The sequence below is a fragment of the Asaia sp. HumB genome, assembly GCF_030263835.1.
In the GTDB taxonomy this organism is placed as follows: domain Bacteria; phylum Pseudomonadota; class Alphaproteobacteria; order Acetobacterales; family Acetobacteraceae; genus Asaia; species Asaia bogorensis.
On sequence record NZ_JARPML010000002.1, the window covers coordinates 2,948,774 to 3,064,116 of the forward strand.

Sequence of the window (115,343 nt, forward strand, 5' to 3'; positions counted from 1 at the left end):
CCAATCTCGCCGGACGCCCCACGATAAGTCAGAGATCGGGCAGGGTGACGGTGCTCGTCATTCCTGCTGATGAAGAAACAACGATCTTCCGCCAAACAAGAAGAATAATGAAAGGAAAACAGTGATCATGACCGTACAAGGTCCGCTCTCTGCAAAACAGATCGCCCTGTTTGATCAGTGGTGGCAAGCTGCCAACTACCTCTCCGTCGCGCAGATCTATCTTCTGGATAATCCGCTGCTGCGTGATCCACTCAAGCTGGAGCATGTAAAGCCTCGCCTACTTGGGCATTTCGGAACCACGCCAGGCCTCACGCTGCTCTATCTGCACCTCAACCGCATCATCAAGGAGCGTCAGAAGAGCATTCTCTTCATTGCGGGCCCGGGTCATGGGGCGCCGGGTGTTGTTGCCGCAACCTATCTCGAAGGCACGTACAGCGAGTATTTCCCGGAAGTGTCGCAAGACATCGAGGGTGTTGGCCGCCTGGTCAAGCAGTTCTCGTTCCCGGGCGGTATTCCCAGCCATGTGGCTGCGACTACCCCTGGTTCGATTCACGAAGGCGGTGAGCTCGGCTATTCGCTCTCTCATGCCTATGGCGCCGTGCTGGACAATCCTGATCTGGTTGTAGCCTGCGTTGTCGGTGACGGAGAGGCCGAAACCGGCCCGCTCGCGACCTCGTGGCACAGCAACAAGTTCCTCGACCCGCGCAATGACGGCGCGGTTCTGCCGATCCTGCATCTCAACGGATACAAGATCGCCAACCCGACGGTGCTGGCTCGTATTCCCGAGGAGGAACTTCTGGCCCTGTTCCGCGGCTATGGTTATGATCCGGTGATCGTTGCCGGCGATGACCGTGACACCGTGCATCAGCTCATGGCAAAGGCCATGGACACCTGTTTCGACAAGATCGCCGAGATCCAGAAGCGCGCGCGCAGCGAAAACAACGCGGATCGCCCGACCTGGCCCATGATCATTATGCGCACGCCGAAGGGCTGGACTGGCCCCAAGGAAGTCGATGGCCAGCGTTGCGAGGGCTACTGGCGTTCCCATCAGGTTCCCCTGACCGATCTGGAAAAGCCAGGCCACCTGAAGATCCTCGAAGACTGGATGCGCAGCTACAAGCCCGAGACGCTGTTTGACGAGAATGGCCGCCTCCATGCCGAGATTGCCGCTCTGGCGCCGGAGGGTACCCTCCGCATGAGCGACAATCCTCATGGCAATGGTGGTCAGCTTCGTCGTCCGCTTCGTATGCCGGACATCGAGACCCACGCTCTTGCCGTGTCATCGCCCGGTGCCGTTCTTGCTGAAAGCACACGAATTCTCGGAGCATGGCTCCGTGATGTGATGCGCATGAACCTTGAGAGCCGTAATTTCCGCGTGCTGTCGCCGGATGAAAACAACTCTAACCGCCTCAACGACGTCCTCGAGGTAACCAATCGCGCGTGGACGGCCGAGACGTATTCCTATGATGACCATCTGGCACCGGATGGCCTCGTCATGGAAATTCTGAGCGAGCATACCATTCAGGGTTGGCTCGAAGGCTATCTGCTGACCGGGCGTCATGGCTTCTTCTCGTGCTACGAAGCCTTCGTCCATCTGGTTGACTCGATGGTCAATCAGCATGCAAAATGGATCAAGTCGGCGAAGGAAGTTCAGTGGCGCCGTCCGATCGCTTCGCTCAATTATCTGCTGACCTCGCATGTCTGGCGTCAGGATCATAACGGCTTCAGCCATCAGGATCCGGGGTTCATGGATCATGTGGTGAACAAGAAGGCCGATATCGCCCGCGTGTATCTGCCGCCTGATGCGAACACCCTGCTCTATGTGGCCAAGCGCTGCCTTGAAAGCTGGGATCGTATCAACGTGATCGTGGCAGGCAAGCAGCCGGAACATCAGTGGCTTGATATCGATGCGGCCATCGCGCATTGCAGCCAGGGTATCGGCATCTGGCAGTGGGCCAGCAATGACAAGGGCTTCGAGCCGGATCTGGTCATTGCTTCTGCGGGTGACGTTCCCACGGTCGAGGCGCTTGCCGCTGTGCAACTGCTCCGCGAGCATACGCCTGACCTCAAGGTCCGTTTCGTGAACGTTGTCGATCTCATGACGCTGCAGTCGCCGAGCGAGCACCCGCACGGTTTGGACGATGTGACCTTCGATAATCTGTTCACCAAGGACAAGCCTGTGCTGTTCGCCTTCCATGGCTATCCGCAGCTCGTGCACCGTCTGATCTATCGTCGCAGCAATCGTGCCAACTTCCATGTGCACGGCTTCCGCGAGGAAGGCACCACCACCACGCCGTTCGACATGACCGTGCGTAACAACCTCGATCGCTATCACATCGTACTGAACGCCGTGCGTCGCGTTCCGGCCCTGTCGGGACATGCCGCCTATGTCACGCAGATGATCAACGACAAGCTTGTTGAACATAAGCGCTACATTGCCCAGTATGGTGCGGATATGCCCGAGATCCTCAACTGGAAGTGGCAGGGAAGCCGGGGCTGATGAAGCAAGTGGTTCAACTCGTCCTCGCTGACGTGGATGGGACACTGGTGACCAGGGACAAGATCCTGACACCCCGTGCCATCCGCGCCGTTCATGCCCTTCGGGAGAGGGGTATACGGTTTGCCGTGACAAGCGGGCGACCGCCTCGCGGCATGGCGATGCTGATTGAACCGCTGGCAATCGATATGCCGATTGCCGGTTTCAATGGTGGCGTTCTGGTCCATCCGGACTGGAGCGTCATCGAAACCAAACGCCTGACGCATACCCAGGCGGAACAGGTGCTGGAGATCATCACCGATCATGGGGCCGATCCTTGGGTCTATACGAGCCATGACTGGTTTGTTCATGACCACGATGCGCCCCATGTCTCGCGTGAGGAATGGACGGTGAAATTCGCACCCAGAGTAGATGATGTCTCCCGTCATCTGGACGACGTGGTCAAGATCACCGGTGTCAGCGACGATGCTGTGCTAATGCAGAAACTCGAGCGTGACTTGCAGGAAGCACTTGGCCAGACAGCATCAGCCGCTTGTTCACAGCCCTATTATGTTGACGTCACCAATCGCGAGGCCAACAAGGGCGGCGTGGTGACAACGCTGGAAGCGTTGTTCGACATTCCGGCCGCGTCGATGGTCACATTGGGAGACCAGCCCAACGATATGCTCATGTTTGCAAAGACGGGTATGTCGATTGCGATGGGGCAGGCGAATGACACGGTCAAGGCTGCGGCAACCCATGTCTCAACCTCGTGCGAGGAAGAGGGCTTTGCGATCGGGCTCGAACGTTACGTGCTCGGGGACGTTGCCACCTGATCAACTGTGATCAGGAGTTCGACGCGTGATTGATCTGTATTACTGGCCGACGCCCAATGGCCACAAGATAACGCTTTTCCTCGAGGAGGCTGGGCTGGATTACCGGATCATTCCGGTCAATATCAGCAAGGGCGATCAATTCGCGCCCGCATTTCTCAAGATTTCGCCCAACAACAAGATGCCCGCGATTGTTGACCACGCGCCAGCTGACGGCGGTGAGCCGATCAGCGTGTTTGAGTCCGGCGAGATCCTGCTTTATCTGGCCGAGAAAACTAGATTATTCCTCTCTTCCGCACCACGTGAAAAGATCAAGACCCTTGAGTGGCTGTTCTGGCAGATGGGGGGCTTCGGGCCCATGCTGGGGCAGAACCATCATTTCACGCTCTATGCCCCCGAGAAAATCGCTTACGCCATCAAGCGCTATCAGGACGAGACGAAGCGCCTCTATACTGTGCTGGAGACACGCCTGAGAGAAAGCGCCTTCGTAAGCGGAGAGCAATATGGCATTGCCGATATGGCAACCTATCCGTGGACGCGCACCTGGAAAGAACAGGGGATCGATATCGAAGCCTTCCCTGCGGTGAAAGCCTGGCGCGAGATCGTCGAGGCTCGACCGGCCACGCAGCGTGCCCTTGCGCGGGCCGATGAAGTGAAGTCCTGAGAGCTCAAACAGTGGCGCAGAATCATTGGGTTTGCCCCCACTCCTGTTCCAAAGAAAAACACCCGGCACCATTACGGTACCGGGTGTTTTTTTGCTCAAGGCCGCAACAAGCAGGTTGCGGCCCGTTTCCCGTCAGATCACCAGACGGTAAAGCCACCATCGACACTGACGATCGAGCCGGTCATCAGGCTTGCAGCATCCGACGCAAGGAACTGGACAACCGAGGCCACTTCTTCAGGCTGTCCAACGCGGCCCATCGGGGTACCATCGACCCAGCGGTCATACAGTGCGGGCTTCTGCATACCAAAGCGCGTGAGGGTGGTTTCGATATAGGTGGGGGCAACGGCATTGGCACGGATGCCATGCGGGGCCCATTCAGCGGCCAGTGAGCGAATGTACTGATGCACGCCTGCCTTCGAAGCGTTATAGGCAGCCTGCTCCTGCGGACGGTTGACGATAAGGCCGGACATCGACCCGATTGCAACAATCGCGCCTGATTTCTGCTTGATCATCACGCGTCCAACGGCCTGGCAGCAGCGGAATACGCCGTTGAGATTGACATTGATCTGCTTGAGCCACTGATCTTCTGTCATATCCTCGGCCTTGACCTCGGAGATGCACATCCCGGCATTGGCGACCAGAATATCAAGGCGGCCATGACGCTGGACGATGGTGTCCACGGCCTGGGAGACACTGCTCTCGGAAGTGACATCCATCGCGACGCTGCAGGCTTTCATACCCTGATCGGTCAGGCTCTTGGCCGATTCAGCCGCCTTGGTCGCATCGAGGTCGGCAATGACCACATGGGCGCCAGCCTCGGCGAGCGCGGTGGCACAGCACAGACCGATGTTCTGCGCGCCGCCTGTGACGACTGCAACACGACCATCGAGGCGAAGTTTTTCCATATACATGGGGAGTGACTTTCTTGTTAACCGGCGAGACGGTGGCGCACGAGCTTCGTCAGCGCCATCCCTCTTGCGTCGAAGAGGTGACAATTTTCCGAGAGCAGGCGCAGACCGACCGTGGCATCGACTTCGCCACCGTGATCGCCATCTGTCTGCACGATAATCAGCGCGCCATCCGGAAGCGCGACGTGCAAGAGCGTGAGGGCTCCAAGCCGCTCGACCATGCGGATCACACCTGAGATCTCGCCATGCGGGTCGAGCACGATATGTTCTGGTCGAACACCCAGCGTCATGGCTTCGGCAGAAGCAGACTCACCCGGTAGCACAGGCACCGTGATGGGCGTTCCGTGATCGAGGGCAACGGTCATGCCTTCTTCACCGATGCTGCGCACGGTCACGGGCAGGAAATTCATTGGCGGTGAGCCGATGAAGCGCGCAACGAACAGGTTGCGGGGGTGATGATAGAGCTCGAGCGGTGAGCCAACCTGCTCCACGACACCCTTTTGCAGGACCACGATTTTGTCAGCCATTGTCATGGCTTCAACCTGATCATGGGTGACGTAGATGGTTGTTGCCTTGAGGCGACGGTGCAGGGTGGCAAGCTCGACACGCATCTGGCCACGCAGGGCCGCATCGAGATTGGAAAGGGGCTCGTCGAACAGGAACACCTTGGGGTTGCGCACGATGGCACGGCCGATTGCGACGCGCTGCCTCTGGCCGCCCGAGAGCTGGCCTGGCTTGTGCTTGAGATAGGAATCGAGCTGCAGGGTCTTGGCCACGTCGGTAATTTTCTGGCGACGTTCGGCTTCCGGCATGCCGGCCAGCTTCAGGCCGAATTCCATGTTCTGGTAGACATTCATATGCGGGTAGAGCGCATAGGACTGAAAGACCATCGCGAGGCCGCGCTTGGCGGGCTCGACATCATTGACGCGCTTTCCGTCAATCAGCAGGTCACCGCCCGAGATCTCTTCCAGTCCAGCGATCATACGCAGGAGGGTGGATTTTCCGCAGCCTGACGGGCCAACGAAAACCACGAATTCCTCATCATTGATCTCAAGGGAGACGCCCTTGATGATTTCTTCGGCGTGATAGGTCTTGCGGATATCGCGCAGTTCAACTTTAGCCATTGTTCACTCCGAAAGAGCGTGAGAAGCCGTAAGGGAAGGTCATTTCAGAGAGGGTCATTTCACGGCGCCAAACGTAAGGCCACGTACGAGCTGCTTCTGGCTGAACCAGCCAAAGACAAGGATCGGTGCGACGGCAAGCGTGGAGGCGGCGGAAAGCTTGGCGAAAAACAGTCCCTCAGGCGACGAGAACGAAGCAATGAAGCTCGCCAGAGGGGCAGCGCGCGACGAGGTAAGGTTGAGCGACCAGAAGGCCTCGTTCCAGCACAGGATGAGAGAGAGCAGCGCTGTAGAGGCAATGCCGGGCAGGGCGAGCGGAAGCAGCACGACGCTGATCTCCTGCCAGCGATTGGCCCCGTCCATACGTCCGGCCTCAAGGATTGGCACCGGCACTTCCTTGAAGAAGGTGTAAAGCATCCAGACGATGATCGGCAGGTTGGTCAGCAGATTGATGATCGCGAGACCGATCACCGTGTCGAGCATGTGCGTCGAGCGCGCGATCAGATAGACTGGCACGAGCACGCCGACAGGCGGCAACATGCGCGTCGAGAGCATCCAGAGCAGGGTGCCACGTGTGCGTTTGGTGGGGAAAAAGGCCATCGAGTAGGCGGCTGGAACGCCAAGAAGCAGTGCGCCGCCAGTGGCGAGCACCGACATGAACACGGTGTTGAAGGTGAAGTGCCAGTAATTCTCCTGGGCAAAGACGTCGTGATAGCTTTGCAGCGTCGGCTTGAAGATCAAATGGGGCGGTGTCGAGATTGCATCCATCTCGCTCTTGAAGCCGGTAAGGACCATCCAGAGGATCGGGAAGAAGATCCATAGCGCGACGGCCCAGCCGACGACACCGAGCGCGATTTTGGGGAGGAGTTGCGTTTTCCGGGCCATGATCTCATGCCTCCAGATTGCGGGCGACCGCACGAACGAGGAATGCGGCGATGATGTTGGCGATGATGATTGCAATCACGCCACCGGCCGAGGCACCCCCGATATCGAATTGCAGCAGGGCGCGTGAATAGATCAGGAAGGCCAGATTGGTGGAGGCAACGCCCGGTCCACCTGAGGTCGTGACCGAAATTTCAGCGAATACGGTCAGCAGGTAGATGGTCTCGATCATGATCACGACCGTGATGGCGCGGCTCAGATGCGGCAGGATGATGTAGCGAAACCGGGCAATCGGCCCCGCACCATCCATACGTGCCGCTTCTTTCTGCTCATGGTCGAGCGACTGGACCGCCGTGAGCAGGATAAGCACGGCGAAAGGCAGCCACTCCCAGGCAACAATCATCATGACTGTCTGCATGGGATAATGGGCAAGCCAGTCGATGGGTTGGAGCCCGACCGCCCGCATCATGGCGCTGTAGACGCCATAGATCGGGTGCAGCATCAGGTTTTTCCACAACAGTGCCGAGACTGTGGGCATGACGAAGAACGGCGAGATGACCAGCACACGTGCGATGCCGCGCCCGAAGAAATCCTGGTCATACAGCACAGCCAACAGCACACCGCCGCCAACGCTGATGACGAGAACGCCAAGCACCAGCAGGACGGTGTTCAGCAGCGCATAGAGGAAGTCCGGATCAGTCAGCAGATAGACGTAATTGCTGAACCCGGCAAAACCCTTGAGGGTCGGATCGACCAGATTATAGTTCTGGAACGAATACCAGAGTGTCAGGACGAGGGGGATCAGAGACCAGATCAGCAGGATGATGACCGCAGGGGAGAGGAATACACCTGCTCCCGCTTTGCGCTTCACCCGCTCTGGTGTGGCGATGACAGCTTCCATAGGCAAGCTCCACGAGCGTAAGGCCGCTCGTCCTGGCTGTAAAGGAAAAGTTCAGCGTGTCTTGTGGGTAGTCCGGATGATGTTCCCCACGTGGCGTGGGGGCTTGAAGGTCTAGTGGGCGAGGGCTTCGGCCATCAGGGCACGATGGTGAAGCTGCTCGTCATGCATCGCCTGAAACACGGCGAATTTGGCGTTATGATAACGTGACGTGCTGGTATCAGGCGCGACTTCCGCGCCGACACGGGTCATCTGCGACATGGCCACGCGCATGTCGCTGTAAGCACCGCCTGCAACCGCGCCGAGGATGGCCGAGCCAAGGAGAACAGCATCGGGCTCCTTTGGCAGCATGATACGGCATCCCGTTGCATTGGCATGTTCACGCAGGAACACGGGGTTCTTGGTGCCGCCCCCTGTCGCGAAAATGGTGTCGATTGCGTAGCCCTTGGCATTGAGCGCGCGAATGATATCGCGCGTGCCATAGGCCAGGCCCTGAATGGTCGCGAGATAGAGCATCACAAGGTCATCGAACCCGGCCGAGAGGCTGAGCCCGCTCACCATGCCGCGCAGGGTCGGATCGGCGTGGGGCGACCGGTTACCATGATAATCTGGCAGTACGTGGAATTCGGCTGTTAGCGAACCGGGCAGGGCGCCCTTTTCGAGTTCGGCCAGGCGCTCATTGAGCAGCTCGTAGACAGTACGACCTTCTGATTTGGCTTTTTCGGCCAGCTCAGGGCCATAGGCATGGCTGGAAATTACGAAATCGACAAGTGAGCCTACGGCAGACTGACCGGCTTCGTTCAGCCACGTGCCTGGGATCATGGCCTCGGAATAGGGGCCCCAGATCCCATCCACATAACGTGCCTCTTTCGACACGGCCATGTGGCAGCTCGACGTTCCACCGATCAGCGCAAGACTGCGGTCGAGTGCGGCATCATCAACCGTCTCACCCGATGCGGAGCCAATCACACCGATGCCACCGGCATGGGCGTCAATCGCGGATACACCGACAGGGATACCAGCTTCGAGCCCGAGTTCCTGCGCGGCATCGGCACTCAGCCCGTTCCCGACGGTCTCGCCCAGTGAACGCACATCCTTGCCGATGCGCTGGTAGCCTTCATCAACCAGTTCGCCCAGACCGATTGCCTTGAAGTAGGACTCATCCCAGCCCTTGGAATGGGCGAGATAGGTCCATTTGCACACTGTCGAGCAGCAGCTGCGGGAGTCTGCGCCGGTTGCGCGCCAGGTCAGGTAATCGGGAAGATCAAAGAAATAGCCGGCTTTGGCGAAGGTTTCCGGCATATTGCGCTTGAGCCAGAGCAGCTTTGGCGTTTCCATCTCGGGAGAGATGGTGCCCCCGACATAACGCAGCACCTCATACTGGCCTGCGTTGATTTCCTCAGCTTCTTTCATCGCGCGATGATCGGCCCAGAGGATGATGTCCTGCTCAGCTGCCCCCTTGGGATCGATGGAGAGGGGCTTACCCTCGCGATCGAGAACGACGAGCGAGCAGGTGGCGTCAAACCCGATGCCGCGCACCACAGGGTTTTTCCCCTGGAGCTCGCTCATTGCCGTGCGAACGCTCTTGCAGATGGCACCCCAGATGTCCGTAGAGGATTGCTGGATGAAATCTGCCTCAGGCCGCCAGGTACGGGTGGGGGTCACGCAGGAAGCGAGCTTCTCTCCGGTGAGGGAAAACACGCCGGCGCGTGCACTGCCTGTGCCGACATCGACGCCAATAACAACTTCCATGGGGACCCATCCAAACTCTTACGAATTCGTCATATTCCCACTCAGCTTCTGGGATGCAATTCACCAATGCGTGTGATCTGTCTCAATATGTATGAGATATCGCACAAAAAAACCCGTCATCCTGAGATGACGGGCTTTTCGGGCTCAATAGGGAGGATCTTGCCTTAGAAGTCCACGCCCGCCTGGAGGAAGACGTTACGTCCGACAAAGAGGTTGCCGTATTGATAGACGTTCGTGTTGGTCGCGCCATCCACAACATAGGGGGGCTTCTTGTCGAACAGGTTCCGCACACCTGCCTGGAAGCTCCACCGGTTCAGCTGATAGCCGAGAGTTATGTCGTGTGAGAAAATGCCAGGCGTCTTGTAACGTCCACCTGTGTCCTTTGTCAGATCGACTGTCTGGTTGTTCCAGACCATGCCGCCCGTGTAGCTCATCATATAGGTGAAGCTGAAGGCATCATGGCGCCATGTCGCAGTCGTATAGTTACGGACGCGCGGCTGGCCCGATCCGTTATTATACAGCAGTCGGCCGTCATAATTGTACCACTGCCCGCCCGGGACATATTGCTGCTGATAGCTGATGAGCTGCTGGAAATTATTGCTCAGGCTCAAACGATCATGACGGGTGATGCGGAAGGCATAGTCCAGATCAAGATCTAGACCGCCGGTACGCAGACCGCCGAGGTTCTCATAAAGTGCCGAAGCTGTCTGGATCTGGTTGTTCGGCGCACGAACGATGTTGTTGCAATAACTCGCGTTTCCGCCGGTATAGCACTGATCAAGAAGATACTGCGTGCCGATCACGCTGATCATGTTCTTGACTGTGTAGTGCCAGTATTCCGCCGAGAGCGAGAGACCCGGAATCCAGTGCGGCGTGATGACCGTGCCGAACGTATAGGTACGACCTGTCTCCGGCTTGAGAGCCGCATTACCGCCCTGGAGGGTAGGCACCTGGCCCTGGCTGACCATTGTGAAGTTCGACGGAATACCCTGACGTGCACAGGTTGCGGCAACGGTTGCCGATTGGGCGCCATAGCTCGCGACCTGTGCGCACGGATCGTTAGCGAACTCATAGCTCAGCTGCTGGCCACCGAACATCTGATAGACGTTAGGCTGGCGATATGACGTGCCCAATGTGCCGCGGAAGCGGATATCGCGATTGGGTGCCCAGTTGATGGCAACCTTCCAGTTTTTCGCGCCGCCGAATGTATTGTAGGAGGAATAACGCCCCTGCGCATCGATCGTGAGATCTTTCGCGAGGAAGGCATTTTTCAGCAGGTTGAGCTTGCCCTCAAGATACCCCTCGGATACATTGAAGCCACCGCCCGCATAGGACTGCGCATTTGTCAGAGCGATACCTTGCTCCACCAGCGGATCAGGGCTGTCGCTGACCTGTTCGCTGCGATGCTCCATGCCCAGGGCGATACCAAGGTCACCGCCATTTTTCCACGGCATTGAGACGACATGGTTGTTATGGACGCGGAAATTGGTGTCGCGGAACTGGTACTGGATGTTCTCGACAGTCGTATAATTCGCGTAATTCGCACCCTGCTGCGTTAGACGACCGAAAGGCGAGGACAATTCGCAACCTGCTGAAGCCTGACACACCGAGGGATCATAGCTGAGCTTGCTGTCCGGATTGCCGGGTTCGTCGGCGCGAAGGCCCCAGGCATTCAGCAGATTGGCGTAGTTACCGACGTTGAGGGTACGCACCTGCTCACGGTTTACACCATAAGTGTAGGAAGCGTCATACATCCAGCCATGGGTGATCTCACCCTTGGCGCCGAACATACCGGTGACTGTGTCGGAAGCCCGCTCGGTGCGACGCGAGCCGAATTCGCTCATGCGACGATAGACCTGGGTCTCTTCACCGAACGGATTGCCGGGATAATCTGCAGGCACATAAACGGAGTTTGGCAGCGTGCTGGGAGGAATGGCGCCGCTGACCGGCACCGGGGCCAGAAAGCTGTCCGTCGTACGATGGCTATAGAGCACATTCGCATAAAGCGTCAGGTGCTTGTTCACATCGTAATGCGTGTCACCGGAGAGCGATGAGTCCTGATACGAACTGGTCAGGCTCTGGTCACGATTGAACGGGTAGCGGTCGTTCTTGGTGAAAGGAACAGCTGTCTGCCCGTTATCGTGGCTCGTATAGGTGCCACCGCTATCGGGATAGAATGTGCCTGTGCTGGCATAGCCGGAGCCAAAGGTCGGCTGTCCCTTCACGGGATTGTTCTGCGCCGCCGGATTTGCCCAGGAGCGATTGCGCTGCATGACGCCGCTCGAGGTCAGATACTGGCCAAACAGCGTGATGTTGCCCTTGCCGTGGTCAAAGTTCCAGCCCTTGAAGCCGGAAAGCATACCCTCGGGTGCATCGCCGTATTGAGAGATGCTACCGCGCATCGTGATGTTGCCGGTGTTTACGTCGTGACGCATCTTGATGTTGATCACGCCCGAAACGGCGTCTGCACCATAAAGCTCCGAGCCGCCATCCTTGAGGATCTCGACGCTTGCGACCTGCTGAACCGGGATCGAATTGAGATCGACGCAGTTACTAGCGCCGTTGACCGTCGTACGCTTGCCATCCACCAGCACGAGAACGCGAGACAGACCGAGGTTACGCAGATCGACGCAGGAAACGCCACCGCCACCATTGGTGACGGAATTGCTTGTGCCGCTGGAGCCAACTGACGGCAGGCGCATGAAGTAGTCACCAAGGTTGTTCACACCCGTCTGGGCGATCTGCTTGGAGGTGATGATCTGCACCGGGTTCGCGTTGGTGTTGTTCGACGTGCTGAGCGCCGAGCCAACGACCGTGATGCTTTCATTGCCGGCCGGAGCGGGGCTGGAAAGCGACGAAAGGCTGCTGCGACGTGCGCTGACTGGTGCTGCCGTCGTGACAGCCGCCGGGGTTGCCGTGATGCCCGTGCTGACCGGACGCGCAGACGTGCGAACGGCGCGCTTTGTGCTGCTCTTGTGGCTTGCCTTGTGCTGGGCCGTGGTCGTTGTGGCGGCCTGAGCGGTGACGCTTGCACCGGCGAGGATCGTTGCACCAAGCAGCATGGAGGCGCGGCAGATGCGTATGCGGGAAATGGCCATTGGTCACTTTCGCGAAAGGAATTGAGGGCGGAATAAGCTCCGAATTTGACCCCGCAGATGGCACATGGTGATCAAGAGTTTCAATCTCGTAACGTAGAGTCACCCGTCGCCATTGTGACATTTTCATTGCGATGTGTTCCCGATGCAACAGGCTGTTGCATGGATGTTGATAGGAAGTTTTAAAACTGACGCATGTTTGGGAATTTTATTACCAACCGGCACTTGACGCGTTGATCACGGAAACTTTACAAGGGCGCAGCTCGCGAAAACGCGAGCACGAAACTGCTTCCAGCGAGCCGCCATGACCGTTCATCCCGTCGTTGCTTCCGTCACCGAGCGCATCATCGAGCGCTCCGCCGTGTCGCGGCGTCGCTATCTCGCCCTCATGGAGCGAAACCGTCAGAAGGGCATCTCGCGCCCGCGTCTTGCCTGCGGCAATCTGGCCCATGCCCTTGCGGCGTCGGGTGAGGACAAGGCGCGCCTCATGCGTGGGGGCGGGGTGAATCTGGGTGTCGTTACCAGCTACAACGACATGCTCTCGGCGCATCAGCCTTATGCGCGCTATCCCGACCAGATGCGCCTTTTCGCTCGCGAAATGGGTGCGACAGTTCAGGTGGCTGGCGGCGTGCCGGCCATGTGTGACGGCGTTACGCAGGGGCAGGAGGGTATGGAACTCTCTCTGCTGTCGCGGGACAACATTGCCATGGGCACGGCCATCGCCTTAAGCCACGGGATGTTCGAGGGCGTGGCGCTGCTGGGCATATGCGACAAGATCGTGCCAGGACTGCTCATGGGCGCGCTGCGCTTTGGCCATCTGCCCGCGCTGCTCGTTCCGGCGGGCCCCATGACGTCTGGGCTGCCGAACAAGGAAAAGCAGCGCGTGCGGCAGCTCTATGCCGAGGGAAAGGTGGATTCGAGCGCGTTGATGGAGGCCGAAGCTGCCTCCTATCATAGTGCCGGAACCTGCACCTTTTATGGCACGGCCAACACCAATCAGATGATGGTGGAGATGATGGGCCTGATGTTGCCCGACTCTGCTTTCTGGAACCCCAGTACCCGCATCCGTCAGGCGCTCAACCGCAAGGCTGTGCATCGCCTTGTCGAAATTTCACGCCCTGGCGCGGATCACCGCCCGCTTGCCCGGATGGTCGATGAAAAAGCCATCGTGAATGCGGCGGTCGGTCTGCTGGCCACGGGTGGGTCCACCAATCACGCCATCCACCTGCCGGCCATCGCGCGTGCAGCAGGCATCTGCATCGACTGGAGCGATCTCGATGCGCTCTCCGGGGCCGTGCCTTTGCTCACGCGGGCTTATCCCAACGGTTCGGCCGATGTGAACGCCATGCAGGAAGCCGGTGGGCTGCCAACGCTGATCGCTGCGCTGAGCGAGGCCGGGATGCTGCATCAGGACATCCTTACGGTTTCGAAGGGTGGCTACGCGGATTACGCCTGCCGTGCACGACTGGAGGGAGAGGCCCTGCTCTACAGCGCAGCGCGCGCGTCATCCGATCGCAGCGTACTGCGCGATACACGCGAGCCTTTCCGTCAGGATGGCGGGATGCGTCTGGTTCAGGGCAGTCTTGGCCGTGGCATTTACAAGACGAGTGCCGTCGATGATGACCGCCAGACCATCGAGGCACCGGCTGCAGTGTTTCATCGTCAGGAAGATGTCATCGCCGCTTTCAAGGCAGGCAAGCTGAACCGTGATGTCATTGTGGTGGTCCGTTTCCAGGGACCGGATGCAAACGGCATGCCTGAGCTGCATCGCCTGACGCCCACTCTGGCAGTCCTGCAGGACAAGGGCTATCGCGTGGCGTTGCTCACGGATGGTCGCATGTCCGGCGCAAGCGGGAAGGTGCCAGCCGCCATCCATATCTGCCCAGAGGCCCAATCCGGCGGCCCGATTGCCCGCATTGAGGATGGCGACATGTTGCGTATCTGTGCCCGCCGTGGGCAGATCGAAGCGCTTGTTGAGCCCGCCATCTGGCAGGCGCGTCAACCGGCCTTGCCGCCCCTGCCCGGACTGGGTACGGGACGCGAACTGTTCACACTGATGCGCAGCCGGTCCGATACGGCAGAGAAAGGGGGCTCAGCCATGCTCGCCGCTCTCGAAGACACAATGGACCTGCATGCCACAGAACTCGACAAGGAATTCTTCGATGCTCGACACGACTCTGCTCGACTCGGTCATGACGCGTTGTCCGGTCATTCCGGTACTGGTCATGCCGGACCTGTCGCTGGCCCGGCCGATCGCGCAGGCGCTCGTCGCGGGCGGGTTGACCACGCTTGAGGTGACGCTGCGCACCGAATGCGCACTCGACGCCATCCGGGAAATGTCCAAGGTTGAGGGCGCTCATGTCGGGGCGGGCACTGTGCTGAACGGTGACGATCTGGCACGCGCTGTCGATGCGGGCTCGCAGTTCATCGTAAGCCCCGGTCTGACGCCAGAAGTCGCCGCTGCTGCACAGCGTCATGACGTGCCGCTCCTGCCGGGTGTGGCCAATGCAGGTGATATCATGCGTGGGCTCGACCTCGGACTGAGCCGTTTCAAGTTCTTCCCTGCCATGGCCAATGGGGGCCTGCCTGCGCTCAAGGCGCTTGCCGCCGTATTCGGCAAGGCCCGTTTCTGCCCCACGGGCGGAATCACGGAAGACAACGCCAGTGCCTGGCTTGCCGAACCCGCTGTTACATGTGTGGGCGGTTCCTGGCTTACGGCTGGTCCGTTCGATGCTGCCGCGATCGAGGAACGTGCTCGCAATGCTGCGAAGATGGCAGGCTGAGGCCAGACGCGCGGAGAGAAAGACCTTCTGACGGATCTACGACGATGGGCCCGGTTCGCGCGGCCCGGATGCGCGCTGAGGCGTCGGGCAGGAAGGCAGTGGCGAGGGGGCGTATGTGACTGCCGTGCTGTCTCACTGCCTGTCTTGTGAGGTGTGTTCGGCGCCCCATGGAATATGCAAGACCGTCCGTCGGTTATGCGGTCTCGATTGAGGTACGTCCCTGATCCGTCAGTCAGAAATTATAACTTAGAATTTAAGATCGGGATCATTGCCAAGTCGAAGCCTTTCGACGGATAGACACAGACATGCCCTCCTCAGAATTCAGTCCGGATCCCCACGGCTCTCAGCCGCTTTCATGACAAAGCAGGGGCGATCCTATTTCGGATTGGCTGGTGTCATCGTGCTCGCGATGACAACCGAACTCAACGAGCAGGTCTCGTCACAATCACTCCCTGATATCCTGGGCGGGCTGGGCATCAGCCACGATCCCGGGACTTGGTTCAACAGCCTTTATCTCTCGGCCGAAGTCATGGGGATGTCGCTCGCGCCCTGGATGGCGCTGACCTTCGGTGTCCGCCGCTTTGCGGTGGTGGTAGCGATGATTGCTAGCCTTTCGGCCGCCTGCATCCCGTTCAACCACAATCTGACCCTGCTCTATGGGTTGCGTCTTATCGAGGGGCTGGCTGGCGGGTTTGCCGTGCCGTTGCTGCTGCTGGTGGCCCTGCGCGTACTGGCACCCCCCGTGCGGCTTTATGGCCTTGCGGCTTACTCCCTTACAGCCACGTTTTTTCCCAATCTCAGCACGGCGCTGGCAGGTCTGTGGACCGATCTTGTCGATTGGCGCTTTGTGTTCTGGCAAGCCGTGCCTTTTGGCAGTCTGGCGATCTCGCTCATATGGTATGGCATCGCGCCAGAGGAGCCGAATTACAAACGCTTCCGCAATTTCGACTGGAAGGGCGCGCTTCTTATTTTGTTCGGCTTCGGGGCGCTCTCCACGATGCTGCAGCAGGGAGACCGGCTGGACTGGTTCAATTCACCCGCCATCTGCGTCATGGCCCTGGTGGCGGTGGTGTGCATACCCCTTCTGGTGATCAATGAATGGGAGCAGCATACGCCGCTATTTCGTATCCAGCTTCTTGGTCGACGCAATTTTGCCTACGGGGCAACGACGTTGCTCATCTTCCTTGTGGTGTCTCTGGCTTCATCGACCCTGCCTGCGACATTCCTGCAGGAAGTGGCTGGCTACCGGCCTGAACAGATCTACCCTGTCACGCTGGAGATTGCCTGTATCCAGCTCGTCATGCTGCCTCTTATGGCTGTGGTGCTGAACAGCAAGGCGGTTGATAGCCGCGTGGTCAGCCTGCTGGGCATGTGCCTGATCTGCATGGCGTGTATTGGCGACAGCTTTCTGACGGTCGGATGGAACCGTAACGAGTTCTATCTGTGGCAGATTTTCATGGGCGCGGGTGAGGCGATGATTGTCATGCCACTGCTCATGATGTCCACCAACTCGCTCGTTCCCGCCGAGGGGCCGTTTGCCTCCGCAATGGTCAACACCCCGCGTGCCGTGTCACAGGCTATCGGCGTCTGGATGCTTCAGCTCATCCATCGCTGGCGCGGCGGTCTGCACTCCAACCGCATTACGGACCGCATCGGGCTGGACCGCTACCGCACCTTTCAGGCAAATGCCATTCCGCTACAGCGCCCGGCGCCTTTACTGCCTGACGGTACCCCGCGCAGCCCGGATGCGTTGCCCACCTTCAAATATCAGGTTGCTCATCAGACGACTGTTCTGGAACTGTCTGACGCCTATCTCATCATCGCCGGGATTACGGTGTTCCTCATGGCATGGGTCATTCTCCTGCCTCAGCGGACCTATCCCCCCCGCCTCATGTTCGTGAAGAAAAAATCCTGAATCATGGCCTCAGACGACCAGAAAAGCAGCCCCGCCAAATGGCCTTTCCTTGTGACAGGCTTCATCCTTGTGGTGTTCTGCGGGATCATCCTTGCGATCATTTTCGTGCCAAACCGCAAGGTCTGGACCAATGATGCCTATGTGACGGCCCATTACGCCACCATTGCGCCGCGTGTGCCGGGACAGGTGGTCGAGGTGCTGGTTGATGACAACCAGAGCGTCAAGGCGGGGCAGGTCATGGCACGGCTCGATCCGCGCGACTACGAAACGGCGCTTACGCGCAGTCGCGCCCAGCTCGCACACGACGAGGCGCTCGTGCTCGATGCCGAGGCGGCGGTGGATCGTCAGCCGAGCATGATCGAGGAAAGCAAGGCAGAAGCCGCGCGGATTGAGGCGCAGCTCGTCTATGCCAGGCAGAATGCCCAGCGCTATCACAACCTGGCCCAGACCGGCGCAGGGTCCGCGCAGGAGCGTCAGCTTACCGATGCCTCCATGCGCGAAATGGAAGCCAATCTGAGGAGCATGAAAGCGCGGATCACGGCAGCACAGGATGAGATTCCGATCCTGCGGGCACGCCATGAGGCGGCGCTCAGGACGCTTAAGATCGACCACGCCGTGGTGCGGCAGGACGAACTCAACCTGTCCTATACCGAGATACGCGCGCCGTTTGACGGTATGGTGGGCGAGAAGACCGTTCAATCGGGCAATTATGTATCGCCGGGTGCCGCCCTTATGGCGCTTGTGCCGATGGATCAGCTCTGGGTCATGGCGAATTACCGTGAGCTTGCGCTGCGCCATATGCGTCCCGGGCAGCATGCCCGTATCCATGTCGACGCCTATGATATGGATCTGGACGGCATCGTTGACAGTATCCCGCCGGCTTCGGGTGCCGCCTTCGCCCCGATCGCCCCGGAAAATGCCACGGGGAATTTCACCAAGATCGTCCAGCGCCTTCCCGTGAAGATCGTCGTGGCCCCGAACCAGCCTCTTGCCAGGCTGCTGCGTATGGGCTTTTCGGTCGAGACGACGGTCGATACCCATCTTGAAAATGTCGTGGATGAGCAGCGGCATAGCGCGAACGGGATCACCGCACGATGAGAAAGATCAGGCGGGCGGCTGTTCGGCGCGGCGGAATAGCGCTGTGCTGTGTTGGCAGCATGGTTTCAGCCTGCACGATGGGCCCTGATTTCAAACGTCCGGATGTGATCTCGCCCGCGCAGTTCGGGGCGGAACCGCAGGATGTGGCAGGAGCGACCTATGGCGGTCCGGTCGATGTGGCCTGGTGGAAGCAGTTCAACGACCCTGAGCTCAATTATCTGATTGATCGTCTTGCAGTGCAGAACATCGACCTGCAACGCGGGATGCAACGTATTGCCGAAGCCCGGTCGCAAACACGTATCGCGGCCGCGCAGGGGCTCCCTAGTTTGAACTGGGCCGGGTCTTATACCCGCACCCATCAGAGCGAGACGGGATTTATCTCGCTTGTGCAGCCACGCAATGGCGCGCCGAACGAATATGATTTCTTTCAGAACACGCTTGGCGCGTCATGGGATCTCGATCTTTTCGGGCAGATACGCCGCGCCGTCGAAGCCCAGCACGCAGCACAGGAGGCCGCCGCCGAGGCACGCCACGGCCTTGCCCTCAGTACCATCGCGACACTGGTTGACAGCTATATGCAGCTTCGCGGAGTTCAGGACCAGATTGCAATTACCGAGCGGCACATGGCGGTTTCCGATCATGATCTGGCCCTCGTGCAGTCACGTTTTGGCAACGGCGCAGCGACCATGCTCGATCTGGCGCAGGCCCGTATGGAGCAGGCCAATACGGCCTCGGCGCTTCCCACCCTGCGCAATTCGGAAAGCGCGCTGATCAACGCCATCGGTCTGCTTCTGGACGAACCGCCGCGAAGCCTCGCGCAGGAACTGGCACGCCATGATGGCACGATGCCGATCATCGTGCCGGCTGCGCCGATCGGGGTGCCCTCAGCCCTGGCTCGCAGGCGCCCTGATATTCGTGAAGCCGAAGCCAAGCTGCATATGGCAACTGCTGGTGTCGGGGTCGCCATCGCTGCGTTTTACCCGGATATTACCCTCACGGGGCAAATGGGCACACAGACCTTGTCTGCAGCGAATTTCTTTTCACTGCCATCTCGTCAGTTTGCGACAGGGCCGACCCTGTCTGTCCCACTCTTTGAGGGCGGGCGCCTGCGCGGAACACTGGCGCTGAGACGGGCTGAGCAAAAGGACGCGGCGCTTGCCTACCACCAGACCGTGACGACGGCCTGGAACGAGGTCGACAATGCCTTGACGGCTTATGCCCAGTCCCAAAAGCGCCTCGTGCAGACGCGGATCGCGTGGCAGGAGAGCCGCAAGGCTGTCGAGGTGGCGCAACAGCGCTATCGCGAAGGGGCTGTGGACTTCCTCCAGGTCGACACAGCAGAGGCTGCGGCGCTGGCCGCGGAGGCAACTTTCTCGGCCAACAGGATTCAGATTGCGACCGCTTTTGTCTCGCTTTACCGGGCACTGGGTGGAGGCTGGGAGTATCCGGCATTTTCGGAGGATAAAGCCTCAAAATCAGCAGGTTAGGGTTGTTGGTTTGACCAGTGTGTGAGAAGCAATATCTTCGGATCATGCTTTATCAATAACTATCAAATCTCTGATTTTACGCGATTCCTGAGTCCAGGATTTGTTCTTTTGGGATGTGAGAGAACAAACTGCGATCCTTGCGCGATCATGGTGCCAATCTGAACAAAATATATTTCTCAGAGTCTTGTTTAGAATCATCGGCCTAGACGGGAATGATCAAGTGGTGCCATAAGGCGGCATGAATGGACGTTCTCATATCGTTCTAGGTTTGGCCTGTGGAATAACGGCGGCCGCTGCCGGCTATGTGCCGTTCACATTCGCCTCTCTGGGAATGGCTGCCCTGGGGAGCCTGACACCTGATATCGACACCGAACGCTCCATGGTCGGCTGTCGCCTGCCTTGGCTTTCGCGAACGCTTTCCCGTCGCATCGGCCATAGGACAGTTACCCATTCTTTGGCTGTGCCATTGCTGCTGGGTCTGGCTGCGATCCATTTTGGTGGAATGGGTCTCTTGCGTTCCGCTCTGGGAAGTTTCCTGATCGGATATGCGAGCCATATCGCAGGTGACCTCGTGACCGGCGGATGCTGGGCGCTCTACCCATTATCCCGCAACAGGATTTCTCTCTGGCCATATGCAAGGGTAGGCAGCCTGCGCGAATATATGGTCCTGCTTGTCAGCCTCGGGTTGTTGGGAGGCGTGACGTATCATCTCCTGACCCATGAGGCGCGTCAGTCCGGCCATCACACGTCAATCGGGTCTCACAGCGGCAAAGCCCGCCGCATGGCTTTTATTGCGTAAAACGGCTCGTACGCCTATGAGCACCTCTAGAAATCCAGCCATTCCGGAGCCCGTCATGACCTCTCCCGATCGCCTGCCCGTCCGCCGGGCGCTTCTTTCCGTTTCAGACAAGACCGGTCTGATCGATCTGGGCAAGGCGCTGGTCGCGCATGGCGCGCAGCTTCTCTCGACGGGCGGATCGGCCAAGGCCCTGCGTGATGCCGGACTGCCCGTGACGGACGTTTCCGATCACACGGGCTTCCCTGAAATTCTGGATGGTCGTGTGAAGACGCTGGTGCCGCAGATCCATGGCGGTATTCTTGGTCGTCGTGATCTGGACTCTCACAAGGCACAGATGGCTGAACACAATATTGCGCCAATCGACCTCGTTTGCGTCAACCTGTACCCGTTTGCCGCGACCGTCGCGTCGGGGGCGGGCCCGGAGGACTGCATCGAGAATATCGATATCGGTGGGCCTGCCATGATCCGCGCAGCAGCCAAGAATCATGACCATGTCGTGATCCTGACAGAGCCCGCACAATATGATGCGCTCAAGGCATCGCTCGATGCGGGCGGTTCCACCCTGGCCGAGCGCACGGCTTGGGCAGGTGCCGCCTATGCCCATACGGGTGCCTATGATGCGATGATTGCCACCTGGTTTGCCGGCCAGCGCGGCGACGCCCTGCCAGAAACCATGACGCTGAGTGGCACGCGTCGTGAATCCCTGCGCTATGGTGAGAACCCTCATCAGCAGGCCGCTTTTTATGTCACCGGTGAGAAGCGTTTCGGTATCGCGACGGCAACGCAGATCCAGGGCAAGGCCCTCAGCTACAACAACCTGAACGATACGGATGCGGCTTTCGAGGCTGTTGCCGAGTTCGACAAGCCGAGCGTGGTGATCGTCAAGCACGCCAATCCCTGCGGTGTGGCCAGCGCCGAGACGCTCGAGGCGGCATGGAAAGCTGCACTTAAATGTGACCCCGTTTCGGCCTTCGGCGGCATCGTCGCGCTGAACCGTACACTCGATGAGGCGACAGCCGAGCAGATTGCCACGATCTTCACCGAGGTGATTGTGGCCCCTGATGCCACCGAAGGCGCGCGCGCGGCGCTGAGCCGCAAGAAGAATCTGCGCCTGCTCCTGACAGGTGGCGTGCCTTCCGCCACGGCTGAGGGCATGACGTTCAAATCGGTTGCAGGCGGCTTCCTGGCACAGAGCCGTGATGCCGGTCAGGTGACCGAAGCCGATCTGCGTGTCGTAACCAAGCGGGCACCGACCGACGCTGAAATGGCCGATCTGCTTTTTGCTTTCCGCGTTGCCAAGCATGTGAAATCCAATGCCGTGATCTACGCCAAGGATCGCGCCACGGTCGGCATCGGGGCCGGGCAGATGTCACGCGTCGACTCAGCGCGTATCGCGGCGCGCAAGAGTCTCGACGCAGCCGAAGCTGCAGGTGAGACAGTGGCACTGACAGAGCGGTCGGTCGCGGCGTCTGACGCGTTCTTCCCCTTCGCTGACGGCCTTGAGAGCGTGATTGCGGCCGGCGCCATTGCCGTTATCCAGCCGGGCGGTTCCATCCGCGACCAGGAAGTGATCGATGCTGCCGATGCAGCTGGCATTGCCATGGTATTTACCGGCATGCGCCATTTCCGTCATTGAAACTGGTCTGCGTTGTCGCTTTCCCGACTGCCCGGTGCCTCGGACTGAAGTCGCGCCGGGTAACGGCGCGTCAATCAGTCGGTTGTGAAGGACAGGGCTGAGATAGCTCTCACAGAGGGGGGAAACATGAAGATCAGAACCGGTTTGCTGGCAGGGTTCGTTGCTGCATTGGTGCTTGCGCCTGCTGGGCGTGCCGCTGCTCAGCCTGCGATCTCAGGGGATACGAAGCCTCAGGGGAAAATGTCGCAAGCAGTTTCCGGCTCGCTCCCGGCGGGATGTGTTTTCGATCTGACAAGTCTCCCCCGTTTTTCTGGCAAGATAGACCGCCTATTGCCGGGCACACAGGGAGACGCCGTGGGTGCCTTGCTTAGGGATGGCACCGAAATCGAAATGCCCCCCGGTCTCGCCGCGCAGGATCATCACATGCGTGCTGGGGCGACCATCACCGTTCGCGGGCTTGCCGCACCATCGCTTCGTCTCGTCCGAGCTTTCGCGCTGAGCAACGGGCAGGAGCTTTGTGCCTCGCCCATGCCGGAGCTCGTGACGGCAGCTCCTCCCGCCAGCACGCAGGGCCGGATCGCACGGTTGCTGCATGATGGTGATGGGGCGCTGAACGGAGCCTTGCTTGACAATGGCACCGTGCTGCGTGTGCCTGCCTCCGGTGCCCGTACGTCTTTCCTGCGTCTCGGGGCACCGATCTATGCGGAGGGTTACGGCTATCAGACGGCCTATGGCAAGTTAGTCGTGGCAAGGCGTCTTGGGCCCGACAGGCTGCAGGCTATTCATGTTTCAGATGAACCGCTTGTCCCGCGCGGCGCTCCGCCGGGATCTGCGGGTTACGATCAGATCGAGGCGCCGGGAGGCACTGAATAAGGTCCCCTCAGCGGTTCAGCTGATGTCTCGATAAGCGAAATGCCGGGTGGCGTTACCATCCGGCATTTTCAGGACGACCCGCCTGGGCGCTATCGATCGCGTGATGTCCTCAAACGATGTCTGACTCACGCAACGCGAGCGTAAGGCAAGGCGACAGGGGGAGAATGGGGGCAACCGTCGCCTGGAAGGCGTGATACAGATCAGCCTTGTCCGGGTAGACCTCGCCTGAATAACGCCCCTGCGCGTCCACCTCATTGCGCCATCCACCAAACTCATGGTCGATCAGTGTGCTGGCGATATAGTCCCAGACCTTGCGATACCATGTTTCATAGGCAGGGCTGCCCGTGCGCTTGAGCAGGTTCACTGCAGCGGTGACGGTTTCCGCCTGCACCCAGTGCGCACGCACTGTCACGACCGGCTTATGGTCCCAGTCGATCGTGTAGATCATTCCAGGATCGCCATCGGGTGCCCACCCAAAGCGCAACGCCGAGTCCAGCAGGGCGCGGGCATCGTGCAGCATCCAGCCGGGGGCGGTCCCCTCGCGTCGCAGCAGAGCGGCCTCTACCTTCAGAGTAAGGTGGGCCCATTCTGCAAAATGGCCCGGTGTCATGCCATAGGGGCGCAGGGGGTCTGTCGTCTTGTCTTGATTGTAGTCCTTGAGGAGTGTCCATTCCCGGTTGAAATGCTCGGGCATGCAGTAATCATGGTTTCCCGCGATCTCGTGCACAAAGCGATGCACGATACGATGGGCGCGATCGAGCCATTTCTCATCCCCTGTGATATCGGCAAGGGCGAGGCAGGATTCTGTCGAATGCATGTTGGCGTTCGCACCGCGATAATCTTCCTCGTCGCTCCAGTCGAAGGCGAAGCTCTCACGCATGACGCCTTCATCTTCGGACCAGTAATGTTTCTCGAGCACTTCGGTCGCCAGGCTGAGGAGCTTTTCGCCCCCTTCGACTCCCAGCAAGGTGGCAGACGAGCCGGCCAGGGCCACGAAAGCATGAAGATAGGCCTGTTTGCGGCCCTCGCGTGCCGCAGGTGATTCGTACCAGCCGCCGTGATCCTTGTCATGGAGCGGGCCGAGAAGAGCCTTGACGCCATGACGCACAAGCGGGAGGCAGCCCGGGATGCCCTGCAGGGCTGCCATGGAGAAGGCATGGACCATACGGGCGGTCAGGATGCCGTCTGGCAACGCGCCTTCGGGCAGGGTGCCGTCGCGGCCAAGGGCGCCAAAACCGCCCTCCATACGCGATGCCATAGCAAAGCGGAGCAGGCGGCGGCCCTCGGCGGCTAACCACAGGCGATGGGCGGAACGGCGCACCCAGCTCGTTTCAGGCAGAAGCATGGGCGAGAGAAGATCGGTCATAGAAACTGTCCCGTTATCGGCCGCCAAAGGGGCCTCGCATTACATGAACGGCAATGATCACGCATGGAGACGCGTTGAGTTGCGCGACAGAATATTGCGTGTCGTTTCAGGAGAGCGGAAACGGCGAACCCGGAAGGGCTCCGCTTCGGATACGTATAACGCGTGACAAGAGCACGATAACGCCTGTCACGATCCTGCGTCCTGTCTGTTCCGCAGGTCTGTCACAAGAATTCACTATGGCTTGGCATTGGCGCGTCTTATTGTGCGGCATCAACGCGTTAGCGCGTAAGTATTATCGCATCAGGACGACAAGAAAAGACATGGCGCCGTCACAGTCAGTAAATCTGCCCCCGGTTGATCTTCTTGGTTATGGCAAGCTTCCGTTGGAAGTTGCTCGCAACAAGGGAATCTGGCCTGCGCCGCATTACCAGCATTCACTGGTAGCCTGCGCGCGCTGGGAGACGGAAAGCGTCGTGGAATGGCTCACCTATCATCGGTCGATCGGGTTCGACCATGTCTATCTGTACTGTAACGATGATGATCCGACGGCACTCTATGAAGCAGTGATGCCTTTCATTATCGCCGAAAAGCCATTCGTGACCTTCCATCACTATCGCTATGTGGGCGAGCAGTTTCAGATGTATCGCCACTTTCTGCGCCACCATGTGCATGAGACGCGCTGGTTGATGTTTCTGGATATCGATGAGTTTGTGTGTTTGCCGGGCAGCAACGACATCAGCAGTGTAAGCACCCGTTTCGGTGCAGATCACGACGCGGTCTATCTCAACTGGTGTGGCTATGGCCATGGTGGTCATGTCGAGCGGCCAGCCGGAAGTGTCCTGCGTCATTACCCCTATCGCGAGAGCGGTGCCTCACCTTTTACCAAGATCCTCGCCAAGGCGGAGGCCGTGTCCTATCGGCGTGCCTGCGAGAACCCACATGTGGCCATCCATCACGATCTATTTGGCTTGGGCGCGCCGCTGCGCGCCTGCAACATGCTCGGTGAATCGATGGAGGGTTATTACAATAACTTCCCTGACCACGCGTGGTCTTTTCTGAACGCCGACAACAGGCGTGAGCGCCTCGTTCAGGCTGGCTATATCGCGCATTTCAATATCCGCTCGGAACAGGATTTCACGCGTCGTGTTGCCCGGGGATGCCAGGGAGACTTCGCTGCCCAGACCCATTGGCAGAACAAGAATGCGCAGGAGCGGGCCGAGTATCACGCTGCAACCAATGCCGTGCTCGATACCTATCTGTCCGACTACTGGGAGGCGATGATCGGAAAGGGATGGCAGACGAGCATCGTGCCCTGCTCGCAATGGGATCTCCTTTCGAGAGGAAAGCGCGCCACGCAGAGTTCCACCATGCATCAAGGCTCGCGCGATGACGATGCCAGTCGGGCCGTATCAGGTTTCCTGACGGGACACCCGCAGCATCACACGACCCTTGAAGACAACCCCTGGTGGATGGTTGATCTCGAAGTGCTTAGCCACATTCATCAGATCATGATTTTCAACCGGTTGGATGGCGTGATGGAGCGGTTGGCGAGCTTCAAGGTCGAAGTTTCGCATGATCGCATCATATGGAAAACGATTATCGATCGGCAGGACGGCCCGGTCTTCGGCGGGCTTGACGGGACGCCATTCAACTGGATCGACGAGGTAGGCGTTCTCGGGCGCTTCGTTCGTGTCTCCATACCGGGCAAGCAGGTCTATCTGCAGACCGATCAGATCGAGATTTTTGGCCGCCCATTTTCTCTTGACGACTTCAAGGCCGCCAACGCGCCTGACTAGGGCGCATCACAGCGCGGCATCGCCACGGGAGGTCAAGGCAGGGCCCTTTTAGCAAGAAACGTGCCAGGTCGGCCTTGGAAAAAGCCGCAATGTTCCCATGTTCAAGTTATGACGAGGCGAGAACTGCCTGAGAGGGGTTCTCGTCGTCGTAACCAGCCGCCTTTACGGGGCATAGGAGCATTGCGAAAACATGAATATTGAGAAATTTACCGAGCGTAGCCGCGGTTTTCTTCAGGCCGCTTCGACAATTGCACTACGCGACTTCCACCAGCAGTTGACCCCCGAGCACCTTTTGAAAGCGTTGCTCGATGATCCTGAGGGCGCTGCCTCGGGCCTGATCCGCGCAGCCGGGGGTACACCCGAAACAGTCCGCAAAGCCAATGATGCCGCACTGGCTCGTATTCCCAAGGTGCAGGGCGGCGGCGCTGGTCAGCCTCAGGCGACGCCTGACCTTGTGCGCGTACTCGATAGTGCTGAGCAGGATGCCCAGCGTGCCGGTGACAGCTTCGTTGCGCAGGATCGCCTGCTCGTGGCGCTTGCTGCCAGCAAGACTGGCGCTGGTCAGGCGCTGAGCGAAGGCAAGGCCGATGCGAAGGCCCTCGAACGCGCAGTGGCTGAATTGCGCAAGGGACGCGTGGTGGATAGCGCCAATGCCGAGGCCGGCTTCGATGCCCTCAAGAAATATGCGCGGGATGTGACGGCCGTGGCCCAATCGGGCAAGCTCGATCCGGTGATCGGACGTGACGAGGAAATCCGTCGCGCCATTCAGGTTCTGGCACGCCGCACCAAGAACAACCCTGTGCTGATTGGTGAGCCCGGTGTGGGCAAGACCGCCATCGTGGAAGGTCTGGCGCTGCGTATCGTCAATGGCGACGTGCCGGAAGCGCTGCGCAACAAGAAGCTGCTCTCGCTCGATATGGGTGCCCTGGTAGCTGGCGCAAAATATCGTGGTGAATTCGAGGAGCGCCTGAAAGCCGTTCTCAAGGAAATCGAAAGCGCCGAGGGGCAGGTGATCCTGTTCATCGATGAGATGCACGCGCTCGTGGGCGCGGGACGCTCCGATGGCGCGATGGATGCGTCGAACCTGATCAAGCCCGAACTGGCACGCGGCGTGCTGCATTGTATCGGTGCCACCACGCTCGACGAGTATCGCAAATACATCGAAAAGGACGCGGCGCTGGCCCGTCGTTTTCAGCCGGTTTTTGTGGGTGAGCCCTCAGTGGCCGATACCATCTCGATCCTGCGTGGTATCAAGGAAAAATACGAGCTGCATCACGGTGTGCGTATCACCGATGGCGCACTTGTGGCTGCCGCGACGCTGTCCAATCGCTACATCACGGATCGGTTCCTGCCGGACAAGGCTATTGACCTCGTGGATGAGGCGGCAAGCCGCCTGCGTATGCAGATCGACAGCAAGCCCGAGGCGCTTGACGAACTCGACCGCCGTATCATCCAGCTCAAGATCGAGCGCGAGGCGATCCGCAAGGAAGAGGACAGCGCAAGCCGCGAGCGTCTGATGAAGCTAGAAGCCGAGCTGGCCGATCTGCAGGAACAGTCGGACACCATGAGCGCTGCTTGGCATGCCGAAAAGGACCGGGTGAACGCTGTTCAGAAGCTCAAGGAGCAGCTCGATCAGGCGCGTTCGGATGTCGATATTGCTCAACGCAAGGGTGATCTCGGCAAGGCGTCCGAGCTTATGTATGCGACGATCCCAGGCCTTGAGCGTCAGATTGAAGAAGCCCAACAGGTCGAGCAGCAGGATGCCGCTCAGGCAGGATTGTTCAGCGAGGCTGTGACCGACCAGGGAATTGCCTCTGTCGTGTCGCGCTGGACAGGTGTACCGGTGGACCGGATGCTGGAAGGTGAGCGCGCCAAGCTGGTGCGTATGGAGGATGAACTTCGTGAGCGCGTGGTTGGTCAGGAGCCTGCGCTCAAGGCGGTGTCCAACGCGGTGCGTCGTGCCCGTGCAGGTTTGCAGGATCCCAATCGCCCCATCGGTTCGTTCCTCTTCCTCGGTCCGACCGGCGTCGGCAAGACCGAACTGGCCAAGGCGCTGGCGCAGTTCCTGTTTGACGACGATCGCGCCATGCTGCGCGTGGATATGAGCGAGTTCATGGAGAAGCACGCCGTATCCCGCCTGGTGGGTGCGCCTCCCGGCTATGTCGGCTACGAAGAGGGTGGCGTGCTGACCGAGGCGGTCCGTCGCAGGCCGTATCAGGTCATCCTGTTTGACGAGGTCGAGAAGGCGCATGAGGATGTTTTCAACATCCTGCTGCAGGTGCTCGATGACGGCCGTCTGACGGACGGGCAGGGGCGTGCGGTGGATTTCCGCAACACGATCATCATCCTGACCTCCAATCTCGGCTCGGACATACTGGCGCAGCAGCCCGATGGGGAGAGCACGGACCTCGTGCAGGCACAGGTCATGGCGGTGGTGCGCAATCATTTCCGCCCTGAATTCCTGAACCGTCTGGACGAGATCGTTCTGTTCTCTCGTCTGCAGCGGGCAGATATGAACCGTATCGTCGCCATTCAGCTTAAGCGCCTGCGTGAGCTGCTGGCTGACCGCAAGATCACGCTCGATCTGGATCAGGCGGCAGATAACTGGCTGGCAGAGTCCGGTTATGATCCGGTTTACGGCGCGCGCCCGCTCAAGCGCGTCATACAGCGCAGCCTGCAGAACACGCTGGCAGGGCTGCTCCTGGATGGGACGATCTTTGATGGTCAGACCGTGCATGTCTCGGCCAACGACAAGGGGCTGGTCATCAATGGCCAGCAGGCCGAGCTGAACTGATTGGCCGCAGGGCCATTGCCATGCCGTAGGCCGGTTCATCCGGCGAGCGGTATGGCGAAGGAAGGCATCTCGAGAAAAGGGGGCGCACCTATGGCCGGGTGCGCCCCCTTTTCGTTTAATGAACGCTGCCCGAAAGGGGCGTCGCTGTTATCCGGGCATACCTGTGCCACCAGTTATGCCGTAGATCTGTCCGGTGATGTAACTTCCCTCCGTGGAGGCGAGCGTGACATAGACCGGTGCGATCTCCGCTGGCTGGCCCGGACGCCCCATCGGCACCGTGGTCCCGTATTTCTCGACGGCGGACATGGGCTGGCCGCCACAGACCTGTAGTGGTGTCCAGAAAGGTCCGGGCGCCACGGCATTGATGCGTATGCCCTTTGGCAGAAGCTGCTTGGCCAGAGATTTGGTCAGATTGGCGATGCCAGCTTTTGTAAGGCTGTAATCAATGATGATTTCCGACGGGTTATAGGCGTTGGAAGAGGCTGTGTTCACGATGGCGCTGCCCGGTGGCATATGGGGGATAGCTGCCTTGATGATCCAGAATAGCGCATAGAGATTGGTCTTGAGTGTCCAGTCGAATTCCTCGGTGGAGAGTTCAAGGATACTCTCATGGTAGTGCTGCCGACCGGCACAGTTCACCAGCGTATCAAGGCCGCCGAGTTGTGACGCAGCGTCCGACACAAGCTTCTGACAGAACGCCTCGTCGCGAATGTCGCCCGGCAGAGCAATGGCCTTGCGTCCCGCCTTGCGGATGAGGGCCACAACCTCGCGCGCATCTTCTTCTTCCTGCGGGAGATAGTTGATCGCGATATCAGCCCCTTCCCGTGCGTAGGCAATGGCGATGGCGCGCCCAAGGCCTGAATCGCCGCCGGTGATCAGGGCCCGGCGGCCAGCCATGCGGCCACTGCCTTTGTAGCTTGTCTCTCCGCAATCCGGTTTGGGATGCATGCGCGATTGCAGGCCCGGCCACTCCTGGGGCTGAGACGCAAACGGGGCGTGGGGATAGAGTTTCTGCGGGTCGGCCAACGGTGCTGAGACGGCAGGCGCATCTGGCGCAGCCTGCGCACGGCTCGACCCGGCAACCAGCCCTGCAAGCCCAAGCGTTGCCCCTTGCATCATGCTGCGCCGGTTGGTGGCGGGGCTGGCCCCTCCAGGCGTGGTCGTTTTGATGGTTTTCTTGTCGGTCGGATCGGTCATGGCGGCTTATCTCGCTTGCGTCGGGGAAACTGTGCCAGGCAGCCGGCACGGGATGAGAAGTCGCAAGACGGGTTTGGGTTGCTATGCAAAGCGGCCCCGAGGCTCTGACAGGCTTACCGCACAGGGGGCGTGGCTGGGGCATTTCGGGTCCCTGGGTGGCTGACAGGTGCTTGTCCGGTTGCCCGGTTCCAACGCCCTAGCCGTAGCCCCCTAGAAAGGCTATATTGGCGGCTTGTTGCGAGTAGGAGCGTCACGCCAGCATGTCCGAACAGATCCGTCCGACCGAGTTGCCCGAAAACCTCGATGACGAAGCCGATTATGGCGCCTCCTCGATCTCGGTTCTCAAGGGGCTCGATGCGGTACGTAAGCGCCCCGGTATGTATATCGGCGATACGGATGACGGGTCCGGCCTGCACCACATGGTGTTCGAGATCATCGATAACGCCGTGGACGAGGCTCAGGCTGGCCACGCGACACGGTGTATCCTGACGCTCAACGGCGATGGTTCGGTCAGTGTCCGTGACAATGGGCGTGGAATCCCGACCGATCTGCATGAGGAAGAGGGCGTCAGCGCGGCAGAAGTGGTGCTGACAAAGCTTCATGCGGGCGGCAAGTTCAACCAGAATTCCTACAAGGTTTCCGGTGGTCTGCACGGCGTTGGCGCGGCCGTTGTCAATGCACTGTCGGAATGGATGGAAGTCCGTATCTGGCGCAATGGCACAGAACACTTCATCCGTTTCCAGCACGGCGAGCGTGACGACGCTCTGGCGGTAATCGGTGCCAGTGATGAGCCACGCGGCACGCTCGTGACGTTCAAGCCGAGCAAGCAGACTTTCACGAAGGTGGAATTCGAGTTTGCCATTCTCGAGCGTCGTATGCGCGAGCTGGCCTTCCTCAATTCCGGGCTCGAGATCGTCCTGCGGGACGAGCGTCATGCCGAGAACAAGGAAGTTATCTTTTGCTATGAAGGCGGGTTGAGCGCGTTTGTCGAGTATCTCGATGCCAGCAAGACCTCGATCGTCAGCCCGCCCATCGTCGGGTCGATCGATCATGCCGAAAGTGGCATCAAGGTCGAGTTCGCGCTGACATGGAATGACAGCTTCCATGAGACTATGCTGTGCTTCACCAACAACATCCCCCAGCGTGATGGGGGCACCCATCTTGCAGGGTTCCGCCAGGCACTGACGCGTGTTGTTGGCAAGTACGCTGACACGGGGTCATCCAAGAATTCGGCATCGCTTACGGGCGAGGATATGCGCGAGGGCATGACCGCGGTGCTGTCGGTCAAGGTGCCCGATCCGAAATTCTCGTCGCAGACCAAGGACAAGCTGGTCTCTTCCGAAGTGCAACCGGTTGTGCACGTCACGGCTGCTGATTCAATTGGCCACTGGTTCGAGACTCACCCGCGTGAAGCCAAGGCGGTCATTGCAAAGGTGAACGAGGCAGCCGCTGCGCGCGATGCCGCCCGGCGTGCCCGTGAACTGACCCGACGCAAGGGCGTGCTGGATGTCTCCTCACTGCCGGGCAAGCTGGCGGATTGTCAGGAGCGCGATGCCAGCAAGGCCGAATTGTTCATCGTCGAGGGTGACTCGGCAGGTGGAACGGCCAAGCAGGGGCGTGATCGTCGTTTCCAGGCGATCCTGCCGCTCAAGGGCAAGATCCTCAACGTCGAGCGTGCGCGCTTTGACCGTATGCTGGGCTCAGCAGAAGTCGGTACGCTGATCACGGCGCTTGGGACGGGTATTGGCCGTGGCGATGTGGAGCAGGGCGGCTTTTCTATCGACAAGCTGCGCTACCACAAGATCGTCATCATGACCGACGCTGACGTGGACGGCTCGCATATTCGCACCTTGTTGCTGACCTTTTTCTTCCGCCAGATGCCGGAGCTGATCGAGAAGGGTTATCTCTATATCGCCCAACCGCCGCTTTACCGCGCCAAGCGCGGCAATGAAGAGCGTTACCTCAAGGATGACGCCGCGCTGGAGCAGTATCTGCTCGACAAGGCGCTGAGCAACGCTACGCTCACCCTTGCTGGTGGCGAAGTGGTCGCCGGCGATGTGCTGATGGAGCGCGTCAAGGCCATGGGCCAGGTGGCCAAGACACTGACGGCCCTTGCCAGCAAGATCCCCGTCTGGGTGCTTGAACAGGCCTATGTGGCCAAGGCTCTCTCGCTGGGTCACGATCACGCTCAGGAGCGTGCGCCTGTATTGCAGGCTCGTCTCGATGCGGCTTCGCCCGTCAACGAGCGCGGCTGGATGGTTGGCCCCACCGAGGAAGGTGGATTGCGTCTGGCGCGCAGCGTGCGTGGTGTGGGCGAGGTGTATGCGCTTGATGCTGCCCTGCTGAAGTCAGCAGAAGCACGCTGGCTGGCAGGTGAGGGCAGCCGCGTGGCCGATTATTTCGAAGGCCCGGTCAAGCTTTCGCTGGACAGTCAGGGTGCCGAGCTTTCAGGTCCTGCAATGGTGTTTGACCGTGTTCTCCAACAGGGGCGCAAGGGCCTTGCCATCAACCGCTTCAAGGGGTTGGGCGAGATGAACAATGAGCAGCTATGGGATACAACGCTCGACCCGGCCACGCGTATTCTCCTCCAGGTCAAGGTAGGAGATGTGGAAGATGCGGGTCAGGTGTTCTCGACGCTCATGGGCGATGTGGTGGAGCCACGACGCGACTTCATTGTTGGCAATGCCCAGAAGGTCGCCAACCTTGACGTTTAACTCCCTCGGCAGAGGGCTTGCCGCAACTGCGCTTGTCCTCGGTTTCTCGGGGCAGTCATTTGCAGCTGATGTGGGCGAGGCTATGCCCGCACGCGCTGCAGCCAATAGCGGACAGACCACGGCTGTCTATCGTGTCTATAACCATGGCTTGCATGTCGTCGACGCTACAGCCGATTACACGCTGACAGAGCTTGGATACGGGATCCGCACGACGCTTCATGCTGGTGGCCTGATGAGCTGGTTCATGCGCATGGACATTCAGAGCATGGCTCAGGGACATTTCGATCATTATTGGGTGCAGCCTGTGAGCTATGAAAGCACGGGCTTCTCGCGGGGCAAACATCGCAGCATCGTCCTGCACTATGCCGATAATATGCCCCATGTGGTCACGCTCGATCCGAAGGAATCCGACAGGGAGGCTGTGCCGGAAGCTCAGTTGGGCCATGCGATGGACACACTCAGTGCCATGGCCCTTTTGCTGGAAAATGTGCGTCAGACCGGGAAATGCGATGGTAATGCGCAGGTGTTCGACGGGCTACGCCTGAGCGCCATGACGTCGCATGGTCCTTTCAAGGCAGATGTGCCGGGCAGTTTCGGCCAAAAGTTCAAGGGGCCTGCGTTGCGCTGCGATTTCGTGGGGCAGCAGGAAGCAGGATTTATCAAGGATTCCTCCCATCTTGAGGTCATGAAGGCGCCTCACCCCGGTGCCGCATGGTTCCAGGACATTCCTGGCGTTGGGCTGACGGCCGTTCGTGTCGAGTTCGAGCATCCCAAACTGGGACAGATGACAGCAGTGCTCGATCATGTTCCTGCCGTGCAGCCCTGAGGCAGGATGCTGAGACCCTGACGGCGGGCAAGGCTGCCATCACGGGCCGTTATATCCCTCCGTCCGACCGGTCTTTGTGACGTTCAATTGGGGCGTGACAGATCATAGATCAGCCGAGGGAGCTCGGCGATACATCCTGCGATAGCAGTGGCATGGGCGCTCATGCTTCGATCGCCGTAGCCCCAGCTCGCGAAGAGCGAAGGCATGGGAACGCCCATCGCCGCCATGATATCATTCTGATGATCGCCGATCATGATGCCACGTGTTGGCTCGGCGTGAATCAGGCACATCGTGTTGCGGATGTGGTCGGGGTCAGGTTTGCGTGTGGCGAAGCTGTCGCCGCCACCTATGGCATCGATCAGGGAGGCGACCCCGAGCTTTTCGAGAATTGCCTGCGCTGCCTTGACTGGTTTGTTGGTGCAGACGACGCAGGCGATACCGCGCTCACGCAATGTTGTGAGCATCGCCTGCGTGTCGGGAAAGAGATGCGTCTTCTCGGTCGCCCTTGGCTCATAAATTTCCAGAAAACGACGTGTGGCCTCATCGCGATCAATGCGTTTTTCGTCTCCCCCGTAAATTAGCAGTCGGTCGACAAGACGATGCGCCCCGTCTCCAATCATGCCCCGCACGGCTTCCTCAGTCGGGAGATGCAGATTGTAGGATTTCAGAAGGGCAATGCCGCTCTCTGCGAGGTCGGGCAGGCTGTCAATCAGGGTGCCGTCGAGGTCGAATACGGCGGTCTTTATCTCGGTGCTCACAATCGATTTTCCTCGTGATGAGGGAGGCTGCAATAAACAGCAATCCGAAGTGACGGAGCGGGCGTTTGACAGAGCTCCGTCGCGTTGGCTACGCCACGTAATGATATGACATCATTTTCCTTTTCCGACGGCCAGCCCGTCCGCCATCACAAACCGACGACTGCCGTCATCCTCGCCGCAGGGCTCGGCACGCGCATGCGTTCAGCGCTTCCCAAGGCGATGCACCCTCTCGGCGGCCGCCCCATGATCAGCCATCTCATCGAGACGGCAAGTGGCGTGTTCGAACGAATCGTCGTGGTGGTCGGCCCGGATATGCCATCCCTCGAAAAGGCCGCCGCGTCCTGGCCCTGCGTAGTGCAAGTCGAACGCCTTGGCACGGGCCATGCGGCCCGCATGGCTGAAGCGCTTTTCGGAGAGGGCGATGTCGCAATCCTTTACGCCGATAACCCGCTGATCACAGCGGACACGATGCGCGCGCTGCTCTCCACCCGGCGGGCTGAAGGGACATCGCTTGCCCTGCTTGCCATGCGCCCTGCCGATCCCGCTAAATACGGACGTGTTATCGTTGAAAATGGCTCCGTCAAAGAAGTCATCGAGTTCAAGGATGCGACCGAGGAACAGCGCGCCATTGGCCTATGCAATGCGGGCGTTCTCTGCGCGTCCTCCGACGATTTGCGTCGCTGGCTTGGAGACGTGCGCAACGACAACGCACAAGGTGAATATTACCTGACCGACGTGGTGGCGCTGGCGGCACGCGAAGGTCTGGTGCGCCATGTCGAAGCCCCTGCTGAGGAACTCGCAGGAATCAATTCGCGGGCTGAGCTAGCGACTGCGGAGGCGACGCTGCAAAAGCGCATGCGTCTCTCAGCGCTCGAGGCAGGTGTGACCTTGATTGCACCAGAGACCGTGTTTTTGAGCGTGGACACCGTCATCGAACCTGATGTCGTGGTTGAGCCCAATGTTGTTTTTGGCCCCGGAGTGACAGTGCGCAGTGGCGCACGCATTCGCGCCTTCAGCCATTTGGAAGGATGCGTGGTGGGCGAGGAGGCCCTGATTGGTCCCTACGCCAGGCTCAGGCCCGGTACGATTTGTGGCAGGGCTTCCCATGTCGGCAATTTCGTTGAGCTCAAGGCAACAGAGCTTGGCGACGGCGCAAAGGCCAATCATCTGACCTATCTTGGGGATGCGCGTATCGGTCAGCGTACCAATGTCGGTGCCGGTACGATCACGTGCAATTACGACGGGGTGTTCAAACACCGTACGACGATTGGGAATGACGTCTTCGTAGGGTCTGATTCCATTCTCGTGGCGCCCATCTCCGTGGGTGACGGCGCCTTGCTGGCTGCTGGCAGCGTGCTGACCGAGGACGTGGAGCCAGGTGCGCTCGCCTTGGGGCGGTCAAGGCAGATCAACAAGGCAATGCGTGGGCAGGAGATAGCCTCTACCCTTCGTGCCAAAAAGGAGAATGGCTGATGTGCGGCATTTGTGGCGTGGTCGGCCATCAGAACGCGACACCCCTTGTTGTCGAGGCGCTGCGTCGCCTTGAATATCGCGGCTACGATTCAGCGGGTATCGCGAGTCTGGTAGACGGGCATATCTCGCGCCGCCGCGCGGCGGGCAAGCTGGATAATCTGCAGGCCGTGCTCGACGTGCAGCCGCTTGAGGGCTCGACGGCAATCGGTCATACGCGTTGGGCCACCCACGGGCTGCCGAACGAGGCCAACGCCCATCCGCATGCCACTGATCGTGTAGCGATCGTGCATAACGGCATCATCGAGAATTACGAAGAGCTCAAGGCCGAGATGCTGGCGGTAGGGCGGCAGTTCACCTCCGAGACGGACACGGAGTGTGTTGCCCAACTGGTCGATTTCTATCTCGATCAGGGGCTTTCCCCTCGCGAGGCCGCCAGCAAGACATTGGGCCGCCTTCAAGGCGCCTACGCACTCGCCATGATCTTTGCCGGGTATGAGGGGCTCATGATCGGCGCCCGTCATGGGGCGCCCCTCGCCGTCGGCTTTGGTGAGGGCGAGATGTTTCTCGGTTCGGACAGCCTCGCTCTGGCACCACTCGCCCGCAAAATCGCCTATCTCGATGATGGCGACTGGTGCGTGCTCAGACCTGATCAGGTCGAGTTCTTTGATGCCGCAAACCAGCGCGTACAGCGTCCCGTACAGACGATTGCCCTCATTGCAGGAACCGTCGGCAAGGATGGCTACCGCCATTATATGGAAAAGGAGCTGCATGAGCATCCGGTCGTGATCGGCCAGACATTGCAGCGCATCATCGATCCGGTCACGCGCGAGATCAATCTGCCGGCTTTCCCCTTTGAGCTGGCTGAACTGCCGCGCGCCATCATCACCGCCTGTGGCTCGGCCTTCTATGCTGGTCTTGTCGCCCGCTACTGGCTTGAGGCCGAGGCGCGACTTCCGGTCGATATCGATGTGGCCTCCGAACTGCGCTACCGCAATCCGCCCCTGACCCCACGTGGTATGGCGCTGATGATTTCCCAGTCTGGCGAGACCGCCGATACGCTTGCTGCCTTACGCAGCCTCCGTGAACGCGAGCAGCACATCGTCTCGATCCTCAATGTTGAGGGCAGCACGATGGGCCGCGAGAGCGACGTGGTTCTTGGCATGGTTGCAGGACCCGAAATCTCGGTCGCGAGCACCAAGGCCTTTACCGCGCAGCTCGCGGTGCTTGCCGTACTCACGATTGCCATTGCGCGGGCCCGTGAGACAATGTCGGAGAAGCGTGCGGGCGACTTGCTGGCCCATTTGCTCGACCTTCCTTCGCGTGCGTCAGAAGTGTTTTCCCGGGCGAGTGATATCCAGGCCATGGCGGCCTCGGTGGCTGAGGCGCGCGATGTGCTCTATCTCGGGCGTGGGATCTGTTTCCCGGTCGCTCTGGAAGGGGCGCTGAAGCTCAAGGAGATTTCCTACATTCACGCCGAGGCGTATGCCGCGGGCGAGATGAAGCATGGACCGATCTCCCTTATCGACAAGGATGTGCCGATTGTGGTGATCGCGCCCTCGACGATCCTGTTCGACAAGACGCTCTCCAATATCCAGGAGGCCAAGGCCCGCGGTGGCCGTATCATGGCCTTTACGGATGAAAAGGGGGCTCAGCGCCTGAGCGGTATCGCCGAGCATATGGTGATCCTGCCGGAGGTCGATCCCTTTGTGGCACCGATCCTCTACACAATCCCTGTGCAGATGCTGGCCTATGAGGTGGCGTTGCGCCGCGGGACAGATGTGGACCAGCCGCGCAACCTCGCCAAATCCGTCACTGTGGAGTAGGCTTGCCAAAAAAATAGCCTGAGCTGCAGCAAGGAGCGTTCGACATGACAGGACCGGGACCGAAGGTGCTGATCAAGGGGGCAGGGGTTGCCGGTCTGGTCACCGCTGTGACGCTGGCAGAACGCGGGGCGCAGGTCACGCTGCATGAAGCGGGCTCCCGTATCGGTTCAGGCGCGTCCTGGTTTGCGGGCGGCATGCTTGCCCCCTGGTGCGAGGCTGAGTCAGCGCCGGAAGAAGTGACTCGTGACTCGCTCAGCTCGCTCGCCTGGTGGTCTGCCCATGTGCCGTCTGTTGTGCAACAGGGCAGCCTTGTTGTGGCCCCCCCTCGCGATCAGGTCGAACTTGCCCGGTTTGGCAGAAGAACCAGTCATTTCGAGACGATAGATGCCGAGCGTATCGGCCAGCTCGAACCCGATCTGTCGGGGCGTTTTGACCGTGCGCTCTTCTTTGCCGAGGAAGGGCACGTTGACCCCCGGATCGCTCTGAAGGGGTTGGAAGCGCGCCTGGTGGAGCTGGGCGGCCATTTCAGATTCGATGCGGATCCGATGGAAGAGACGTTCGACTGGGTGGTCGATTGTACAGGTATTGCAGCAAGGGAAAGTGATGCCGGATTGCGCGGGGTAAGGGGGGAGATGATTCTCGTCCGTTGCCCGGAAGTAACCCTTCACCGTCCAATCCGTATGCTCCATCCGCGCATACCCATCTATATCGTCCCGCGTGAAAACAAGGTCTTCATGGCGGGAGCGACGATGGTAGAGAGCGACGATAGGCGCGAGATTACAGTCCGCGCCATGAGCGAACTGCTCAATGCGCTTTACACGCTTCATCCGGCTTTTGCCGAGGCTGAGATCATTGAGGCCAATACAGGCATACGCCCTTCCTATGCCGATAATGTCCCAAGGGTGCATCGCGAAGGAAACAGGATTTCCCTGAATGGTATGTACCGTCATGGATTTCTGCTGTCCCCCGCCCGAGCTGCCGAAGTGGCTGCAATCGTGTTCCCCACGCCGGGTTGAGGGGTTCGCTCCGGCAGCCTAGGGTAGCCGGACCATGATCAGTAATGCCCCCAAGGCACCGAGAAACGAGCGCTTGCGCGAACCGGGCCGGGCATGAATACCAGATAGTGCAGGAGACTCACCATGATGATTCTGGTGAACGACGAAACGAAGATCATCAAGAACCACTCGCTTGCGGATGCCCTTATCGAGCTCGGTTATGGTGAGACAAAGGTTGCGACGGCGCTGGACGGGCAATTTGTTCCGCGATCCGCCCGTGCCTCACGTATTCTCAGTGAGGGATGCCGGCTGGAAATTCTCGCTCCCATGCAGGGAGGCTGAGCCATGCTGGCCTACGGTACAGAGCTCAGCTCACCGCTCATGCTGGGAACGGCACTGTATGACAGCCCAGCCATTCTGGCTGAGTCCGTTCGGGCGGCGCAGCCTGGTGCAGTAACCGTATCGCTGCGACGTGAGTCTGCCGGCTTGCAGGCGGGGCAGGCCTTCTGGGAACTGGTCCGCAGCCTGAAGGTGCCCGTTCTGCCCAATACAGCAGGTTGCCACACGGTGCGCGAAGCTGTGACCACGGCCCAGATGGCGCGCGAGGTTTTCGATACGGACTGGATCAAGCTTGAGGTGATCGGCCAGGGTGATCTGCTTCAGCCGGATGTGTTCTCGCTGGTTGAGGCGGCGCGCATACTGACGGAAGAGGGTTTCAAGGTCTTCCCTTACACCACCGAGGATCTGGTCGTGGCAGAGCGCCTGTTGCGGGCGGGTTGTGAATTGCTGATGCCTTGGGGTGCACCCATCGGGTCGGGCAGGGGGCTCAACAATCCCTTTGGGCTGCGTGCGCTGCGGGCGCATTTTCCTGATGTTCCGATGGTGATCGATGCTGGCATAGGCAGGCCTTCTCACGCCGTGATGGCGTTCGAGCTTGGATATGATGCGATCCTGATCAACACGGCAGTTGCCAAAGCGGGAAATCCTGTTGTCATGGCGGAGGCCTTCCGTCTGGCCTGCGACGTCGGATATCTGTCCCGCAGGGCCGATCCAATGGACGAGCGTGACATGGCGGTTCCCTCAACACCAACTCTTGGCAAGGCGAGTTTCTGACCATGATGTCACGACTTCCATCCCCGATCTATCCGGTTGTGGATCATCCGCGCTGGGTCGAACGGCTGGGCGCAGCTGGCGCACGTTTCATTCAGCTTCGCCTGAAAGATCTGGATCCCGAGATCCTGCGAGCCCAGGTGATCGAGGCGCAGGAAGCGACAACACGCCACAATGTCCGGCTTGTTCTTAACGATTACTGGCAACTCGCGATCGAACTTGGCATCGATTATATCCACATTGGGCAGGAAGATCTCGACACGGCCGATCTGGATCAGATCAGGGCTGCACGTATTGCCTTTGGCATCTCGACTCACTCGCATGAGGAACTGCAGCGTGCGCTTTCGGTCTCACCCGATTATGTAGCGCTCGGCCCCATATGGGAGACGAAACTCAAGAAAATGATATGGGGCCCGCAGGGGGTGGAGAAGTTGCGTGAGTGGCGTGGAATTATCGGTCCTGACATGCCATTGGTTGCGATTGGTGGCATTACGCGCGAACGCGCTCCATCCTGCATCGCTGCCGGCGCAGATAGTGTTGCCGCAGTGTCGGACTTCATTGCCTCGCCCGATCCTGAGGGACAGGTGAAGCATTGGCTTGAAGCCTGCCAGATCTGACTGAAACAAAAGAGTTCCACACCGTGACTCAGTAATATTTCCTTTATGTTCCGTGTGGTGCACTCGCGGAGTCGTGAAGTTTCGCGTATAGTGAGGGTGTTTATGCAGAAATGAGGGAGAACATCCACCCATGATGGTGACGGGACTGGCTGCCGTTATTCTGGCGCTGGCGCTTTTGATGGTTCTCATCAGCGCTGTGCAGCCTCTAGCCCGACGCTGGGAAGTGTCGGAGACGGTCCTGCTTGCCTTGGCGGGTATTGGCATAGGTGCCGCGGCAGATCTGTTGTTGCGCTCATCCCTGACCGAAATTTTCGATGGAGCGGCGGAGACGCTGCTCTATTTCCCGGTCAATAGTGAGGCGTTCCTTCTCATCTTTCTGCCGATCCTTGTGTTTCAGGGGGCGCTTGCGATCGACGTGCGCCGTCTGGCGCATGAGACAGCGACCGTCCTGCTTCTGGCCGTCGTGGCGGTGCTGGTCTCGACCCTAACCATTGGCATGGCACTCTATCCCTTCGCCGGACAGACAATGGTGGTCTGTCTGTTGCTGGGGTCGATTGTCGCGACGACTGACCCCTCGGCAGTCGCCGGGATCTTTCGCGAGATCGGAGCGGCTTCGCGCCTCACCAGACTGGTTGAGGGCGAGGCCCTGCTCAATGATGCCGCGGCGATCGCCATTTTCTCGATCCTGCTTGCCTCGGTCACGTCTCACCGACATATCGAGCTTGGCGAGACAGTTATCGATTTCTTTGCGTCGTTCGGCGGCGCCATGATTGTCGGTGTCGCGGTTGGCCGCCTGACCCTGCTGATGATTGCAGGTCTAGGTGGATCGGCGGCAGCCGAGATCACGCTGACCCTGGCCTTGCCATATATCGTCTATATCCTGTGCGATGAGTTTCTTGGCTTTTCAGGCGTTGTGGCCACTGCAGCTTCCGGCCTGACAATGTCGGTTTACGGGCCTTCCACTTTCAGACCTCAGGTCTGGCGCTTCCTGAATGAATTATGGGTCCAGCTTGTGTTCTGGGCGGGCTCTCTGGTGTTCGTTCTGGCCTCAATGTTGGTGCCACGCCTGCTGATCGGCATGACGCGATGGGACTGCGTGTTGATCCTTATCGCGACGGTTGCCGGGTTGCTGGCGCGTGGGGCCGTGGTATTCGGCCTGCTGCCCATCCTTGCAGCCTTCAAGCTTTCGCCTCCCGTGCCTGCACCCTTTAAGACAACGATGGTCTGGGGCGGGTTGCGTGGTGCCATCACGCTGGCCCTGGCGCTGGCGGTGACTGAAAACCAGCGTGTATCCACCTCGACCGCTCATTTCATTGGCATCATCGCGACAGGGTTTGTGCTGATCACCCTTTTGGTAAACGGCACGACGCTGCGCTATCTCGTAATGTTCCTCAAGCTCGATCAGCTGCCTGCAATCGATCAGGCGATGCGCCATCAGGTGCTCAGTAGCGGTCTGGCACAGGTTGCCGAACGCACGCACAGCCTTGCTGACGAACTGGGTTTTGGGGCAGGGACACAGAAAACCATCATTGGTCAGATCGAGCGACGCGCCCAGGAAGAGAGCGAGGCCAATACCTTCGATACGGCTCTCGGTGATCGTCAGCGCGTGACGCTGGCACTGATCACCATCGCCAATCGCGAGCGTTCGCTTCTGCTTGACCTGTTCCGCATACGGGGCCTGTCGAGGCGCGTCATGGAGACGCTTCTGCGTTCTTCCGAGGCAATGGTCGATGGAGCCCGCCTGGAAGGCCGCTATGGTTATGTGAGAGCCCTGCGACGGCGGTTGCGCCCTACCATGCGGTTTCGTATGGCGCAGATGTTGCACCGGCGCTTTCACATCGACCAGCCGCTCATGCACTGCATGTCCGAGCGCTTTGAGATGCTGGTTATCGCGCATCTTGTCTCGCTGTCACTCATGCGCTTCATGCATCAGCGCCTTGAACCGACACTTGGTAACCGCATTGGCGAAATTGTTTCCGAGGTTCTCGGGCGTCAGCGCCGTATGCTCGACGATGCGCTGGAAATGATGCGCCTGCATTATCAGGGTTACTCGGAGGCGCTGGAAAGCCGCATTCTTCATCAGATCGCCTTGCGCCTCGAGGAAGAGGAGTATGACGAGCTTCTTTCTGACAACCTCGTCAGCGAGGAGCTGCATCGCGAACTGCTCAAGGATGTCGAAAAGCGCCAGGAGCGCCTCGAGAAGCCACTGCGCTTCAATCTCAAGAGCGGTATCGAGCAGAGATTGCGGTCGTTTCCGGCGTTTCGGGGCGTGCCGGACGGCGTTCTTCATGATCTCGCGATGAATATCTCGCTGCGTTTCGCTTCGCCTGGTGAGGTCCTGCTTAAGCGTAACGGCAAGATCAGAATGGTCTATGCTGTCGTAGCGGGACTGGCGGAAGTTCATATTGCCGAACAGGATGTGCAGTTTGGGGCAGGGGACCTGATTGGGGCTGCGCCATTGATCAACGAGACGTTCTCGAGGGGTACGGTGCGTACTCTGCAGTTCTGTCATCTGCTCGCCATACCGGCATCGTTGTTCCGTCGTCTGGTCGAGGATTATCCGATCGTGCGTCGAACAATTGACGAGCGTGCAGAAGCGCGGCTTGCAGACGGGCATCGCCTGTCGCTCGTGCTCGGTGGGGACAAGGAACCGTTCATCCCGGCGAGAGAACTTATCAAGGCGGAGAGGGATACCTCCAAGAGCTCCTGACCGGACTTCGCTTTTGTGCCGGGAACGACCCCGGTGCGAAGGTGGTCTATGTCGAGTGTTAATGCCGCGTTCAGTGGTCGCCAGCGTAGCGACTGAGATTTTGCAGGTCCAATCAGCGGCCATATAAGGTTGTGATCTGTGCGCGTCGGAGCAGCCCTTCTTCCCTACATATAAAAGCTCGATAAGATATATTATGCCAACTCGCAAATCAACTCATGGGCTGGAGGTCTGAGGTTGCAGCGCCGCGCGCGTGGATTTTGCCCCTATGTCGTCTGCGCGACAGCCCATCGCGCCGGCGTTCCATCCGCCGACGCGTTGCTTGGGTGTTTTCAGGCCAAGGCGTAGCTGCCCAGTTCAGCGCCGGTCTGGCTATCAACTTCCTTCAGGATGACACCATAGCCCCAGAGCTGGCCAAGATGCTCCAGCGTCAGCCTTGCATCCGTAGGTTGCAACAGCTTTCCCGGTCGCGTGCGATGCTCAAGCCGCAGGATACGATCTCCAGTGAGATCGGCCCCTACGATCTCGATCTCCTCAGCAAGCAGACCGGGATCGTAGGATGCGGCCACGGAGCGACGTATGTCTCGATATCCGCCGTCATCATGAATTGCGTCGACCAGCAGATAAGGCTGGCTTAGATCATCCTCCAGTCTGAACAAGCGGAAGTCACGGATCACCTTGGGTGAGAGGAATTGCTGCACAAAGCTTTCGTCCCGATATTCAGCCCAGGCGTGATGAAGCGTGCCCACAGGGTCCTTGTTTCCTGCATGATCGGGAAACCAGCGTCGATCCTCCTCTGTCGGGTCAGTACAGACGCGTGCGATATCGCTCATCATGGCAAAGCCAAGGGCGTAAGGGTTGAAGTTCGGCCCTCCCCCCTCATCGAAGCCGCGCTGGGTGATCACATTGCTTGTTGAATGGATGACTTCCAATATAGCCGCGTCATCGATCAGTTTCTTGTCATGCAGGCGATGCATAATGAAATTATGTACCCAGGTTGCGCACCCCTCATTCATGAGCTTCGCCTGAGGTTGCGGATAGAAATATTGGGCGATCAGGCGCACAATGCGGATAATCTCGCGCTCCCAGTTTGCCAGTCGCGGCGCGTGCTTTTCGAGGAAATAGAGAATGTTCTCTTCAGGCAGGCCAAGGCTTGCCATCTGATCGTCTGTGGTACCGCTCCCCGTGTTCAGGCCCTGCGTCTCTGGCAGCGTGCGCCACAGATCGTTGAACTGCTCATCCTCGTAGGCGCGCCTTTCACGCGCGCGTTCCTGCTCCTGTCGCAAATCAAGGCGCTTGCTGCCTGTATGGCGGTCAACCCCTTGCCCCTGCAGGGCATGGGCCGCATCCAGAATACGCTCGACAGCCTTGATGCCGTATTTTTCCTCGCAGCGCGCCACGTAGCCAAGCGCAAACTCCAGATAGTGCAGGATCTGGGTTGAATCGGTCCACTCTCGGAAAAGCCGATTGTTCTTGAAGAAATGGTTATGCCCGAATGCCGCATGGGCGATAACGAGCGCCTGCATGGTGGCCGTATTTTCTTCCATCAGATAGCTGATGCATGGGCTCGAATTGATGACGACCTCGTAAGCGAGACCCATCAGGCCGCGCTTATAGGCGTTCTCGTGCGATACGAAGCGTTTACCCGCCGACCAGTGCGGGTAGCTGATCGGCATACCGTGCGAGGTATAGACATCAAGCATCTGCTCTGAGGTGATGATCTCGATACGATTGGGATACGTGTCGAGCCGTAATTCCTCGCTCGCAATACGGTCGATCTCGCCGTAGCAATCCCTGAGCGTCGAAAATGTCCAGTCGGTGCCGGTATAGAGCATGATTACTCCCCTGCCCGTTCGGCCGCACGACGGGCGAACAGATCTCTGAAAACCGGAAAGATATCGCGCCTGTCCTGAACCTGACGCATGGCGAGTTGTGGCGTGCTGTCAGCGATATTTTTGTAACCACGCCATAAATCGGTTTCACTGCGCAGTAACGCACCGCCCATACTGACTTCGACATAGGCAAAGTACTGCACGACAGGCAATATTGCCTCGATCATCAGGCGATTGACCTTGTTCATGTCTGACGAAATATTATCCCCGTCCGAAACCTGGGCGACATAGATATTCCATTTGTCAGTCGGGTACCGCTCAGCCTGGATCTGATGCATCAGTTCCAGCGCGGTGGAGACAACCGTGCCGCCTGTCCGAGGATCGGTAAAGAACACGTCCTCATCGACTTCTTCGGCAGTTTCGGCATGGCGAACGAAGACGATCTCAAGCTTCTCGTATCGCTTTTCGAGAAAGACATGCAGCAGGAGGAAGAACTGCTTGCCCAGCTCCTTCATCTTCTCGGTCATGGAGCCGGAGACATCCATGATGCAGAATATCACGGCCTGTGGGGTGGGTTTCGGGACAGGGGTAAAACGCCGATAGCGCAGGTCGACTGGATCGACCCAGGGAATACGTGCGAGGCGTTGGCGCAAAAGGTCGCGCTCGTCACGCAGGCCTTGCAACCGCACGAACTGCTCGTCGGAAAGAGGACGCGCCTCCTCCAGCGCGGCGATTTCGGCTTCGAGGTCAAGTAACTCCTGCGGCTTGGGACGTTTGAGGCCTATGCGTCGCCCCATTGATCGGCGCATGGTGCGACCGAGATCGATCTGTGAGGGCGAGCCGTCGCTTGTGAGGCCGGACCGGCTGGTTGCGAGCGTTGTTGTCGAGGCAATCTCGCGCTTGACGAGATCCGGGAGTTCCAGATCGTCGAAAAACAGATCAAGAAACTCCTCGCGTGAGAGAACGAAGCGGTAGGAATCCTCGCCGCCGCCCTGATCGCCCGCACCACTTCCCTCACCCGCGCCCTCGCCTTCACCACCCGGCGGCCGGCGCAGCCTGTCTCCCTTTACGAACTCCTTGTTGCCTGAAAGCACGATATGGCGGGCACCGGCGCTGAAATGCCGATGAAAGCTCGGCTCGTGGAGGACATCGGCCGGGATCGACACCGCACTGTCCTGGCCTATTTCTCGTATGCGGCCCTGTGCCGCGGCATTGCGTACGGCGCTCTGTATCGCCTGGCGCGCCCTTGTCAGGACGCGCTGGCGGTTTTCGGTGTTCTTGCCGTGCGGGTTCGGGCGCCTGTCTATGATTTCCATGAAACGCTCCGTGAAAGAGAGATCAGGCAGACTGCTTGACGCGCATGTACCACTCGACCAGTCGCCGCACCTGACGTTCGGTATAGCCGCGTGCGACCATGCGGCTGACAAACTCGTCATGTTTGCGCTCGCTCGTGCTGTCCTTCTTCGAGCCGAAGCTGATGACCGGCAGCAGATCCTCGACCTGACTGAACATGCGTTTTTCGATCACATCACGAATTTTCTCGTAGCTGGTCCAGGACGGATTGCGGCCGCCATTGCTCGCCCTCGATCGCAGGGAGAACTTGACCACCTCATTGCGGAAATCCTTCGGGTTCGCGATGCCGGCTGCCTTTTCAGTCTTGCTGAGCTCCGCGTTGAGCAGATCGCGGTTCATCAACTGGCCTGTGTCAGGGTCCTTGAAGTCCTGATCCTCGATCCAGGCATCCGCGTAATCGAGATAGCGGTCAAAAAGATTCTGGCCGTAATCATTGTAGCTTTCCAGATAGGCTTTCTGGATTTCATTACCGAGGAATTCGGCGTAGCGCCGTGACAGATCGGATTTGAGCGAGGCCAGATAGGCCGCCTCGACCTCAGCCGGGAATTGCTCGCGTCGCACGGCCTGTTCGAGCACATACATCAGATGTACCGGATCAGCCGAAATCTCAGAAGGGTCATGGTTGAACGTAGCGGACAGGACCTTGTAGGCGAAACGCGTGGAGATGCCCTCCATGCCTTCATCCACACCGGCACTATCCTTGTATTCCTGCATGGCGCGGGCCTTGGGGTCGGTCTCGCGGATGTTCTCACCATCATAGACGCGCATCTTTGCGAACTGCGTCGAGTTGGGGTGGGATTTCAGCCGCGAAAGTACCGCAAACTGCGCCAGCATCTCGAGAGTGTGCGGCGCGCAGGGGGCGTCGCCCAGAGCTGAAGACTGGATCAGCTTCTCGTAGATTTTCGACTCTTCGGTCACCCGCAGGCAGTAAGGCACCTTGATAACGCATACGCGGTCGAGAAAGGCCTCGTTGGTGCGGTTATTGCGGAAGGACTGCCACTCCGCCTCGTTGGAATGAGCAAGGATGACGCCGGTGAAGGGTATCGAACCGATATTCTCCGTGCCGACATAATTCCCTTCCTGCGTTGCCGTGAGCAACGGGTGCAGCATCTTGATGGGCGCCTTGAACATCTCGACGAATTCGAGAATGCCCTGATTGGCGCGGTTGAGCCCACCGGAGAAACTATAGGCGTCAGGGTCGTTCTGGCTGAAATTTTCGAGCTGGCGGATATCTACCTTGCCGACCAGGGCGGAGACATCCTGGTTGTTGTCGTCACCGGGCTCGGTCTTGGCGACAGCGATCTGGCGCAGCTTCGACGGGTTGAGGCGCACCACGGTAAAGCGTGAGATATCGCCGTCGAAATCCTCCAGTCGCTTCAGTGCCCAGGGGCTTGCGATGCCAGTCAGGACACGGCGGGGAATATTGTACTGCGCCTGAAGCGAGTCCGCGTAGCGCTCCGGGTCGAACAGACCAAGAGGGCTCTCGAACACAGGGCTGATCTGCTTGCCTGCCTTGAGCACATAAATGGGCTCACGTTCCATGAGGGTCTTGAGGCGTTCGCCAAGCGAAGACTTGCCGCCACCCACCGGGCCAAGGAGGTAGAGAATCTGTTTGCGCTCTTCCAGCCCCTGCGCGGCATGACGGAAGAACCCGACAATCTGTTCGACCGCGTCCTCCATGCCATAGAAATCGGCAAAGGCCGGATAGGTGCGCACAGTGCGGTTCATGAAAATACGGCTGAGACGCGGGTCGCGTGCTGAGTCGAGCATGACCGGTGCGCCAATCGCCTTCAGCATGCGCTCGGCGGCGCTGGCATAGCAGCTGGGGTCTTCACGGCAGAGAGACAGATAGGAAGCCAGTGACATCTCTGTTTCCCGGCGTTCCTCACGGTAAGAAGAGGCCAGCGTAAAGACGTCCGAGAATGCACTCATGACTCGTATGCTCCGATGAGGCCTGCCACTAAGCCGGGGGCGAAAAGGTCACACCCACCGATAGGAAATCAGGCGATAAGTCGGGAAGTCAGGCTTTGAGAGACGACAAAGGGTGCGGAAGCATGAAATGCTCCAACATGGTCAGGAACTGGCCGGAATGACCGGATTTGAGGGGAATTCTCGCTATGAAAATTGGTACCGGACTCACCCGATATGCTGACGCTATCGCGATGTAGAGCCGCGCTTCAACAAAAAAACGGTTAATCGAAGAAATATTTAAACCGTGAGAACCATGCCATCATAGCCGGGCTCCATGCCGTCGGGCAGACGTTGGCGGAGTGTCTCGTAATCGAGCGCAGGTCCCATATGGGTCAGGATTGTGCGCTCAGGTTTCAGCCGTGCACACCATTCGATAACCAGATCAACCCAGGCATGAGCGACATGGGGCTCATACTGGAAACACCCGACAATCCAGGTTTTTACGCCTATGAGAACCTCTAGCGATTCCTCGCTCAGATACTCGACATCGGTCGAATAGGCGAAATCGCCGCAGCGCAGGCCGATCGTCGGAATACGGTAATGGCGCTGCTCGAAGAGCTGCAAATCGAGATCGCAGATTGCCAGCCTGTCGGTGGGGGTGATCAGATGCGGCTCCGGCACAGGGCGGAAGAACCCGGTACCGCTCCAGGGCCGGAAGGCATAGCTGTAGCGCGCCTCAAGCTCGTGCATGACCGTATCGGTAGCATAGAGCGGAAGCGGTGCATCGAGCATGCGATTGATGGCGCGGAGTTCATCCAGCCCGGCCACATGATCCGCATGTTCGTGGGTGTAGAGAACGGCATGGACCACGCCGATTTTCTGGCGCAGGAGCTGGGCGCGCAGATCGGGTCCTGAATCCACCAGCAAACGCTTGCCGCTCTCGGCCTCGATGACGATGGAGGAGCGCGTTCGCTCGTTGCGGGGATTAGTGGGGTCGCAGGCGCCCCAGATCCCCTCACCCTGTGCGCCGCCAACCATGGGGACGCCGCCGGAACCACCACAACCGAGGATCGTGATTCTCATGCGGCGCGCTTGAACAAGGCGTGGAAGTTACGTGTGGTGAGTTCGGCCAGAGCGGTATTCTCTAAGCCGCGTTCCATCGCCAGCCGCGCAGCAGTGTGGGCCACGTAGCCCGGCGTGTTAGGCTTACCGCGTTTTGGCACAGGCGCAAGGAATGGGCTGTCGGTCTCCACCAGCAGTCGCTCCTCAGGTATGACGCGTGCAACCTCGCGGATGGTCTCGCATTTGGGGAAGGTCAACAGCCCTGAAAAGCTGATATAGCCCCCCAGATCGATGGCCGTCCGGGCCAGTTCCATTCCTGAGGCAAAGCAGTGGAGCAGAAAGGGGAAAGCCCCTTTCTCATGTTCGTCACGCAGAATGGCCGCGACATCATCATCGGCCTCCCTGGCATGGATCACCAGCGGCAGCCCGGTCTGGCGGGCGGCATCGATATGAACCCGGAAGCTATGGGCCTGCGCGTCGCGCACCGACGGCGCGCCATGCAGGTAATCCAGCCCTGACTCTCCAATGCCGATGACATGCTCCGGCGCGGCGAGACGGATGATCGTCCCGACCTCGGGGGAGGCTTCCTCACCCACATGGTCGGGATGGGTGCCGATCGCGCACCAGACCCGTAATTCGGGCGTGTCAAAACGGGTGAGGTCGATTTGCGTCTGCGCCCGTGAGAGGCGCGTGCCAATCGTCACCATGCCTGCCAGTCCGTGCTCACGGGCCAGTGCCAACGCGGCAGGCACGTCGTCCAGACGGTCCAGATGGCAATGGGAGTCGATCAGGCCTGTCATGGGTTGGACCGTCACGCTGCAATCTCGGGCTCGACATAGCGGGGGAACAGACCCTGTGGCGCGGGCAGCGCAATACCGGCATCGAGCGGTGTGGCAAGGGAGGCGAAATCGCGTGCAGTCTCAGCGACACCAAGCTGTGTGAGCAGCTTGTCCATGGTCCCCGGCATATAGGGCTGCAGCAGGATGGCAATATGGCGCATGGCCTCATGCAAAACACGCAGAACCGTGGCCATGCGCACGAGATCGGTCTTCTTCAGCGCCCACGGGGCCTGACGGTCGATATAGCTGTTGCAGGCACGGATAACTTTCCAGACCTCTTCCAGCCCGTCAGTCAGGGCGAAGCGTCCCATCTGACCGCGCAGGAGTTCGGGCAGCAGCGATGCACTGGCCAGAAGCGTGTTGTCATCTTCGCTAAGTGCGTCAAAGGCAGGCAATGTGGCGTCGCAATTCCGCGCGATCAGGCTCAGTGTGCGCTGGGCCAGATTGCCGAGATCATTGGCGAGTTCCACATTCAGGCGATTGACCAAGGAGCGCTTGCTGAGATCGGAATCACCACCGAACGGGACTTCGCGCAGCAGGAAGAAGCGCACAGGGTCGAGGCCATAGCTGGCCACCAGATCACGCGGGTCGATGACATTGCCGATCGACTTGCTCATTTTTTCGCCCTCGATCGTCCACCAGCCATTGGCGAAAACCGAATGCGGAAGGTCGATCTCGGCAGCCATGAGGAAGGCGGGCCAGAACACGGCGTGGAAGCGGATGATATCCTTGCCGACGATATGTGCCGAGGCCGGCCAGTATTTCATGCGCTCAGCGCTGAAATCGGGATAGCCGAGCGCCGAGAGGTAGTTGGTCAGGGCGTCGAACCAGACATACATGACATGATCGGCATCACCAGGGACCGGGATACCCCATTTGAAGCTGGTGCGGCTGATGGAGAGATCCTTCAGCCCCTGACGGACGAAACTGACGATCTCGTTGCGTCGTCCCATCGGGCCAAGAAATTCGGGGTGTTGCTCATAGAGCGCCAGCAGCCTGTCTTCGAACGCGGAGAGACGGAAGAAATAGGAAGGTTCGCGCACCCACTCGACGGGCGCACCCGTCGGGGCTGTCTTGCGGCCATCCGCATGCGTTGTCAGCTCGTCCTCAGAATAGAAGCACTCGTCGCGCAGCGCGTACCAGCCCTCATAGGCATCGAGATAGATATGACCATTTGCGGCGACTTTTTCCCACAATGCCTGAGCGGCCTGCTTATGGCGCGGTTCGGTAGTGCGGATGAAATCGTCATAGGAAATGCCCATCGCATCCGCCATGCTGCGGAAATCGGCTGCGATGCCATCCGTAAAGCTCTGGGTATCGATACCGGCAGTCTGGGCGGCCTGTTCCACCTTCTGTCCGTGTTCGTCCGTACCGGTCAGGAAAAACACGTCCTTGCCATCCAGACGGTTGAACCGCGCAAGCACGTCGGCAGCGATGGAAGTGTAGGCGTGGCCGATATGGGGTGCGCCATTCACGTAGTAGATGGGGGTGGTGACGTAGTAACGTGAGGTCATGGAGCACTCGCTATGGCGGCTGCCTGTCTGACAGCCTGATTCTTGTCCAGATTGAACCGCTCGGTCTCGCGCTGTAGCGCCTGAAGGGCGGAGAAAGCCTCGGCGGCCTGGCTGGCCTCGGCAAGCTTCCCCTGCCCCGCCAGTGTTCTGGCGCGGTCTGCAAGCCCCTGTCCTAGCAAAGAACAGAGCACGGCAAAACCGTCATCGTGACGCAGGAAAGCAGCTAGACTGTCTGCATCGGGTGTTTCGCCGGTCGCCAAAAGCGCCGTGGCGAGATCGCGCGCCGCTCTGTCTGTGCCCTGATCGGCAGAAAGGATGCGGCCAGGCGCACCATGCGCCTGCGCGACAAGGGTCTGGAGTTCGGCAACGCTTCTGCCCTGCGCCCTGAGCACGGCGGCCGTCTGCTCGGCCGGCAACGGGGCCAGCCCCAGCAGACGGCAGCGGCTTCTGATGGTGGGCAACAAAGCCGAGGGTGAAGGACAGGTCAGAAAAAATACCGTATCGGTGGGCGGTTCCTCAAGCAGCTTGAGCAGCGCATTGGCCGCGTTGCGGTTGAGGGTTTCGGCGGCATCGACAATGACGACGCGCCAGGAGCCGTCCGCAGCCGTATGATGCAGAAAATCCTGCACGGGGCGGACGTCATCCACCACAATTTCCTGACGCATGCGCTTGCGCTTTTCGTCCATGCGCCGGGTGATCAGCAAAAGATTAGGATGGGTGCCTGCTGTAATCTGTCGTCCGGCACGGCTCTGCCGATCCGTACCATTCAGCAGCACTCTGGCGCAGTCGAAGGCAAAGCTTGTCTTGCCGATGCCTGAATCGCCATGAATCATCCATCCATGATGCAGGCGACCGGATTCCAGCGCCTGCCGGAACAGGGCTTTCTCCGCCTCATGCCCGATCAGGGCACTCGCAGCCGGGTTCTCAGCGCCGCTCATGAACCGCAGGGTGGCGTGTCGATGGGTAAGCCGATCAAACGAGGCGCGACAATGGCCATAATCCCGGCAGCGACCTCTTTGGGTGTCTGCGAGGCATCGACCCGTTTGACCCGGTCTGGATCCTGTTGGGCGACCAGCGCAAAACCCTCGGCAATACGGGTGTGGAAGGCTTCCTGTTCCTGCTCGTAGCGGTCCAGCCGCCCGCCCCTTGCAGCCACACGGGCAGCCCCGATTGCCGGGGGAACTTCGAGCATCAGGGTCAGATCCGGCTCGCAGGCCAGCAGGGCCCGCAGGGACTGGATGAACGCAAGCGTGGTGCTATCGCCCTTGGCAAGACCATAGCCCTGATAGACAAGGGTTGAGTCATGAAAGCGATCGCAGATCACGATCTCACCCCGCGACAAGGCGGGAAGGATGACGCTGTCGAGATGATCGGCACGCGCCGCCATATGCGCCAGAGCCTGCGCCCGCAGGGAAAGAGGCGCCTCGTTGAACAGGATCAGTTCACGCAGGGCCTCGGCACCCGGCGAGCCACCGGGCTCGCGGGTGAGAAGTACTTCATGCCCTGCGGCAATCAGCGCCGCGTGCAAGAGGCGGGTCTGGGTGGATTTCCCCGCCCCTTCTCCGCCCTCGAAGGTGATGAACAGCCCGCTCACGCCTCAGCTATGGGGCGCGGCTTTGGGGCCATGGCCCAGTCGTGCAAGGGCCCGGCCCACCAGCCCGAGGCGCGGCACGGCATTGGCGGCGACGAGATCGAGGCGGATATCCGGCATTCCCTGATTCTGGAGCACAAGCGCACCGATCGTCTGTCCGGCCATGACAGGGGCAATGGCGGGTGACGGATATTCCACGCTGATCTTGCTGCGCTGCTGCCAGCCATGAGGCAGGGTCAGCACGATATCACGGGTACCGACAAGCGCGACCTCGGCGGCCTCGCCCATATAGACCGGCATATGATCGACCACCTGACCATGATGGAACAGGGTGACGTTCTCGAAATTGGCGAAGGCCCAGCCAAGAAGGCGCTCGCCCTCATGAGCGCGCTCATTCATGGAAGACGTGCCGTTGATGGTCATGATGATGCGACGGCCATCACGCTTGGAGCTGGCGCACAGACCATAGCCGCCAGCATCGGTGTGGCCGGTCTTGAGACCGTCTGCCAGACCTTTGTCCACCAGGACGTTACGATTGCCCTGCTTGATATTGTTGTACGTGAATTCTGTCGCGGAGAAGAGATGGTAATATTCGGGGTAGTCACGGATCAGGTGCATCGCGACGCGGCTGACATCACGAGCGCTCATATACTGCGACTCATCCGGCAGGCCGGTGCAGTTCATGAAGTGAGTGTTGGTCATGCTAAGCTTGGCGGCCGTCTGATTCATCAGATTGACGAACTGCTCTTCCGACCCGGCAATGCCTTCAGCCAATACGATACAGGCATCATTGCCGGACTGAATGACCATGCCTTCAATCAGATCCGAGACGGTTACGCTCTGGCCCAGAGGCACGAACATCTTCGAGCCCTGTGTGCGCCATGCCTTCTCACTGACCGGCAGAGACTGGGTCAGGCTAAGATGGCCCGCCCGGATCATGCCGAACGTGATATAGGCGGTCATCATCTTGGTGAGAGAGGATGGCGGCATGTGCTCGTCCGCTGCTTTTTCCAGCAGGGTTGCGCCCGTATCGAAATCGATGATGCAGGCCCAGCGCGCTACGGTGTCGAGCGGGCCGATCGGCGTGGATGCCGGTGTGGCCGTGCTGGCTGTGGCAGCATTGGGGGTGGCTGCCGCCGCAGCGCTGGACGCTACCTTGCCACGTCGCGGGCGCGCGAAAGCAAACTGACTTGAAACGGCTAACCCAGCCGCACCCGAGAGCAGAAAACGTCTTGTCCGCACGTCAACACCTTACCTGGCCACAATATGCGCGCCCGTGCCACCGCATTGGCGCGCCTGGGCTAATGCCCTGTCCGCCTCGGATACAGCGGTGAAGGGGCCCAACGCAACCGTCCACGGCAATGATCCCGCCACACCCGCCGTCTGGCTGATGTCAGCGCCACATTGTTCAGCCACACGTGCAGCCGCTGCATGCCCCGAGAAACTGCCAAGAATCACACGGTAATAGGGCATCTGGGCCTGTCCCTGCATGACCGTTTGCGGCATGTCGGGCACATAAAGCGTCTGGCGTCCGGCCTCACGGTCGTTCTGTTTCATGCCAAGTGTCTGGGTTGTGCCATCGTCGAGAGACTGCGCCGTGATGGCCTCGCGTGGAGCTGCGCTGATTTCGAGTTTCGGTGCATTCGGATTGGACTCGGCAATCTGGCGGCTCATGGCCTCGTCCTGAACGATCTCGACCGGCGTCGGGGTTGTACCCATGCCAAGAAGGGTCGCCACGCGCGGCGTGACGGCGAGCACCCGTGCCGCGCTTGATGGCCCGCGATCATTCAGCCTGATCCTGACCATGCGGCCATTGGCAAGATTGCGCACCGTGACCACAGACGGAAGCTGAAGCGTCTGATGCGCGCCCGTCATGGCATTGGCTGACCAGATTTCGCCATCTGCCGTAACGCCCCCTTTGGGCGCAGTGGCAATTACTGCAAGGCCTGTCTCGTTGAGATTGAAATGCTCGGTAGGATAAAACCAGCTGTCACTCCCCTGCCAAGCAGTGCCCACCATGTAATGCGGTGCGGCCTGTCTTGGCGTTTCATGATGGTGGCACCCTGCGAGCCCGATTGTCGCGACCAGAAACGCCGCGCGGCCCTTAAGCGACCGCATAGCCGAGCAATCCAACGCCGAGAGCATAGAAATCGGACGGGTTATAGCGCCGGATCACATCGAAATTGCGATAGACCATGAAGGCGTCCGTGCCGGGACCATCAGGGCGAATGACAGCGCCCGTTACATCACTGCGCGAGAAGGCGGACCCATCTTCGCGGCGCACACCAAGCGCCATCCATGAGGCAAGCGTCTGCTTGTTGCCTCGTCCAAGCTGCCCCTGCGGGATATCCTTTGTGAGCGTCACGGCCTGTCCCCAGGGGGCGTCGGGCTCCCAGCCGCTGCCATGCAGATAATTGGCAACAGAGGCGAATACATCCTGCTCGCTGGTCCAGATATTGCGTCTGCCATCATGGTCGGCATCAACGGCGTAGTGCAGATAGGCGCTAGGCATGAATTGCGGCTGCCCCATTGCCCCTGCGTAAGAGCCGAGCATCGCTTCTGGCTGAATGTCGCCATGATCGAGAATCTGGAGCGCCTTGAACAGCTCGCCACGGAAGAAGCTGGCGCGCCTGCCGTCATAAGCGAGTGTCGCGAGCGCATCGATGACCGAGAATGTACCGATCTTGCGACCGAAACCTGATTCCAGCCCCCAGATGCCGACGATGACCCGTGGATCGACCCCGTACATCTTGCCTGTGGCTTCAAGCATCTGCGCACGCTGCTGATAAGCGGCCTGCCCCTGGCTGATGCGTGTCGTGCTGATCACACGTTCGCGATACTGCGCCCAGGTCAGGGTAAATTCCGGTTGATGCCGGTCAAGCTTGATAACGCGCGCATTGGGCTCGCGTGTCAGGGCGAAGGCACGCGACAGAGTCGAGGCGGCGATTCCCTTACCGATGGCCTCGCTGCGCAGAGTGTCGAGAAACGCGGCATAACTGCTGCCCGATGCAGCGGAAGTAGCCTGCTTATGAACATGGGCACTCCCTTTGTGCCCAAGCGTTCCGGCAAGGCTGGTCCCGTACAGGCAGGGGGCGGCCGCTGTCGCGGCCAGTATAGAGCGTCGGGTAAGCACCAGTGTCATCCTTGCCTATTTATTTTCCAGAGGGTGCCACCCCCGGTTCAGCTCAGGGATGAAGCTTTCGACCCTCGGCAGCACCATGCATGATGAAGTGCAGGAATGGATTGATCGTCAAGGGAATGTCCGGGTTCGCAGCAATATATTCAGCGACGCTGAAATGGCCATTGGGGTCGCGGCCCTCGAGATAGCCATGCGTCATGAAGTGCTCGACCGCGTCCAGACCGCAGGCTCCGACATCGGGATACGCGGCGAGATACCAGTTGGCATCGAAGTAAAGAGCCTCGGCAGGATACCCGCAACCTGAAGGTTCGGCTGGCTCGGCTACCGGGGCTGGCGACGTTACCGGAGCTTCGTCCGCCACCGGTGCAGCGACCTCGGAAACCTGATCGAGCAGGTCAGTCGCGGTAGAGGGCGTCTTGACGCCTGCCTGGGCAGAAGCAGAGGTGTCTGTCTGATTCTTCTTACGGGTGGTGGTCGTCCGGGACCGGGCTGCTTTTGCCAAGAGAGAATCCCCCAAAATAAAATATCGCTACGCGCGTTGAGCGCTTTTGATGGCGGGAGGCGTATTTCCCGCCAATGCCTTGCAACATGGTCCGGATATCAGCCTAGTATTGGCTCATCGCCGGAGTGATCGTTAATGATCGTTTCCTGTTTACCGTTTCGTAACCATTCTGGATGATTTCGCACCGGGACAGTCGAAACATGAGGCAGCTTCTATGACGCGGTTATCCTGTGGTCCAGTGACAAACTGCATAGAAATCATAGGTTTGCAGAGTATTACAAAACGATAATGATGAAATTCAATATGTTTGCAAAATATTGCCCGTGGATTGTCAGTATGTTGACCGCACAAGTCCTGAATTTTGACACGGGATTCGCGGTGATTCTCTTGAGATCCAGCAGATACTTCTCCGTTATATCGTCTTTTCTGTTAACCGATCATTATCGAACCGTGAGGTCTTTAACGCATGAAGTCTGAACAGAGCGGTGTGTCCGTCAATCTGCTCGATGTCGCGCGCGAGGCCGGTGTCTCACGCGCGACGGCCTCACTCGTGCTGCGCAACAGCCCACTGGTTGCCGCGGCGACGCGCGAAAAGGTCCAGGCCGCCATGCATAGCCTTGGCTACATCTACAATCGTGGCGCAGCCAATCTGAGGCAGAACCGCACGGGAACCATCGGCCTTGTGCTGTCAAATATCGCCAATCCATTCTTCAGCACGCTGACTGCAGGCGTGGAGGAGGTAAATGACGCGCAAGAGATCGTGTCATTCATCGCCAATAGCGGTGAGTCGCCGGAACGACAGGCGAAGCAGATCCAGCGCTTGCGTGAACACAACATCGACGGCCTGATCATCTGCCCGGCGATCGGCAGTGATTCCGCATTGATAGCGGAGCTGGACCGGCTCGGCCTGCCCTTTGTTCAGGTATTGCGTGAGGTGCCTGGCGCCCAGCGTGACTACGTGACAGTCGATTATGCTGCCGGGATCGATGCGGCCCTCGCCTATCTCGTCGACACAGGGCGGAGGCGGGTGGTTTATGTGGGGAATATGGAAACGCATTCCGCAGCTCTGGCGCGCGTACAGGGATTCCATGAGGCGGCGGCGCGCCTGGGTCTGTTGGATGTGGCGATCATCGATGGCACGCGTGACAGCCGTTACGATGAGCGTAAGGTTGATGCTCTTCTGGACTCTCCTGGACCGCCAGAAGCTGCCATCTGCTACAATGACATCATGGCGCTCGCGCTGATAAATCAGCTCCGTCGGCGCGGTGTCGTGGTGGGCAACCATGTAGGAAGCGGTTTTGCCGTGATCGGCATGGATGATCTTCCCGCAGCTTCTGCCTCTTATCCCGCGCTGACCACGATCGCCACGATGCCACGGCTGGTCGGGGCTGCTGCGGCGCGCCTCCTTCAAAAGCGGATGACACGACCTGCGCGGCGCGAGGAAAAGCAAGTCATCGCGCCGGAGCTGATTTTGCGTGAAAGCGCGTGATCAGCCAGGTCCGATCGTGTCAGCGATTTAACGCCGCATCACAGATCATTGATAGATGTGTCACATTTAAGGTGTGACTTTTGTTTCGAAAAAGCGTTCAACAGTCATTACAGAATTGTAAGTTCCACAAAAGTCTCCTCCATCCCCGCGGTTGAGCCTCCGAGATCGTCTGATGATTTTCTTTTGGATCGATCTAAATGGTATCGCGGCGGTCGATGGAGTGAAGCAAGGCGGTATGTGATGACTTTATTCCATCTTACGTCGAGCCTCGTTCAGCGCCCCGGCGATGACCTCCACATTGTGTCTCCTCACAATGCGGAGAAAGTCTGATGGTGAGTCTGGCTCTTCAGCGAAACAGCGCAACGGTCGCCATGCGTTCTCCCCAAACCGAGGCCAACGACGCGCTTCGCCCCGAGATGTCGCCGCAGGAACTACGCCGTGCCGCCTGGACATGCTCGATTGGCAGCGCGATGGAGTACTATGACTTTGCGCTCTATAGCCTCGCCTCTGCCCTGATCTTCGCCCCGCTCTTTTTCCCGAGCAATATTCCCGGCCTCGGTCTGGTGGCGAGCTTCGCCACCTATTTTATCGGTTTTGCGGTGCGTCCTCTAGGCGGGATCTTCTTTGGTCGTCTGGGCGATCGCTACGGTCGCAAGCGCGTATTGCTGCTCACTGTCACGCTGATGGGGCTTGCCAGCGCCTTTATCGGCCTTATCCCGACTTACAAGAGCATCGGCATCATGGCGCCCCTTCTGCTCGTTTTCCTGCGTATGGCGCAGGGCTTCGGCGCGGGCGCGGAGCAGGCCGGGGCTGCCGTCATGATGACCGAGTGTGCCCCGCGCAAGCGTCGTGGCTACTACGCGGCCCTGCCCTTTCTAGGCATCCAGATCGGGACGGTCGCGGCCGGGCTCATCTATTATGCCATGCTGACCGGTGTCCCGGATATCACCCAGACCATGCTCTGGCGTGTTCCCTTTGTCGGCAGTGCTGTCCTGCTTCTCATCGCGCTTTACATGCGCATGAGGCTCAAGGAGTCACCGACTTTCGCCAAGATCAAGGAAGATGAGCGTCATGACGAGACCGGCTCGCTGCGTGAGACGCTGACGGCCTCATGGCGGCCGATTTTGGCGGGAATGGGTTTACGCATGGCCGAAAACGGGGGCTCGTCGATCTATCAGGTGCTCGCGATCAGCTATCTCGTGCACACAATAGGCATGAACAGCCAGTGGGGCACCCTGGTCCTGATTGGCGCAGCACTTGTGGGCGGAGTGACCATCCCCGTTGCAGGGTGGTTGAGTGATCGCTTGGGGCGTGTGCGTGTCTATCGTGGTTTCGCGCTGCTTCAGGCCGTCAGCGCCCTGCCTGTCTGGTATGTATTCAGTCAGGGCCACCCTATACCCTCTGCGATCGCCCTGTCCTTCGCGCTCGGGGTAGCAACCTGGGGAATGTTCGGCACGCAAGGGGCCCTGCTGCCCGAAATGTTCGGGCTGCGCCATCGCTACACGGCTGTCTCGTTCACACGCGAATTCTCTTCCGTCATCGCGGGTGGCGTGTCGCCAATGGTCGGGCAATTTCTCATCGCGATGTTCGCAAGGTTTCATATTGGCGGCGTCGGGAGTGGCAAATACGCCTGGATCCCGCTGTCCGTCTATGTCGTCTTTCTGGCATGCCTTGCCATCCTCGCGACTTTCTATGTGCCGGAAACCAGAGGACGCGATCTGATGGCGCAGGAAGATGCGCTGTGAAGAGCCTCAGATACGCGATTATGGCCTTCGCATGGGCTGTTGTGAGTCCGTGCCTCATCGCACCGCATAGTGTTTACCTTCATGATCGATCGGGAGTTTCCGCATGATCACGCTCGACCTCGCACCTCCCGGTGAGATCTCCCTTGTCTGCGATACGGCGTCAGCTGCTGTGCGTCTGTTGAGTGGTCGCCATACACGCGCCCCGCTGCAGGCGCTGGACGACAGCGAGGTTCCACGGACAGAGGACGACGCCTATCGCATACAGGACGCTGTTGCTGCTGCTCTGATTGTTGATCAGGGCAACATCATGGGCTGGAAAGTTGGCGCGCCCTCGCCCACCGGGCTTCCGTTCGCAGCGCCTTTGCATGAAGCGACCCTCTTTAACGGCGATACGACGCTGGCACCGGGTCTGTGTCGTCATCGCGGGGTGGAAGCGGAAATCGTCTATCGTCTCGGCCGTGACCTGCCATGGCGCGACCAGCCCTGGTCGCTTGGCGAGGTGATGGACGCCATCGACAGTGTCCATACCGCCATCGAGATCATCGACACACGTTTTGTGCGGCCCGGCTCCCAGCCACGGCTCGTGCATCTGGCTGATCAGGCGAGCCACGGCGCACTTGTTATCGGCCAAGGCGCGAAGGCGTGGCAACGTCTCAGCCCTTTTTGCGAGACGGTTCGCCTCGCCTTCAGTGATGGTCGTGTGATCGAGCATATCGGGGGCAATTCGGCGGGCGATCCGCGTCGTTTGCTGGTCTGGCTGGCCAATCACGCAATGGACAGAGGTATCCCCCTTATGGCGGGCTGCATGATCACAACGGGATCGATGACCGACACCATTTTCGTCCCACCGGGCATGACGGCCACGGCAAGGATCGCCCATCTTCCCCCCGTTACGGTCGAGTTGCCCTGAACGACGTGCTGACATCGGCTCACCAGGCACAAATTAACCCGTCAATCGGGTCGGACCCAGACTTTCTTCCAGAGACAGGACATTCCCGTGAAACCTCATATCCTTCTTATCGAACCCATGATGCCATTTGTGGAAGCCGAGCTTGAGCAAGGCTACGTGCTTCATCGCTGGAATGGTGAGACGCTTCCTTCGGGCGTATCGATACGCGGGGTGGTGACCGGCGGCGGTACGGGGCTGCCTCGCAAGCTGATGGACGCGCTGCCCGATCTGGAGATCATCACCATTAACGGCATCGGTACGGATGCGGTGGATCTGGTCGAGGCTACGCGCCGCAATATCGCCGTGACCGTCACGCGTGATGTTCTGACCGACGATGTGGCCGATCTCGCGATGACCCTTATACTGTCAGCCCTGCGGGACCTGTTGCCCGGCGATGCGCTGGTGCGACAAGGGCTATGGGGTAGCAAGGGATTGCCGCTATCGCGCAAGGTCAGCGGGGCGAAACTCGGCATTGTGGGCATGGGTCAGGTCGGGCAGGCCATCGCGCGGCGGGCGCAGGCCTTCTCCATGCCGGTTTCGTATTTCAGCCGCAGGGACCTCTCCCTGCCGGGGATTCCGTTCGTGGCAGACCTTAAGGCGCTTGCTGAAGCCAGCGACGTTCTGGTTGTTGCGGCCTCAGGCGGGGCGCAGTCCCGCCATCTGATCAGTGAGGCCATTATCGAGGCTGTCGGGCCGGAGGGGCTTCTGGTGAACGTGGCGCGTGGCAGCGTGGTCGATGAGGAGGCCCTTGTCAGGGCGCTTCAGGACGGGCGGCTTGGCCGCGCCGCGCTCGATGTGTTTGCTGATGAGCCGCGCGTGCCGCAGGCGCTCACGACCATGGGTAACGTCGTGCTGCAACCGCACCGCGCCAGCGCCACCATCGAGACGCGTACCGCTATGGGGCGGCTCGTGCTGGATAATCTGGTGGCTCATTTCGCAGGTACCCCGTTATTGACGCCTGTGTTCCCTGCAACAGTTCCTGCGTCATCGGCGCCTGTAGCGGCACGCGAAGCGGAACCGGCAAGCTAGGCAGCGCCAGACCAGCGCCTGCAACCACGAGGTGAAAAGCCTGCGTGGGGTTGGGCAGCAGGCTGTGTGACCGTGATCTGCGCACGTTGAGGCGCAGGCAAGGATAGACGCTCATGAAAACGAGTTTCTTGCTAAGGACCGCGCCAGTCGCGCGGTCAATGAACCCGCTCGTCGGTCGCGCGGGGCTCCTCCCGGCGGGCCTGGGGTGCGGCCTCTTATGCCTCGCCCTGACCCAGAATGCCTGGGCGCAGTATCGCGGGCCGATCTCTGAAACCGCGCCGCTTTTTGCCCTTGATACACCGACGTCCTATGCCAATACGGCGTTCACGCCCCCGGTTGAAAGCATGGTTCTGCCGTGGGAACGGCTGATTAAGCGCCTCAATCGCACAGGCATTGGCATTGTGGCTGACTATACCAGTGAAAGTGCCATGGTGCTCAATGCCGGACATGCAGGCGACGCGGGCTACGCCCATCAGATTGGCGTTGAGCTTGATCTCGACTGGTCCAGACTTGTGGGGTGGCAAGGGTTCATTACCCATGCGGTCATCGTCAATCGTGCCGGGCATAATCTGGCGTCCGATCTGGGTGAACGCTCGTTGAACGGTTTTCAGGAAATCTATGGCGGCGGCGGCAATGTCGGGGTGCATCTTGTCTATGTGTATGGCACGCAGGATTTGCTGCATAATCGCATGCAGATCGCGCTGGGCAAGATGCCCGTCAATATCGACTTCGCCAATTCGCCCCTGTTCTGCACCTTCATGAACAAATCCAATTGCGGCATCCCGAAATCGCTGACGCGCACAGCCGCGGGCTATGGCACCTATCCGGGCTCGACCTGGGGAACGCGTGTGCGTTACTGGCCGCTGCACGGCATTTATGTCCAGTCGGGGTTATACGGCGTCAATCCGTATCTCAATTCCAACCAGTATGACCGCACGGGTTTCCGGATGGGTACAGAGCTCTATACCGGCGTTTACGTGCCAACAGAGATCGGTCTGATCCCGTCTTTTGGCAAAAACCAGCTTGTCGGGCATTACAAGTTTGGCGTTGCCTATGATTCATCGAATTATCGGGATCTCTATTACGACAGCAATATGAATCCCGCTGCCGCATCGGGTCAGCCCTATCGCTGGACCAATGGCAAGACGCAGATATGGTTGCAAGGTGACCAGATGCTCATACGCAATGGCCATGGCCCGTTGCAGGGGCTCTATGCGCTCGCGGGTGCGACGAAAAGCGAGGGCCAGAACAGTGTGTATGACTGGCAGGTCTATGCCGGGATTGTCGATCGCGGGATCATTCCGTCACGTCCGAAAGATACGTTTGGCCTCGAGTGGTCAGAGACCTTCGCCAGTCGCCAGCTTGTGGCGTCACAATGGATACGATACCGGCGCGGACTTCCCCTGCCGGGTTCTGCCACCTACCCGCAGAGCCATCTGATGACGTTCGAGGCGACCTACAGCATCCATGCTTTCCGTGGGTTTTCGATCCAGCCTGACTATCAGCATATCTGGCGCACCAATCTGCAGGCGGACAAACCGCAGGTCGATGCAATCGGCTTCAAGATTCATGCCGTGCTCTGACGGTACGGTTGTGAGGTGACAGAGGGCAGCAAAGCCGTCACCTTCTGCTTATGATGGACGCGCTTATCTTCCGGCTGAAATTCAGGCAGCTCCTGCTTCTGCAGCAGATCAGCCTTGAGCCGTCGCTCAACCGTGCGGCGCGCTCACTCAACCTGTCGCAGCCTACCGCATCCAAGCTGCTGCAGGATATGGAGGATGACCTCGGCGCACAGCTCTTTGAGCGGCATTCCCACGGTCTGACTCCGACTGACGCCGGACGGGTTGCGATACGTCACGCCGAAAAAATTCTGGCTGATCTCGGGCGCCTGCGTGAGGATCTCCAGGCCGTCAAACGCGGGCTGACAGGGACTGTCAGTATTGGCGCGATTGGCGCCGCACTCCATGAAATTGTGACCCCGGTTCTGGCGTCAACAACGCGCAGCCACCCCGAAATCAGTCTTACCCTCAGGGTGACCACCAGCGATGATCTCATGGCCCTTCTGCAATCGGGGCGGATTGATATCGCATTAGGCCGCCCAATCGAGGGTATTGGCCATGATCTCCTCACCATTGAGGAGATATCCGATGAGCCGCTCCTGGTAGTTGCAGGGTGCGACAATATTCTGTTTCAGGCGGAGGCGCTTGACCTTAATGCGCTGATACACCAGCGATGGATCGTACAGATGCAGCCCAGCCCGCTCCGCCGTGCATTCGAGGGAATATTCACGATAGCGCGATTGCCCATGCCCCAGCGCCTGACCGAACTGTCCTCCGTTCTCGCGACGATCGACCTGCTTACGCAATCCGACATGGTCTCGGTACTGCCCTGCTCACTTTTCAGGATGTTCGAAAAGACGGGCATGATTGGCGAATTGCCGGTTTCGCTGCCTGATATCATCGGGCCCTATCATCTCATCCGGATGCGAGACCGTGCCCTGTCACCCGCAGCACAGTTCGTCTGGGACGCTTTACGGGAGCGGGCTATCGGAAAAGCCGATAGCGGCATCGGATAACTCTGATCGACAAGACCATCTGCACCGTCTTTGCTTGGCCGCGTCTGGTGCCGACTCTCAATGTGCCGGACGCATCGTTGCAAGGAATGTGATCATGTCCGCCCCGGTTGAGAACGCCCCCACCCCCCAATCCACAGCAACAGACAATAAATCAGAACACCGCTACAACGCGAAAAACTGGCCGATTGCTGCGGCCATGATCCAGTATCCCGCCGTTCTGGCAGACGGCAGTTCGGTGCAGGATCAACCCACCGAGGGGTGGGCCAAGGCGATATCAGAAGTGTCCCGTGCAGGATTCACGGAAATCGACCCGACAGATAGCTGGCTGCGTGTGGCAGACCTGACGCCAGCACGCCGACGCGAGTTTTTGGCGCTCTGCACCAATGCCGGCCTGACCATCCCTGCAATCTCGACCTCGCGACGCTCCGTGATTGATCCTGACCCGGCGAAGGCCGATGCCTATCTGGCCTATATCCATCGGGTGATCGATGTGGCGCCGGAGATGGGCGCAAGTGAAATCGCGGTAGGCTTCGCAACAGCGCTGAACGATGCCCAGAAGAAGGCACTCTGGTTCTGGACCGCTCAGGGTCATCGCGACCCGGAGGATAAGGCTGTGTGGCAAAAGGCAGTTTCACGTATCCGCGAACTTGCCGACCATGCAGCAAGCGTGGGCGTGACGCTCTCGCTCGAAATGTATGAGGACACCTATCTCGGGACGGCTGAGTCCAGCGTTCGCTTCATCCAGGATGTCGATCACCCGGCCTGCGGGATCAATGCCGATATTGGCAACCTTGTGCGGCTGCATCGTCCGGTCGAGCACTGGCACAGCATGATGGTGAAGCTCGCACCCTATCTGCGCTACTGGCATGTGAAGAACTACTTGCGCACCGAAGATGCGACGACCGGGATGATCGTTACCGCGCCAGCGCCGATGGAGCAGGGTGTGATCAGCTACCGAGCCGCCATCGCGATGGCGCTCGAGTACGGGTATTCAAGCCCGTTCCTGGTCGAGCATTATGGTGGCGACGGCCTGAGTGTTGCGGCCCGTAATCGCGACTATCTGCGCCAGATCCTGCCGCTCTAGGTTTGGCACAGGGGAACTGGGCCGGTCGGGCGGAATGCTTACGCGCCGGAGTAGCTAATGATCAGCATTGCTTTTCCCTCAGGAGTATCATGTCCATCGCCTTCGGGGCTCGCGCAGAGCTGAATTGAGCATGGTGCTCCGCCGCCGCTACAACGCGATTTGAGGGAGCACCCCCGGCTGGCTCGCAAGGGCCAATCCTGAACCTGGTCCATCAAACGGAAGTCAGGGTTCAGGGGGGGCATTGAGGTATGACTGGGCTGCAACGCGACTTGCTTCCGTCAAGGCCAGGATGCGCAGGCCCGACACGCGACCGGATAGAAGGAGACGAGACGATGCTGCTCGAAGGCAAGGTATTCGCAATTACTGGTGGCGCTTCAGGCATCGGCAAGGCGGCGGCCCTGGAAGCAGCGCGGCAGGGCGCTGACGTCGCCATAACCGATATCGTGGCCCCCGAGACTGTTCGCAGTCTTCTCGATGAGATCGAGCTAACCGGGCGGCGCGCCTTGTACCTGCAGGGCGATGTGGCCGAGCCGGAAACGGCAGTCCGTTTCATGAGCGCTATCGAGTCACAACTGGGCGGTCTGGACGTTTTTGTTAGCAATGCCGGGATCTGCCCGTTCCACGCCTTTCTCGACCTTCCGCCGGACGTGTTGAAGAAGACGATCGGCGTTAATCTGCTCGGGGCCTATTTCATGGTGCAGGCTGCGGCCAATCAGATGGTCAGACAGGGGCGCGGTGGGGCGATCATTGCGGTGTCGTCCATCTCGGCTCTGGTTGGAGGGGAATTCCAGACACATTACACGCCCACCAAAGCCGGCGTTCACTCGCTGATGCAGTCAACAGCCATTGCTCTGGGGCCACATAACATTCGCTGCAACTCAGTGTTGCCCGGTACCATCAGGACGCCAATCAATCAGGAGGATCTAGCCGTTGAGGGGAAGGCCAGCGCGATGATCGCGCGCATCCCTCTCGGCAGGCTGGGCGAGCCGGAAGACCTGGCAGGGCCAATCGTCTTTCTAGGCTCGTCACTCGCCAGCTATGTCACGGGTGCCGCCCTGCTGGTCGATGGCGGCTGCTTTGTAAATCTTCAATAGGTTACGGCATCGACGTTCCGCCGCCGGGCGTTACAATCGAACGCTGCAAGTCGGGAGCAATTCGCAATTGCCCTGTTGGCGTTTTGGGGGTTGCCGTGGCACATGATGCGCCATGTCCGACGGCACCCCTCTTCATACCAGTTCACTCTACCACCTTCTCTCGATCGCCGGTGCGGCATGGTGGTCCAAGGGGATGGCTGTCATCATCGGCACATTCATCCTCGAGGATGCCACGACCATGATTGCGGCCATGGCGGTGGATGATGGTCGTCTCAGCGTCGCGCTGGCGCTTATCTCCCTCTATATCGGCGTGGCTGTGGGCGATCTCGGGCTCTACGGCCTGGGTGCTGTGGGCGCGAAATGGCCCCCTGCCCGGCGTTGGCTGACCATGCCGCGTCATGACAAGGGGCGCAGCTGGTTTCACCGCAACGTCGTACGCACCGTCGTGATAAGCCGTTTCATCCCCGGGGCCCGTCTGCCGCTCTATACGGCTTGCGGGTTTTTCCGGGCACCATTCGGCGCGTTTGCGGCCAGCGCGGTAGTCGCTACATTGATCTGGACCTCGCTCCTTTTCAGCGTGTCGTTGCATGTGGGTGGCTGGATGTCGGTCCATATGGCGAGCTGGCGCTGGTTTGGCATCGCGGGGTTCATACTGACCATCCTTTTCGTCGGGCGTCTGATTGCCCGGTTCCAGACTTTCAGTGACTGAGTGGCAGATGCTTCAGACGACACACGGATTGCCCGACTCTTCCGATTGCGATGACACCGGCATGGGCGCAGAGACCGCAACCCGACAGGAAGAAACAAAGAAGGAGCCGCATCCGCTCTCGTTGTTCGAGTTCTGGCCGGGATCGATTTTCTATACGCCGATCGTTCTGTACTGGATCGGTCTCGGCCTGCGTTATGGCGATTTCAGCGTACCCAGTGCGGCGAACCCCCTGATCGAAACGGGCGGGCTGTGTGGCGAAAGCAAGAGCGGTATCCTCGATCTGGCCGGTCCGGTCGCTATGCGCTGGATCGCGCCCTATGTCACGCAGATGCTCCGCAAGGGACGCCGCGAGGACGATGCGTGTGAACTGGTCGCCGCCATGAGGACGAAGGGCATCGATTTTCCAGCCGTGATCAAGCCGGATATCGGGTGCAACGGAACCGGGGTGAAGCTCGTCCAGAGTGAGGACGCGCTGCTCGGGGTGCTCGAGACCTTCCCTTCCAATGTGCGTATCATGGCACAGGCACTCGCCACCGGGCCTGTCGAGGCCGGACTGTTCTATATCCGTGAGCCGGGCGCTCCCTCAGGGCGCATCACCTCGATCACCTACAAGGAAGCGCCGATCCTTGAGGGAGACGGAGCTGCGACCATACGCGAGCTCATCGCGCGCGATACGCGAACCAATCTGCTGCCCGACATCTATCTACCGCGCCTCAAGGATCGTCTCGACACGGTTCCCGCCAAGGGGGAGCCAGTGCAGCTTGTCTTTACCGGCAACCATTGCAAGGGCTCTATCTTCCGCAACGGTTGCGCCGATGCCACCCCCGCGCTCACGCGTCGCCTTGACGAGATCATCGGCGATATCCGCGAATTCCATTTCGGTCGTATCGACGTCAAGGCGGCTTCCATCGAGGCTCTGAGACGCGGTGAGGATTTCGAGATCATCGAACTCAACGGCGTCGGATCCGAAGCCACACATATATGGGATTCACGCACGACGCTGTGGGAGGCGTATCGCGCGCAATTCTACCACTATCGCATGGCGTTTCGGGTCGGGGCGATGAACAGGGCACGAGGCTGGAAAACTTGCGGGGCCTATACGATGCTGCGCTACTGGCGCAAGCAAAGACGCCTTCTCGCACTCTACCCCCTTAACGACTGAGGGTATTCGACAGTATCGGGTGCAGATCGACGGCAGTCGTCCTGAGCGCCCGCGCTTCTGCTTCGTGGCGTTTTGCTAAAACCGGCTTGGTTGTCAGGCCGGACAATTTTTGCGGGTGTCATGGATACGCGCACAACCCCGCGCAGGATGCCTAAGCCCCCCGCCCGCCTTGTTGGATCACCCCCATTCAGGGGCGATGCGGCCTACTGGATGCCGGACCCGAAGATATAGTTACTGACCTGCTGCTCAAGCGAGGTGGGCGCCTGGGTGTTGGTGATGGTGCCATCAGACGGCAAACGCTCGCGGGACGTGCCAGGCTCGATGGCCAGAGCGTTTTCCGAGGTCATCGTCGGGGCCGCGATCGTCAGGATCGTGTCTGAAGGCAGCGACAGATGGCGGTCGATGGAGAAATCGACCTGTGCCATCTGTGTGGCCGGGTCGAGGCTGATTTTCTGGACCGTGCCCACGCGAACTCCCGCCAGCACGACGGCAGCGCCTGCGTCCAGCCCATTGGCAGAAACGAAGCGGGCATGAAGCTTCTGGGTGTCTCCTGACGGGCCATGTCGCTGTGCCACGGCAAAGACAGCAAAGCCCGCTGCGATAGCCAGCACCATTGTGCTGGCCAGAATCGCGCCGCCCCGGTTTTTTGCTGCCATATCTGCGTCACCTGCCTGTTATATCAGCGGAACTCTTCGCCCGAGTTGCGGTGACGGTCAAGCGCGGGCTTGCGATCCGTGCCGCAGTAAGGCAGGAGATGGAAACATTTATTTCATACTGAGCTGACATGACGCTGCTTCAAGCACTGGTTCTGGCCATCGTCCAGGGACTGACCGAACTCTTCCCCGTGAGCAGTCTCGGCCATGCAGTCCTCCTTCCCGCCCTGCTTCACTGGAATCTGGACGAGCGGAGCGAGCTGTTTCTGCCATTCCTGACGATGCTGCATTTTGGCACGCTGGTTGCGCTTTTCTGCTTCTTCTGGCGTGACTGGCTGGCCGTCTTCACCGGTGCAATCGGGCTGCATGGCGCGGCCCGCCGAGAGGAAGCCATCCGTATTCTGGTGCTTCTGGTTGTGGCCACCATTCCGGTGGTCATCTTCGGTGCGGCGTTCGAGCACAAGCTGAAGGTCATTTTCGGTACGCCTGCTGCTGTGGCGATCTTCCTGATCCTGAACGGTGTGATCCTGCTCGTTACCGAGTGGATGCGGTCTTACAAGGGGCGTATGCCCCAGCGTGCCATTGCCGATATGTCGGCCCGCGATGCGGTGGTCATCGGGCTGTGGCAGTGTCTGGCGCTCTTCCCCGGCATCTCGCGTTCGGGTTCGACCATCAATGCGGGGCTTGTCTGTGGGCTCAATCACGAGACCGCTGCCCGGTTCTCGCTGCTCATGGCGCAGCCTGCGGTTCTGGCTGCGACAGTGCATGAGGCATGGCAGCTCCGTCATATGAGTGTCAGCCCAGACATGATCCGCATTTCCATCATTGCGGCTATCGCGGCGGGTGTGACGGCGCTCATCAGTACGGCTGTTCTGCTGCGTTATTTCCGCAATCATGAGCGTTGGGCGTTGTCGCCTTTCGCCTTCTATTGCATGGGAGCCGGTGCCGTCTCCCTCGTCGCACTCGTTCTCTTTTGATAACGAAATAATTTCCACTTTGACAGCCGATCCGGCATGATCGGCTTTTCCACTATGGGCGATTAGTATCATTCCTGACCTGGCCGAACCTCCACCCTCCGCATCGAACTCCGCAAGCCGACGCAAGACGCTCGAACAGGTCACGGCTGATTACGAAACCAACGGGCTCAAGCGCTCGCTGACGGCCACGCAGCTTGTGATGCTCGGTGTCGGCTCCACAATCGGCGCCGGCATCTATGTCATGACCGGCACAGCTGCCGCCGAGTATGCGGGGCCGTCCATTCTTGTCTCATTCATCATCGCGGCGCTGGCCTGTCTCTTTACGGCCTTCTCCTACGGCGAACTGTCCTCCAGCCTGCCTGTGTCGGGGTCGGCCTATTCCTACGCCTATGTGTCGATGGGTGAGAAAGCGGCCTGGACGGTCGGGTGGCTTCTGCTGCTCGAATACGGCATCTCCTGCGCTGCTGTCGCGTCCGGCCTGTCAGGTTACGCCACGAGCCTGCTTTCAAGCTTCAACATCCATGTCCCGGCGGCACTCAGTCAGGCAACCTTCCAGACCGTGCCCGGAAGCGGCGGCATGGCCATCACTTCGGGCTGGCGGTTCGACCTTGTCGCGACGCTGGCCATTGCGGTGGTGACGGCTTGTCTGGTGCGCGGCGTACAGGAGTCAGCACGCGTCAACATGGTGATCGTGTTCATCAAGGTCGGGGTGCTTTTCCTGTTTGTCGTGTGCGGTCTTTTCGCGCTGCATCCCTCTTACTGGCATCCATTCATTCCTGAGTATCGCGGCGGGTTCCAGTACGGCATCCCCGGCATGTTCCGAGCGGCTTCGATCATCTTCTTTGCCTATGTCGGGTTCGAGGCCGTCTCGACAGCATCAGCCGAGGCGCGCAACCCGCGCCGTGATGTTCCGATCGGGATTATCGGCAGCCTTGTGATCTGCACAATCGTTTACGTGTGTGTGGCGTCCATCCTGATCGGTATTGTGCCCTACCAGCAGCTCAACGTGGCCGATCCGCTCGCAATCGCCGTGCGCGCCATGCATCAGCCGTGGCTTGCCCTGTTCGTCAATCTCGGCGCCACGATCGGGCTTTGCTCGGTATTGCTGGGCCTGCTTTACGGGCAGACACGCATCTTCTTTGCAATGAGCCGCGACGGGCTGCTCCCCCCGATCTTCGCGTATGTGCACAAGCGCTACCACACGCCTTGGACCGGGACGATCCTGCTGGGTATTCTGGTAGCTCTCGCCACGGCGACATTGCCGATTGACGTGATCAGCGATCTTGTCAGCATCGGGACAGCAGCCGCCTTCGGTATTGTGTGCTTCACGGTCATCTGGCAGCGCAACAAGCACCCCGATATGCCAAGAAGCTTCAGTGTTCCGCTGGGGGGCGTCACCATCAGGGGATGGTGGATTGGCGTCACCCCGACGCTGGGCATCCTGTTCTGCCTCGTGATGATTGCGCCGCTTTTTGCCGACATGGCCCGCGCCCTGATGCACGGCAATCCGGTCCCGGCCCTGTTGCTGATCGCTTATGCAGGGCTCGGATTTGCGACCTACTGGTTCTACTCCCGGCACAACTCCCGCTTTGCCACCGGAGGATCATCCTCTCCCTGAGGCATGACGTGCGGGTGTCTGACGAGGGGCCGTTTTTCCGCCGCTCATGACGTTACCCACAGATTTGGTGGATGCGTTCGTGGGCAAGCTTGTGGATAAGCTGGGCATGGAACGTGAATAAGGGGGGCATGAGAGCCCCCCTTTCCAGCTTGCTTCAGTTGGTCTTGAACGCAGTGGCCTCATGAGCCACCGTGCTTCACCTTGCGATGTTACTTCACAGCGAGCGAGGCAAGCGCTTCACCCACGACACGGGCACTAAGCGCCATCGAAATTGCACCAGCGTCAGGATAGCCCTTGCTGCGCTCGCCATGGGTGCGTGCGCGACCCAGTCGCGGCAGGAGGTCTTTCGTCGCCTCGGCAGCGGTGGTTGCTGCCTTGGCGGCCTCGTTCCAGGCTTTCGAGACGTTCTCTCCCTGGCGCAGACCCTGCTCGAAGCGTTCCACGAGGGGGACCAGAGCATCCATAAGGGTCTTGTCACCTGGCTTTGCCTTGCCAAGGGCTGTAATCTTTTCCATTGCGCGACGCAGGCCGGTTGAAAGGCTCTGGGCATCGGGCACGGCAGAGTCATCGAAGGCTGTGCTGAAGGCGAACAACCCTGCCCCCCACAAGGCGCCCGATGTGCCGCCGGCACGATCCGCCCAGGCATCTGCTGCCGCTGCGAGCACTGTCGCAGGGCCCGCCCCGGCCTCAACAGCGGCCAGTGCGGCCTTGGCCGAAGCAGCCGCCCCACGGGCCATTCCTTGTCCGTGGTCGCCATCGCCCGCATGGGCGTCGATCTGCCCAAGCTCGGCCTCGGCCTCTGTCAGGGCGTGTGAGAGCTTGACCATGATGGAGGCCACGCAGCGACCGCCATCTCGTCCCGCATCGGTAAGCGATTTCATGTAAACGGCCGGGGCATCTGTCAGCACCGACAGGGCATGGTCCTGCACGCGGGTCACCGCGTTGCGGCGAAATGCCGCGCTATCCACCGGGGCACACCAGAAACGCTCGAGCTCTTCATCAAGCCATGTGATGGTCAGTGAGCATCCGGCCATATCGAGGCTGGTGATGTATTCCCCGGCGATGGGCGCGACCAGGGTATATCCGGCATTTTCGAGATAGGGGATGATCGCTTCCCACAGCACGAAAAGCTCTTCATATTTTGTCCCGCCCAAGCCATTCAGCAGCGCCGTGATGCGCGATCCCGCCTTCGGGGGTGCTTCCTTCAGCAGACGCTCGCACAGGATGGCAGCCAGCGCTTCGGGGCGCATGAGATCCTGCTCATCAATGCCCTGCTCTCCATGAACACCAAGGCCGAGCGCAACCCGGCCATTTGGAACGTGGAACAGCTTCTCGGTTTCACCGGGCAGGGTGCATCCGTCGAAGGCCACACCGAAAGAACGTGTGCGCTCATTGGCGCGCTGGCCCACCGCCTCGACCTCGTCGAGGGAGAGACCCGCTTCGGCCGCAGCCCCCGTGATCTTGAAAACAGGTACGTCGCCTGCCGTGCCGCGACGTCTGCTGGCCTCCTCGGCAGGGGCGCTTGCGATGTCGTCCGTTGTGGCGATCATCCGGGCATCGATCCCCTCGGCGCGAAGGCGCTCAGCGGCGATACTGAAGTTCAGCACGTCACCAGCGTAATTGCCGTAGCCGAGGATAACGCCGCCACCCAGATTGGCCTGCCGGGCGATGCGCAAAATGGCCTGCGTAGAGGGCGATGCAAAGACGTCACCCGCCACAGCCGCATCGGCAAAGCCGGTGCCGACATAGCCGTTGAAGGCCGGGAAATGCCCGGACCCGCCGCCAACCACCAGAGCCACCTTGCCCTTGGCGCCAGTCTGACTGCGCAGTACGCCGCCACGGACCGGCTGGACGATGTCGCGATAGAGGCTGGCAAAGCCACGCAGGGCTGATGTCGCAAAATTTTCGGCGTCACCACAGATCTTGGTCATGAAAATATCCTCGATAGGGTCCGCGATGAAGGCACTGGGTGACCCCCGCAGGGGCCCCCATGTCAGGCCTCGCGGTTGAAATAGCGTCTTGCGATTGAGTCGAAGGAAATGGCGGCGACGACGATCCCGCCGCTGACGATCGATTGCCAGTAGGGCGAAATGCCGAACAGCACGATAACGTTCTCGATAATGCCTATGATGACCGCGCCCAGCACGGCGCCGAATGGGCTGCCAAGGCCGCCTGTCGTGGCGACACCGCCGATGACGGCCGCTGCGATGGGGGCAAGCACCCATGTATCGCCAATGGAAGGCTGGGCTGTGCCGAGGCGGGCGACCATCACGATACCTGCCAGTGCGGAAAGGAAGCCTGCCGTTGCGAAAGCGCAGACGCGAATGGCGTCCACCCTGATGCCAAGCATCCGGGCGGCGGCATTGTTGCTGCCAATGGCATAGACATAGCGCCCCAGCGGGGTGCGGATCATGACGAAGGAAACGATCGCAAGGCAGACAAGCAGGATCACGAAGGGCACGGGCAGACCGAACATCATGCCACGACCAAGGAAACCGATATCACTCGGGATCCCGGTAATGGCGACGCCCTTGGTGAGCACCAGATTGGCGCCCCCATAGACACCGGCCATGCCGATGGTCAGCACCAGCGAGTGCAGGCGCAGCCTGGTGATGAGCAGGCCATTGAGCAGCCCGCACCCCGTGCCGAGCGCGAGGCAGAGAATGAGGGAAAGCCACGGGTTGAGGCCTGCCTGAACCATGAGCAGGCCACCTGCCACCCCGGCGAGGCCACCAATGGCACCGACGGAAAGGTCTAGCTCACCGAGGATCATCAATATGGCCTGACCAATCGTGACGAGCCCCACGAAAGCCAGCGAGCGCGCGATGATCTTCATGTTGAACGCGGTCAGGAAGTGCGATGACAGCGAGCAGGACAGCACAAAGATGACCACCAGCGCCACGATCACACCGCAGAGCGGGTTGGCCGCCAGAGCCTTGATGCGGGCGCCCGCGCTCGGGGCTGCCGCGACCGCTGCGCCATCGGGCTGGGGAAGCGTTGAGGGTTCATGCGACATGTCTGGTCTCCGGTGAGCCAATGATCGAGGCGACCAGCGTGCTGACATCCGTCTTGTCGTGCTCGAAGGAACCGTTGATACGGCCGGAATAGAGGGTGATGATGCGCGTGGCGCAACGCTGCAATTCGTTCATTTCGGACGAGACGAGAATGATCCCGACGCCCTCTTCCGCAAGGCGTTGCATGATCCGGTAGATCTGGAACTTGGTGCCGATATCGATGCCCTTCGTCGGCTCATCGAATATGAGCAGGCGAGGCTTGCGCGCCATGGCACGGCCGATGATCGCTTTTTGCTGGTTACCGCCTGAAAGAAACATGATCTTCTTCGCCGCTGACGAGGTGCGGACATCGAAACGCTGGATGATCTCACGGACGATCTCTTTCTCCCGCCTGGGGGAGATCAGCCCGCCCGTGGAGATGTCATCGGTGACAGCGAGCGCGATGTTTTCGCGCACACTGAGCATCGGGAAGATACCGTGATGCTTGCGCTCTTCAGAGAGGTAGATCATCCCGGCCTTGACGGCTTTATCGGGCCTGTTGGGGGCGATGGTCTTTCCATCAAGCATCACCTGGCCGCTCCGGACTTTGCGGAAACCGAACATGGCCTGCATGATTTCGGAACGGCCTGCGCCAACCAGTCCCGCAAAGCCGAGGATTTCGCCTTTTTTCAATTCGAAGGAGATATCCTCGAACCCGGGCCCGCACAGATTCTCCACTTTGAGGATCGTCTCGCCCGTGCGAGAGGCCGGATCGGACTGGAATTGTTCGTCCAGCTTGACCGTACTGCCCGACATCAGGCGGATCAGTTCGTTTTCGGTCATGCCCTCCATCGGGAAGCTGCCAACACTGCGACCATTGCGCAGCACGGTGACCGTATCGCCCAGCGAGAAGATTTCCTCCATCTTGTGCGAGACGAACACGATGGCCACGCCCCGGTCGCGCAGATCACACACGATGCGGAAAAGCTGTTCTGTCTCGCGGGCTGTCAGCGATGAGGTCGGCTCATCGAGGATCATGACCCCGAAATCTTCCTGGGTCGCCGCGCGGGCAATCTGCAGAAGCTGCTGATCGGGCACGCTGATTTCGGCAACCTTCTGATCGGGGCGCGCATGAATGCCAAAACGCGCGATATACTCGGCGGCCTTGGCCTCCATGGCCTTTTCGGAAACGGTGACTGTGCCGAAGCCCGAGCGGGCAAACGGCATGAACATGTTTTCCGCAACGGTCAGGTAGGGGAAGAGATTGAGTTCCTGGGGGACATAGGCCACCCGCCGGAAAAGCCTGTGGTCGTGAAGGGCATCGGCATCGTCAATCACCAATGTCCCTTCATCGGGTCTGACCAGACCAGAAAGAGTCTTGATGAGAGTGGATTTGCCCGCCCCGTTTTCCCCGGCAAGGATATGCACCTTGCCGGGTTCCAGGGTCAGGTCGATATGGTCAAGCGCTACGACACCCGGATAGGTCTTTCGTATGCCTGTTGCCTTGAGAAGGACCATGGCCCTGCTCCCATCGCTTACTTGGTGAGAGTCGCTTTGGTGATGATGTCGATGCCCGTATCGATGTTCTTGGGCGTCTGCTGGCCCATCGCCTTCTGCCAGGCGGCGATTACGGCCCAGTAGCCCTGCATTTCAGGGCGGCTCGATGCCGAGGAATCCACCACGCCATCCTTGATGAGCTGGAGCATGTCACTCAGGTTATCGAGCCCGACTTCCTTAACCTTGCCTACCTTGTCGCTTTCGCGAATGGCCTGACCGATACCCACGGGGCCAGCCGCATCACAGGCGACCCAGCCGCCAAGATTGGGGTGGGCCTGCATGATGGCCGAAGCCTGCTTCTGAGCCGTCTCAATGCTGTCATTGTCGATGCCCGTAGCAACGACCTTGATGTCGGGATATTTGGCAAAAACCTTGAGTTCACAACGGGCGCGCAAGGCATGATTGGGGGCGGTTGGCACACCCATCATGATGGCGACCTCGCCCTTGTGATCAATCAGCTTGGCCAGCCGTTCAGCCGCCAAAGTACCCTGCTCGCAGAAATCCGCCCCGACTGCCGTGATATCCATGCCTTCGGGAGGAAGGGAGTCGAACACCGTCATCGGGATCTTCTCGTCAACCGCTTCCTGCATGGTGGAGCGATTGCCCTTCTCGTCGAGAAGATCGAGGATCAGGCCATCAGGATGTGTCGCAATGGCCCGTTCGATGATGTCGTTCTGGGTCGAGACATCGGCCGTTTGCGGTGCACGATATTCTACCGTGATGGTGCGACCGGTTGCCTTGCTGAGCAGTTGGGCAGCCGACTGGGCACCATTATTGGCCTTGTCGAACCAGGGATGCACGGCTTTCGGTATCATGACGAAACGCATAGGCCCGTTCTCCGGGGCCGCATGAGCGGCCAACGGAGCGAGAAGGAGGGATGCGGTAGCGAGCAGGACTTTTTTCATGAAATCAGACCTTATGTGGTCGTGTTAATCCATTACTTGCAGGCGTTTGGCGAATACTTCTTATCGAGAGCATCGATGCCATCGACGTTCTTCTTGGAAGCACTCGCCGGGTCGAATTCTTTCGCCAGGAAGGAATCGACAATCGTCTTGGCCAGCTCGGCCCCGACGACACGTGCGCCCAGTGTGATGATGTGGGCATTATTCGACAGGGCGGCGCGCTCGGCCGAATACGCATCGTGAGCCTGAGCGGCGCGGATACCAGGGATCTTGTTGGCCGAAATCGCAACCCCGATACCGGTGCCGCAGCACAAGATGCCGCGCTCGTATTCTCCTGAGAGAATGGCGTGACCCACGCGCTCGCTCAGTTCCGAATAGAGCTCGCTTTTCGCATCGACGGGGCGTGAGAGATCGACCGCATCGACACCCTTGGCCTTGAGATGGGCCACGATCTGCTGGGCCAGACCCTCACCGGCGCTGTCGCCACCAACTGCAATTTTCATGATCGTTTTCCTTGATCGTATTTCAGGGGGATGGAGAATGCGAGGTGGGCGCTGCGTCATCCAGATGGGCGACATGCAGGTTGATGCCAGCATCAAGCATTCGGTTCTTCTGGCTTTCGGACACACCTGAATCGGTGATCACGACATCAAAGTCAGAAAGGCTGGCCAGACGGTTCAATGCGGTCACATCGAATTTCTGGCTGTCGATCATCAGGATACGACGATCGACAATTTCCATGAGGGCCATCTTGCACTTGACGATCTCCTGCTCCTGATGGAACGCGCCGAGATCGCGCACGGCAGAGACGGACATGAAGAGCGTATTGGCCCTGAGTGATTTGGTCCCCTGTTCGCACAGGATGCCGAGAAAGGCATCGAAGCGGGGGTGATATTTGCCACCCAGCGATATCAGGCTGATATCACGTGCGCCTGCAATCTGCGTTGCAATTCCCATGCTGTTTGTCAGTACAGTGAGCGGCATGCCTGAAGGCAGGTTTTCAGACAGGATGCGCGAGGTGGTGGAATCATCGAGTGCGATGATATCGCCAGCCTTGATAAATCCTGCAGCAAGGCGGGCAATGGCCTGTTTCTCGCGCGAGGCACGGCGCATGCGATGGACGACGCTCGTTTCCATCACGCCGCTGGCCAGCATGGTCACACCGCCATGCACTTTGCGCACCAGCCCCTGCTCGGACAGGGCATGGAGGTCGCGATGGATGGTCATGCGGCTGGTCGAGAAACGATCCACCAGTTCCTCGATCTGCGCACCCCCGTTTTCGAGCACGTAGTCCAGAATCTCGCGTCGTCTGGCCGAGACGGCCTTGCTCTCGACCCCGGTCGCGCCGCTCATGACGCAACAGACCTGATGATGGCCTCGAGCCCCGAGGGATCCCAGGCCGAGCGGCCGATAAAGACACCATCCACATCGCTCAGTGCCGTGTAGCGGGCGGCGTTATCGAGCGAGACACTCCCACCGTAGAGAAGGGGCACACGCCGCGCCTGCTCTTCTCCCACGAGTTCGACCAGCACCTGGCGCAGGCGCTTATGGGCGATATCGACGAAATCCGGCTCGGCCGCCCTGCCCTTCGCGCCGATTGCCCAGACGGGCTCATAGGCAAGAAGCACTGTGGCGATTTCATTCGATGTGAGATCGTGAAGCGCCATCTTGGTCTGACGGGCCAAAGTCTCGTGCGTCACATTGAACTCATATTCCTCGGCGCTGTCGCCGATGCAGATGAGCGGCCGCAGGCCGTGACGGATGGCGGCGCGGACCTTCAGGTTGACCGTGATATCGGTCTCGCCGAAATGCTCCCGTCTTTCGGAATGGCCCAGCTCAATCAGGTCTGCCCCGCACTCGCGCACCATGCGAGGGGAAATTTCACCTGTCCATGCGCCCTCTTCCTCCCAGTGCATGTTCTGCGCACCGACATGCCAGGCCGTGTTTTGAAGATGCGATGCTACTGTTTCGAGAGAGGTGAACGGGGGAATGACGAAGGGGGTAATCCTGTCCGGCACTACCATGTCGGCAATTCGGGCAGCCGCGTCGCGGGCAGCCCCTGGCCCCTTGTTCATCTTCCAGCTTGTTCCGACCCAGAGCGACTTTTGGGGCATTGCTTCCTCTTTCTGCACAGCACGACGGCCGGTTCGTAACGTCTTGATGTTAATCTATGGGAGGCTTTAACATTTTTATAGAGAAAATATCACTTTGATCGTTCACATTGATATGAACGGATTGACCGAAAAGGCAGATTTCGGGACTATATTGTATTGTTTCAGCGGTTTGACGATTTATGCCTGATGTTATCTTGAAAGCCGTAATTCTGTGATCTCACAATCGTCACGGACACAAAGGCGCGGTGTCATCCCTCGTTCCGCGAGGCCCTGATGGTAGAATTCCACGGCCTGAGCAGGCGTTAGAACACCATCGGTCACGCTTCTCATCATGCCGAGCATCAGTACCGGGTCTTCGGCGTGCAGGATCTTGCGACCAAAAAGCGCGGCCCTTGCCCCTGCCTGCTGCGCCTGTGCGAGTAGCTCCAGGCAGTCGCGTGTGGTGCCGCTTCCGCCTCCCATGATGCCAATCACAATACGTGGGTCGAAGCGGCATAGGGACGACAGGCTCTCCGTCGTGTTGAACGGAATCTTCAGCAGAAGCGGCATTTCATCGCGACGCATTCCTGCCAGACAGCGTGTGATCATGTCGTTGAGGAAATCGCCGAAATCGTCGGGATCGATATCCGTCTGGTTGGGATTGAAGACCTCCAGAAAATACTCGAAACCCGTTTCGCTTGCTTCCCTGCGAAAGGCCCGGAACTGGTCCAGAACCATGACATCGTGGCTGGCCTCGCCATCGAAGGTCAGCGAATACAGGCCGAAATGGCAGAGTGCCTGATCGAGCGTAGCGGTCCTGAAAGGCAGCGATTTCTGGCTTTCATAGGTGCCGGCGCGGATGCGCCAGAGATCCGAACTATCATTGGCGCGCACGGCAAGCTGTATGTCGCGCAGCGTCGTGACGTGCGACGCCAGAAGATCCTCATGGGTTGAAACCGATACCAGAACCATGTCCACCAGGTCATGCGACACGATATTATGGATGTCCGCCAGAAACTCGGCCTTGGTCATCATCCCCTGACCGGGGCGGCAGAAGGCCGACATACCGCCGGCCATATCCGCGTCACGTGCATCGACCAGAATAAAGTCGTCGCGCGTGTCACATTGGGCCCTCATACGGGCAAGCTTCTGGCGGAACCGATTCATGAATGTCCTCTCAAGCCGCGCATTCTCCCTCAGGCAGCCTGTGCGACGGCGCTGTTATCGGTCAACCCATGCTGTTCGCAGGCAATATGCCAGCATGTTTCAGCCTGGGTGCTGCGTTCAGCCTCCGACCAGCCAAGCGGGGTGGCGATGAGCGCGCATATCTCGCCGATGACAGCGCGATTGAGCGCACCGCGCAGGGCAATTGGCGTGCGTCGGTAAACAATATCGTTGACGCTGCGCACGAGTTCTTCGTTTGCCACATAGAGAATTTCGTTGCGTGTGTATTCGGGAAGGCTCGCGAGCGGCGCATCGGGCGTTCGCGCACAATATTCCGCCACCCGTTCGGCTAGGGTGCCATAGCGCTCGAACAGCAGTGCTGCACGAGCCTCGGTCAGGCCATGTCTGCTGGCAAGCTGACGCAGATAGGCAGTTTTTTTGCGCGAGGACGGATAATTCGTCCCCCCTCCGATCGGACGCTGACGCGAAGAGCACACTCTCTTTTTGTGCAGCATGCAGAGCGTCTTGTCGGCCACTTCTTCCGCCAATCCACGGAATGTGGTCCACTTTCCGCCAACGAGCGACAGAACAGGGGTGATGCCTGCGTAATCCGTGTGGATGATGTGATCGCGGCTGATTGCACCAGGGTCATCAGCATTGCTGGCGGGGAGCGGTCTGACCCCGCAATAGCGATAGATGACATCGCTCTCACCGATGGTGAATCCGGGGAACAGTTCGGACAGCATGCGCAGCATGTAGGCTTGCTCGTCCTGCGAGCACTGCGCCGTATCGGGATCTTTCACAGGGATGTCAGTCGATCCGACCAGAATGTGCCCGAGGAAGGGATAAGCCAGGCAGATACGCCCGTCGGCCGTGCCGAAATAGACCATTTGCCCGTTGAGCTCGCGCAGCAGGCCCTCGTGACGGATGACGAGGTGGGACCCCTTGGTGCCACCGATATAGCGCGTCGTAAGCCCCAGCGCGGCATTGACGCTGTCGATCCACGCGCCGCCCGCATTTACGATGAGGTCGGTTCGTACCTGCTCCTTGCTGCCGGTCAGGCGGTCACGCAAGGTCAGGGTGCCCTCACTGAATGCCTCAACCTCGCTATAGGTCTTGATGGCGCAGCCGAGATTCAGTTTGAGCGCGTCTTCCACACATTCAAACCCGAGCCGCTCTGGCTGGGAGATCGCAGCATCGTAATAGCGCCCGGTCGCGATGACCTTGCGCGACATGTGCGGCCAGTTCTGCCGGACTTTCTTGCCAAGCGTGAGCGAATGGCGGGGCATCACCCTGGCCCGTCGCCCAAGGAAATCGTAGATCTGCATACCGATCTCGGTAATCAGGACCCCACGATCCGCAAGTTTGCTCTTGAGGTGAAAAAGCCTTTTGACGGAAGGGACAATGCCGCCGAACCATGAGTGGATCGGGATCACCGTTGGCAACGCCGTTACCAGATGCGGGGCATTGCGAAGCAGCAGGTTTCTCTCGAGCGTCGACTGCGCCACGAGACGAAATTCCCCTGTCTCGAGATATTTGATGCCACCATGAATGAGGCGCGAAGGAGCCGCAGAGGCTCCCGCACAGATATCCTCGCGTTCGATGAGCAGGACATTCACGCCCTGAAGGGCCAGTTCACGAAAGAGGCCGACCCCGTTGATGCCAGCACCGATGATCGTCACATCGAAATGGGCTGAGTCGAGATGTTCGGCAGAATGGGTCATGGGGTGTTCGGGTCCAGTATTGTCTTGAGCATTTTCATGATCGAGCGAGAGCCGGCGTTCGTGATCGGGCGTTTCAGTGTTGCAAAGGGATCGAACCGATCGGTACGGCAGGCGCTTGAGTCGCGGCGATTGCCGCGGTCATGGTCTGTGTGATGGTCGGGGCTGTTGCGGCCTCCGAGGGCGGAGGCGCAACCTTTCCGCTCCCCGGCATTGCTAGTGAGGGCGCGGCTTCAGCGGCCAGATTTTCAGGCAGCTTTTCGTGCTGGGGCTCGGCCTTCGGGTAATCATCACCCTGATCGCTGTGCAGGGATGGCCAGAAGGGCTCGAGCACGCGGGCTATGGCCAGATAGCGGCCATAAACGGCGTCATAGTATCGCGCGAGCGCGGCGTCGGGCTCGAACTGACGCGGCTGCATATGCAGCGCGTCCACGGCCCCTTCCAGTGAAGGAGCGAGACCACAGGCGACAGCAGCTGTCAGGGCTGCGCCGAGGGCGCCGGCCTCTCTCACGGGAGACGTCATGACAGGGCGGCCGAGGATATCGGCAAAGAGCTGGCCAATTTCGGGGCGGCGGCTGCCTCCTCCCGAAATGCCGATTTGACGCACCCCGCCCGTTTGCAGCAGATCCTCCACGTGGTGACGGTGATTGAATATCGTGCCCTCGATCATCGCGCGGAAGAGATCGGCCCTGTCGTGCCAGGACTGGACGCCGAGGAAGGAGGCGGTGGCGGGCGTCTCGAAGGGGGAGCCAAACAGGTAGGGATGGTAGAGCGGTATCTGACGCTCGGTGCGGCCCGTCGCAAATTTGGCGATGGTTGCTTCAATGAGCCTCGCAGCAGCCTCGGGGTCGTCAGGTGCCACGTAACGTGCCATCCATTCCAGATTGCTGGCCGAGGCAGGCGAGATCGCCATGCAGTTCCACAAGCCCTTGCGATAGCCGGCGCGGCAGGCCCACTCGGTGCCGATCACCGGGTGGTCACGCAGGACCTCGTTGATCGAGAACGTTCCGGCCGTGACGGTCATGTCACCGGGGCGAACCTGACCCAGCCCGACAGCGGCCGCTGTCACATCATGCAGGCCAGCGGAAACGGGCGTACCCTCAGCAAGGCCCGTCAGGGCCGACGCCTCTGCGCTTATCGTGCCTGCCAGAGCGCATGAATCGAGCATGGGTGGCAGGGCGGCCGATATTTCCGACAGACCGAGCGCAGAGAGGATATCAGGGCTGTAACTCTGGCTGTGCAGGTCAGTAAAGGCGGTGCTTGCCTCCGTGAGATCGGTGGCAATCTTTCCGGTCAGGCAGTAACGCAGCCAGTCCTTTGCAAAGAACACGATTCCAATCGAGGCAAAACGCTCGGGTTCGTGGCGCTTGATCCAGGCAAGCAATGTGGTGGCGGAGTACGGATAGGGGCGCTGCCCGGCCACCGGCATCATGCGATCGAGCAGCCCTTCGCTCTTCCACCCGTCATGAATACCGTAGGCGCGGCTATCAAGCGACATGATGCCGTGACCGAGCGGTTGCTTGTTTCGGTCGAGCAGGAAGAGCCCGTCACCATGCGCCGTTACCCCTACGCCAGCGATATCGGTGCCCGTCAGCCCTGCATCGGCCAGCGCGTCACGTATGGTAGAAGCGACAATGCGCCAGGTTGCAGGCATATCACGCTCGACATGGCGCGGCGTATCGGTGATCTGTGCGACGCGCGCCTGCCCGAGACCGACGATCCTGCCATCTGTTGCGAAAATCACAGATTTGGCGCTCGACGAACCGCAATCGATCCCGATCAGATATCCTGTGCTCATGACCAGGCTCCGTTCTGGCAAGAGGGGTGGTGATCTGACTATAAGGCTTAAACCGTGCGTAAATGTTTCGATAATCACAATGCAGTGCGATATATGATACGATTTGTGTCATCGCGCAGGCGATCACTGCACTGTTGAGCGTGATGACAAGTTGTTGCCCTGGTTGAGAAAGCCACGCGCAGCGGCACAACCCTCTCTTGCTGGCATGAGATATTTGTGATATTTTTGTTATCTATCGATTGGTCTGCTTGGTCCATCGGAACAAACCAAATCTGTCAAAGGCAGTTCTTCAAGATGAGTGATGACCCCAAGCCAGCAGCCGCGCTCGACGGTTTTTCCGGGATCAAGCGCCAGAACCTGAAATCACGTCAGCAGCAGATTCTCGATCTGCTGTTCGAGCAGGGGAATGCGAGTATCGAGTTTCTCGCGGAGCATTTCGATGTCAGCCGTATGACCATTCATCGTGATGCCCATGCGCTGGCGAGTCAGGGGCTGATTGACAAGATCCATGGTGGCATCACGCTCAAGAACCGTGCCCGTACCGAGAAAAACGTTGCCTATCGTCAGCATCGCGCCGCCAATCTGAAAAAGGCGATCATCCAGCGTGCCGTGTCGATGATTGAGCCCGGCCAGGTCATTATTCTAGATGACTCGACCACGGTCGCCGAGATGTTGCCGTTGCTGCCTGCCCGGGCACCGCTGACGGTCATTACCAATGCGGTCGGGGTCGTTCAGGCTCTGGCCCCTTTCCCCGGTATCAAGATCATCTGTCTGGGGGGTGATTACAGCAACTCACGCAACGCGTTCTTCGGGCTGGTGTGCGAGCAGGCTGCGCGCTCACTGCGCGGCAATATCATGTTCATGTCCACCTCCGTGATCTCGGGGGACACGGCCTTCCAGAACGATCAGGATGTCGTGAAGGTCAAGCGTGCCCTGATGGATATTGCCGATCAGTGCGTGCTTCTGGTGGACAGCACCAAATTCCGGCAGGGCGGTCTGCACCGCCTGACATCGCTGCAGGAATTCGACCGTATTCTGACGGATAGCCAGATCAAATCCGATACGCTGTCAGATCTTGAAGCCGCTGGTATTCCCGTCGAGATCTGCTGAAGCTTCTCGTCAGCCGGCGCGAATGGTCGTTCCAGCGTGAACCAGCGACGAGGCCGGGCAGGTAGCGTCCCCTGCCCGGCCCCTTACCACAATCAGGCGTTTTCGAGCGTCGCCATATCGATGACGAAGCGATACTTCACATCCGATTTGAGCATGCGCGAATAGGCGTTTTCAATCTCATCCATCGCGATCATCTCGATATCCGAGGTGATGCCATGCACGCCGCAGAAATCCAGCATTTCCTGCGTCTCGGCAATGCCGCCGATCAGCGAGCCGGCAAAGTTGCGGCGCTTCATGATCAGGCTGAATACGCTGACGGGGAGCGGATTCTCGGGAGCGCCCACCTGTACGAGCGTTCCCTCGCGCTTGAGCAGGTTCAGATAGGCGTTGATGTCATGATCGGCCGCCACTGCATCGAGGATGAAGTCGAAGCGACTCGTTTCCTTAGCCATCGCTTCCGGGTCCTTGGAGAGCACGACTTCATGCGCGCCAAGACGCAGGCCATCCTCGACCTTGCTTTGCGATGTCGTGAAAAGAACCACCTCGGCACCGAATGCCCGAGCGAACTTCACGGCCATGTGGCCGAGTCCGCCAAGGCCAACAATACCCACGCGCTGGCCCGGGCCAACTTTCCAGTGCTTGAGTGGTGAGTAGGTTGTGATACCCGCGCAAAGCAGAGGCGCAACAGCCGCGAGTTCGAGGTTTTCCGGAACCTTGAGAACAAATCCCTGATCGACCACTACGGCCTTGGAGTAGCCGCCGAAGGTGATACCGCGCCCCTGACGGTCTTCACCGTTATAGGTGCCGACAAAGCCGACCTCGCAATATTGCTCGAGACCTTCCTTGCAGCTGGCACATTCGCGGCATGAATCAACCATGCAGCCTACGCCAACAAGATCGCCAACCTTGAACTTGCTGACAGACGCGCCAGCCTCGCTGACGCGACCAACAATTTCATGGCCGGGCACGCAGGGATAGATAGTGTTTCGCCATTCATTACGGGCCTGATGAATGTCGGAATGGCAAACGCCGCAATAGAGAATGTCTATACGGACATCGTCAGGACCGGTGTCGCGACGATCAAACTTGAAGGGAGCGAGGCGCTCAGAGGCACCTTGTGCCCCGTAACCGATACAGGAAAGCATCGAGATTCTCCATCCTGGCCCTGGGCAGAGGAACGTCAAACACCCCAAAGACGATCGCCGTCTCTGGGGTGTCTGCCAATAAGCCTTCGATGTTAACGTCTCGTCAGGCTCGCGAGTTCATTTCCTGCGCCTGCTCAGAGTGTCTATTCAGCGAGGGCCGAGCTATCCTGGGTCCGGCGCTCACGCCAGGCCGAAAGCCTTATATAGAGGGTTGGCAAGACAAGAAGTGTCAGGGCCGTGCAGGAAATCAGCCCGCCAATCACCACACTCGCCAGCGGCTTCTCCACCTCGGCGCCCTCGCTCATGGAAAAGGCCATCGGGAAGAAGCCGAGACACGCCACCGTGGCCGTTGCCATGACAGGGCGGAAACGCTCCCGCGCCGAGGTGACGGCTGCGGTAACAGCGTCGAACCCCGAAAGCCGCTTGTCACGAATGTAGGAAATCAGCACCACGCCATTAAGCGTCGCGACACCGAACAGAGCGATGAACCCGATACCAGCCGAGATGCTGAATGGCATGCCACGAACCCAGAGGGCAATGATGCCGCCTGTCGCAGCGAAAGGCAGGTTAACAAACACCAGAGCCGCGAGCCAGATATCGCCAAGGGCAAGGATGAGCAGGCAGAAAATCAGGACCAGTGTGATCGGGACGACAATTTCCAGACGCGCCACCGCGGTTTGCAGATTGCGAAACTGGCCGCTCCATTCGATCCTGTAACCCGGCGGGAGCTTGATCTGGCTTTTGACCGCGCTCTGCGCTTCCTGCACGAAGGAGCTGAGGTCGCGGCCACGCACATTGGCCTGTACCATCATCCGACGCTCTCCCTGGTTGCGCCGGATCGCTGCGGGACCGTCACGCAAGGTGATGTCGGCCACCTGATCGAGCCTTACCGAGTGGTCGTCGCGGGTCAGCACGGGAAGCAGGCGGATATCATTCAGATCATCACGTGATTCTGCCATGATGCGCACCTCCGTGGGGATCAGCGCATCCTGCAGCGAAACTGGAGGGCCTACGTGGCCGCCGATGGATTCCACGACATCGAGCACTTCAGATGTATCGACGTTCAGCCGGGCTGCAGCGGTACGATCCACATCGATGTGCAGATACGGGATCGTGCCGACATCCTGCGGGGCCACGTCGGCAGCACCATTGACTAAATCGACCACGCGGGCCGTCTGGCTGGCGAGCTTCATCAGTGTGTCGATGTCCGGACCATAGATGCCTATGGCAATCTGGGAGCGCACACCCGATTGCAGGTCATCCATGCGCATCTGGATAGGCTGGCTCCATGAATAGAGCGAGCCGGGGTTGTTTTTGCGCAAGGCGGCATCGAAGGCGCGTATCAGCCCTTCCTGTGTTGTGGCAGTTTTCCATTCGCTGCGCGGCTTGAGCAGAACATAGGTATCAGACTGCTCGCCACCCTGAGGATCGGTCGGGATGGCGGAGGTGCCGCTATTGCTCACCAGCATCCGGATATCAGGGAATTGCCTGAGTGTTTTCTCGATCTGGGTGATGGCACGCAGCGAGGCGTCGAGCGAGATGCCAGGCAGACGTGTCGAGGTGACGATCAGATCACCTTCCTGCAATTGCGGGATGAATTCACCGCCGAGCCGTGTGGTCAGGCCAAGCGATACCACCAGCACAAGCAGGGCGATGCCCACCACCATACGCCCATGATCCATGCACCAGCGCGAGGCCGGGGCAAAACCGCGGCGCAGAAAGCGGATGAAATAGGTATCGTGCTCGGTCCCTGTCAGCGCTTCCGTATCAGAAGGATGCGCCTCATTATGGGTTTCGTGCGCGGACGCGTGATGAGGCTTGATCTTCATGATCAGTGCCGCAAAAGCAGGCACGGCGACCAGCGCGAAGATCAGCGAAGCAACAAGCGCGAGGATGACCGTCTGGGCCATGGGGCGGAACATTCGGCCCTCAACGCCCTCCAGCGTGAGCACCGGCAGATAGACCATGATGATAATCAGAATGGCGAATATGACCGGTCGCGCCACCGAGCGCACCGTCTCGGCAATACGCCGTGTAAGCGGTACGTCGTCACCAGCCTGACTGGAAAGCACGCTCTCGACAATCACGAGGGCGCTATCGACCACCATCCCGAAATCGATGGCACCAAGGCTCAGCAGATTGGCGGAAATGCCGAGGTGACGCATGCCCACCATTGCGGCCACCAGAGAAAACGGAATGACTGAAATGATCACGAGCGAGGCACGCCAGTCGCCGATCACGACCAGAAGCACGACCAGTACGAGGATTGCGCCAAGGACAAGGTTTTCCTTGACGGTGTGAATGGTCACATCTGTCAGGGTGGCGCGGCTGTAATAGGGTTCAAGTGTCACGCCTTCAGGGAGTGAGGCGACGATCTGAGGCAGGGCGGCCTTGATGCGCGACAGCGTGGCCTTGGCATTGGCCCCCTGCTGCAACAGGACCACGGCATTGACGATTTCGCCCTCTCCGTCGCGCGTGACACCACCGAGCCTCGGGAGACGCCCCTCACGCACTGTGCCGACATCGCGCACATGGACCACGCCGCCATTGGGCATGCTGCGTACCTGCACCTCGCCCAGTTCATGCAGGCTGTCGATCAGCGAGCGCCCGACAATGATGTTCTGCTCGTCGTTATGTTCGATCCACGCGCCCCCGGCGGCCTCGTTGTCACGATCCACCGCGTTGAACACATCCGACACCGAAACCTGGAACTGACGCAGCGCCATGGGGTTGAGCGCGACCTGGTAGGTCTGTGACGCGCCACCATTGATGTTGACATCGATCACACCGGGGATCAGGCGCAGCTTGGGCACGACGTTCCACGTCATGATCCGGTTCAGCGTGGCCAGTGAGCGACCTTCGCCGTGAATCTGAAGCTGCAGGATCTCGCCCATGCCGGTGGCCATAGGCCCCATCGTGATGGCGAGATTGCGAACAGACACGGCAGCGCGGGCCTGATCGAGCCGCTGCGCCACGAGCTCGCGCGCCCTGTAGATGTCGGTGCCGTCATTGAACTGCAGATAGAGCACGGAAACGCCGGTACGTGAGACCGAGCGCATGGAATCCACCCCGACGATACCGGACATGACGGTCTCTATGGGGAAAGTCACCAGACGCTCGACCTCCTCTGTCGGCAGGCCGGGTGCGCGCACCGAGATGAGCACCTGCCGGGGCGAGATATCCGGCACCGGCTCGACAGAGAGCGAACGCAGATCCGCGATCCCGGCGATCATGAAAAGGACGACCGCACCGAGTATGGCGGCGCGCCCCTTGAGGAGGGCGAGCATGAATTTCATGGTTACTGACCGCCCTCGCCGTGATTGGGTTCGGGGGCCAGGAGCGCCTGCGACTTCAGAACGAAGCTGCCATCCGTCACAACTGTTTCGCCGGGTTTCAGCCCTTGCGTCACGACAATCCGCCCGTCGAGATCAGGGCCGGTCGTTACCTTGCGCGCCTGATAATGTGTGTCATCCAGACGGACAAACACGCAGGGCTGCGAGCCGATTTTCTGTATGGCGCTGGCCGGGATCACAATGCCATGCACGGTTTCGGTCGAGAAGAGCCGTGTCTTGACGAGCATGTCGGGCCGAAGCTGTCTTTTGCTGTTATCCACGAGGCTGCGCACGAGCACATGGCGGGTCATCGGGTCCACACTGCCCTCAATCAGGTCGATGCGTGATTCGATGGGTTTGGCGTCAGGAGCCGGCCAGGTCAGTTGTCTCCCACCCCGGCTCAGATGCGTTGCCTGCTGCTCACCAACCTGCGAGACCACCCAGACCCGGGAGAGATCGTCAATTTCGACCGCTGGCGCGGCACGGCCGGACACTTCCTCTCCCACACCCACCACAATCTTGTTCACGATGCCATCGATCGGGGAGATGACGGATGAATGGAGCCCCTCGGTCTTTTCAGATGATGAAGAGAATCGGGCCAGCCTTTCGCGCTCATTCTGCGCAATGGCCTCGCTGCGTTTGACCGTGCCCTCAGCGTCCTGCAGGCGCGACCGGCGACGCTGGGCCTCACCCTGCGATATGGCGCCGCCCTGAAGGGCGCGTGCCCGATCATAGGACAGACGGGCATCGTCGCGCAGGGCGCGGGCCTGCTGGACAGCGGCTTCGGCCGAAAGAAGACGCTGATGGGCATCGCTCAGGCTGAAATCGTCATAGGTAAACAGCACCTGCCCTTTTTTGACGATCTCACCCGGCGTCACCAGAACGCTCTGCACACGTCCCTGCCCCACCGGGTGGATCCGGGCGCTGCGCCGGTCATCCTGATCGATATAGGCAGGCACATCGACATGCGGTGGCAATGCCCCCTGACGCGCTAGGGCGGTATGGATACCTTCCTGCCTGAGTGCCTCCCGCGAAATCGCAATGGGTGCATTCGGCCAGTCCGCAGGGCTCTGCGAGCCGCTCTCTGTGCTCGGGGCACTCGGCGCTACCGGCGCGCTGACTGTGCCGGGAGGCGTCGAGACTGGCCCGGCCTGTGCGAGCCCGATCTCGGGTACGAGCGCGAATGACAGGCTGGTAAGGGCAAGGAGAGCGCAGCGATAACGCGCAGACAGGCGGCGCGTGGGGTTGATTATCATGGGTAGTTTCCGGCCATCAGGCTCATTCTGATCATTGCGGCGTGCCAGATGACATCGGCTTCGGCGTTTCTTTGACCGGCCTCGAGCGCCGCACGGCGTGCGCGAAGATATTCGATGACCGGCGTTTCACCGACGCTCCACGCATGTTCAAGGTCATGGGCGCGGGCATCGAGTGCCTGCCGCGCCGATGAGGCATTGCGCAGCATGGCCAGCGCTGAGCTGAGGCTGGCGCGTGTCTGACGGTATTCGGTCTTGACCTTGCGCTGCGCCAGTATGGCATCGCGCTCGGCCGCACCCATGGCCTTGACCTCTTTCATGACCATTGGCGTATTACGCGCCTCGCTTGGCAACGCCATCGAGAACTGGACACCCACCTGAGTGTCCCACGGGCTGCCGTACTGGCCCTGCTTGACCACCTGTACGCCAAGTTGCGGGTTGGGCATGTAGGAGTGGCGCGCCAGCGAATACGCTGCCTTAGCGCTGCGCGAGACTGCCGCAGCCATCTCGATACGCGGGTCGCGGGTGGGGTCGAGTGTCAGGTTCTGCGTGCCCAGGATACGACCGTCGAGCGACAGGATATCGGGGATCTCGTCAGTCCCGGTGAGGGCCTCAAGTTCGGCGCGATTGTTTTCAAGAGCCTGCTCTGACTGGGCAATCTGCGCATCGAAATCGCCCTTCTCGCCCACCACAGCGTCAAAATCAGCCGCAGCAATTTCACCGGCGCGCAAACCCTGATGAGAGCTCTGCACCACGCGTTCGAGGAGATCGCTGGTCGCGCGCAGATTGCCGATCTTTTTTTCGAGCAATGTGGCGGCGCTGGCGAGATCGAGGATGCGCACAGCGCTCAGGAGATGCTGAACCTTGATCCGGGCCTTGGCGACCGCTTCATCCGCCAGCGCGTTGCGCACGGTGGCCGTGCCCTGACCGGGGAGCCAGAGGGGAACGCTGATACTGCCCTGATAGGTTGTGTAGCCAAGATTGGTACCGATGAAATGGTCATCGAGATATTGCCCGGCAACGATCGGCCCATCAGGAAACCATGACTGCGCGGCACGAGCGTTCTTGTGTGATGCCGTGGCATCGACGGAAAATGACTGGTTGGCCGGGTCACGGTCCCATGCAAGCTGGATGGCCTCGTGAAAGCTCTCGGCTCTTGCGCCGGGCGCAAGCGCAAGTGCTGCGACAGCAGCGAGGGAGGATGCGAGTAAGCATCTGGCCCGCATTGGGCCGAGGGGAAGCTGACGGCGCCTGAGAGCCCGTTTTTGCCGAAGAATCACTGACATGATGGGTGATCTTAGGCGGATATGAGCATCGCTCCACGACAAAACTTGGCTGAACGATAAAATAAATAATAAATAGGCAACATGATGGAAAGGATCAGGTAATCCCGACCATCATGTTGCCGTCATAGGCAGGCATCACGCCGTATCGGCTTCAGCTCATTACCCGGTCGACCGTTCAGCCCCGCTCACTCGTCGATGGGCTGCACGTGCGAAACCTTGCCGGCGCGATCGTAATAGATGATCGCATTGCCTCGGCGCTGGGCATAGCCGTCGGGCGTGCCGTCGGGGCGTTTGAACAGCATACGGTGGGCGTCGGCCTGCTCGATAACCTTGTCGCCTGGCGGGCGGTACTTGAACATGCTGAAATCGGCCTCTGCCTTGGGCAAGGCAGAGGAGCGGGCCAGCTGATGCATATCCGGCTTCTTCTTGTCGTCATCGTCATCCTGCGCCGTGGCAAGGGCGGGCATGAGCACCGCCCCTGCGCCGAGGGCGCAGAGGAAGAGACGAAGCGGCGCTGACTGTTTCATCAAAGCTATTCCTGTATCAACCTTGTTTTGCGGCACCGGGCATGGCCTGGGCCTTTGCGACATCGCTGGCGCTCCAGCCACCACCGAGTGCCCGGTAGAGCGTTACCAGATTCTGGTAACGGGCCAATTGCACATTGATGAGGTTTTGCTGAGCGTCATACAGGCTGCGCTGCTGCGTCAGGGTCGTAAGGTAGGGATCGATACCCGTGTTGTAGCGCATCATTGCCAGATCGAAGGCCTGCTGCGAAGACTGGACGAGGCTCTTGAGGTGACTGTCCTGCGCAAGATAGGTCTCGCGCGCCGTAAGGGCATCAGACACTTCCTTGAAGGCCGTCTGAACCGTCTTTTCATAGGTGGCGATCTGGGCAAGGCGACGCGCCTTGCTGATCTTGAGGTTGCCCTCGTTCTGACCCCAGGTGAAGATCGGGAAGGTGATGTTGGGCGAGACCGACCATGTCTGTGCACCCGGCGTGAAGAGATGGCGGAACTGCAACGAGCTGACCCCCTCCTGCGCCGTGAGCGTCACCTTCGGGAAGAAGGCGGCGCGCGCCGCACCGATATTGGCGTTGGCACCGATCAGATTATGCTCGGCCGACTGGATGTCGGGGCGCTGCCCAATCAGGTCCGAAGGCAGGCCCGCAGGCAGATCTGCCATAAGGGTCTGGGTTCCGAAACGCTGCGGCGGCGGCAAAGTGTCAGGCAGAGGCACACCAACGAGCAGTTGTAGCTGATGCTCGTCCTGCGCCATCTGGCGCTCATATTGTGCCTTGTTGCTGGCCGCCTGCTCGACCTGGGTCTGCGTCTGGGCCAGCGTCAGGGCGTCAGCCTCGCCATGATCGTATTTCATGCGCGTCAGGCGCAGCGTGTCGCTCTGCGATGTCAGCGTCTGATCAGTCACGCGCACGAGCTCACGATCGGCCAGCCATTGCAGATAGGTGTTGGCCACCTGCGCTACCATGCTGATCAGCACGGATTGCGCGTTCATGCGTGAGCCCAGAAGCTCTTCCGCCTGCTGGCGGGAAAGGTTGCGTATACGACCGAACAGATCGACCTCGTAAGACGAGAATCCGATATTGGCGCCGTAATAACGCAGCATCGACGTGCCGCGCCCCAGACCAGGGGCGAAGGAAAAGCCTGCCGTTTCTGAGGGGGCGAAATACTGGCCCTGCCCTGTTACCCCAATGGGGGGGAACAGTGAGGCATGCTGGACCTCGTAGCTGCCCTGAGCCTCCATGATCGCTGCTGCCTGGCTACGCAGGTCGCGGTTGTTGCGCAGGGCAAGTTCGATCAGCGCGCGCAGTCTTGCGTCGGTAAAGAAGTGCTTCCAGCCGATATCCGAGGCTGCCTGACCGCGAAGGGCCTGCGTCGACCCGGAATCGGCAGGATAGGCATTCTGCACGGGCTGGGTTGGGCGCTGGTATTTCGGGGCCAGATCGCATGAAGCGAGCATGGTGAACGCCAGCAGGGCGCCCACCGATCCGGTTTTGGTCAAAAGGCTCATGCGCCCTCTCCTCGCGCAGCTTCATTGCGATGTTCGTATGGATCGACGCGATCCTTCATGCGTGTCACCTTGAACAGACGCAGGATCACCACGAAGAAGACCGGGACGAAATAGACGGCCAGCAGGGTTGCGGACAACATGCCGCCGACCACGCAGGTGCCGATGGCCACACGTGCCGCCGACCCGGCCCCCGTCGCAATGGCCAGCGGGAAAACGCCGCAGACGAAAGCGATGGACGTCATCAGGATCGGGCGAAGACGCTCGCGACCCGCCTTGAGAACGGCATCTTCAAGAGAGTCACCCTGCTCGAAGAATTCTTTGGCGAATTCGACAATCAGAATGGCGTTCTTGACCGAAAGACCGACCGTGGTCAGCAGGCCCACCTGGAAATACACGTCGTTATCCAGACCACGCCAGAGCGTGGCACCAATCGCGCCGAGCACACCAAGTGGCAGCACCATCAGCACTGCAAGCGGAATGGCCCAGCTTTCATAAAGCGCGGCAAGGCAAAGCAGGATGACGATGGCCGCGAGTGCGTAGAGCGGGCCAGTCGAACCGCTGGATGCGACCTGTTCGTAGGAAATGCCGGTCCACTCATACCCGATACCCTTGGGCAGATGGGACAGGATCTTTTCCATCTCCTTCATGGCATCGCCCGAGCTTGTGCCGGGAGCGCCCTGACCCTGCAGTTCGAAGGAGTTGAGACCGTTATAGTCTTCCACCTTCTGCGGGCCGACAATCCAGTTACCCGTGGCAAAGGAGTTGAACGGCACCATGTTGCCGGCGGTATTGCGCACATACCATTTATTGAGGTCTTCAGGCGTCATGCGCGCCCAGGCTTCACCTTCAATATAGACCTGTTTGACACGGTCGCTGCGCATGAACTGGTTGACGTAAATCGAGCCAAACGCACCCTGGATGGTGGTGTTGATCTCGGCATTCGTCACGCCCTGCGCGTTGGCACGCTCACGGTCGATATCCAGATGGAACTGGGGCTGATCTTCAAGGCCCATCGGGCGCACAGCCATCAGGCGCGGGTTTTTGGCTGCTTCGCCCAGAACCTGGTTACGGGCGGCAAGAAGGGCCTTGTGACCCAGATGCCCGTTATCCTCGAGCTCGAGATCGAAGCCCGCTGCGTTGCCGAGCTCCATCACGGCAGGCGGATTGATGGCAAAAATGATCGCTTCCGGGTCCATCCAGAAGTGCTTCATGATTTCGCCAGCCACCGACATGGTGGTGTTCTTGTAACCCGGTCGTTCATCCCACGGCTTGAGACGGATGAAGAAGGCACCCGCACTCTGGCCCTGACCGGCGAAGTTGAAGCCGTTCATGGCAAAGACGGACTGCGCGATATCACCGTATTTGTGCATCACGTAATCGGTGATCTTGCGGTTGACCGCCGCCGTCTGGGCATTATTGGCACCCGGACGCATGGTGACCTGACCGAAGATGATGCCCTGATCTTCTTCCGGCAGGAAGCCGCCCGGAACACGAAGGAACAGGAACACAGCGCCGATCGCGAATACCGCGAAGATGAGCATGCTGACCAGACGGCTGCGCACCAGGCGGCGCACACCGTTCAGGTAGCCATTGGTCATGCGATCGAAATTGCGGTTGAACCAGGCAATCGGTCCGGTCTTGTGCTCCTTGTGCGTCGGCTTGAGCATGGAGCCGCACAGTGCGGGGGTCATGATCGTGGCCACCAGCACCGAAAGCCACATGGCCGCAACAATAGTGATCGAGAACTGACGATAGATCACGCCGGTGGAACCGCTGAACGCGGCCATAGGCAGGAACACGGCAGTAAGAACAAGCACGATACCCACGAGAGCACCGGTGATTTCGTCCATCGACTGGCGCGAAGCTTCCTTGGGCGACAGCCCCTTCTCGCTCATCACGCGCTCGACGTTTTCAACCACCACGATCGCGTCATCGACGAGAAGGCCGACCGCGAGCACCATGGCCAGCATGGTCAGTGTGTTGATCGAAAAGCCAAGGGCCGAGAGAACACCGAATGTGCCCAGAAGCACCACCGGCACGGCGATTGTCGGAATGAGCGTGGCGCGGAAATTCTGCAGGAAGATCAGCATCACGACGAACACGAGCGCAATGGCTTCGAGCAGCGTAATGACAACTTCCTTGATCGACAGAGTGATGAACGGCTCGGTATCAAGCGGGTAAACCGTCTTGAGGCCCTGCGGATAGAATTTTTCGAGCTCGGCAACCTTGGCGCGCACTGCCGTCTCGGTTGTCAGCTGGTTCGCACCCGGCGCGAGCTTGAGCGCCATACCGACAGTCGGCAGGTTGTTGTAGAACGAGGTCAGATTGTAGTTCTGCGCACCCAGTTCGACACGGGCGACATCGCTGAGCAGAACCTGAGAACCGTCCTGCTGTACCTTGAGCACGATCTTCTTGAACTGCTCGGGCTCACTGAGTCGGGTCGGACCGATAATGGTCGCGTCAAAACCGATCTCCTTGGTGGAGGGCAGGCCGCCCAGTTCACCCGAGGAAACCTGAATGTTCTGCTGCTGGATGGCTGTCTGAACATCGCTGACATTGAGCGAATATTTATATAGCTTGTTTGGGTCCATCCAAACGCGCATCGCGTATTCGGAACCGAACAGCGTATGGTCACCCACACCGGAAACGCGCGACAGAGGATCGGATACGTTCGAGGCCACGTAATCGGCAATGTCCTGACCCGACATGCTGCTGTCGGTCGAGATAAAGGCGAGCACGAGCATGAAGTTCTTCACGGCCTTCGTGACGCTCAGGCCCTGATTGACAACTTCTGTCGGCAGGCGCGGCTGTGCCAGCTGCAGTTTGTTCTGCACCTGCACCTGCGCGATGTCAGGGTTTGTCCCCTGTGCGAAGGTCAGGTCGATTTCCATATGGCCACTGCCATAGGATGACGCCGAAAGATATTCGAGGTGATCCAGGCCGAACATCTGCTGCAGGATCGGCCGGACGGTGGTGTTGTTCACCGTCTCGGCCGATGCGCCGGGATAATCAACCGTGATCGCGATCTGTGGTGGCGCGATGGAGGGGTACTGGGCAATCGGCATGCTGAAGATGGCGACGCCACCCACCAGCATGATGATCAGCCCGATAACCCAGGCGAAGATCGGTCTGTCGATGAAGAAACGAGACATGGACTACTCTTATCCTGCGTGCGCGGGCTGGGCGTCGGCTGCCTTGCCATCCGTGGCCTTGTCGTCAGCCGATTTCTCGACCGGTTTTACGACGGCACCCGGATGGGCCTTCTGCAATCCCTCGACGATGATGCGGTCGCCGTCATTGAGGCCACCCATCACAACCCAGTCGCCATCAAGGGCGCGGTCGAGCTGTACAAAGCGCATGGTCACCTTGTTGTCGCCATCGAGCGCATAAACGAAAGGATCGCCCTTGGAGTCACGCTGCAATGCCGGCTGCGGGATGGTGATGGCCTTGGGGTCGACACCCTCGGCGACTTCAGCATGAACATACATGCCAGGCATCAGCAGGCGATCAGGGTTGGGGAATTCGGCGCGGACGACCATGGTGCCCGTCGCGGGGTCGACCGTGACTTCGGTCAGGCGCAGCTGGCCGGCCTTGTCGTAGTGGCTGCCATCCTCAAGTGTGAGCTCAACCGCTGCAGCATTGCCCGACACCTTTTCCAGTTTGCCGCTGGCGAATTCGCGTCGCAGACGCAGCATGTCCGAGGTGGCAAGGTTCACGTCCACGTAGATCGGATCCATGCGCGTGACCGTAGCAATAGCCGTGGTCTGGCCAGCGGTGACAAGTGTGCCGGGGGTGACGAGCATACGCCCGATACGTCCGTCGATGGGCGAGCGTACCTGGGTCCAGTCCAGATTAACGGCTGCGCTGTCCACGTTGGCTTTTGCCTGCGCGATATCAGCCTCCGCCTGACGGGAGGATGAAAGGGTATTGTCGTAGTCCTGTTTGCTGACGGCATGAGCCGCAGCAAGCGGGCGATAACGCTCCAGCTGGGCGCGAATGCTCAATGCTGCCGCCTGGGCGTGCAGAAGCTGCGCCTTCGCCTGATCGTAAGTGGCCTTATAGGGAGCCGGGTTGATCACATAAAGGAGCTGACCGGCCTTGACGTCAGTGCCCTGCTCGAAGGCGCGCTTGAGGATCACGCCGCCGACCTGCGGGCGGACCTGCGCCTGCTCGAACGCCTCGACACGGCCAGGCAGCGATGTCGCTGTCTTGAGTGGGTGCGGATGGACCGTATAGATCCCTACCGTCTGCGGGGGTGGTTTGGGAGCGTCCGCCTTGTGTTTGCAGCCCGTGAGGTCAAGCGTCAGCAGAGCCAGAGGGATGAGACGCAGTGAAAGGCTGGTAGTGGCCTTCAGAGACCACGGCAAACGTGGCGTGTAAGACTGAAATGCTCGCATGCTGGCGCTATCCAAAATTACCGATGTTTGTGAAGGGTAACCGCAAACCGTGCGCTCGCGCCAAAAAAGGTTTCGGAAACCCTTGAGTTTCTCTGGCATAGGGAACTATACGGTTTCCGAACCTCGGTCAACGGACCCTTTGAAGCTCTGGAGCGGTTTTTCGCAATACGATGTCAACTGTGCCCCTCACCATCAAAAGTCCCGCCCACGACCCGGAGCCTGCTGCGCTGCGCAAGCATTGTGGCCGACCGCCAGTGTTATGCGAGACCGAGAGGCGGGATAGAATATTCGATGCGGCAGAGATCGTGCTGCAGGAGTATGGATACTCCGGCGCATCTATGGATCGTATTGCTCAATGTTCGAATATGTCCAAGAAGACGCTCTATCACATGTTCGCAAGCAAGCAGGAAATGGTGGAGTTACTGCTCAGGGATCGCCTTCTTCTATCGGGACTGCGTGATCTTGAGCTTCGCGGGGACACAGTGGAAGACAAGCTCGTTTATGGGTTGGAAAAACTGGCCGTCGCGATGATGACCGAAAAGCGCCTGAGTCTGATTCGGGTGGTGATCGCTGAGGTTTCTCGTAACCCCGAGGTCAGTCGCTTCGTCCGCGAGTTCTTCTCCAGCGCGGCTGGTCCGTTCCCACTACGCGTGTGGCTCGAGCGCTTCGTCGATGAAGGAACCCTGGCGATTGACGATGTCGAGGAAGCGTCTGACCTGCTTTTCGGCGCTTCGCTCGCGACGTCGATGCTGTGCGAGCTGAGTCATTGTCGGCCGCGTCAGCACTGGGACGAAACGCCGCGTTATCTGCGTCGCGTCGTCAGGATGTTTCTCTGCGGTCTCGAAAACGAAAAAGGGGCCTGAAGAGGCCCCTTTCATTCGTCAGGCAACCAGCCTGCCTTCCTTGTCCACCAGTTCGATGGGGTAATCACCGGTAAAGCAGGCGTCGCAGTACCGTCCCTGTGCGCCGGTACGGCCGTCATGCCCAAGCGCCCGATAAAGACCATCGAACGAGATGAAAGCGAGGCTATCCACGCCAATGGCCTCGGCCATCTTTTCGATGCTGTGGGTCGCAGCCAGAAGCTGGCTCTCTTCGGGCGTATCGATGCCATAGAAGCACGGGTGCTTCGTGGGCGGGCTGCTGATACGCATATGCACTTCGGTTGCCCCGGCAGCACGCACCATATCAACGATCTTGCGTGAAGTTGTGCCGCGTACGATCGAATCATCCACCAGCACGACACGCTTGCCCGCGAGCACAGGCGTGTTGGCCGAGTGTTTCATTCGAACGCCCAGATTGCGGATCTGGTCCGTCGGTTCGATGAAAGTGCGCCCGACATAGTGGTTGCGGATGATGCCCATCTCGAACGGGATACCGCTCTCCGCGGCAAAACCCATTGCAGAGGGCACGCCTGAATCGGGTACGGGCACGATCACATCGGCTTCCACGCCGCTCTCGCGGGCAAGCTCAACGCCAATCTGCTTACGCGCTTCATAGACCGAGTGATCTTCAAGGATCGAATCAGGGCGGGCGAAATAGATGTATTCGAAAACGCAGAAGCGCGGGCTTGTCTGCGCGAAGGGACGCATGGAGCGTATCCCGTCATTGTCGATGATCACCATCTCGCCAGGTTCGACATTGCGCACGAATTCGGCGCCTACAATATCCAGCGCGCAGGTCTCACTGGCCAGCATCCAGCCGCCATCAGCCACGCGGCCGAGAATGAGCGGGCGTACGCCCAGCGGATCACGAAGCCCGATCAGGAAGTCGGGCGCCAGCGCCACCACCGAGTAGGCACCCTTCACCTGCTTCGCAGCATCCACCAGACGCTCCAGCACGGTGGCATAGAGCGAGATGGCAATAAGATGAACGAACACCTCCGTGTCGGTCGTCGACTGGAACAGACAGCCACGCTTGACGAGTGCCTGTCGCAACGTCGCTGCGTTGGTCAGATTGCCGTTATGCGCCACCGCCAGACCGCCGAACTCGAAATCGGCGTATAGCGGCTGAACGTTGCGCAGCAGCGTACCGCCGGTCGTGGCATAGCGGTTGTGCCCAATGGCCCCGCTGCCCTTGAGCGTGCTCATGACACGTGCATCGCTGAAAACGTCGCCTACGAGGCCAAGGCCCTTGTGCTGGCAGAAGCGTTCGCCATCATGGCTGACGATACCAGCAGCTTCTTGCCCGCGATGCTGAAGGGCGTGAAGGCCGAGCGCTGCCAGAGCAGAGGCGTCGGGGGCTCCCCATATGCCAACCACGCCGCATTCCTCGTAGGGACGGTTCGCAGTTTCGAGTGTGGCGGGATCAATCATCGGGCGGCGCTCCTGGGCATGGTCACGCTTGTGCGACCGGAAATGGGGCGATCGGTGATGCGGCGATCGGGCGATCTGGAATGGGCCATTCGGGACCGGGGTCTGTCAGAAGGCAGCCTCATGACCTGTTGCGGGCGGCATGGCAAGATGAAGTTGCGGGAAATATGGCATTAGTTTCCGCACGAAATTCACGCCGTCGAGGATGTAGGGTCCGGATTTGCTTCCTGCAATAAGCGAATGAGCCATATCTGCGCCTGCCACAGAGACGCAGACGAGATAGAGCACGACCAGCAGGATATAGCCGCGTGCGACGCCGAACAGACAGCCAAGCAGTTTGTCCGTCCCTCCCACGAGCACACTGCGAAGCCCGCTGGCCAGGCGTTGCGCGACCGTCGACAGAACGAGGACCAGCACGATGAAGGAGACGATATAGGCAAGTGCCGTTGCGGCGAGCGGGTCACTAACCTTCTGCGTGATCCAGGGAAGGATGAGGGGGGCGACCCGTGCGGCCAGCACGAAGCTGCCAAGCCAGGCAACGAGGCTGAACACCTCGCGTGCGAAGCCGCGTACGCTGCCCCACAACGCTGAAACGAGAAGAACGAAGAGGACTGCGATGTCAGCAGAATTTTCCATGGGTGTTCTGGAGCGGATCCGGTCAGGGGAGCTTGGTAGAGGACGGCCGCCAGTATTTGCGTGTGCTATCGGTACTGGCAGGGATGTCGCGGTTGATCTGGTTCAGCAGGTTTCCCAGCTGCACACGATGATCGATCTCGCGCCACACAGCTCTTGCGTCAATACCCCGCAATGCCCACAGGCGCAGAAGCGCCTCGAGAAAGGTGGCGCTTTGCTCAACCACATCCTGAGGTTGCTCGAGCGAGTAGAAGGTAACGCATCGCACGGTGGCATGCGCGAGATTACGTCGCAGCGCGTCGTCAGAGAGAACGGCGATAACCGGAGACTGCGGCGTACCCCCCTTGGGATCCTTCCTGTTGCCAGCCTTGGAACGCATCTTGACGGGAGCGCTCTGCCGCTTCTTGCCTCGTTTGGGCTTGGGGGGGGCAGGCAGGTTTTCGGGCTGGGCAGGTGTCGCCGGGCCAAGCCGGCCGAGCAAGACATCAAGAATATGCGGATCGTCCATAGGCACCTTCATCTCTTCCGCATATGAATTTGCCACGGCAATCGTCAATTAAATGCGTGTATCTTCGGATGTTTTGACGCGATTTGTCGATCAATGCCCAACCGAGCGCGAAAACACGTTAACGACAATGACCCCGAGAATGATGAGAGAGAGCCCGATCAGGGCTGGCGTGTCGAGGGCTTGCCGGAACTTGATCCAGCTGATGGCGGAAATGAGCACGATCCCGACGCCGGACCAGATGGCGTAGGCGATACCGGTGGGCATGGTACGCAAGGTGAAGGATAGCGCGTAGAACGAGATGACATAGCCTAGAACGCTCAGCATGCCCGGCACTGCGCGCGTGAAGCTGTCCGACATCTTGAGCATGGTGGTGGCAAACACCTCTGAGCAGATGGCGATCAGAAGATAGAAATATGTCATGAGACCCCGGACCATGAAACCGGGGTTTTCTTAACGCAACCCGGCAGGGGTGTCACGTTACCTGGGGGACCAAGGATACCGACGACTGGCTTGAGTTCCTGCAGCACAAGGCGTTTGCGCGGCTGGCCGAGCGCTGACTAGGAAGGTCACAAGGTGGTGAGTCGCCCGCACCTGAACGATTTGTCCGATCCGGAATATCCTGCCCATGCCCGCTTTGCCCTGCGAGGTTGGGGGAGCAATGCTGGGCACCGGCGACCTTTCAGGGGCCGCCGGGTACAATAGGTCAGGCCGGCTCGACCTCATCTGTCTTCAGATAAAGCTTCCCGCCATGGGCCTTGAAGCTCTCTTTCATCTCTTCCATGCCCTGCTCACGTTCAGCATTGCGCCGAATGTCATGACTGATCTTCATCGAGCAGAATTTGGGCCCGCACATCGAGCAGAAATGGGCAGTCTTGTGCGCCTCTTTCGGCAGGGTCTCGTCGTGATAGGATCGCGCTGTATCCGGGTCGAGTGCCAGATTGAACTGGTCCTGCCACCGGAATTCGAAACGTGCACGTGAGATGGCATCATCACGGACCTGTGCGGCAGGATGCCCCTTTGCGAGGTCTGCGGCATGGGCGGCGATCTTGTAGGTGATGACCCCCACCTTAACGTCGGATCGGTCTGGCAGCCCAAGATGCTCTTTTGGCGTGACATAACAGAGCATGGCACACCCATACCAGCCAATCATCGCTGCGCCGATGCCTGATGTGATGTGGTCATAGCCGGGGGCAATATCGGTGGTGAGCGGACCAAGCGTATAAAAAGGGGCTTCACCACATTCACGCAGCTGCTTGGTCATGTTGATCTTGATCTTGTGCATGGGGACATGGCCCGGCCCTTCGATCATGACCTGACATCCCTTCGCCCATGCAATACGGGCGAGTTCGCCAAGCGTTTCCAGCTCGGCAAACTGGGCCGCGTCGTTTGCATCGGCGATCGAGCCAGGGCGTAGCCCGTCGCCCAGCGAGAACGAGATGTCGTAGCGACGCATGATGTCGCAGATCTCGTCGAAATGTTCGTACAGGAAATTCTCCCGATGATGTGCGAGGCACCATGCGGCCATGATCGACCCGCCGCGTGAGACGATACCTGTGGTGCGTTGCGCCGTGAGCGGCACATGGGCAATGCGGACGCCTGCATGGATGGTGAAGTAATCCACCCCCTGCTCTGCCTGTTCGATCAGGGTGTCGCGATAGATTTCCCAGGTCAGGTCTTCAGCAACGCCGCCCACTTTCTCCAGCGCCTGATAGAGCGGCACGGTGCCGATCGGCACGGGCGAGTTGCGCAGGATCCAGTCGCGGATATTGTGGATGTTACGACCGGTTGAGAGGTCCATTACCGTATCGGCGCCCCAGCGGATAGACCAGACAAGTTTTTCAACTTCCTCAGCGGCGGAGGATGTCACTGCCGAATTGCCGATATTGGCGTTGATCTTCACCAGAAAGTTGCGCCCGATGATCATGGGCTCAAGTTCAGGATGGTTGATGTTGGCAGGGATGATTGCGCGACCGGCTGCAATTTCCGAGCGTACGAATTCAGGAGTGATGAAGCTCGGGATTTCAGCCCCGAAATCCTCTCCATCGGCACGGCGTGCCTCGGCACCCTCGACCATTTCGGCGCGCCCTAGATTTTCACGATGGGCGACGAAAATCATCTCTTCCGTGATGATCCCTGCACGGGCGAACTCGTATTGGGTCACAGGGTGCCCATCCTGCCCGGACAGAACGCCGTGGGGGGCCGGGCACTGGGGCACCGCATGATCGCCCTTGGCGAAGCCGTTATCCTCAGGTTTGATCGCGCGGGTCTCGGTCACTTTCGTGAGGCCACGGCGCGACAGCCAATGGTCGCGCAATCGGGGCAGACCGAGAGATACATCGGCATGATAGCCAGGGGCGGTATAGGGGCCGGATGTATCGTAAACCCTTACCGCGGGTTCGTTCGCGGTAGGTTCGAGATCGATCTCGCGAAATGGCACGGTGATATCGGGCCGGTCAGCCGGGCTCGAGATGATCTTGCGCGAGCCCGAGATGGGGCCGGTTGTTACCGTGCCATGCGCGGGCGCGCGATCGAGCGTATTGATCTTGGTGGAATGAAGCGTTGAGTCGTCCATCATGTCTCCCCTTGCGGCGTGGAGTTATGTCCGACAGCGCAAGAGCAGAGTGAACGGAAGTCGCGTGCAGAGAGACCGGGCCGCTCACACCAATCCCTACGCCGGTACGAACCGGATCAGGTTCTTCGCCCACATGCCGGGGCGAAAGGGTCGCTGCGCTACGGAAATCCCGCGATCAGCCTCTCAGCCTCTTGTCGAGGCCCCCCCTGGTATGGACGGGAGCATTGCGTGGTTAGGCGCGTACTGTCAATCGAATTAACGATGCAGGATCACGGCCTCTGCAAGATTGCCCGGTTGGGTTGATAACCCGTGCGTGGCCTGTCAGGCACGCACATGGGAAGCCCGGGCGCTCATTGGCTTGAGCTGCCCTATTTCCTGATCATGGCGATTCATGCCCGCAGGCGTGATGTGAAAGCGCCCGTCATCGCCGAGAGTCACAAAGCCCATTTCCTGCAGGCGTTCCAGACAGGGCTGGTCGCGCAGATCCTGCGGACGGCCTATGCCCTCGCAGAGAAGTACACGATGCAGCGTCGAGCGACAGCACGTTTCGAGATAGGGTTCATCCCACATAATGCTGTCTCCATATTGCGCCCGATTGGGTGGCGTGGCGCTTCGCATAACAGGTCGTGCCCGGCCTTTCCACGGTCCATCGCATCTTCTGGTCACGTTTTGCTCGTTTTCAGGCAGTAAGAGGCACCCTTGTTCGGGTACTGTGCCAGAGCAGGAAACGGGTCGGGTGGCGACATCGAGTTTTGTGAGTGGCTGGGCAAATCGACCTGGAAAGGGGTCGACCCGTCCTGTCACCACGTTATAGAGAGGCCGACAGAAATTACCTGCAGGATATGTCATGGCGCGCGCGTTTCTATCCACACTTTCAACCCGGATGTTTCATGGCCTTGACCCGGAGACAGCACACGAGGCCGCCATTGAGGCGCTCGCTCTGGGTCTCGGGCCGAGCGCCGCGAAGGACGAGCCGGCGCTGGCTACGCGCTGTATGGGGCTGCGTTTTCCCAATCCGATCGGCCTTGCAGCGGGGTTCGACAAGAATGCACGCGCCCCGCTTGCTTTGGCCCGCATGGGTTTTGGTCATGTCGAATGCGGGACCGTGACGCCACGCCCGCAGGAGGGCAACCCTAAGCCGCGCCTTTTCCGTCTGACCGAAGACAGGGCGATCATCAACCGTATGGGATTCAACGGCGATGGTATCGATGCCTTTGTCCAGCGGCTCGAGCGGTTCCGCTCCCTTCAGGCTGGGCGCAATGCGGCTCTCCGGGCGGTGCCGGTCGGGGCCAATCTAGGCATCAACAAGCTCGGTGCCCGCCCTCTGGAAGATTATCCTTATCTCGTCTCGCGCGTCGCTCCTCTGGCTGATTACATTACCATCAATCTTTCATCGCCCAATACGCCGGGACTGCGTGATCTGCAGAGCGCAGGCGCGCTTCTTGACATCCTCAATGCCGTGAAGCGCCATAACGCCGAGCACCCGCCCCTTGTTGTCAAGCTGGCGCCTGATCTCGAAGCTGACGCGTTGCCAGAAATTGTCGAGGCGGCCATTGAGGGCGGGGCTGCGGGTATCATCGTGAATAACACCACGATCAGTCGCCCCCCTTCCCTGCGCTCCGCTCTTGCGCATGAGACAGGCGGGTTGTCGGGCCGTCCTCTGGCGCAGCTGGCGGTGGGGATGCTCCATCGGATCGTGCCGCTCGTTCAGGGGCGTATCGCCGTGATCTCATGCGGCGGCATCGAAAGTGGTTTTGACGTTTTCGAACGTTTGCGGGCTGGCGCCGATATGGTGCAGGTATATAGCGCCCTGATCTATCACGGTCCCTATCTGGTGCAGCGCATCAAGAAAGAGCTGCTGCGCGAGCTCTCTCGTGAGGGCTTTGAGTCGGTTGGCGACCTGAAGTCATCACAAGGCTGAGCCGCCGGTAAACTCTGGATGCGAACGTAATGCCCCCCCGACCGTTTGCATCCTCATCATTCCGAACAAACACTGGAGGCGATCATCGAAATGTCTGCTTTGAAAAGGCGGTCGGCCCTGCAACTCCTATACGGGCTCTTCCTTGTCTTTGCCCTTTCGGTATCGACTTTTCCAGCTCTGGCTGCACCGGGGGATAGCGTGCCGGTTGCGTCGCCGCTGGTCCCCTCGGCCGCTGATGGCTATGGCTGGACGACCGTATCCGCTACGCTCAACCGGCAAATCACGACGGCGCAGGGTCGGCTCAAATATATATACGGTCAGCTGAACCGCACCGATATCGTGCTTGGCAGCGAGACGCTCTCGGATCTGTCCGACCAGATTGACGACATCACGACTGTCGCCCAGTCCATCCAGACTCAGGCAACCTCCTATCAGACAGTCTATCAGAGCTACCTTGAGATCATCGGCGCGAAAGCGGATGGTGAGAGTCAGGCAATCGTTGCGCAGCGCGCGCATCTCCAATCCGTGCTGCAGGATATCAAATCCACCGTTACTCAGGGCAAGCTGCTGGGTTTGCAGGCGAAACAGGTGCAGCTGGAGGTTCAACGTCGCGGCAGTGTGAGCCAGCAAGCGCTCCTGTCCGAGCGTATCGCGTCTCCGCTTACTCTCTCGTTCTGGCGTAACCTGCGCGATGAGGGGCCGGAACTCAAACTGACTTTCGCACCGCCGCTCAATAACGGTTATGCCGGGGTGCTATATAACTGGCCCTGGATGCTGGGCGCCCTGGTCGGGGTCTTCGTCCTGACGGCCCTGCTTTCGCGCCCGATCTATCGACTGTTTCGTGGCGTCGAGAGCAACATCGCCCAGCGCTTTACCGGCGAGCCGCTTCCAGAGAGTCATCAATCCTTCATTCCGGTTGCGTTGAGCGGGCTGGCCTGCGGACTTCTTATGTTTGTGCTTTGGGAGATCACTTCGGGTGTTCTTGCTCTGGGGGCCGGGCGGAGTCCACTTTTTGTCGCCGGTCTTGCTGGTATCATGCCCCTCTGTGGCTTTATCCTCGGGGCTGGTCTGCCCGCACTCAGCCGCGCTACAGCAGTCGACGGTGTCTCGCAGCACGTAACTCGCGCCTTATGGGGTGTGGATTGGGGTGCTGCAGTCCTCGTGCTCCTGCAGACCCTCTTTCTCATCGTTGGTGAGGAAAACGCGTTCCCGACCACGGCCCGGCGCCTGATTGAGGCCCTGTTCACCATCGTCGTGAGCCTTCTTTTTGTCGGTCTATGCCGTAAGCTCACGGGGCGTACGGATGCGCGGATGGCGCCTGCGTTTTATGGCATGGCCTGGTTGGTGCTTCTCGTCAGTTGGGCTGCCATCGCTCTCGGCTATCTGGCTTTCGCCTTCGCCGTGGCGATCTGGGCGCTGACGCTTTCAGTCAGCTTGCTGACCCTGCTTCTCCTCTCGATTGCCGTGAAAGAATTCACGGCTCGCACCTTTTCTGTGGGTTCGGTTATATCCCGGCGTCTCTCACGCCTTGGGGTTCATTCCAACCGGGTGGCCCAGTTCGGGGTGATCCTTTCCGGTGCGGTGAATATCGGGCTGATTATCGTTTTCGTTGCCGTCTGCCTGTCGCAAGGCAAACTCGATGTGCCGGTAATTGCGGATAACGTCCGCGGACTTTTCGTCGGTCAGACCATCAACGGCGTGCAGTTCTCACTGAATACCGCCGTGCTCTGTCTGGTCATACTCGTCGTGTCCTATTACGCCATCGGTGCCTTCAGTCAGTGGCTCGAGGCACGGCTCTTCCCCACGACCAATCTCGATATCGGCGCCCGCACGTCCATCCTCAACATCTTCAAATATGTCGCATGGATCGCGGTTTTCCTGATGGTGCTCTCGGAAGCCGGTGTGACGGTCAAGAATTTGACCTGGGTCGTGAGCGCCCTGTCTGTCGGTATCGGCTTTGGCCTTCAGGCCATTGTGCAGAACTTCGTTTCAGGCGTGATCCTGTTGGCGGAGCGGCCGATCCGCGTCGGTGACCTGATTGAACTCGGTTCCATCAAGGGGGATGTCAAACGCATCAGTGTTCGTTCGACCGAGATCGGACTGGGCGACGGATCGACCATGATTGTCCCGAACTCGCAGTTCATCACCTCTGCCGTTCGCAATGCCACGCTCGGCACCGCGCTGAGCGCCGCTTCTGCAACCGTCACGATTTCTCCGCGTGCCGATGCGACAAAGGCTCAGGCAGCGTTGATGGGCATGATGACCCAGCGAGAGGATATCCTTCAGAACCCGGCACCCGGCGTGGCCATCTCGGCAATCACCGACACGGGTATAACGCTCGCACTTTCAGCGAAAGTCGCCTCGGTGCGCGATGTTGGAGGTGTGACCAATGCCATCATGCTGGATGCTTACCGCGTGTTGCAGGAAGCCGGGGTCGAACTCGGCAAGCCAGCCTGACGTCATAGCGATCGGCCTTGAAATGAATAAGGGGGCGGGAGATCAATCTCCCGCCCCCTTATTTCATCTCTCGCCCTGACTTTTTCCGAACAACGGATCAAGCTGCGTGGTCACGGTCCATCAGGAAACCTGTAACCAGGGATTTGAACGGTGTCAGACGCTCGGCAAGCGCCAGCCCCGCCCGGCGCAATGCCAGAACAGGTTTGGCGTCATGGGTGTAAAGCGAGGCAATACCATTCGTCGCGGCAAACAAGGGTGCCGTGGCCCGGCGATGACGGCGCTCAAAGCGTCGCAGCACATCAGCACCACCCGGATCGGCATCACCCAAGGCGATTTCCTCACTCAGGATACTCTGGCCTTTAAGCCCGAGATTGAAGCCATGAGCTGTAATCGGATGCATGCCCACGGCGGCATCGCCGATCAAGGCAAGGCGCGGGGCCTGAAAGCGATGGGCGAAGACGGTCTTGAGGGGGTAGGTACAGCGCGCGCTTTCCAGGCTCATCGGGCCCAGTCGCCCCTGTGTCCTGCGCGTGATGTCCTCATCGAAGGCAGCTTTATCGAGCTGCTTGAGTGCTGCGATCTCGGCAGGGGCGAGGGTCAGCACGAGTGATGACAAATGACCGGGCTGATCGTCATCTGCTACCGGAAGGAGGGCAATTGTCTGCCCTTCATCGAACCACTGCAGCGCCACGCCGTCATGCGGCTCGGGGTGGCGCATGCGGCAGACCATGATGACCTTGCCGAAATCATGCACGATTGCGCCAATTCCGCGAGACTGTCTGATACGTGAGAACCGTCCATCCGCTGCGACCAGAAGAGCACTCTCGACGAGCCTGCCATCATCGAGCAAGACGGTCGCGACATTGCTGGTGCCGGAGCTTCTGGCCACAGAGCGGCCCGACAGGATCGATACCTTGCCCTGCTCCTGAACCGCGCGATGCAGCGCGGTGCGGATCAGGTGATTGGGAACGAGATAGCCCAGCGCCTCAGTCGCGTCGCCGTATTCATGCCCCGCCGGTGCCCGAAACAGCAAAGCCCCCGAGGGATGATCCGGCGCTTCCTGGCCGGTTTCAATGCGGGCAGTTTTCAGGGGCGAAACACACTCGGACGGGATGTGACGCCAGACATCATGCGTCTGCAGCCAGCTGCGCGAGTGATGGGTCAGGGCGATCTCACGACCATCGAACGAAGGTGCGCTGAGGGCCGCATCGGGTGCCGGATCGATGACGCCGACGCGCCATCCACTCTCGGCAAGAGAAAGCGCGCAGGCCAGCCCTGCCGGCCCTGCCCCGGCAATCGTGATATCGAAACTGAGCGTTGAGCCTGTGCGCGTCACTTGTCGGCCTCGAAGCTGACAGGTTCGCCCTTCCAGAATGCCATATACTCGGCAATGTCGGGGCGTTTGCTGCCATGGACGGGTTTGTCCGGCGTGCCCACAAAAAGGAACCCTGCGAGGCGCTGGGAATCCCGAAGCCCCAAAGCCTCACGGAAACAAGGCTGCTCCGCGAAGTCGCTCGATACCCAGAAGCCGCCAAAACCCTCGGCATGAAGCGCATTCAGGACGTTCATGGCCCCCGCACCGATCGACAGTTCCTGCTCCGAGACGGGAATCTTGCCTCGGGAGTCGATGTCCATGACGAGGGCTATGGTCATGGGCATCTCACCAAAACGCTGGCGGCGCTTGTCGATCTTCTTTTGCGGCACCTCAGGGTCGGCCGCGCTCATGGCCTTGACGACCTGCTCGGCAAATTCTGCGCGATGCTTGCCCTTGATCACGATGTATCGCCAGGGCCGCATCTTCCCGTGATCCGGCGCTCGCAGCCCGGCAGAGAGTATGCGGGCGATCTGCTCCTTGTCAGGAGCGGGCGCGCTCAGATGATCGGTCGAGGCCCTGGTTAGCAGGACATCAAGGGCGGGGGATGATGCGGAAGAGCTGCTCATGCCGGATAGATGGCAAGTTCCCGCGTGCTCGCCAAGAGGCCATCGCGTATTCGCGACGAATAGTTTATGGAAGGAAACATGACAGACGCCCGACAGTCCCGCATCCACCGCAAGACCGGTGAGACCGATATCTCCGTTGCGATCAATCTTGATGGCAGCGGGCAGGCCGAACTCGATAGCGGCATAGGGTTTTTCGACCATATGTTGACCGCGCTTGCCAAGCATGGCGGATTCGATCTCGATGTGCGCTGTCACGGTGACCTTCATGTGGATGGCCATCACACAGTCGAGGATATCGGTATCGCTCTCGGCAAGGCTTTTGCCCAGGCGCTGGGTGACAAGAAGGGCATCACCCGCTTCGGGCATGCGCTGGTGCCGCTGGATGAGGCGCTGTGTGAGGTGGTCGTGGATATCTCGGGCCGGCCCTACCTCGCCTGGAACGTGACGTTCGAGCGCGAGCGTATCGGCGAGATGGATACGGATCTGATCGAGGAATTCTATCGCGCCTTTGCCATGGCATCGTCGATTGCGCTTCATGTGACCTGCAAGGCCGGGCGCAACGCGCATCATATTGCAGAGAGCGGCTTCAAGGCATTTGCCCGCGCCCTGCGAATGGCGGTCGCGCATGATCCGCGAGCGCTTGGCATGATTCCATCGACGAAGGGGGTCTTGTGAACGACTATCTTGCCTATCGCGCCGACGGCAATGTTGAGCCGATTATGGTCAAGCAGGGTTTTTACTGGTCCCTGCTCGTTTTCGGTCCGCTCGCATTGCTGGCCAGTGGGCGCTGGATTGCGTTCGCTCTGACAGCGTTGGTTAGCGTACTCCTCCTGCGTTGTGGCGGGGGCGCCGGGCTGGTGCTTTCGTGGACCTTCAACGTCGTGTTGGCCGTGTTCGGGGCCGAAGTGATTGGTTGGGATGCCCGGCTCGAGGGCTATGCCAGCAACGGGCTCTGGATGGGGCGCTCGGCTGATGAGGCTTGCCTCAGGCTGATGGACAAGGATCGCGCTGCCTCATGAGACGCGTTGTAGTCATCGATTATGATGGTGGAAATCTGGCCTCAGCGGCACAAACGGCGCGCCACGTCGTTGCAGAACGCGGGCTCGACGCTGAGGTGCTGATATCAGCCGACCCTGAAACTGTTCTGAAGGCTGACCATATCATCCTTCCCGGACAGGGTGCGTTTGCCCATTGCGCCTCCGGGCTGCGGGGTGGTCTTCGCGAAGCACTGGTTGAGGCGACGGATCGTGGCACACCATTCCTGGGCATCTGTGTGGGCATGCAGCTTATGGCAGAATGGGGCCTCGAGCACGGACGCACGCCGGGGCTCGGCTGGATAGAGGGCAGTATCGCCAAGATGGAGTTCGCGCTTGAGGCGGGGCTTTGCCTGCCTCACATGGGCTGGAACGTTCTGGAGTTCGAACCCGGCGCACACAGGCTGACTGCAGGGCTGGAACAGGGCGATCACGGTTATTTCGTGCACTCCTACGCCCTGACAGGGTGGAACCCCACTGACATCGTCGCCACTGCAAGCTACGGCGGGGCCGTGCCGGCAATCGTCGCGCGGGACAACCGGTGTGGCACCCAATTCCATGTCGAGAAGAGTCAGAAGACCGGCCTGACAATCATGGCGAACTTTCTGAGCTGGATGCCGTGACCCGCATTGCCGAGCGCCTGTCGCGCATCGATGACAGTGACATGGCCGCCCTGTGCGAGATCACCACGGCGGCGATCATTGACGGGGGCGGCCTTGGTTGGCTTACGCCGCCCGGGCGGGCCGTGCTCGAGCGCTATTTCAGCGGGCTGCTACTCGTGCCGGAAACCCGGTTTTTCGTCGTGCGCGATGAAACGGGGCAGATACAGGGCTGCGCCCAGCTTGTGCGGCCTTCACGCAATAACGAGGCACAAGCCCAGACGGCGCAGATCAGGGGTTATTTCGTAGCACCCTATATGCGCGGTCGTGGGCTGGGTTATGTTCTGGCCGATGCCGTGATTGCGGCTGCCAGAGCACTGGGCTGCCGCGTGCTGAACTGTGAGGTTCCCGAGACACAGGCCTCCGCGTTGTCCATGTTCCGCTCGCTCGGTTTCGAGCCCTGGGGTACGCACCCCCTTTATGCCCGCAATCACGACGGGGTGGTACGGGGCGTCTTCATGACCCTGCCCCTCTCTCCCGAAAGTGGTGGCGCGAGACAAAAGAAACATTCCGGGAAGGATCATATCGTGGCCAGTACGGACAGCACCCCCCATCGCGCCCTCACCCTCTATCCGGCCATTGATCTGAAGGACGGCGCCTGCGTACGTCTCCGACGCGGCGAGATGGACGACGCCACCGTCTATTCCGATAACCCTGCCGCACAGGCGCGTTCTTTCGCTGAAGCCGGATGTTCACGCCTGCATGTGGTCGATCTCAATGGGGCCTTTGCCGGGAAATCGGCAAACGGTGCCGCGGTAGAGGCGATTATCGCTGCGACCGATCTGCCGGTGCAGCTTGGTGGTGGCATTCGCGATATGGCAGGCATCGCGCGCTGGCTGGAAGCCGGCCTGGACCGGGTCATTCTTGGTTCGGTTGCAGTGAAAAACCCCGGGCTTGTGCGTGAGGCCTGCAAGGCTTTTCCTGGGCGGATTGTCGCGGGCATCGATGCGCGTCAGGGACGTGTCGCGACTGAAGGTTGGGCCGAAGTTTCCGAGCTCAATGCGCGTGACCTTGCCCTGCGGATGCAGGATGCCGGCGTGGCTGCCGTGATCTTCACCGAGATCACACGCGACGGCATGCTCGAAGGGCTGGATCTGGAACAGACGGCTGATCTGGCACGTGTATTGTCCATTCCTGTCATTGCCAGCGGGGGCGTTGGTTCGGCGCAGCATCTGCGTGATTTCCGTGCGATTGCCCAGGAGGTTTCTGGACTCGAGGGCGTGATCGTAGGGCGCGCGCTTTATGACGGGCGTATATCGCTTGAGGAAGCGCTCAGCATTGTCGAGGGGGCCACATGCTGAAGCTGAGGGTTATCCCTTGCCTCGACGTCAAGGATGGCCGCGTGGTCAAGGGCGTCAATTTCGTATCGCTGCGGGATGCAGGAGATCCGGTGGAGCAGGCCGTCGTCTATGACGCGGCAGGGGCCGATGAACTGACGTTTCTGGACATCACGGCAAGCGTCGAGAACCGTGACACGATTTACGATGTGGTCCGTCGCACCGCAGAGCGTGTCTTCTTGCCCCTGACCGTTGGCGGCGGTGTGCGTGCCCCCGAGGATATGCGTAAACTGCTCCTTGCGGGCGCTGACAAATGTGCCGTGAATTCGGCCGCAGTCGTGAACCCGGACCTGATTAATGAGTCAGCCAATCGGTTCGGTAGCCAATGTGTTGTGGTCGCGATTGATGCGCGTTCCAATGGCAAGGGTGGTTGGGAAGTTTATACCAAGGGCGGCAGAGAGCCGACTGGTATAGATGCGGTCGCCTGGGCGCAGGAGGCGCAGGCGCGGGGTGCGGGCGAGATTCTGCTGACAAGCATGGACCGCGATGGAACAGGCAAGGGTTTCGACCTTGACCTTCTGCGTGAGGTTTGCGGCAAGATTACCATTCCGGTCGTCGCATCTGGCGGCGTGGGAGAGCTTGAGCACTTTGTGGAAGGCGCCAGGGCCGGGGCGAGTGGCCTTCTGGCGGCCAGCGTTTTCCATTTTGGCACATTCGGTATTGCGGGGGTCAAGGCAGCGCTTGAAGCTGCGGGACTGCCTGTGAGGCCAGCCAACTAACGCATTCTTTTCACCTTGATTTCAGACGGATGACGATCATGGCGCTTGCCACAAAACGGACGACCCGCAAGACCGAAGGAGGCGCCGGAAAGAAGGGCGTCAAGAACGCTGCGCCCAAGAGTGAGAGCACGAAGAAAGCGCAGGGCAAGAAAAACGCCGTCAAAAAGCCCGTAGCTGATCTGAGCCCGATTGATGCGCAGGTTCTCGATCGTCTGTTCGCAACTGTTGAATCCCGTCGAGGTACCGATCCA

At 59.7% G+C, this 115,343-nt stretch carries 93 protein-coding genes and 1 riboswitch (2 of these 94 running past the window's edge); of the genes, 45 read left to right on the top strand and 48 right to left on the bottom strand.

Annotation, left to right across the window (positions count from 1 at the left end):
• The 4 genes in view from P5689_RS14360 to P5689_RS14375 are tightly spaced (at most 25 nt apart) and all read left to right on the top strand, a layout consistent with a single transcriptional unit that may run on beyond the window.
• Window positions 1–125, top strand: the 3' end of a protein-coding gene (locus P5689_RS14360) for an acetate/propionate family kinase (RefSeq protein WP_031239880.1). Its footprint begins 1,072 nt before the window's first position; the window shows 125 of its 1,197 coding nt (coding positions 1,073–1,197); its start codon lies beyond the left edge, outside the window; its stop codon occupies window positions 123–125.
• Between the two features lie 2 nt (window positions 126–127).
• Window positions 128–2,500 (top strand): phosphoketolase family protein, encoded by a 2,373-nt coding sequence (locus P5689_RS14365; protein ID WP_285533676.1) that lies wholly within the window; start codon window positions 128–130, stop codon window positions 2,498–2,500.
• Window positions 2,500–3,312 carry a Cof-type HAD-IIB family hydrolase gene (locus P5689_RS14370; RefSeq protein WP_285533677.1) on the top strand — a complete coding sequence of 271 codons (813 nt, stop codon included), beginning with the start codon at window positions 2,500–2,502 and terminating at the stop codon, window positions 3,310–3,312. The genes P5689_RS14365 and P5689_RS14370 overlap by 1 nt, the downstream gene beginning before the upstream one ends.
• Before the next feature lie 25 nt (window positions 3,313–3,337).
• Complete coding sequence (locus P5689_RS14375; protein WP_285533678.1) at window positions 3,338–3,973, top strand: glutathione binding-like protein; 636 nt, start codon at window positions 3,338–3,340, stop codon at window positions 3,971–3,973.
• 137 nt (window positions 3,974–4,110) lie between these two features.
• On the opposite strand, the gene P5689_RS14380 is transcribed toward P5689_RS14375, so the two are convergent.
• The 6 genes from P5689_RS14380 to P5689_RS14405 all read right to left on the bottom strand — a co-directional run bounded on the left by P5689_RS14380 (window position 4,111) and on the right by P5689_RS14405 (window position 12,632).
• Window positions 4,111–4,884 (bottom strand): SDR family oxidoreductase, encoded by a 774-nt coding sequence (locus P5689_RS14380; protein WP_285533679.1) that lies wholly within the window; start codon window positions 4,882–4,884, stop codon window positions 4,111–4,113.
• Between the two features lie 17 nt (window positions 4,885–4,901).
• Window positions 4,902–6,005 carry an ABC transporter ATP-binding protein gene (locus tag P5689_RS14385; protein ID WP_062164488.1) on the bottom strand — a complete coding sequence of 368 codons (1,104 nt, stop codon included), beginning with the start codon at window positions 6,003–6,005 and terminating at the stop codon, window positions 4,902–4,904.
• Window positions 6,006–6,059: 54 nt separating this feature from the next.
• The gene (locus tag P5689_RS14390) at window positions 6,060–6,890 is read right to left on the bottom strand and encodes a carbohydrate ABC transporter permease (protein ID WP_205836002.1); all 831 of its coding nucleotides are present in this window, start codon (window positions 6,888–6,890) and stop codon (window positions 6,060–6,062) included.
• A gap of 1 nt (window position 6,891) precedes the next feature.
• A complete protein-coding gene (locus P5689_RS14395; RefSeq protein ID WP_122039412.1) occupies window positions 6,892–7,785 on the bottom strand; it encodes a carbohydrate ABC transporter permease in 894 nt (297 codons plus the stop codon).
• 111 nt (window positions 7,786–7,896) lie between these two features.
• Window positions 7,897–9,534 (bottom strand): FGGY-family carbohydrate kinase, encoded by a 1,638-nt coding sequence (locus P5689_RS14400; protein ID WP_285533680.1) that lies wholly within the window; start codon window positions 9,532–9,534, stop codon window positions 7,897–7,899.
• A gap of 164 nt (window positions 9,535–9,698) precedes the next feature.
• Entirely contained in the window at window positions 9,699–12,632 is a 2,934-nt protein-coding gene (locus P5689_RS14405; protein WP_285533681.1) for a TonB-dependent receptor domain-containing protein, read from the bottom strand.
• 301 nt (window positions 12,633–12,933) lie between these two features.
• On the opposite strand from P5689_RS14405, the gene edd reads away from it, so the two are divergent.
• From edd to P5689_RS14445, 8 genes are all read left to right on the top strand, one after another.
• On the top strand, window positions 12,934–14,922 hold the full coding sequence (gene edd / locus P5689_RS14410; RefSeq protein ID WP_285533682.1) for a phosphogluconate dehydratase: 1,989 nt from the start codon (window positions 12,934–12,936) through the stop codon (window positions 14,920–14,922).
• Window positions 14,822–15,412, top strand: coding sequence for a bifunctional 4-hydroxy-2-oxoglutarate aldolase/2-dehydro-3-deoxy-phosphogluconate aldolase (gene eda / locus P5689_RS14415; RefSeq protein WP_285533906.1), 591 nt, complete (start codon window positions 14,822–14,824; stop codon window positions 15,410–15,412). Before edd ends, eda begins: the two co-directional genes overlap by 101 nt.
• 355 nt (window positions 15,413–15,767) lie before the next feature.
• Window positions 15,768–17,327, top strand: coding sequence for an MFS transporter (locus tag P5689_RS14420; protein WP_062164493.1), 1,560 nt, complete (start codon window positions 15,768–15,770; stop codon window positions 17,325–17,327).
• 3 nt (window positions 17,328–17,330) lie between these two features.
• Window positions 17,331–18,425: an HlyD family secretion protein gene (locus tag P5689_RS14425; RefSeq protein WP_062164494.1), complete on the top strand. Its 1,095-nt coding sequence runs from the start codon at window positions 17,331–17,333 to the stop codon at window positions 18,423–18,425.
• A complete protein-coding gene (locus P5689_RS14430) occupies window positions 18,422–19,912 on the top strand; it encodes an efflux transporter outer membrane subunit (protein ID WP_285533683.1) in 1,491 nt (496 codons plus the stop codon). The genes P5689_RS14425 and P5689_RS14430 overlap by 4 nt, the downstream gene beginning before the upstream one ends.
• 238 nt (window positions 19,913–20,150) lie before the next feature.
• Entirely contained in the window at window positions 20,151–20,711 is a 561-nt protein-coding gene (locus P5689_RS14435) for a metal-dependent hydrolase (RefSeq protein WP_285533684.1), read from the top strand.
• 55 nt (window positions 20,712–20,766) lie between these two features.
• Entirely contained in the window at window positions 20,767–22,347 is a 1,581-nt protein-coding gene (gene purH, locus P5689_RS14440) for a bifunctional phosphoribosylaminoimidazolecarboxamide formyltransferase/IMP cyclohydrolase (protein WP_285533685.1), read from the top strand.
• A 126-nt stretch (window positions 22,348–22,473) separates the two neighbouring features.
• Window positions 22,474–23,220 carry a hypothetical protein gene (locus P5689_RS14445; RefSeq protein ID WP_285533686.1) on the top strand — a complete coding sequence of 249 codons (747 nt, stop codon included), beginning with the start codon at window positions 22,474–22,476 and terminating at the stop codon, window positions 23,218–23,220.
• 109 nt (window positions 23,221–23,329) lie between these two features.
• Here the strand turns inward: P5689_RS14445 and P5689_RS14450 are convergent, their stop codons facing one another.
• On the bottom strand, window positions 23,330–24,586 hold the full coding sequence (locus P5689_RS14450; protein ID WP_285533687.1) for an AGE family epimerase/isomerase: 1,257 nt from the start codon (window positions 24,584–24,586) through the stop codon (window positions 23,330–23,332).
• 320 nt (window positions 24,587–24,906) lie between these two features.
• On the opposite strand from P5689_RS14450, the gene P5689_RS14455 reads away from it, so the two are divergent.
• Together P5689_RS14455 and clpB are read left to right on the top strand one after the other, a co-directional pair.
• The gene (locus P5689_RS14455; protein ID WP_285533688.1) at window positions 24,907–26,382 is read left to right on the top strand and encodes a glycosyltransferase family 2 protein; all 1,476 of its coding nucleotides are present in this window, start codon (window positions 24,907–24,909) and stop codon (window positions 26,380–26,382) included.
• A 190-nt stretch (window positions 26,383–26,572) separates the two neighbouring features.
• Window positions 26,573–29,176: an ATP-dependent chaperone ClpB gene (clpB, locus tag P5689_RS14460; protein WP_285533689.1), complete on the top strand. Its 2,604-nt coding sequence runs from the start codon at window positions 26,573–26,575 to the stop codon at window positions 29,174–29,176.
• A 147-nt stretch (window positions 29,177–29,323) separates the two neighbouring features.
• Here clpB and P5689_RS14465 read toward each other — a convergent pair whose 3' ends face one another.
• Window positions 29,324–30,295, bottom strand: coding sequence for an SDR family oxidoreductase (locus P5689_RS14465; RefSeq protein WP_285533907.1), 972 nt, complete (start codon window positions 30,293–30,295; stop codon window positions 29,324–29,326).
• 338 nt (window positions 30,296–30,633) lie between these two features.
• Here P5689_RS14465 and gyrB point away from each other — a divergent pair, with 338 nt between their 5' ends.
• Entirely contained in the window at window positions 30,634–33,087 is a 2,454-nt protein-coding gene (gene gyrB, locus P5689_RS14470; RefSeq protein ID WP_285533690.1) for a DNA topoisomerase (ATP-hydrolyzing) subunit B, read from the top strand.
• Entirely contained in the window at window positions 33,077–33,913 is an 837-nt protein-coding gene (locus P5689_RS14475; RefSeq protein ID WP_285533691.1) for a DUF3108 domain-containing protein, read from the top strand. The genes gyrB and P5689_RS14475 overlap by 11 nt, the downstream gene beginning before the upstream one ends.
• 83 nt (window positions 33,914–33,996) lie before the next feature.
• Here the strand turns inward: P5689_RS14475 and P5689_RS14480 are convergent, their stop codons facing one another.
• Window positions 33,997–34,671, bottom strand: a complete 675-nt coding sequence (locus tag P5689_RS14480; protein ID WP_285533692.1) for an HAD family hydrolase — start codon at window positions 34,669–34,671, stop codon at window positions 33,997–33,999.
• A 105-nt stretch (window positions 34,672–34,776) separates the two neighbouring features.
• Here P5689_RS14480 and glmU point away from each other — a divergent pair, with 105 nt between their 5' ends.
• The 7 genes from glmU to P5689_RS14515 all read left to right on the top strand — a co-directional run bounded on the left by glmU (window position 34,777) and on the right by P5689_RS14515 (window position 43,399).
• Window positions 34,777–36,144: a bifunctional UDP-N-acetylglucosamine diphosphorylase/glucosamine-1-phosphate N-acetyltransferase GlmU gene (gene glmU / locus P5689_RS14485; RefSeq protein ID WP_285533694.1), complete on the top strand. Its 1,368-nt coding sequence runs from the start codon at window positions 34,777–34,779 to the stop codon at window positions 36,142–36,144.
• Window positions 36,144–37,967: a glutamine--fructose-6-phosphate transaminase (isomerizing) gene (gene glmS / locus P5689_RS14490; RefSeq protein ID WP_285533696.1), complete on the top strand. Its 1,824-nt coding sequence runs from the start codon at window positions 36,144–36,146 to the stop codon at window positions 37,965–37,967. Before glmU ends, glmS begins: the two co-directional genes overlap by 1 nt.
• A 44-nt stretch (window positions 37,968–38,011) precedes the next feature.
• The gene (gene thiO, locus P5689_RS14495) at window positions 38,012–38,983 is read left to right on the top strand and encodes a glycine oxidase ThiO (protein WP_023977299.1); all 972 of its coding nucleotides are present in this window, start codon (window positions 38,012–38,014) and stop codon (window positions 38,981–38,983) included.
• Between the two features lie 123 nt (window positions 38,984–39,106).
• Window positions 39,107–39,304, top strand: a complete 198-nt coding sequence (gene thiS, locus P5689_RS14500; protein WP_122039429.1) for a sulfur carrier protein ThiS — start codon at window positions 39,107–39,109, stop codon at window positions 39,302–39,304.
• A gap of 3 nt (window positions 39,305–39,307) precedes the next feature.
• Window positions 39,308–40,075: a thiazole synthase gene (locus tag P5689_RS14505; RefSeq protein WP_285533698.1), complete on the top strand. Its 768-nt coding sequence runs from the start codon at window positions 39,308–39,310 to the stop codon at window positions 40,073–40,075.
• Window positions 40,076–40,080: 5 nt separating this feature from the next.
• Window positions 40,081–40,689, top strand: a complete 609-nt coding sequence (thiE, locus tag P5689_RS14510; RefSeq protein ID WP_285533908.1) for a thiamine phosphate synthase — start codon at window positions 40,081–40,083, stop codon at window positions 40,687–40,689.
• A 130-nt stretch (window positions 40,690–40,819) separates the two neighbouring features.
• A complete protein-coding gene (locus tag P5689_RS14515) occupies window positions 40,820–43,399 on the top strand; it encodes a cation:proton antiporter (RefSeq protein ID WP_023977295.1) in 2,580 nt (859 codons plus the stop codon).
• Between the two features lie 329 nt (window positions 43,400–43,728).
• On the opposite strand, the gene P5689_RS14520 is transcribed toward P5689_RS14515, so the two are convergent.
• From P5689_RS14520 to P5689_RS14575, 12 genes are all read right to left on the bottom strand, one after another.
• A complete protein-coding gene (locus P5689_RS14520; RefSeq protein WP_285533699.1) occupies window positions 43,729–45,231 on the bottom strand; it encodes a SpoVR family protein in 1,503 nt (500 codons plus the stop codon).
• A 2-nt stretch (window positions 45,232–45,233) separates the two neighbouring features.
• Window positions 45,234–46,544 carry a YeaH/YhbH family protein gene (locus tag P5689_RS14525; protein WP_023977293.1) on the bottom strand — a complete coding sequence of 437 codons (1,311 nt, stop codon included), beginning with the start codon at window positions 46,542–46,544 and terminating at the stop codon, window positions 45,234–45,236.
• 22 nt (window positions 46,545–46,566) lie between these two features.
• Window positions 46,567–48,513, bottom strand: coding sequence for a PrkA family serine protein kinase (locus P5689_RS14530; RefSeq protein WP_122039435.1), 1,947 nt, complete (start codon window positions 48,511–48,513; stop codon window positions 46,567–46,569).
• A gap of 276 nt (window positions 48,514–48,789) precedes the next feature.
• Window positions 48,790–49,575 carry an MBL fold metallo-hydrolase gene (locus P5689_RS14535; RefSeq protein ID WP_285533702.1) on the bottom strand — a complete coding sequence of 262 codons (786 nt, stop codon included), beginning with the start codon at window positions 49,573–49,575 and terminating at the stop codon, window positions 48,790–48,792.
• Window positions 49,572–50,354 (bottom strand): TatD family hydrolase, encoded by a 783-nt coding sequence (locus P5689_RS14540; protein WP_023977291.1) that lies wholly within the window; start codon window positions 50,352–50,354, stop codon window positions 49,572–49,574. The genes P5689_RS14535 and P5689_RS14540 overlap by 4 nt, the downstream gene beginning before the upstream one ends.
• 11 nt (window positions 50,355–50,365) lie before the next feature.
• The gene (metG, locus tag P5689_RS14545) at window positions 50,366–51,907 is read right to left on the bottom strand and encodes a methionine--tRNA ligase (protein WP_023977290.1); all 1,542 of its coding nucleotides are present in this window, start codon (window positions 51,905–51,907) and stop codon (window positions 50,366–50,368) included.
• A complete protein-coding gene (locus P5689_RS14550; protein ID WP_031239872.1) occupies window positions 51,904–52,845 on the bottom strand; it encodes an AAA family ATPase in 942 nt (313 codons plus the stop codon). Before P5689_RS14550 ends, metG begins: the two co-directional genes overlap by 4 nt.
• Window positions 52,842–53,501, bottom strand: a complete 660-nt coding sequence (gene tmk / locus P5689_RS14555) for a dTMP kinase (RefSeq protein ID WP_023977288.1) — start codon at window positions 53,499–53,501, stop codon at window positions 52,842–52,844. Before tmk ends, P5689_RS14550 begins: the two co-directional genes overlap by 4 nt.
• Window positions 53,502–53,504: 3 nt before the next feature.
• On the bottom strand, window positions 53,505–54,740 hold the full coding sequence (locus P5689_RS14560; RefSeq protein ID WP_285533703.1) for a D-alanyl-D-alanine carboxypeptidase family protein: 1,236 nt from the start codon (window positions 54,738–54,740) through the stop codon (window positions 53,505–53,507).
• A 9-nt stretch (window positions 54,741–54,749) separates the two neighbouring features.
• Entirely contained in the window at window positions 54,750–55,616 is an 867-nt protein-coding gene (locus P5689_RS14565) for an SPOR domain-containing protein (protein ID WP_285533704.1), read from the bottom strand.
• The gene (locus P5689_RS14570; protein ID WP_031239870.1) at window positions 55,603–56,631 is read right to left on the bottom strand and encodes a lytic transglycosylase domain-containing protein; all 1,029 of its coding nucleotides are present in this window, start codon (window positions 56,629–56,631) and stop codon (window positions 55,603–55,605) included. The genes P5689_RS14565 and P5689_RS14570 overlap by 14 nt, the downstream gene beginning before the upstream one ends.
• Window positions 56,632–56,683: 52 nt before the next feature.
• Window positions 56,684–57,139 carry a hypothetical protein gene (locus P5689_RS14575; RefSeq protein WP_023977284.1) on the bottom strand — a complete coding sequence of 152 codons (456 nt, stop codon included), beginning with the start codon at window positions 57,137–57,139 and terminating at the stop codon, window positions 56,684–56,686.
• Between the two features lie 466 nt (window positions 57,140–57,605).
• Here P5689_RS14575 and P5689_RS14580 point away from each other — a divergent pair, with 466 nt between their 5' ends.
• The 10 genes from P5689_RS14580 to P5689_RS14625 all read left to right on the top strand — a co-directional run bounded on the left by P5689_RS14580 (window position 57,606) and on the right by P5689_RS14625 (window position 68,975).
• Entirely contained in the window at window positions 57,606–58,628 is a 1,023-nt protein-coding gene (locus tag P5689_RS14580) for a LacI family DNA-binding transcriptional regulator (protein ID WP_031239868.1), read from the top strand.
• A 371-nt stretch (window positions 58,629–58,999) separates the two neighbouring features.
• The gene (locus P5689_RS14585; protein ID WP_023977283.1) at window positions 59,000–60,373 is read left to right on the top strand and encodes an MFS transporter; all 1,374 of its coding nucleotides are present in this window, start codon (window positions 59,000–59,002) and stop codon (window positions 60,371–60,373) included.
• A 103-nt stretch (window positions 60,374–60,476) separates the two neighbouring features.
• A complete protein-coding gene (locus P5689_RS14590) occupies window positions 60,477–61,283 on the top strand; it encodes a 2-keto-4-pentenoate hydratase (protein WP_285533705.1) in 807 nt (268 codons plus the stop codon).
• Window positions 61,284–61,370: 87 nt separating this feature from the next.
• Entirely contained in the window at window positions 61,371–62,351 is a 981-nt protein-coding gene (locus P5689_RS14595) for a 2-hydroxyacid dehydrogenase (RefSeq protein WP_023977281.1), read from the top strand.
• A gap of 113 nt (window positions 62,352–62,464) precedes the next feature.
• Window positions 62,465–63,934 carry a carbohydrate porin gene (locus tag P5689_RS14600; protein ID WP_285533706.1) on the top strand — a complete coding sequence of 490 codons (1,470 nt, stop codon included), beginning with the start codon at window positions 62,465–62,467 and terminating at the stop codon, window positions 63,932–63,934.
• A 50-nt stretch (window positions 63,935–63,984) separates the two neighbouring features.
• On the top strand, window positions 63,985–64,926 hold the full coding sequence (locus tag P5689_RS14605) for a LysR substrate-binding domain-containing protein (RefSeq protein ID WP_285533707.1): 942 nt from the start codon (window positions 63,985–63,987) through the stop codon (window positions 64,924–64,926).
• Between the two features lie 94 nt (window positions 64,927–65,020).
• A complete protein-coding gene (locus tag P5689_RS14610; RefSeq protein ID WP_285533708.1) occupies window positions 65,021–66,010 on the top strand; it encodes a sugar phosphate isomerase/epimerase family protein in 990 nt (329 codons plus the stop codon).
• A 332-nt stretch (window positions 66,011–66,342) separates the two neighbouring features.
• Window positions 66,343–67,104 carry an SDR family NAD(P)-dependent oxidoreductase gene (locus P5689_RS14615; RefSeq protein ID WP_023977277.1) on the top strand — a complete coding sequence of 254 codons (762 nt, stop codon included), beginning with the start codon at window positions 66,343–66,345 and terminating at the stop codon, window positions 67,102–67,104.
• Window positions 67,105–67,216: 112 nt separating this feature from the next.
• Window positions 67,217–67,813 (top strand): DedA family protein, encoded by a 597-nt coding sequence (locus P5689_RS14620; protein ID WP_408868554.1) that lies wholly within the window; start codon window positions 67,217–67,219, stop codon window positions 67,811–67,813.
• A 61-nt stretch (window positions 67,814–67,874) separates the two neighbouring features.
• Entirely contained in the window at window positions 67,875–68,975 is a 1,101-nt protein-coding gene (locus P5689_RS14625) for a D-alanine--D-alanine ligase (protein WP_285533910.1), read from the top strand.
• A 203-nt stretch (window positions 68,976–69,178) separates the two neighbouring features.
• On the opposite strand, the gene P5689_RS14630 is transcribed toward P5689_RS14625, so the two are convergent.
• Complete coding sequence (locus tag P5689_RS14630; RefSeq protein ID WP_023977274.1) at window positions 69,179–69,631, bottom strand: MlaD family protein; 453 nt, start codon at window positions 69,629–69,631, stop codon at window positions 69,179–69,181.
• Between the two features lie 128 nt (window positions 69,632–69,759).
• On the opposite strand from P5689_RS14630, the gene P5689_RS14635 reads away from it, so the two are divergent.
• Window positions 69,760–70,605 (top strand): undecaprenyl-diphosphate phosphatase, encoded by an 846-nt coding sequence (locus tag P5689_RS14635; protein WP_285533709.1) that lies wholly within the window; start codon window positions 69,760–69,762, stop codon window positions 70,603–70,605.
• Between the two features lie 199 nt (window positions 70,606–70,804).
• Window positions 70,805–72,223, top strand: a complete 1,419-nt coding sequence (locus tag P5689_RS14640; RefSeq protein ID WP_285533710.1) for an amino acid permease — start codon at window positions 70,805–70,807, stop codon at window positions 72,221–72,223.
• Window positions 72,224–72,432: 209 nt separating this feature from the next.
• Here the strand turns inward: P5689_RS14640 and P5689_RS14645 are convergent, their stop codons facing one another.
• The 10 genes from P5689_RS14645 to P5689_RS14690 all read right to left on the bottom strand — a co-directional run bounded on the left by P5689_RS14645 (window position 72,433) and on the right by P5689_RS14690 (window position 84,451).
• Entirely contained in the window at window positions 72,433–74,154 is a 1,722-nt protein-coding gene (locus P5689_RS14645) for a dihydroxyacetone kinase family protein (RefSeq protein ID WP_285533711.1), read from the bottom strand.
• A 62-nt stretch (window positions 74,155–74,216) separates the two neighbouring features.
• Window positions 74,217–75,239, bottom strand: coding sequence for an ABC transporter permease (locus P5689_RS14650; RefSeq protein WP_285533712.1), 1,023 nt, complete (start codon window positions 75,237–75,239; stop codon window positions 74,217–74,219).
• Window positions 75,229–76,734, bottom strand: coding sequence for a sugar ABC transporter ATP-binding protein (locus tag P5689_RS14655; protein WP_285533713.1), 1,506 nt, complete (start codon window positions 76,732–76,734; stop codon window positions 75,229–75,231). The genes P5689_RS14650 and P5689_RS14655 overlap by 11 nt, the downstream gene beginning before the upstream one ends.
• Before the next feature lie 17 nt (window positions 76,735–76,751).
• Window positions 76,752–77,678, bottom strand: coding sequence for a substrate-binding domain-containing protein (locus P5689_RS14660; RefSeq protein ID WP_285533714.1), 927 nt, complete (start codon window positions 77,676–77,678; stop codon window positions 76,752–76,754).
• Window positions 77,679–77,710: 32 nt separating this feature from the next.
• The gene (locus P5689_RS14665) at window positions 77,711–78,178 is read right to left on the bottom strand and encodes an RpiB/LacA/LacB family sugar-phosphate isomerase (protein ID WP_122049638.1); all 468 of its coding nucleotides are present in this window, start codon (window positions 78,176–78,178) and stop codon (window positions 77,711–77,713) included.
• 22 nt (window positions 78,179–78,200) lie between these two features.
• Window positions 78,201–79,028 carry a DeoR/GlpR family DNA-binding transcription regulator gene (locus P5689_RS14670; protein ID WP_122039460.1) on the bottom strand — a complete coding sequence of 276 codons (828 nt, stop codon included), beginning with the start codon at window positions 79,026–79,028 and terminating at the stop codon, window positions 78,201–78,203.
• Window positions 79,025–79,789: a triose-phosphate isomerase gene (locus P5689_RS14675; RefSeq protein WP_285533723.1), complete on the bottom strand. Its 765-nt coding sequence runs from the start codon at window positions 79,787–79,789 to the stop codon at window positions 79,025–79,027. Before P5689_RS14675 ends, P5689_RS14670 begins: the two co-directional genes overlap by 4 nt.
• A 189-nt stretch (window positions 79,790–79,978) precedes the next feature.
• Window positions 79,979–80,935 (bottom strand): hypothetical protein, encoded by a 957-nt coding sequence (locus tag P5689_RS14680; protein WP_285533724.1) that lies wholly within the window; start codon window positions 80,933–80,935, stop codon window positions 79,979–79,981.
• A gap of 29 nt (window positions 80,936–80,964) precedes the next feature.
• The gene (locus tag P5689_RS14685; RefSeq protein WP_285533725.1) at window positions 80,965–82,656 is read right to left on the bottom strand and encodes a glycerol-3-phosphate dehydrogenase/oxidase; all 1,692 of its coding nucleotides are present in this window, start codon (window positions 82,654–82,656) and stop codon (window positions 80,965–80,967) included.
• 73 nt (window positions 82,657–82,729) lie between these two features.
• A complete protein-coding gene (locus P5689_RS14690; RefSeq protein ID WP_285533726.1) occupies window positions 82,730–84,451 on the bottom strand; it encodes an FGGY-family carbohydrate kinase in 1,722 nt (573 codons plus the stop codon).
• Between the two features lie 294 nt (window positions 84,452–84,745).
• Between P5689_RS14690 and P5689_RS14695 the strand changes: the two genes are divergently transcribed.
• Window positions 84,746–85,561: a DeoR/GlpR family DNA-binding transcription regulator gene (locus P5689_RS14695; protein WP_062164535.1), complete on the top strand. Its 816-nt coding sequence runs from the start codon at window positions 84,746–84,748 to the stop codon at window positions 85,559–85,561.
• 92 nt (window positions 85,562–85,653) lie between these two features.
• Here P5689_RS14695 and P5689_RS14700 read toward each other — a convergent pair whose 3' ends face one another.
• The 8 genes from P5689_RS14700 to P5689_RS14735 all read right to left on the bottom strand — a co-directional run bounded on the left by P5689_RS14700 (window position 85,654) and on the right by P5689_RS14735 (window position 99,002).
• Window positions 85,654–86,706: an NAD(P)-dependent alcohol dehydrogenase gene (locus P5689_RS14700; protein WP_285533728.1), complete on the bottom strand. Its 1,053-nt coding sequence runs from the start codon at window positions 86,704–86,706 to the stop codon at window positions 85,654–85,656.
• Window positions 86,707–86,849: 143 nt separating this feature from the next.
• Entirely contained in the window at window positions 86,850–90,002 is a 3,153-nt protein-coding gene (locus P5689_RS14705; protein WP_408868555.1) for an efflux RND transporter permease subunit, read from the bottom strand.
• 2 nt (window positions 90,003–90,004) lie between these two features.
• Window positions 90,005–91,294, bottom strand: coding sequence for an efflux RND transporter periplasmic adaptor subunit (locus P5689_RS14710; protein ID WP_285533729.1), 1,290 nt, complete (start codon window positions 91,292–91,294; stop codon window positions 90,005–90,007).
• Window positions 91,291–92,577 (bottom strand): TolC family protein, encoded by a 1,287-nt coding sequence (locus P5689_RS14715; RefSeq protein ID WP_285533730.1) that lies wholly within the window; start codon window positions 92,575–92,577, stop codon window positions 91,291–91,293. Before P5689_RS14715 ends, P5689_RS14710 begins: the two co-directional genes overlap by 4 nt.
• A 185-nt stretch (window positions 92,578–92,762) precedes the next feature.
• Window positions 92,763–93,044: a hypothetical protein gene (locus P5689_RS14720; RefSeq protein WP_051395777.1), complete on the bottom strand. Its 282-nt coding sequence runs from the start codon at window positions 93,042–93,044 to the stop codon at window positions 92,763–92,765.
• A 76-nt stretch (window positions 93,045–93,120) separates the two neighbouring features.
• Window positions 93,121–94,605, bottom strand: a complete 1,485-nt coding sequence (locus tag P5689_RS14725) for an efflux transporter outer membrane subunit (RefSeq protein WP_023977256.1) — start codon at window positions 94,603–94,605, stop codon at window positions 93,121–93,123.
• Window positions 94,602–97,757 (bottom strand): efflux RND transporter permease subunit, encoded by a 3,156-nt coding sequence (locus P5689_RS14730; protein WP_023977255.1) that lies wholly within the window; start codon window positions 97,755–97,757, stop codon window positions 94,602–94,604. The genes P5689_RS14725 and P5689_RS14730 overlap by 4 nt, the downstream gene beginning before the upstream one ends.
• A 9-nt stretch (window positions 97,758–97,766) precedes the next feature.
• On the bottom strand, window positions 97,767–99,002 hold the full coding sequence (locus tag P5689_RS14735; protein WP_031239853.1) for an efflux RND transporter periplasmic adaptor subunit: 1,236 nt from the start codon (window positions 99,000–99,002) through the stop codon (window positions 97,767–97,769).
• Between the two features lie 170 nt (window positions 99,003–99,172).
• On the opposite strand from P5689_RS14735, the gene P5689_RS14740 reads away from it, so the two are divergent.
• Window positions 99,173–99,865 (top strand): TetR/AcrR family transcriptional regulator, encoded by a 693-nt coding sequence (locus tag P5689_RS14740; RefSeq protein WP_285533732.1) that lies wholly within the window; start codon window positions 99,173–99,175, stop codon window positions 99,863–99,865.
• Between the two features lie 18 nt (window positions 99,866–99,883).
• On the opposite strand, the gene purF is transcribed toward P5689_RS14740, so the two are convergent.
• From purF to P5689_RS14770, 6 genes are all read right to left on the bottom strand, one after another.
• A complete protein-coding gene (gene purF, locus P5689_RS14745) occupies window positions 99,884–101,314 on the bottom strand; it encodes an amidophosphoribosyltransferase (RefSeq protein WP_023977252.1) in 1,431 nt (476 codons plus the stop codon).
• Between the two features lie 105 nt (window positions 101,315–101,419).
• Window positions 101,420–101,947 (bottom strand): CvpA family protein, encoded by a 528-nt coding sequence (locus tag P5689_RS14750; protein ID WP_023977251.1) that lies wholly within the window; start codon window positions 101,945–101,947, stop codon window positions 101,420–101,422.
• A 22-nt stretch (window positions 101,948–101,969) separates the two neighbouring features.
• The gene (locus P5689_RS14755; protein WP_285533734.1) at window positions 101,970–102,488 is read right to left on the bottom strand and encodes a hypothetical protein; all 519 of its coding nucleotides are present in this window, start codon (window positions 102,486–102,488) and stop codon (window positions 101,970–101,972) included.
• Window positions 102,489–102,542: 54 nt separating this feature from the next.
• Window positions 102,543–102,872, bottom strand: coding sequence for a multidrug efflux SMR transporter (locus P5689_RS14760; protein ID WP_023977249.1), 330 nt, complete (start codon window positions 102,870–102,872; stop codon window positions 102,543–102,545).
• A gap of 283 nt (window positions 102,873–103,155) precedes the next feature.
• On the bottom strand, window positions 103,156–105,027 hold the full coding sequence (gene thiC / locus P5689_RS14765; RefSeq protein ID WP_285533735.1) for a phosphomethylpyrimidine synthase ThiC: 1,872 nt from the start codon (window positions 105,025–105,027) through the stop codon (window positions 103,156–103,158).
• Window positions 105,028–105,099: 72 nt separating this feature from the next.
• Window positions 105,100–105,241, bottom strand: a riboswitch (TPP riboswitch).
• A 104-nt stretch (window positions 105,242–105,345) separates the two neighbouring features.
• Window positions 105,346–105,594, bottom strand: coding sequence for a hypothetical protein (locus P5689_RS14770; protein WP_023977247.1), 249 nt, complete (start codon window positions 105,592–105,594; stop codon window positions 105,346–105,348).
• A gap of 277 nt (window positions 105,595–105,871) precedes the next feature.
• Here P5689_RS14770 and P5689_RS14775 point away from each other — a divergent pair, with 277 nt between their 5' ends.
• Both P5689_RS14775 and P5689_RS14780 read left to right on the top strand, forming a co-directional pair.
• Window positions 105,872–106,945, top strand: coding sequence for a quinone-dependent dihydroorotate dehydrogenase (locus P5689_RS14775; RefSeq protein WP_285533736.1), 1,074 nt, complete (start codon window positions 105,872–105,874; stop codon window positions 106,943–106,945).
• A 90-nt stretch (window positions 106,946–107,035) separates the two neighbouring features.
• Window positions 107,036–109,402, top strand: a complete 2,367-nt coding sequence (locus P5689_RS14780) for a mechanosensitive ion channel domain-containing protein (protein WP_285533737.1) — start codon at window positions 107,036–107,038, stop codon at window positions 109,400–109,402.
• A 97-nt stretch (window positions 109,403–109,499) separates the two neighbouring features.
• Here the strand turns inward: P5689_RS14780 and ubiM are convergent, their stop codons facing one another.
• Complete coding sequence (ubiM, locus tag P5689_RS14785) at window positions 109,500–110,738, bottom strand: 5-demethoxyubiquinol-8 5-hydroxylase UbiM (RefSeq protein WP_285533738.1); 1,239 nt, start codon at window positions 110,736–110,738, stop codon at window positions 109,500–109,502.
• A complete protein-coding gene (locus P5689_RS14790; RefSeq protein ID WP_285533739.1) occupies window positions 110,735–111,343 on the bottom strand; it encodes a nitroreductase in 609 nt (202 codons plus the stop codon). The genes ubiM and P5689_RS14790 overlap by 4 nt, the downstream gene beginning before the upstream one ends.
• 78 nt (window positions 111,344–111,421) lie before the next feature.
• On the opposite strand from P5689_RS14790, the gene hisB reads away from it, so the two are divergent.
• The 6 genes in view from hisB to P5689_RS14820 are tightly spaced (at most 41 nt apart) and all read left to right on the top strand, a layout consistent with a single transcriptional unit that may run on beyond the window.
• Window positions 111,422–112,018 carry an imidazoleglycerol-phosphate dehydratase HisB gene (gene hisB / locus P5689_RS14795; protein WP_023977242.1) on the top strand — a complete coding sequence of 199 codons (597 nt, stop codon included), beginning with the start codon at window positions 111,422–111,424 and terminating at the stop codon, window positions 112,016–112,018.
• The gene (locus tag P5689_RS14800) at window positions 112,015–112,362 is read left to right on the top strand and encodes a hypothetical protein (protein ID WP_285533740.1); all 348 of its coding nucleotides are present in this window, start codon (window positions 112,015–112,017) and stop codon (window positions 112,360–112,362) included. The genes hisB and P5689_RS14800 overlap by 4 nt, the downstream gene beginning before the upstream one ends.
• Entirely contained in the window at window positions 112,359–113,000 is a 642-nt protein-coding gene (gene hisH / locus P5689_RS14805; RefSeq protein WP_035444087.1) for an imidazole glycerol phosphate synthase subunit HisH, read from the top strand. Before P5689_RS14800 ends, hisH begins: the two co-directional genes overlap by 4 nt.
• A gap of 41 nt (window positions 113,001–113,041) precedes the next feature.
• Complete coding sequence (gene hisA / locus P5689_RS14810) at window positions 113,042–114,337, top strand: 1-(5-phosphoribosyl)-5-[(5-phosphoribosylamino)methylideneamino]imidazole-4-carboxamide isomerase (RefSeq protein WP_081866806.1); 1,296 nt, start codon at window positions 113,042–113,044, stop codon at window positions 114,335–114,337.
• Window positions 114,331–115,092, top strand: coding sequence for an imidazole glycerol phosphate synthase subunit HisF (gene hisF, locus P5689_RS14815; protein ID WP_023977239.1), 762 nt, complete (start codon window positions 114,331–114,333; stop codon window positions 115,090–115,092). The genes hisA and hisF overlap by 7 nt, the downstream gene beginning before the upstream one ends.
• Before the next feature lie 38 nt (window positions 115,093–115,130).
• A protein-coding gene (locus P5689_RS14820) for a phosphoribosyl-ATP diphosphatase (RefSeq protein WP_285533741.1) crosses the window boundary here: on the top strand, window positions 115,131–115,343 show its 5' end (the start). It continues 270 nt past the right edge of the window; the window shows 213 of its 483 coding nt (coding positions 1–213); its start codon is at window positions 115,131–115,133; its stop codon lies off the right edge, out of view.

Excerpts from the sequence above, each read along its gene's own strand:
- P5689_RS14635 (WP_285533709.1), top strand. The coding sequence starts at position 69,760 with ATGACGCTGCTTCAAGCACTGGTTCTGGCCATCGTCCAGGGACTGACC.
- P5689_RS14695 (WP_062164535.1), top strand. The coding sequence starts at position 84,746 with ATGAGTGATGACCCCAAGCCAGCAGCCGCGCTCGACGGTTTTTCCGGG.
- P5689_RS14790 (WP_285533739.1), bottom strand. The coding sequence starts at position 111,343 with ATGAGCAGCTCTTCCGCATCATCCCCCGCCCTTGATGTCCTGCTAACC.
- P5689_RS14405 (WP_285533681.1), bottom strand. The coding sequence starts at position 12,632 with ATGGCCATTTCCCGCATACGCATCTGCCGCGCCTCCATGCTGCTTGGT.
- P5689_RS14710 (WP_285533729.1), bottom strand. The coding sequence starts at position 91,294 with ATGATAATCAACCCCACGCGCCGCCTGTCTGCGCGTTATCGCTGCGCT.
- P5689_RS14380 (WP_285533679.1), bottom strand. The coding sequence starts at position 4,884 with ATGTATATGGAAAAACTTCGCCTCGATGGTCGTGTTGCAGTCGTCACA.
- P5689_RS14645 (WP_285533711.1), bottom strand. The coding sequence starts at position 74,154 with ATGACCAAGATCTGTGGTGACGCCGAAAATTTTGCGACATCAGCCCTG.
- P5689_RS14395 (WP_122039412.1), bottom strand. The coding sequence starts at position 7,785 with ATGGAAGCTGTCATCGCCACACCAGAGCGGGTGAAGCGCAAAGCGGGA.
- thiS (WP_122039429.1), top strand. The coding sequence starts at position 39,107 with ATGATGATTCTGGTGAACGACGAAACGAAGATCATCAAGAACCACTCG.
- hisH (WP_035444087.1), top strand. The coding sequence starts at position 112,359 with ATGAGACGCGTTGTAGTCATCGATTATGATGGTGGAAATCTGGCCTCA.
- P5689_RS14730 (WP_023977255.1), bottom strand. The coding sequence starts at position 97,757 with ATGTCTCGTTTCTTCATCGACAGACCGATCTTCGCCTGGGTTATCGGG.
- P5689_RS14725 (WP_023977256.1), bottom strand. The coding sequence starts at position 94,605 with ATGAGCCTTTTGACCAAAACCGGATCGGTGGGCGCCCTGCTGGCGTTC.
- P5689_RS14450 (WP_285533687.1), bottom strand. The coding sequence starts at position 24,586 with ATGACCGATCTTCTCTCGCCCATGCTTCTGCCTGAAACGAGCTGGGTG.
- P5689_RS14550 (WP_031239872.1), bottom strand. The coding sequence starts at position 52,845 with ATGAGCGGCGCTGAGAACCCGGCTGCGAGTGCCCTGATCGGGCATGAG.
- P5689_RS14580 (WP_031239868.1), top strand. The coding sequence starts at position 57,606 with ATGAAGTCTGAACAGAGCGGTGTGTCCGTCAATCTGCTCGATGTCGCG.
- thiE (WP_285533908.1), top strand. The coding sequence starts at position 40,081 with ATGTCACGACTTCCATCCCCGATCTATCCGGTTGTGGATCATCCGCGC.
- P5689_RS14530 (WP_122039435.1), bottom strand. The coding sequence starts at position 48,513 with ATGAGTGCATTCTCGGACGTCTTTACGCTGGCCTCTTCTTACCGTGAG.
- P5689_RS14430 (WP_285533683.1), top strand. The coding sequence starts at position 18,422 with ATGAGAAAGATCAGGCGGGCGGCTGTTCGGCGCGGCGGAATAGCGCTG.
- P5689_RS14650 (WP_285533712.1), bottom strand. The coding sequence starts at position 75,239 with ATGTCGCATGAACCCTCAACGCTTCCCCAGCCCGATGGCGCAGCGGTC.
- P5689_RS14630 (WP_023977274.1), bottom strand. The coding sequence starts at position 69,631 with ATGGCAGCAAAAAACCGGGGCGGCGCGATTCTGGCCAGCACAATGGTG.
- clpB (WP_285533689.1), top strand. The coding sequence starts at position 26,573 with ATGAATATTGAGAAATTTACCGAGCGTAGCCGCGGTTTTCTTCAGGCC.
- P5689_RS14445 (WP_285533686.1), top strand. The coding sequence starts at position 22,474 with ATGAAGATCAGAACCGGTTTGCTGGCAGGGTTCGTTGCTGCATTGGTG.
- P5689_RS14540 (WP_023977291.1), bottom strand. The coding sequence starts at position 50,354 with ATGACAGGCCTGATCGACTCCCATTGCCATCTGGACCGTCTGGACGAC.
- P5689_RS14680 (WP_285533724.1), bottom strand. The coding sequence starts at position 80,935 with ATGAATCGGTTCCGCCAGAAGCTTGCCCGTATGAGGGCCCAATGTGAC.
- P5689_RS14685 (WP_285533725.1), bottom strand. The coding sequence starts at position 82,656 with ATGACCCATTCTGCCGAACATCTCGACTCAGCCCATTTCGATGTGACG.
- P5689_RS14720 (WP_051395777.1), bottom strand. The coding sequence starts at position 93,044 with ATGCCCGCCCTTGCCACGGCGCAGGATGACGATGACGACAAGAAGAAG.
- P5689_RS14400 (WP_285533680.1), bottom strand. The coding sequence starts at position 9,534 with ATGGAAGTTGTTATTGGCGTCGATGTCGGCACAGGCAGTGCACGCGCC.
- eda (WP_285533906.1), top strand. The coding sequence starts at position 14,822 with ATGACGCGTTGTCCGGTCATTCCGGTACTGGTCATGCCGGACCTGTCG.
- hisB (WP_023977242.1), top strand. The coding sequence starts at position 111,422 with ATGACAGACGCCCGACAGTCCCGCATCCACCGCAAGACCGGTGAGACC.
- P5689_RS14775 (WP_285533736.1), top strand. The coding sequence starts at position 105,872 with ATGGCGCGCGCGTTTCTATCCACACTTTCAACCCGGATGTTTCATGGC.
- P5689_RS14690 (WP_285533726.1), bottom strand. The coding sequence starts at position 84,451 with ATGAGCACAGGATATCTGATCGGGATCGATTGCGGTTCGTCGAGCGCC.
- P5689_RS14760 (WP_023977249.1), bottom strand. The coding sequence starts at position 102,872 with ATGACATATTTCTATCTTCTGATCGCCATCTGCTCAGAGGTGTTTGCC.
- P5689_RS14435 (WP_285533684.1), top strand. The coding sequence starts at position 20,151 with ATGAATGGACGTTCTCATATCGTTCTAGGTTTGGCCTGTGGAATAACG.
- P5689_RS14520 (WP_285533699.1), bottom strand. The coding sequence starts at position 45,231 with ATGCTCTATACCGGCACCGACTGGACATTTTCGACGCTCAGGGATTGC.
- gyrB (WP_285533690.1), top strand. The coding sequence starts at position 30,634 with ATGTCCGAACAGATCCGTCCGACCGAGTTGCCCGAAAACCTCGATGAC.
- P5689_RS14370 (WP_285533677.1), top strand. The coding sequence starts at position 2,500 with ATGAAGCAAGTGGTTCAACTCGTCCTCGCTGACGTGGATGGGACACTG.
- edd (WP_285533682.1), top strand. The coding sequence starts at position 12,934 with ATGACCGTTCATCCCGTCGTTGCTTCCGTCACCGAGCGCATCATCGAG.
- P5689_RS14605 (WP_285533707.1), top strand. The coding sequence starts at position 63,985 with ATGATGGACGCGCTTATCTTCCGGCTGAAATTCAGGCAGCTCCTGCTT.
- P5689_RS14655 (WP_285533713.1), bottom strand. The coding sequence starts at position 76,734 with ATGGTCCTTCTCAAGGCAACAGGCATACGAAAGACCTATCCGGGTGTC.
- thiO (WP_023977299.1), top strand. The coding sequence starts at position 38,012 with ATGACAGGACCGGGACCGAAGGTGCTGATCAAGGGGGCAGGGGTTGCC.
- P5689_RS14670 (WP_122039460.1), bottom strand. The coding sequence starts at position 79,028 with ATGAGCGGCGCGACCGGGGTCGAGAGCAAGGCCGTCTCGGCCAGACGA.
- P5689_RS14700 (WP_285533728.1), bottom strand. The coding sequence starts at position 86,706 with ATGCTTTCCTGTATCGGTTACGGGGCACAAGGTGCCTCTGAGCGCCTC.
- P5689_RS14770 (WP_023977247.1), bottom strand. The coding sequence starts at position 105,594 with ATGTGGGATGAACCCTATCTCGAAACGTGCTGTCGCTCGACGCTGCAT.
- P5689_RS14625 (WP_285533910.1), top strand. The coding sequence starts at position 67,875 with ATGGGCGCAGAGACCGCAACCCGACAGGAAGAAACAAAGAAGGAGCCG.
- P5689_RS14715 (WP_285533730.1), bottom strand. The coding sequence starts at position 92,577 with ATGTCAGTGATTCTTCGGCAAAAACGGGCTCTCAGGCGCCGTCAGCTT.
- P5689_RS14600 (WP_285533706.1), top strand. The coding sequence starts at position 62,465 with ATGAAAACGAGTTTCTTGCTAAGGACCGCGCCAGTCGCGCGGTCAATG.
- P5689_RS14455 (WP_285533688.1), top strand. The coding sequence starts at position 24,907 with ATGGCGCCGTCACAGTCAGTAAATCTGCCCCCGGTTGATCTTCTTGGT.
- P5689_RS14525 (WP_023977293.1), bottom strand. The coding sequence starts at position 46,544 with ATGGAAATCATAGACAGGCGCCCGAACCCGCACGGCAAGAACACCGAA.
- glmU (WP_285533694.1), top strand. The coding sequence starts at position 34,777 with ATGACATCATTTTCCTTTTCCGACGGCCAGCCCGTCCGCCATCACAAA.
- P5689_RS14640 (WP_285533710.1), top strand. The coding sequence starts at position 70,805 with ATGCTCGGTGTCGGCTCCACAATCGGCGCCGGCATCTATGTCATGACC.
- glmS (WP_285533696.1), top strand. The coding sequence starts at position 36,144 with ATGTGCGGCATTTGTGGCGTGGTCGGCCATCAGAACGCGACACCCCTT.
- P5689_RS14565 (WP_285533704.1), bottom strand. The coding sequence starts at position 55,616 with ATGCGGTCGCTTAAGGGCCGCGCGGCGTTTCTGGTCGCGACAATCGGG.
- P5689_RS14665 (WP_122049638.1), bottom strand. The coding sequence starts at position 78,178 with ATGAAAATTGCAGTTGGTGGCGACAGCGCCGGTGAGGGTCTGGCCCAG.
- hisA (WP_081866806.1), top strand. The coding sequence starts at position 113,042 with ATGGCCGCCCTGTGCGAGATCACCACGGCGGCGATCATTGACGGGGGC.
- P5689_RS14735 (WP_031239853.1), bottom strand. The coding sequence starts at position 99,002 with ATGCGAGCATTTCAGTCTTACACGCCACGTTTGCCGTGGTCTCTGAAG.
- P5689_RS14705 (WP_408868555.1), bottom strand. The coding sequence starts at position 90,002 with ATGAAATTCATGCTCGCCCTCCTCAAGGGGCGCGCCGCCATACTCGGT.
- purH (WP_285533685.1), top strand. The coding sequence starts at position 20,767 with ATGACCTCTCCCGATCGCCTGCCCGTCCGCCGGGCGCTTCTTTCCGTT.
- P5689_RS14675 (WP_285533723.1), bottom strand. The coding sequence starts at position 79,789 with ATGCCCCAAAAGTCGCTCTGGGTCGGAACAAGCTGGAAGATGAACAAG.
- metG (WP_023977290.1), bottom strand. The coding sequence starts at position 51,907 with ATGACCTCACGTTACTACGTCACCACCCCCATCTACTACGTGAATGGC.
- P5689_RS14420 (WP_062164493.1), top strand. The coding sequence starts at position 15,768 with ATGACAAAGCAGGGGCGATCCTATTTCGGATTGGCTGGTGTCATCGTG.
- P5689_RS14610 (WP_285533708.1), top strand. The coding sequence starts at position 65,021 with ATGTCCGCCCCGGTTGAGAACGCCCCCACCCCCCAATCCACAGCAACA.
- purF (WP_023977252.1), bottom strand. The coding sequence starts at position 101,314 with ATGATTGATCCCGCCACACTCGAAACTGCGAACCGTCCCTACGAGGAA.
- thiC (WP_285533735.1), bottom strand. The coding sequence starts at position 105,027 with ATGATGGACGACTCAACGCTTCATTCCACCAAGATCAATACGCTCGAT.
- P5689_RS14535 (WP_285533702.1), bottom strand. The coding sequence starts at position 49,575 with ATGAGAATCACGATCCTCGGTTGTGGTGGTTCCGGCGGCGTCCCCATG.
- P5689_RS14740 (WP_285533732.1), top strand. The coding sequence starts at position 99,173 with ATGTCAACTGTGCCCCTCACCATCAAAAGTCCCGCCCACGACCCGGAG.
- P5689_RS14515 (WP_023977295.1), top strand. The coding sequence starts at position 40,820 with ATGATGGTGACGGGACTGGCTGCCGTTATTCTGGCGCTGGCGCTTTTG.
- P5689_RS14750 (WP_023977251.1), bottom strand. The coding sequence starts at position 101,947 with ATGGAAAATTCTGCTGACATCGCAGTCCTCTTCGTTCTTCTCGTTTCA.
- P5689_RS14585 (WP_023977283.1), top strand. The coding sequence starts at position 59,000 with ATGCGTTCTCCCCAAACCGAGGCCAACGACGCGCTTCGCCCCGAGATG.
- P5689_RS14660 (WP_285533714.1), bottom strand. The coding sequence starts at position 77,678 with ATGAAAAAAGTCCTGCTCGCTACCGCATCCCTCCTTCTCGCTCCGTTG.
- P5689_RS14425 (WP_062164494.1), top strand. The coding sequence starts at position 17,331 with ATGGCCTCAGACGACCAGAAAAGCAGCCCCGCCAAATGGCCTTTCCTT.
- P5689_RS14780 (WP_285533737.1), top strand. The coding sequence starts at position 107,036 with ATGTCTGCTTTGAAAAGGCGGTCGGCCCTGCAACTCCTATACGGGCTC.
- hisF (WP_023977239.1), top strand. The coding sequence starts at position 114,331 with ATGCTGAAGCTGAGGGTTATCCCTTGCCTCGACGTCAAGGATGGCCGC.
- P5689_RS14465 (WP_285533907.1), bottom strand. The coding sequence starts at position 30,295 with ATGATGCAAGGGGCAACGCTTGGGCTTGCAGGGCTGGTTGCCGGGTCG.
- P5689_RS14365 (WP_285533676.1), top strand. The coding sequence starts at position 128 with ATGACCGTACAAGGTCCGCTCTCTGCAAAACAGATCGCCCTGTTTGAT.
- P5689_RS14385 (WP_062164488.1), bottom strand. The coding sequence starts at position 6,005 with ATGGCTAAAGTTGAACTGCGCGATATCCGCAAGACCTATCACGCCGAA.
- P5689_RS14505 (WP_285533698.1), top strand. The coding sequence starts at position 39,308 with ATGCTGGCCTACGGTACAGAGCTCAGCTCACCGCTCATGCTGGGAACG.
- P5689_RS14615 (WP_023977277.1), top strand. The coding sequence starts at position 66,343 with ATGCTGCTCGAAGGCAAGGTATTCGCAATTACTGGTGGCGCTTCAGGC.
- P5689_RS14590 (WP_285533705.1), top strand. The coding sequence starts at position 60,477 with ATGATCACGCTCGACCTCGCACCTCCCGGTGAGATCTCCCTTGTCTGC.
- P5689_RS14620 (WP_408868554.1), top strand. The coding sequence starts at position 67,217 with ATGTCCGACGGCACCCCTCTTCATACCAGTTCACTCTACCACCTTCTC.